We start from the raw sequence: 98,087 nt of genomic DNA on the forward strand, positions 1-98,087 counted from the left end.
AAAGCCATCCTCGTCGGCGATCTCGCCTCCAGCGGCGGTGTGGACGGCGCCGGCAAGCCGGGCCACCAGCTCCGCCGCGCGCTTCCGCGCGACTCGTAGCTCCATGGACGGGAACTCGCGCTGCGACTCCACGAGGTCGTGCGGCTCCCAGTGCACCCAATAGCGCACGGCGCCCTGCTCGGCCCATGGCAGGCCGCGCAGCAGGCGCGGCAGCTTCTCCTCGCCGGAGATCTCCACCGAGACGATCCCGTCGACGTCGAGGTCCACGATCAGCCCGTACCCGTCGAGGACCCGCGGACCCGTGAGGGCCTTGATGTCGTAGTCGTCGGCGGCCGCGTGCAGCTTCTTGCGCAGCTCGGGGTCCAGGGGGTCGCCGGGGTAGAGCGGCTTGTCGGCGATGCCCCGGGGCGGGCCGCCCCACTCCTTGCCCTCCATGTGGAGGCGGGCGCGCGGGTGCACCTTCTGCAGGATCGTGAGCGCGGCCTGCGGGTCGAGCCAGACGTCGGAGTAGACGGTCATGTCGATGGCCGCGCCGGCGTCGGGGGTGAGCACCACGCCGGCGCCGGGCTTCGCCGCCGGGCCACCGGGGGCGTCCCAGAGGCCGCCCACGTCCAGGCGGAGGGAGCCGCCCAGCCGGCGCGCGACCGAGACGAGCCACTCGACCAGGCGGCGCTCCTCGCGCTCCGGCATACCGACCGCGAAGGCCCGTCCGATGCCGTCGCGGTCGCCCGCCGGGAACGGGACCTCGCCGCGCTCCCGGTGGCAGACGATGTCGAAGGCCATCTCGGCCCCCGGCGGGACGCCGAGATCGAAGCCTTCACCCACTGGCTGGTACGGGCCGTTCATCACCGCATGCCGCGAGACGCGCAGCACGCCGACCTCCTTGCCCTGCGCGCGACGCACCTGCGGTGCGCCCGCCACGTTGCCGGGAAGGATGCCAGCTGGCACCACGTCCCAGCGGGTGGCGGAGAAGCGAGAGAGGGCGAGGACCTCGATCTCGTCCAGCTCCACGTCGCCAGGCACTGTCAGCACATGTCTTGCCTGGTGCGCCTGCGCAACCGTGCGCGGCAGGAGCGGAAGCTGGGGAGCGGCCATCGGGGTCCCTTCTGACGTCCGGGTGGGTGCCCGGTCCGCGCCGGGCACCCGGGAGCCTACCGCTCGGCGAGCGCCCTCGGCGGCGGCGCCCGGCCCCGGTGGTCAGACCTCGGTGCGGTGGAAGTTCTTCGAGGAGCGGGACGCCGTCGGGCCGCGTTGGCCCTGGTAGCGGGAGCCGTACAGATCCGATCCGTACGGGTGCTCCGACGCCGACGACAGCCGGAAGAAGCACATCTGGCCGATCTTCATGCCGGGCCACAGCTTGATCGGCAGCGTCGCGACGTTGCTGAGCTCCAGCGTCACGTGCCCGCTGAACCCGGGGTCGATGAAGCCGGCGGTCGAGTGGGTCAGCAGGCCGAGCCGCCCCAGGGAGGACTTGCCCTCGAGGCGGGCGGCGACGTCGTCGGGCAGGGTGACCGCCTCGTAGGTGCTGCCGAGGACGAACTCCCCGGGGTGCAGCACGAACGCCTCGTCGTTGTCCGCCTCCACCAGGCGGGTCAGCTCCGGCTGGTCGGTCGCGGGGTCGATGAACGGGTACTTGTGGTTGTCGAAGAGCCGGAAGTACTTGTCGAGGCGCACGTCGATGCTCGACGGCTGCAGCATCGACGGTTCGTACGGGTCGAGGACTACGCGGTCGGCCTCGAGCTCGGCACGGATATCGCGATCGGAGAGGAGCACCCCGACACGGTACTGGGCCCTCGTCACCACTGCAGCGGCTTGTGCTTCGCGTCCACCGACCAGTAGCCCTTGCGCATCACGAGGTAGAGGACTCCTTCGATGCCGCCCCAGATCGCCGGCACGAACCACGCGTTCCCCAGGGATACCAAGGTGATGAGCAGCATGATCCAGCCCAGGCCCTTGTAGCCGAGGTAGAACCGGTGCGCGCCCACCACGCCGAGCAGGATCCCGAGCAGGCCCGCGGTGATCCGGGATTTGCGCCCCGGTACGTGCTCAGCGGGCGGCGTGGGCCGGTCGTAGTCGTACTGCTGCTGATAGTTCGCAGGGGCCGCGCCCGACGGCGACCTGACCGCCGGGCCCGCAGGAGTCTTCGGAGTCTTCGGCGTCTTCATGGCGCGCGTCGCACCGGGGGGCGGCGGCGGGGGCGTCTGCCTGCTCGGCGGACGCGGGGGCAACCGCTTCGTCTCCTGGTAGATCGGCTCGGTGGGCTTCTCGCTGGGATGCTCGCTCACGGCTGCTCCGGCTGCTCGGCGACACTCGCTCCGAATCCGGTTCGGGCATCCGGGCGAGGTTGGGTATGATCAGGTCGCGCGCCAGGTTCACGGGCGCTGTTGCGGAACCCTAGCGGGATTCTGAAACAGCAGTTACCCGGGCAGAACCGGACGATGCGGGTGTAGTTCAATGGTAGAACTTCAGCTTCCCAAGCTGATAGCGCGGGTTCGATTCCCGTCACCCGCTCCAGCACGAAGCCCCTGGTCAAAAGGATCCGACCAGGGGCTTCGTCCGTTCCACAGTCGGATCAGCTCAGCGTTGGATCGGCTCAGCTGGACACCTCGTCCGGCAGCGTCGTCAGGACGGTCAGCTCCTGCAGGAGCACCGCAGGCCGGACCCACCGTCGGGCCTGCGGCGCTCGTTCTTGGGGGCTGGATTCAGCCCCGCACCGGCGCGGTCAGGTGCAGGGAGACCGCCAGCCCGCGTTCGGCGGCCGGGACCCAGCCGCTCCAGCACCGCCACACCTGCCGGCCCTCGCTCTCGTGGTGCCCATGGCGCTCGGCCAGGTGGAGCATCCGCGCGAGGCGTACGGCGTCGGGCACCCGTGCGGCTACGACGTCGACGGTCAGCACGCCCACCACGTCGTCCTCGAGATCGAGGTGGTCGACACCCGCCCGGACGTCCAGGGTGTGGATGTCGAAGATGTGCGCGATCAGCGCGGTGACCCCGACGAGCTCCGCGAGGTGCGTGCCCGGCGTCGGGCAGTGGTCGGCACCCGGGTCCGCGTCGCAGGAGCCCCCGGTCACGTCGGCCACGCCCGGATCGACCGCGCGGTCCCCCGCAGCTCGGCGTAGACGAACATCTCCATGCCGTTCCAACGGCCCGTCCACACGGTGAAGCCCGGCTTGGTGGCCGGGTAGTCGGTGGCGACGGTGATCCCGAGCTGGGCCGCGATCTCCGCCCCCTCGGCCAGCCGTGCCGGGTGCACGACCAGATGGTCGCGAAACACCTCTACCCACTTGATCCGCGTGTCGCCCACTTCCGCCAGCAGGTCCGCCGCACCGGCCGCGGAATCGGCCAGGCTTCCCGCTATCGTCGCCATCTCTCCCACCTCTCCGCGCCTACCTCTAGGCGCATAGACAGCCTGTTGGGCGCGAACTGGGCACCGCAACCGCTACGCCGAAAAGTTGCGTATACGCACTGGCTGCGGGTTAGGTGGGTTCCGTGTCTAGAGAGGGACGTGTGACTGCCGCAAGCATCGCCAAGGATCTTCGTGCCGCGATCCGCTCCGGGACCTACAAACCGGGCGATCGCCTTCCGAGCGAAGCAGCGCTCATGTCGAACTACGGCGTGGCGCGCATGACCGCGCGCCACGGCCTGTCGATGCTCAAGGACGAGGGGCTGACCGTCACCCGGCACGGCTCCGGCGTCTTCGTCCGCGCCTTCGAACCGATCGTGCGGGACACCACCGGCGGCAAAGCCGACGGCAGCTCCACGGTGACCGCCGAGATCGACGAGACCGGCGCCGGACTCACCGTCCGCACGCTCGCCGTCACCGCGGAGGCGGAAGCGCCCGAGAAGGTGCGGACGGCGCTCGGGCTCGCCGAGGGCGACAAGGTGACCGTGCGCGAGCGGCTCCACCTGCGCGAGCGCAAGCCCGTGCTGTTCGCGACGTCGTACCTGCCTGCGGCGATAGCTGCCAGAACACCTATCGCCGCCCAGGATGTCGGGCCGGGCGGCACCCACGCACGCCTCACCGAGGCCGGACACGCGCCTGTGCGGTTCCGCGAGGACGTGGTGGGCCGGATGCCAACCATCGAGGAGATCGAGGAGCTGCGGATCGAGCCCGGCACACCGGTGCTGTCGGTCACGCGCACCGCGTTCACCGAGGACGGCACGCCGGTCGAGATCAGCTACGTGGTGCTCGACGCCGGCGAGTTCATGCTCCGGTACGACATCGACTGAGCCGGAGGTGCAGCGCAGGGTGCGGGCCGAGGAACGAGGCACGCGCCCGAAGCGGAACCGCAGGCTCAGTCGACACCGATAGAGACTAGGCCGGCCGCGCTCGCGGCTTGAGGCGCAGGTCCGGTAGGGCCGGAGCACGCAGCGGCCCTGCCGGGTAGCCGTGCACCTGCCCGAAGCGGCGTCCAGCGGCGCCTTCGGTGTACCCGGTCGCCCCGGCGCCCCCTGGGGCGCCCGCAGGGCCGAGCTCGGCGACCAGCGCCATCCAGTCGTCGCGGGCCCGCACGATGTCCTCGTGCGTGCGGCCCATGAAGTTCCACCACATGATGACGTCCTCGGCGAAGGGCAGACCGCCGATCAGCACCGCTCGTGCAGGCGCGCCGGCAGCGGCGCGCACGACGAGGGCGGACCGCCCGGGCGCCGCGTAGCCAAGGCCGGCGGGCGGCACCCCGCAGCCCTCGAAGGTCACGTCGCCGCTGTCCACCAGCAGCGCGTGCTCGTGACCCGGGTCGACGTCGAGCCGAAGCTCCGCGCCCGGCTCCAGGTCGATCTGTGCTCCCACGAGCGGCGTGTACGTCGTCGCCGGCGAGTCCAGCTGCTCGCCGGCCACCGCCAGCCTCCCGATGAACACCTGCACGACGGCGCCGTCGTGCCGCGCGACCGGGAGGTCACCGTGGTGCTCGAAGTGCGGGTCGATGCCGAGGGCCGACCCGGGGAGCGCCGTCCACAGCTGTACACCGTGCAGGAGGGGCGGGCGCCCCTCTGGCGACTCCTCCGAGTGCGAGATGCCCACCCCCGCCGTCATCAGGTTGAGCTCGCCCGGACGGACCGCCTGCAGCGAGCCCACGGAGTCGCGGTGCAGGATCTCGCCCTCGAAGAGCCAGCTCACCGTCTGGAGCCCGGTGTGCGGGTGCGGTGGGACCTGCATGCCCTCGCCGACCGATACGTCGTCGGGACCGTAGTGGTCGCTGAAGCACCACGCCCCCACGAGGGACCGAGCGCGCTGCGGGATGGTGCGCCGCACGCTCATCGAGCGCGGGCCGCCCAGCGGGACGTCACGCGGGCTGAGGAGCTCGATGCCGTCGCCCTGCTCGCCCGCCGCGCAGACCTGTTCGGCAGGCCAGGTCTCGAGGTTGCTCATGCGCCGAGCCTAGACCGGAGCCCTCCGCCCGGGACCCCCTGTCCCGGGACACGGCCAGGGCCCCCGGGGCAGGCCGGGGGCCCTGGCACAACCGCGCACCCGTGGTCCACCCTCAGTGAGGACCAGGGCGCCGTGTCGACGTCACGGCCCCGAAGCATCCGTCAGCCCCGGGGCACCGGGCCTGTTCTCCACGGACGTTCGGACGCGGGCGGTGTTCCGGCCCCGTTCAGGACCTGTGGCGTCATCCACAGCCCGCACCGCGGTACGGGACGTCCTGTCGTTCTCCGGTCAACCATGTGTCCGATGCCCGGGCCGGTCGGTACTGCTGCAGCGCACCGCATCTGCACCCGAATCGTCGAACCATTGCCACGTTTCTATCCGCGTGTCGCACGAGCGGCAACTGCTCCACCGTTGTAATTTTCACCCCGCCTTTGCCCACAGTTCTGTCCACAGGAACAGGCGCGGATTTCCGGCACCGCCCACAGGGCTGTGGACAAGATCTGTGGATAACTAAAGGTTGATCAAACCCAGGCACGCGACCCCTGGGCGCCGCCTGCTGTCGGATCGCTGCGTGCGTCCAGCTCCTCCGACACGGTGATGAAGCCGCCCTCGTCCACGAGGATCCCCCCGATCCGGCTCTGGAGCGCCACCGCGAGCCGGGCGAGGGAGGCGCGCATACGGGCCCGGGCGATGACGTGCAGTCCTGACGCCTGCTCGAGCTCGAGCTCGTAGGGATCGGCAGGGGCCCAGCTCAACCGGTAGGCGAATGGCCCGTAGCTGCGCCAGTCCAGCGAACCGAGCGCACGCGGCACCCGGTCGACGCGCTCCACGTCGACGACGAGCGCTCCGTCGTACGCGGTGCTGCCGGCGAGCGTGTAGCGCGGCGACCCGTCCGGCGTGACCTGCTCGGCGGAGACGTCGGCGGTGGCGATGAGCGAGCGGAGCATCGGCAGCACGTCGCCCGGCTGGAGGACGTGCGCCGCGTAGAGCGTCACGTTGACCGACGCGGCAGGGTCCGGGACCAGCGGCTGCCTGCCGTCCACGAGCACTCCGCCACCGGACTTGCGGGCCGCCGCGACCATCCACTGCACTATGCGTAGCTCCTCGCCCTGCGGCAGGGCGTGCGGGAAGGTGCGGGCGATGCCGTCCCGGTCGCCGTACGACGTCGGAGCCGCACCACGGACGTCTCGCAGGCCGTCGGCGCGGGCCACCGAGTACGCCTCGGCCTTCGTGGCGGAGATGTTGAGCTCGGCGAGGTGCGCCTCACCGACCTCGAACGGGCCGGTCGCCACGTGCCCTTCGCCCAGACGCATGACACCAGGCACCAGCGCGTCCGGCTGCGCCATGCCTCGGAACCGGGCACCGGCCATCCGCCGAGAACCTGAGGCGCGGGTCGGTTCTCGGAGCCACTCGATGTCGGAGAACCACGCGGCAGCAAGCTCGCTGACGGTGACGGGGCCGTTCGTACTGGGCAGGATCAGAATGTGACCCGAGGCGTGTTCCCCTGGAATCACACCCGCCAGAAATGTCATGCGGCGCACTTTACTGCGGGTCACTTTCCGCGATGATGCAGGCATGTTACAGAGAGGAAACACGTTCGTGACAGCGGGTGCGGTTTATTTGTGCAGCGTCCGACATGTATGCCTTTGGATATTCACTGGCGACTGAGTCTCAGCGCAAGAGCATGGAAATTCCGCCACCGGTCTTCGAAAGGACGGCGTATGAGGGCTTCGCACCATCGTCACCACGAAGACCCCCTCAGTCGCCGATCAGGACAGGCCCGTACCGCGATCCTGGGTTCCAGTTACCTGACGACGCGGGCATATGATGTCAGCATGCCCAAGATCATCGGGAAGAGCCTGCACGAGCACCGGCAGATGACCAGGCACAAGCTCTTCACCGCTCTGTCCACGCTCATGGCGGAGCGCGGGTTCGACACCATCACCCTGGCCGACATCGCCGCAGCGGCACACGTCGGCCGGACCGCTGTCTACAACCACTTCCACGACAAGGAAGCGCTGCTCCTCGGGTTCATCACGCACGAGACCGAGCAGTACGCCCACACGCTGGAGCGCGCGCTCGACGGCGTGGACGACCCCGTCGAACAGCTGCGTACCTACATCCGCCAGCAGGCTCAGCTCACCCGCGTCTTCCACCTCGCCCCCGGCCCGGACCTGCGGACGGTCCTGTCCCGCGCCACGCAGCAGCGCCTGCGTGAGCACGCCGATATCGTCGAGGCGATCCTCCGCCGGATCCTCACGGCCGGGATCGATGCGGGCACGTTCCCGCCCCAGGACATCGAGCCGACGGTGCATCTCGTCAACGCCTGCCTGTCCGGCCGCCTCATCCCCGACGAGCCCCTCGCCCGCGAACGCACCATCCGCGCCGCGGAGTCGTTCGTGCTGCGTGCGGTAGGCGCCCGAGAGCCCGTCCCCGCCTGACGCCGAAGCAGGGCGGCTTCGGCGTGGGAGCGAGTCAGATCCAGCGCTTCCAGCGGAAGACGCCGAACAGGCCCACGCTCACGGCCAGCATCGCCACGAGAGCGACCGGGTAGCCGTACGCCCAGTCGAGCTCCGGCATGACCTCGAAGTTCATGCCGTAGACCGTTCCGACGAGCGTCGGGGCGAACAGGATGGCCGCCCAGCCCGAGATCTTCTTGACCTCCTCGCCCTGGCGGATGCTGACCTCCGACAGGTGCTTCATCTCCTCGTTCTGCCGCTGCGCGACCAGCGTGGCGGCGACCGTCAGGATGTCGCGCAGCGCTGCCCGGAAGACCTCGATGCGGTCGGCGGCCTCGGTGAGGTGGTCCGCGACGTCGCGCAGGTAGGCCTGCAGCTCCGAGTCCACGCCGTACTTGTCGGCGCCCTTCGCGAGCGAGGCGCACAGCGCCTGCTCCGGCCGAACCGCCCGCTGGAAGTCGATGACCTCGCGGGACAGCTCGTAGATGCGCCGCGACACGTCCGGGGCGCCGCCCCAGACGTCGGACTCGATCTCGTCGATGTCGTGGTCCAGCCCCGCGACGACGGGCGCGTACCCGTCCACGACGCTGTCGAGGATCGCGTACAGGACGGCCTCGGGTCCCCGCGACAGCATCTCGCGGTCCGACTCCAGGCGGCTCCGTACGGCCGCCAGGTCCGGCGAGGCGCCGTGGCGCACGGTCACCACGAAGTCGGGGCCGACGAAGACGTGCAGCTCGCCGAACTCGACCTCCTCGGCGTCGTCCAGGTAGCGGGCGGCGCGCAGCACCACGAACAGGGTGTCGCCGTAGCGCTCGATCTTGGGCCGCTGGTGCGCCTGGATCGCGTCCTCGATGGCGAGGGGGTGCAGGTCGAACTCACGCGCGAGCGACGTCAGCTCTGCCTCGTCCGGCCGCTCCAACCCGATCCAGGCCATGCCGCCGGGCCGGGAGCGGAGCGCGCTGAACGTCTCCGCGAGGTTGTCGTAGCCGGCGGTGCGGATGCCGTCGTCGTAGATCGCGGCGGCGACCACCGACGAGCGGGGCGCGGGCGCGACGGGGCGGGGGGCGACGTCGGGCACCACGTTGACGGCGCGGCGCGGACGGCGGACGCCGAGCAGCGGACGCGAAGGGCGGGAGGGCAGGAACGTAGCCATGGGGAACTCCTGGGGGTCGAGCGCAGGAAAAGGACTGCGAACGGACACCGCAGCGGAGACGGCCGAACGACCGGTGGACCTCACGCCCGAGAAGGGCGGAGCGCACCGGTGCGCAAGAACCCGCAGCAAGGCGGGTGGGGAACCGTCAGCTCAGCTGCGGTTCGGACTACTCGGAGGCTCGCTACGTGTCATGCGCGCCACCTCCTTGGTCCCAGCGGCGGATCGCCGCGCCGTACGTTCTCGACGGAGGCCAGTCTAGCCACGTCGAGGCGCAGAATCGAACCCTTTCGAGAGCAGGATCACATAACTCGTCACCAGGCGTCGTGCGGACGGTGGGGCACGCCGGGCGGAGTCTGGAAATCGTGCGGCGTCGGCGACAGGTAGGCGCGCGCGAACTTCAGCGAGGCGGCCAGGTCGTCGTACCGTTCGGCGGCCGTGCGCGCCGCCCGGGTGGAGATCTCCACGCAGACGTCGCCGCTCCAGCGTCGCGCGACCAGCTCCTGGAGCACCTTCTCGGCCTGCATGCTGCCGCGGCCGGGCACCAGGTGCTCGTCCCTGGCCCCGAAGTTGCCGTCCGCCAGGTGCACGTGCCGCAGGCGGTCGCCGAACGTCTCGAGGAGCGTCAGCGCGTCCTGCTGCGCCACGCTCGCGTGCGACAGGTCGAGGGTGACGGCGTCGTAGTCGTGCTCGGCCGGGTCCCAGCCCGGCAGGTACGCCTGGAACTCGCGCTTGCCGCCGCGCCACGGGTACATGTTCTCGACGGCGATCGTGACGCCCGTCGTCTCGCTCAGCGCACGCACCTGCTCCTGGAACTGCCGGGCGTACTTGTACTGCCAGCGGAACGGCGGGTGCACCACGACCGTCCCCGCGCCGAGCTCGAGAGCCATCTCCGCGGTCCGTTCGAGCTTGGCCACCGGGGACCGGCCCCAGACCCGCTGGCTCACCAGCAGCGTCGGCGCGTGCACCGAGCGCACGGGCATGCCCGTGTCGGCAGCCAGCTTCGCGAGGGACCGGGGGTTCTGGGTCACCTCCTCGGACCAGACCATTACCTCGACGCCGTCATAGCCGAGCTCGGCCGCCGACTCGAAGGCCAGCGGCACACGGCGAGGGAAGACCGAGGCCGTCGAGAGCGTGACCTGCACGTCAGGTGCAGCGGGCTCGTGCGGTTCGGTCCGAATCGGTTCGGGCATGCGGGCCACCTTAGAGCGCCAACGTGAGTGTGATGTGACCAGTGGGTTCAGATCGGGTTCGAGCGAGGGTTCAAGTGCCGGTTCAAGTGAGCAGACGTTGCTGTACGACGTCGCGCGCTGCCTGCGCCGTCGAGCACTCGAGCACCGTCCGTGCCAGCTCGACGCACTCGTCCCGGGACACACCTGCCAGGGTGCCTGCGACGTCGGCCAGCGCGCGGGGGGTCATGGACAGTGACGTTACGCCCAACCCCACCAGGACGGGAGCGAGCAGTGGATCTGCCGCCGCCTCGCCGCACACGCCCACGGGAGCACCATGCATCGCGCCGCCTTCACACGCCACTCGGACGAGCTGCAGGACGGCGGGCTGCCAGGGCGTCGACAACGCGGCGACGCCGGCCAGGTCGCGGTCCGCCGCCATCGTGTACTGCGTGAGGTCGTTGGTGCCGAGGCTCGCGAACGACACCTCGGCCAGGACGTGGCGTGCCTGGAGCGCGGCGGCCGGTGTCTCGATCATCACGCCCGACTGCTCCAGCCCGTGTGCCGCGCAGGCGGCCGCGAAGTCGCGCGCCTCGTCGACCGTGGCGACCATCGGCGCCATGACCCAGACCTCGGCGGTCTCGGCGGCGGCGGCCTGCGCTATCGCGTCGAGCTGACGGTCCAGCACGTCCGGGTGCGCGACGGCGGTGCGCAGCCCTCGCACACCGAGCGCCGGGTTGTCCTCGTGGTCCGGGGTGAGGAACCGGAGCGGCTTGTCGGCGCCGGCGTCGAGCGTACGGACGACGACCCGGCGGCCCGGGAAGTGGGAGAGGACCGCCCGGTAGGCGGTCACCTGCTCCTCGACGCTGGGCTCCTCGCCCCGCCCGAGGAAGCAGAACTCCGTGCGGAACAGGCCGACGCCGCGCGCACCGGCGGCAGCGGCCGCCTGGGCCGCCGCGGGGTCCGCGACGTTCGCCACGAGCTCCACCTCCGACCCGTCGCGCGTGACACCCCTGCCGTCGAAGGTGGCGGCGGTGATGCGGCGTCGGGCACCCTCCACGTCCGCGAGCGACGGGGCGCGCAGGACGACGCCGAGCGTGCCGTCGACGACTATCTCCTCGCCGTCGGTGAGGTCGCCCGCACCGGGCAGCGCCACGACTGCCGGGATGCCGAGGGCACGGGCCAGGATCGCCATGTGCGAGGTGGGGCCGCCGCGCGCCGTGACGACCGCAGTGACCACCGCCGGATCCAGCATCGCGGTGTCGGCCGGGGCGAGGTCGCTCGCGACCAGCACGAACGGATACCCCGGGTCGGGCACACCGGGCGGGACCGCCCCCGTGAGCGCCGCGACTATGCGGTCGCGGACGTCCCGCACGTCGCGGGCGCGCTCCGACATGGGCGGGCCGAGGGCCTCGAGCTGGTTGGCCACCGATCCGGCGGCGTCCCACACCGCACGCTCCGGGGTGAGCCGGTCCTCCCGGACCCGCCGGGCGGCGCCCGCGGCGAGCGTCGGGTCGGCGGCCATGGCCGCGGTGACCGCGAGCACGTCGGCCGCTGTGCCCGACGCGCGGCTCGCCCGCTCCGCGAGGTCGGCCTCCACCCGGGCGGCGGCCTCCTTGACGGCGCGAACGGCTTCGTCGGCGGACCCCGACAGGCGGGTCGTCCTCGGCTCGGGCACGCGGGCCGGCATCCGGACCACCGGACCTGCTGCGCGCCCCGGGCTCGCCGGAACCCCCGTGAGCCTCTCGCTCGTCATCCGTACGCTCCCCAAGGCTCGTCGTCGCGTGCGCTCGGAACGTTACACGCGAGCGCCCCGCCGGGCGAGGCTCGGTTTTGCGGGAGGAGACCGCGCCTGGAGGAGCTGCCGGGACGGACGTGTCGGGGCGGAGGCGCAGGGCCGGACCGACGGGACCGCCAGGGCAGGCAAAGGGCTGCTCTCCTGGAAGTCCGCGGTCTGGCAAGATGACACCATGGCCGAGGCCCTGATCGTCGGATCCCCCGTCGTCGGACGGGTGGTAGCGATGCGCGACGTGCCCGATCCCGTCTTCGCGGAGAGCATCGTCGGCCCGGGGCTCGCCATCGATCCCGACCCCGAGCTCGGGGGGCGCGTGGTCGCACCGTGCGCAGGGGTGGTGGTCAAGCTGCACCCGCACGCGTTCGTGCTGCTCGTCCCGTCCGCCGGGCCTTCGGCGCCGGACGGGACTGCCGGACCAGCCGGTGGCCGGGGCGTGCTGGTGCACCTCGGCATAGACACGGTCCAGCTCAAGGGTGCGGGCTTCGACCTGCTCGTCGCGGAGGGCGACACGGTCGCGGCCGGGCAGCAGCTGATCGTCTGGTCCCCTGCCGAGGTGTCCGACGGCGGCCGCTCGCCCCTGGTGCCGGTCGTCGCCCTGGACCTCGGGCCGAAGGGCCTGGAGGAGCTGGTCCGGCCGGGCGCCCGGGTGCAGGCCGGCGACCCGCTGTTCCGCCTCCCGTAGACCCCGGGACGCGCCCTAGGGTCGTACCCATGGTGCGCACTGTGGTGTTCGACGTCGGCGAGACGCTCATCGACGAGTCCCGGATCTGGCTCGGCTGGGCCGCGCGGCTCGGGATCCCCCCGCTCACGTTCCTCGGCGTGCTCGGCGGCTGTGCAGCGCTCGATCTGCCGCACAGAGACGCGTTCGAGATGCTGCGGCCGGGTCTCGACCTGGAGGCCGAGATCGCCCGCTGGACCCAGGAGGACCCGGACGGCCTGCGCAACGGGTTCGACGCCGACGACCTCTACCCCGACGTCCGGCCGGCCCTGACCGCACTGCGTGAGGCGGGCTTCGACGTCGTCATCGCGGGGAACCAGCCGCCCGAGGCGCGCGCCGCGCTGGAGGCGATGGACCTGCCGGCGAGCGCGATCCGGACCTCCGACGAATGGGGTGTGCAGAAGCCGGAGCCCGGGTTCTTCGCCCGGGTCGCGGAGCTGTCGGGGGTCGCGCCCGAGGAGATCGCCTATGTGGGCGACCGGCTCGACAACGACGTCCTGCCCGCCGCCGACGCCGGGATGCGGCCGATCCTGCTGCGCCGCGGCCCGTGGGGCTACCTCCACGCGCTCCGGCCGGAGGCGGCGCGCGCGACGGTCATCGACTCGCTGGCCGAGCTGCCCGGGGTGCTGGCCGCCTGATTCAGCCCAGGGGTCAGCGGCGGGGTCAGCCGCGGAGCGGGAGCGTGAGCCCGGCGTCGCCGTCCGGCACCACGCGGACCGGGACGCCCCAGTCCTGCTGCGCCAGGTGGCAGGCCGGGAACACGTCCGGGTCAGGATCGCCGTTCGGCAGGAGGGGCACCTCGTCGCACGACGCCGCCTTGGCGGTCACGTGCAGCACGCCCTCGGCCACCTCGGGGTTGATCACCAGGTCGCGGATCAGGTCGGTGCCGTTGCCGGCCCCGGACAGCAGCAGCTCCGGCGGGGTGGCGCTGACCTGGAGCGACGTCGACGGGCCCCACCGGTCGTCGAGCTTCTGCCCCGGCGCGGGCGCGAACGGCACGTCGAGCCGGAGCGGTCCGGCGCCGACGTCGGTCGCGGGCCGGGCCATCCGGTGCGCACCGCCGTCCAGGACCTCGCCCGCCAGGCTCGCCGGGAGCGCGATCCGCGTGAGCCGGTGCGCCGCCGACTCGACGACGACCAGGTGCACGGCGCCGTCCACCACCTCGACGAGCACGTCCGACGGCTCCGCCAGGTTCTTGGCCAGGGTGGTCACCTCGGCGGTGACGGGGTCGTAGCGGCGCAGCGCACCGTTGTAGGTATCTGCGACGACGACGGAGCCGTCGGGCAACGTGGCCACACCGAGCGGATGCTGCAGCAGCGCCTGGTCGGCAGGGCCGTCCCGGTGCCCGAATTCGAAGAGGCCCTGGCCGACCGCGGTCTGCAACGGGCCGACAGATCTCCCTTCGGCCGGATCGAAGCAGCGCAGAGCCGACGTCTCAGAATCTGCCAGCCAGACTCGTCCGCTGGCGTCAACCGTCAGACCTGACGGCTGTGCGAACCAAGCCGTCATCGGATCGCCGTCCTGAAGCCCCTCATTCATCGTCCCCGCCACGAGCGCGATCGAATCCTCTGCCGGGTCGTACTCCCACAGCGTGTGGTTGCCTGCCATCGCGACCAGGACCTCACCCCGCTCCGGCAGGTAGGCGACATCCCATGGGGAAGACAGCTTCACTGCCTCGGGCCGGTCGTCCGCAGCGCCAGGAACGAACGGACCCCACTTTCCATCCTCACCCAGGACGTTCTCCTGGCCGCCGACCATGAATTGCTGACCGGTCCCGGCAAGGGTCGTAACAGTGCCGTCGGACAGCCGAACCCCGCGCAGGGCATGGTTAGCCGTGTCCGCCACCACGACGTCGTACCCGAGGTCAGTTGCCCCGTTTGGCACCAGGCACAGCCCGTTCGGCTCCGAGAAGCGCGCCTCGCCGGGACCGCCGTCGACCAGGCCGCGCTCGCCGGACCCGATGCGCCGGACGAGCGTCTCGCCGTCCGGTGCCAGCTCGGCCAGGGAGTGGTGCCCGGCGTCCGCGACCAGGAGGTTGCCGTTCGGCAGGGCGAGCACCTTGGCGGGGAACCGCAGCGTGCCCGACGCCGGAGCGGGCGGCACGTACGGCCCCGCGCCGCGGTGCAGCGTGCCCTTGGCCGAGTGCTCGGCGATCAGGTCGGTCACGAGGGCGGCGATCGCGGAGCCGTGCCCCTCGCCCGCCATCTGCGCCACGATGTAGCCCTCGGGGTCGATGACCACGAGCGTGGGCCAGGCCCGTGCGGTGTAGGCGCCCCAGGTGACGAGCTCCGGGTCGTCCAGGACCGGGTGTCGCACGTCGTACCGCTCGACGGCGGCCGCGAGCGCCTCGGGGTCTGCCTCGTGCTCGAACTTGGGCGAGTGCACGCCCACGATGACGAGCTCGTCGCGGTGCTGTTCCTCGACCTCGCGCAGCTCGTCGAGGACGTGCAGGCAGTTGATACAGCAGAAGGTCCAGAAGTCGAGGATCAGGACACGGCCTCGAAAGTCTGCCAACGACAGCTCTTTGCCGCCGGTGTTCAGCCAGCCGCGCCCGACGAGCTCGGACGCGCGGACCCGGGGAAGGTTCTGGACTCCTGTACGCACGAGCCCATTGTCACTCTCGGGGTGGGCTGTCCTGCCCGGTGTCCGGCGTACGGGCACGCCACTGCTCGACGAGTGCCTTGTCGGCGCGCCGGCGCGTGAGATCGCTCTTGCTGGAGTGCACTGCCGCCCGGTGCGCGAGCAGAGCGGCGCGGTCTCGTTCGAGGGCCCACATGAGGGCCTGTCGCACGTCGGCGCGCGTCACCCGCACGCTCCGCGTCTCGTCCATCGTCCCGATCATTCTCGCCGTTCCGTGTCTACCGGCGTCCAGTGCGGGCACCGCCAACGATTCAGGAGGTTTTCCGAGGATGCTTTGTGACATCCCAGGTCTTCCTGGCTTTCACCCGGCCGTGGTTGGGTGGTAGCAGAGGAACGTACCGCGCAAACGTGGCGGGGCGATATCCGCCTATCGGATGACTTTCTGGGGCAGACCGGCGTGTCGCCCCCGTGGGGGCCGTGTGTGTTGGTGGGTGAGGAGAGGATCAGGGCATGGACCGCGACCAGGCCAGGAAGATGAAGGAGCAGCTCGCAGCCTTCGCCCGAGAGCTCGCCGAGAAGCATGGAGTAGTGGCGACACCGCGGTCCCTGGGTGCGCAGACCGAGTCGGAGGCTGCCGACGTCGTACGCGCGCCCACGCTCGCCCTCGGCCTCGTGCCCCAGGAGGGGGGCGGCTTCGGGATCGCCGTCCGCTACCGCCTGGGGGTTCCCCGGGCCCGCTCGATAGTGCGCAGGGTCTCTGCGGAGATCGGCCCCGAGGTCGACGTCCGACGGACCGGGCGCATCCGCCCCGTGAGCGAGCTGGGTCCGCGCCCGCCCGCGCCGACGTCGCAGGCCGACGGCGACACGGACCGGCGCCGTCCGCTGCGGCCGGGCATCTCCATCGGCCACGTGGGCGTGACGGCCGGAACGCTCGGCGCGTTCGTGACGCGTGCGGTCGTGGGCGGCGGCGAACGTGCCGGGGACGACGCGGAGGACGGACAGCTCTACGCGCTCTCGAACTACCACGTGCTGGCCGGCTCCCCCGAGGCCAGGCCCGGCGACATCGTCCTGCAGCCCGGACCCGCGGACGGCGGGCTGGCACCGGGCGACCGGATCGGCGAGCTGACCCAGGTAGTGGACCTGGACGCGCTGGAGCCTGCTTACACGGACGCCGCCATCGCGCGCCTCGACCGGGTCCCTGTCGACTTCGACTATCCGGTGGGACGCGTGGTCAAGACCGCGCGGGCCCTCGGTGGCGAAATCGTCGGCAAGGTGGGCCGCACGACGTCGGTCACTCGCGGGCGGGTCACCGCCATCGAGCTGGACGACGTCATAGTGGGCTACGAGGATCTCGGCGCGCTCAGCTTCGACGACCAGATCGAGATCGAGAGCCTCGACGACCAGCCGTTCTCGCGTGGCGGCGACTCGGGTGCCCTCGTGTACCGGGAGGACGGCGTGGCGCTCGGTCTCCTGTTCGCCGGGTCGGAGTCCGGCGGGCACAGCGGCAAGGGGCTCACCTATGCCAACCCGATCGACCAGGTGCTCGAGATCCTGGGGGTCGAGCTGGCCGGGGAGCCGCCGGGCCCGTTCGCCTGAGCCAGGCCCCCGTTCGAGGGCGTTCGGTGTGCGCACCAGCGTTTCCCGTGCCGGGCGTGTCGGTCCCGCCGGCCGGGGGCGCGGGCGTGTCCGCGCGGCGCGTCGAACCGCACCAACCCGCTGACCTGCGAAGCCACTGGGGACCCCGCAAAGGGCGGGTCAACCGGCGGGGAACGGCGAGCGAGGGGGTAGACACGGGGGACACAATGGATGACCAGGAGGTGATCGGGATGGCAACACTCGACGAGGCTCGGTCCGCAAAAGCCGCATTACGGCAAAAAGTGACCGGGCTCGACGGTGTGATCGGAGTTGGCGTCGCCCCTGAGTTCACGACGTCCCTCGGGCTGCCCCCGCGTGAGTACCCCGCACAGAAGCACGCGAAGTCCGGCACGTCCGGTAGATCATCGGTCGAGGTGCTGGCCGAGGAGGTCTCGGTCGAGCAGGTGACCGGATCCGGCGGGAGCTGGGTCCTTCAGGTCAACGTGACGGACCCCCGCCTCGTGGACAAGGTGCCGGAGGAGATCAACGACGTCGCCGTGCGCGTGCGCGTCGTCGGCGCGATCCGAGCGGGCTGAACCACAGTCATGCCGAAGTAGAGCGTCGGTCCGGACGCACGCTCTACTTCGGCATGCCCGTGCTCGGGTCAGCCCAAGGTCGTCGGCAGCTCCGGCGTCTCGCCGAGCACCTGCTCGGCGAGGAATGCCGACACCACCTGGTACCAGACCTTGGCGTTCTGCGGCGTGAGCACCCAGTGGTTCTCGTCCGGGAAGTACAGGAAGCGGTGCTCGGTCTCACCGTCGTCGGAGGCGGGCAGGCCCGACTTCGTCAGCAGCTCGAACCACAGGCGCAGGCCCTCCCCGATCGGGACGCGGTAGTCCTTGTCGCCGTGGATGACCAGCATCGGGGTGCGGATCTCCCCCACTGCCAGGTGCGGGCTGTTCTCCAGCGCCATCTCCGGCGTCATCTCGCGCGCCCAGTAGTAGCCGGCGTCCGTGGTGGGGCCGAACTGGTCCAGGGCCCACAGGCTCGCGTGCGTGACCACCGCCTTGAAGCGGTCGGTGTGCCCGGCCACCCAGTTGGCCATGTAGCCGCCGAACGAGCCGCCCATGGCCGCCGTACGCGTCTCGTCGATCTCCGGCAGCGCGTCGGCGGCGTCGGTGATGGCCATGAGGTCCGTGAAGGGAGCCCCGCCCCAGGCGCCCCACCCGCGCTGGATGAACTCCTGGCCGTACCCGGTGGACAGCGCCGGGTCGGGCAGCAGCACCGCGTACCCCTGGGCGACCATCAGCCACGGGTTCCAGCGCCAGCTCCACGCGTTCCAGGAGCTCAGCGGGCCACCGTGGATCCAGAGCAGGAGCGGGGCCTTGGCCTCGGGGCCGGCGTCGGCAGGCAGTGCCAGCCAGGCGCGCACCCGGGAACCGTCCTCCGCGGTGGTCTCGATCTCGGTGAGGCGGCCCGGCAGCGCGGGAGCCGCAACGGGCGAGCGCAGCAGCGTGGCGGCGACCGGCGTCCGCTCCCCCGGTGCGCCCGAGGCGAGGAAGCCCGCCAGGTCGATCCGCACCGGCTCGGCCGGCGCCGCGTAGGAGGCGCGCAGGGCGAACAGCGTGGCGCCGTCGGACGTGACGGAGAGGTCGGAGAAGACGGCGTCGTCGGCGGTCAGCCCCTCGACGGTGACGTCGCTACCCGGGAGAGCCCGCGAGAACGTGAGGACGAAGACCGGCCCGCGGCCGTCGTCGTCGGCCTGGACCAGGAGGCCGCTGCCGTCCGGGAGCCAGGTCGGGCGGCCGGGCCAGCGGTCCCAGTCGTCGGCGAGCACCACCGGCTCGGCGGAGCCGTCGGTGGGCACCAGGGCCAGGCGGACCACTGGAGCCTCGGCCGGGGACGAGATGGACTCGGTCACGTAGGCGACCCAGGCGCCGTCGGGCGAGATGCGCGGGCCGCCGGCGTCGGCGTCCGGGTCGTCGACGAGCACCCGGCGGTCACCGGTCACCGTGTCGACGACGACGAGCGTGCTGCGGGTCGCGGCACCGGCGTCGGGCACGCTCCAGGTGGTGACCAGGGTGGTGCCGTCGGCGGACAGGTCCGCGGAATGCTCCTCGAGGTGGCGGCCGGGGCCCGTGACGTCACGCAGGTCGAGGTGCTTGCCCGACGACGGGCTCTCCTCCTCGGCGGTCTCGTCCTTGGCGCCGGTGGTCCCGGTGGCTTCCGGCAGCGGCGACGCCGGCTCGTCCGTGAGCGTCGCGAGGTCGCCGGCGAAGCGCCGCACCTGGTCGGGTCCGAGGTCGTGGTCCCAGAACCGCACGGGGTAGCCCGTGTGCAGGATCGCGGAGACTTGTCGGTCCTTGCGGGCCTTGCGGAGCTCGGCGTCCTGGGTCAGACCCTTGGCGGAGGGCAGGAGGCTCGTGGCGATGCTCACCGTGTCGGCGTCGCGCGCGGTGAGTGCCCCTGAGACGCCGCCGGGCGGGGTCGCGATGACGCGGGCCTCGCCGCCGTGGGCGGGCAGGAGCCAGAGGGCCGAGGTCGGCTCCGCGGCCGAGCCTGCCGGGGCACCGTCCGGATCGGGCCTGGCCGAGGTGAAGAGGAGATCGCCCGAGCGGGTGAAGACGGCGGACGACTCGCCCTTCGTGGAACGGGTGAGCCGCCTGGCCGGGGTCTCACCCGCCGGGTCGAGCTCCCAGAGGGCTGTGCGGTAGCCGGTGCGCTCGCCGTCGAGCGTCTGGACTGCTGTGACGACGCGGGTGCCGTCCGGGCTGGCCGTGAGGCCGGCGAGGCGCGGGACCGCTACGTAGTGGTCGAGGTCGTGGAACGGGGTCTGCGGGGATTCGCTCACCGGACACGTCTATCACGCACGCCTCTGGTTGTGGGCGCGATTTTTGCGGCTGCGTGCCCGTCCTGGGCGCGACGATCGCGCCCGCAACCAAGTAGCGGTCAGGAGTCCCGGTCGCGGGTTGCCTGGTCGGCTTTCTTGGCCAGCATCTCGTTGTACGCCTCCAGCTCGGCGTCGCCGTCCCGCTCCGCCTTGCGGTCGTTCCGCTTGGCCTCGCGCGCGTCGGACCGGGCCCAGGAGATCGCGACGCCCACCGCGAGCAGCAGGGTCGGCAGCTCACCGATACCCCAGGCGACGGCGCCGCCCTTCTGCTGGTCCTCGATCGCGCTGGGTCCCCAGGGGCGGCCCATGAGCCCGAACCAGTCGGGCACGAGCAGGGCGGTGCCCGAGGTGAGCGTGACGCCGAAGAAGGCGTGGAACGCCATGGTGGCGAACAGGAGCACGAGCCGCAGGGGGTACCCGGGGCGGGCAGGCCCGGGGTCGACACCGACCAGGGCGTTCGCGAAGAGGTACCCGACGAGCGTGAAGTGGGCGATCATCCACAGGTGGCCGGCATAGGTGGTCAGCGACAGCTCGAACAGGGGCGTGAAGTAGAAGGCGACCATCCCGCCCGCGAACAGGACGGCGGCCACCACCGGGTTCGCCACGAACCGGCCGAAGGCGGAGTGCACGAGCACGAGCACCCACTCGCGTGGCCCGCGGGAGTCGTCCTTGCGGGCGGGGACCGCGCGGAGGAGCAGGGTGACGGGTGCGGCCAGCACCAGGAACAGCGGCACCACCATCGCGAGGACCATGTGCTGCACCATGTGCGCGCTGAACAGGACGTGCCCGTAGGCGGCCGCGCCGCCGTTGCTGGCCCAGAACAGCACCAGGATGCCGAGGCACCAGGAGATGGTGCGGCCGACGGGCCAGGCGTCCCCCCGGCGCCGCAGCCGCAGCGTCCAGCGCACGTACACGAGGACGGCGGCCGCACAGGCGAACGCGACGATGACGTCCCACTGGAACTCGGTGAGCCAGCGCAGCGCCGTGGGCTCGGGCGGCAGCGGGTGGCCCGTGACGAGCTCGGCCGGGGTCGGGTCGGCGATCGCCTTGTCGGGCACGGGCGGTGCGGTGGAGCCGAGGGCGACCGCCACACCGGACACGGCGCCCATCACCCCGACCTCCACGGCGGCGAGCCGCCAGAACAGGCCGATCGCCGCGTTCCTGGTGGTGGTCGCGGCGGAGAGCCGGGCGACGACGGTGCTGCGGTGCAGGTAACCCAGGCCGCCCAGGACGAGCAGCAGCGCGGCCTTGACCACGAGCAGGATCCCGTAGTCGGTGCTCAGCCCGTCGAGCGACCCGATCCGGACCCACGCGCTGACGACGCCGGAGACCGCCACGGCGGCGAAGCACCAGAACGCGATCTCCGAGTAGCGCCGGATCACGTCGGCGGTGGCGGCATGCCGGAGACCGACGAAGGCGATGGCCGCGAGCCCGCCGATCCAGAGAGCAGCACCCCCGAGGTGCAGGAACAGTGCAGAGATGGCGACGTCGTGGCTGGCGGCCCCGGCGGCGTGACCCGTCGAGGACTGCATGCCGAGAGCGAGCAGCGGCAGCGCGATGGTGCACAGCGCGCCCACCGGGCCGCGGACCAGCAGCGCGATGGCCGCCGTCAGCGCGGCGACGATGACTATCCCCAGGTACGTGCGGCCCACGGCGATGGTCGTCACGTACTCGATCAGCGCCGGGCCGAACCCCTCCGCGTCCAGCGGCAGGTACCAGGACCACGAGAACCGCAGCACCAGCTGCACCAGTGCCGCCAGCGTCCACAGCCCGGCGGCGACGCCTGCGACGCCGAGGGCCCGGTCGGCCAGCGGTCCGCGCGGCAGCACGAAGGCCGCCAGCGCAAGGGAGCCGATGGTCAGCGCCACGGCCAGCTCGGTGACCACCGTCGCGACGGGCGCGCCCCAGCGCACGAGGGCACCCGGGTCGGTGAAGTTCGCGAACGCGGTGAAGGCCCCGGAGAACGTACCCGCGGCGAAGAGCGCCGCGAGCGCCACGAGGCCTGCGGCGGGCAGGGCGGTGACGAGCCACGAGGGGCTCGTCGGGCCGCTCGCTGTGCTCGTCCGAGCAGGTCTGCTGGTCCTGTTCCGGGCGTCGGTCGGGGTCACGCAGACCAGCCTAAGGCGCGGTCCGTGGCGGTTCCGACCGTCCGCAGATGTCCGATTGACCGCGTCATGACCCCGAAAACGGGGCATTCCGACCGAGTTCAGACCCACTTCAAGAAGAATTTGGCGGATTTGTGCACCAAACCCAACCCTTTAGCCCTCCTCTGCGTTGTGACCAGTGTGGACCTCGCGAACATCATCACCGTGACCGACGACTCCGTGCCGTGCTCGGAACAGCCCGAGCTCTGGTTCGCGGAACATCCCGCGGACCTTGAGGAGGCGAAGCGCGCGTGCGCTGTCTGCCCGCTGAAGGCGCAGTGCCTCGCGGGCGCGCTCGCGCGCCGCGAGCCGTGGGGTGTCTGGGGCGGCGAGATCGTCGTCGACGGCACCGTGCGCAGCCGCAAGCGTCGCCGGGGCCGGCCCCGGTCGATCGGAGGGATGCGCGTGGCGTGACCGCCACGTGACCAGAGACTTTCCCTGAGGCACGGCGACCGAGTCCATTCGCCGTGAGAAACCGAGGCAGTGCGCTCTCCGCACCGAGGATCTCCCAGACGGATCCGGACGAGCGCACTGCCCCGGTCGTTCTATGAGTCAGACCCCCAGGTCACCCGACCTGGGGGTCTGACTCGTTCTCGGTTCAGCTCAGTTCAGTTCAGCTCAGCCCCAGACGAGGCCGTGTGCGGGCTCCTCGAGCACGCGTGCGACGTCCTTGATGAACCGCGCGCCCAGCTCGCCGTCGGCCAGCCGGTGGTCGAAGCTGAAGCTCAGCTGCGTGACCCACCGCGGCTTCACCTTGCCCTTGTGCACCCAGGGCTGCTTGCGGATCGCGCCGAAGGCGAGGATCCCCGCCTCCCCCGGGTTGAGGATGGGCGTCCCCGTGTCGATGCCGAAGACACCCAGGTTGGTGATCGTGATGGTGCCGTCGGACATGTCCGTGACGGACGTGCGCCCGGCCCGTGCGGTCGCCGTCAGCCCGGCGAGCGCCTTCGCGAGGCCGAGCAGGTCGAGCGTGTGCGCGTCCTTGATGTTCGGCACCACGAGCCCGCGGGGTGTCGCCGCGGCGATGCCAAGGTTCACGTAGTGCTTGTAGACGATCTCCTGAGCGGCGTCGTCCCAGGAGGCGTTGATCTGCGGGTGCCGCTTCACGGCGAGCAGGATCGCCTTGGCCGCGACGAGCAGCGGCGTCACCTTGACGTCCGCGAAGTCGCGGTCCTCACGAAGGTTTGCCACGAGCTTCATGGTCTTCGTGACGTCGATGGAGTGCAGCACCGTCACGTGCGGTGCCGTGAAGGCGCTGGCGACCATCGCCTCGGCGGTGCGCTTGCGCACCGACCGCACCGGGACGCGCGTCTGACGCCCGTCCGGTGAGACCACGCCGGAGGCGAGCCACGGCTCGTCGTCCGGGTAGTGGGTAAGGGTCCGCACCGACGAGCGCTCGGCGTGGGCGACCACGTCCTCGCGTGTCACGATGCCGCCCGGACCTGACGCGTGCACACCCGCCAGGTCCACCCCCAGGTCCTTGGCAAGCTTGCGGACCGGCGGCTTCGCCAGCACCCGCGCTCTCGCGGCGGTGGTGGTGCCGGTGTCCGACGCCGGGGCCGCGACCCGCGCCGGAGCGGCGGCCACGGGGGCTGCCGCCGGTGCGGGGGCGGGGGTCTCGGCCACCGCTACGGGTGCCGCCGCGACCGGCCCCGGGGTGGGTGCGCCCGCCTGGTGCCGGCGACGACGTCCGCTGGCCTTCGCCTCCACCGTGCCGTAGCCGACGAGCACCGATCCGGAGCTCTCGTCCTGGGCGCCCCCGGCCGCGGGGGTGCCGTCGGAGCCGGCCGCCGAACCTGCCGGGGCCGAACCGGCAGAGCCTCCGGTGTCGGGCACGGTGATCTCGATGATCGGGGTACCGACGTCGACGGTGGTGCCCGCCTCGACGAGCAGGGCGGACACCGTCCCCGTCCACGGCGACGGCAGCTCGACGAGCGACTTCGCCGTCTCGATCTCCACGATCGTCTGGTTCACCTCGACGGTGTCGCCGACGGCGACCTGCCACTCGACGATCTCGGCCTCGGTGAGTCCTTCGCCGACGTCGGGGAGCGGGAACCTCTGGGTCTTCGAACTCACTCTCGACTCACTCTCAGCTCATTCAAACAGCTCATCCGTGGCTGGTTCATCTCTCGCTCACGGCTCAGTGCGCGAAGGCGCGGTCGACGGCGTCGAGCACACGATCCACGCTCGGCAGGTACTCGTGCTCGTGCTTGGCCACCGGGTACGGGGTGTGGAAGCCGCCCACGCGGAGCACTGGCGCCTCGAGGGCGTAGAAGCACTCCTCGGTGACCCGGGCCGCGATCTCGGCACCCGCGCCGAAGAACACCGGCGCCTCGTGGATCACCACGCAGCGTCCGGTCTTGCGCACGCTCGCCACGATCGCCGCCGTGTCGAGCGGCGAGATGGCGCGCAGGTCGAGCACCTCGGCGGAGCGGCCCTCCTCGGCGAGCGCGTCGGCAGCCTTGAGCGCCGTCGCGACGGACGGGCCGTAGGCGACGAACGTGACGTCGGTGCCCTGGCGGACGACGTGTGCCGCGTTCAGCGTGTCCGTGCCGACGGGAGCGCCCAGGTCGACCGCGCCCTTGCCCCAGTAACGGCTCTTGGGCTCGAAGTACAGCACCGGGTCCGGGGAGGCGATGGCCTCCTGGATCATCGTGTACGCGTCCTGCGGGGTGCTCGGCGAGACCACGCGCAGGCCGGCGGTGTGCGCGAACAGCGACTCCGGGCTCTCGCCGTGGTGCTCGACGCCGCCGATGCCTCCGCCGTACGGGATGCGGATGACGACGGGCATCTGCACCGCGCCGCGTGTGCGGTTGTGGATCTTCGAGAGCTGCGTGGTGATCTGGTTGAACGCCGGGAAGACGAACCCGTCGAACTGGATCTCGCAGACCGGCCGGTAGCCGCGCATGGCCAGGCCGATGGCGGTGCCGACGATGCCGGACTCCGCCAGCGGGGTGTCCACCACCCGCTGCTCGCCGAACTCCGCCTGCAGGCCGTCGGTCACGCGGAAGACGCCGCCCAGCGGGCCGATGTCCTCACCCATGAGCATGACCTTGTCGTCGCGCCGCATCGCGGCACGCAGGCCCTCGTTGATCGCCTTGCCGAACGAGAGCGTCTGGATGCCCGACGCCGGTTCCGGGGCGCCGGACGTGGTGTGAGTGCGTTCCGCCATGGTTGTCATCGTGCGCCTCCCTGCGCTGAGTCCGCTGTCGCGTACTGCGGGGCCGGCGGGTCGCCGGCGTCGTAGGCCTCGTACCAGGCACGTTCGGCGGCGACGGTGCCGTGGGGTGTGGCGTACACGTCGTCGAACATGCTCGAGACGGCCGGACCGCCGTCGAGGGCGCGGACGCCGTCGCGCAGCTCTGCGCCCAGCTCGTCACCCTCTGCCTTGATCTCGGCCTCGAAGTCGTCGTCGAGCGCACCCTCGGCACGCAGCAGCGCACCCAGCCGGTCGATCGGGTCGCGGCCCCGCCACAGCTCCTCCTGCTCGGAGGTGCGGTAGCGGGTCGGGTCGTCCGACGTCGTGTGGGCGCCCATGCGGTACGTGAACGCCTCGATGAAGCTCGGGCCCTGACCCGTCCGGGCGCGCTCGAGCGCTTCCTGGGTGGCGGCGTACACGGCGAGCACGTCGTTGCCGTCGACCCGCAGGCTGGGCAGGCCGAACGCCTCGCCCCGCTTGTACAGCGGGGTCTTGGTCTGCCGGGTGGTCGGCTCTGAGATGGCCCACTGGTTGTTCTGCAGGAAGAACACCACCGGTGCGTCGTTCACCGCCGCGTAGACCATTGCCTCGTTGACGTCGCCCTGCGAGGTGGCGCCGTCACCGAAGTAGGTGATCACGGCGGTGCCGTCGTGCTTGTCGAGCGGGGTGTTGTCCCGCTGGACGCCCATCGCGTAGCCGGTGGCGTGCAGGGTGTGCGCGCCGATCACGATCGTGTAGACGCTGGTGTTGTGCTCGGTCGGGTTCCAGCCACCGTGGTCCGAACCGCGGAAGAACCGCAGCCGGTCGACAGGGTCCAGGCCGCGGACGTGCAGCACACCGTGCTCCCGGTAGGAGGGGAACACGTAGTCCTGCGGCCGCAGCGCGTAGGCACTGCCGACCTGCGCGGCCTCCTGGCCACGAGCGGGCGCGAACAGGGCCAGCTCGCCCTGTCGCTGGAGCGAGGTCGCCTCGTCGTCGAACCGACGAGTCAGGACCATGTCGCGGTACATGCCACGAAGGTCTTCCGTGGTCAGGGCCGCAGCGCGGTCGCGATACCCCTTGGACCCGCGCGTCGTGACGCGGTTCCCTTGGGGATCGAGTAGCTGCAACGTCGGGATCGCCTCGTTGGAGCCGTTGGTCGTAGTCACGCTTCCTCCTTCAACTGCGGACGCGAGCGCCCGCTGTTGCGGAGACGCCCGGCCCGTCCCGGGGACCTTTCCATCCTGGCACGGGTCCGGCCGGAAATTTAGCCGATCCGCAACCTACGCTCTCGTAGCCTACGCAAGCGTAGGCTACGGAACCGTAGGTTGGTCTGCCGTGATGTCGGCCAATCCTTCAGCGGAGCGTTTGTCGGATTCCACCAAGCCGCGCGACGGAGTCTCGACGCACCGGCCTCGGAGCCCCTCCGGAGGGCGCCTCGGTCTCGGCGGATGCCGGGCCGGGGCGCCCGGCGGGACGATCAGCGCCAGCTGGACGCGACGGTCAGGAACGCGTCGTTCGCCTTCGGGTCGCCGATGCTCACGCGGATCCCGTGGCCGGCGAACGGGCGGACCAGGACGCCCGCCGTCTTCGCCTCGGCGGCGCACTCCATCGTCCGCTCGCCCAGGTCGAACCACACGAAGTTGGCGTGCGTCTCCGGGAGCACCCAGCCCTGGCCACGCAGGCCCTCGACGACACGAGTGCGCTCACCGACCAGTGCCTCGACCTGCGCCATGAGCTGGCTCTGCGCCGTCGGCTCCAGCGAAGCCAGCGCGGCGGCCTGCGCGACGTGCGAGACGCCGAACGGCGTGGACACCGCACGGATACCGGCGGCGAGACGCGGCTCCGCGATCGCGTAGCCGACGCGGAGCCCCGCGAGGCCGTGCGCCTTGGAGAGGGTGCGCAGCAGCAGCACGTTCGGGTGGCGCGTGTACACGTCGATACCGTCGGGCGCCTCGGGGTCACGCACGAACTCGAGGTACGCCTCGTCCAGCACGACCAGCACGTTCTTCGGAACTGCCGCCAGGAACGTCTCCAGCTCGCCCGCGTGCACCGCGGGGCCGGTCGGGTTGTTGGGCGAGCAGACGAACACCACACGGGTGCGCGGCGTGACGACGGCAGCCATCGCGGGCAGGTCCAGCCGGCCGGTGCCCTCCTCGAGCGGCACGGTCACGGCCTTGCCGCCGGACACGGCGGCCGCGATCGGGTAGGCCTCGAACGAGCGCCACGGGAACACGATCTCGTCCCCGTGATCGACGACGGCACTCAGGATGTGCGACAGCAGCGCGACGGATCCGTTGCCTACCACTACGTTCTCGACGGCCACGCCACTGTGTGCCGCGAGCGCCCCGACGAGCTCCTCGGCATACATGTCGGGATACCGGTTCACCTCGGCCGCCGCACGCGTGATGGCGGCCTGGACCGACGGCAGCGGCGCGTACGGGTTCTCGTTGGACGAGAGCTTCCACGCCGGTGCGCCCGCGCCGACGCGCGCGCCGGGAACGTAGGCGGGGAGTGCCGACACGGCCGGACGGAGCGGTACGAATGCTTCTTCCACGGGGGTCAGCATGCCACGATGGCCAGATGAAGCTCGTGGCGCGCATCCTCATCACCGCACTTGCGATCGGGCTGTCGGCCCTGATCCTCGGCTCCCACATGGACATCGTCAGCAACGACACCACCCTGGGCACGATCCTCGCCACGGTGATGATCGCGGTGATCTACGGCCTGGTGCACATGATCGTGAAGCCGATAGTCCAGCTCATCTCGCTGCCGCTCTACATCCTCACGCTCGGCCTGGTGTCACTCTTGATCAACGCGTTCATGCTGTGGATCACGACGCTCATCACCAACCAGTCGTGGTTCTCGGACCAGCCCAACTGGGGTCTCGAGGTGACCGGCGGCTTCTGGTGGTTCGTGCTCGCGGCGCTCGTGATCTCGGTGGTGCAGACGATCCTCCTGGCGGTTCTGCCCAACAAGATCACTGACTGAGAGGTCACCGACCGAGAGGTCACCGACCGACCCGTTCCGCGCGGTAGAACGTGGTGCTCACCGTCGTGCCGTCCAGTCGTGGGCCGATCCGGTCCGCCACCTCGGTCACCCTGTGATCGCCGACGCCGATGGCCAGGTCGAGCGTGCGGACGTGCGTGCTGACCGAGTGGGCCCACACCACGTCGCCCGACGCCGCGCGGTCGTCCGCGTCGGCGGAGTCCCGGAGCGACCGGACCACCGTCACCCGGTCCCGGGTGCGGGGATTCTCCGAGGCGGACCGGCCGTCGGTGTGCGAGACGAGCTCCTCCGGGGTCTCGAGGTGCAGTGCCGGGATACCCGGCGGTGTGGTCAGCAGGCCTGTCGGCGACCCGGCGGTGACGAGCCCACCGATCCGGTAGCGCTCCGCGAAACCCGCCCGCGACACCAGCGCCGTCGCGGCGATCCCGCCGAGGCTGTGTCCTACGAGGGTCACCGGCTCGTCGGGTCCGACGCCGGAGTCGGCGAGCGCACGCTCCACCGCGGCGGTGGCGCCGTCCGCCTGGTCGGCGACGAGCTCGACGTCTGTCCGGCCGTCCCACGGATGTTCCGCGGGCAGCGCCGACTGGGTGCCGGGGATCAGCACGGTCCACGAGACCGCGCCGTCGGGCCCGGTGACCTTCTGGACCGCCACGGTGCCCGGCGGCGCCCCGCCCGTTGCCGGGTAGAGGCTGTCGATCCTGGCCACTGCCTCCTGCACGGACCGGGCGCCGGTGTCCGACCAGGCCGGGGGCGAGCCGTCCGCGAAGTCCTCCGCGGTGATCCGCGTGACCCGGACCCCCTGGTCGTCGTTTCCCAGCAGCGGAAGCTCCCGGGTCACGTGCGCGAGCACGCCCGCCCCTCCGGCGATGCCGGGGTAGCCGTTGGCGAGCCCCGGCTGCGCCTGCCCGACGCCGCTGCCCAGCCCGGCGAACACCTCGTCCGAGTACGGGGCCAGGTCGCGCACGGCGGCCGAACCGAGCCGTCCGCTGACCGCCCAGGGCGCGCCTCCGGTGATCAGTCCCCCGCCCAAGCGACCCGCCAGCTCGCCCGCGGCCAGGAGGCCGGCTCCTGCCAGCCCCAGCCCGCCCTGGCTGCCGAACGCTGCTCCCGTACCGAAGGCTCCTGCGGTGACCAGGGCACCGACCACTCGCTCCGCCGTCGACTCCGCCTCCTCGTAGAGGCCTGCCGCACGCAGCAGGCGCCAGCCCAGCAGGTCGCACAGGTCGGCGTGCTGGATGAGGCTTCGTGCCAGATCCTGCACGGCCTCCTCCAGCGCACGGGCCACGGGGGCGAGCGCGGCGACGGGCCGGCCGAGACCGTCGTCGGGCTGCCGGGACGTTGCTGCTCCGGCGACGCCGGGCAGCACGACGTCCTCGCTCGCGGCAAGGCACAGTCTCGCGGCCGACCGCAGGTCGTCGGCGGCCGCCGCCATCCGGGCCGCTGCTCGGCGCACCGAGTCGGACTCGACAGCGGTGACACCCGCGCCCCCGAACACCGTGACGGTGTCCGACGGCGAGCGCGGGCCGTCCGGCGGCATCGTCAGGAATGCCGTCATCCCTGCCCGCCCGCGGCACGCAGGACGGCTACCCGACTCATCGCCTCCTTCAGTCTCGAGATGTCGCGTGCGACGGCGAGCGCCGCCTCGGCCACCTCCGCCCGGTACAGCTCCGCCGCGGGTGCCTCCCAGTCCACCTCGACGGCGGCGGCCAGCAGCTGATCGGTCCCTCGGGCCAGGAGCTCCACGGCGGCCGCGAACGCCGCCGTCGGATCCGCTGGTCCGGGTACGGGAGGTCCGCACGCGCCGGTCATCGACTCCTCCTCGTTGCTCGTCCTGCTGTACCCATGCCTCGTGCTCCCCGTCCGGTGTGCCTCATCGGTCACGACGCTAGGCGCGGGCCGCGCACCGTCGTCGGCCGGGGTCGACCGCCTGTGCACAGGTCGCCGAAGCGGTCGGGTGTGGTCGGGCTCGCAGCGGTGCGGCGCCGTCCTGCGGGTCTGTGCGGGCCCCCTGCGGATCTCCCGTGGGAGAATGGAGAACGTGCCTGAGACGACCGCGCCTGCCGCCAGCCCGACCAGCCCCGCCACCCGCGTGACCCTCGCGGAGGTGAGCCCGGCCATCGCGCTCGGACCGCTCGACGGCCGGTATCGCAAGGCTGTCGCCCCGCTCGTGGACCACCTGAGCGAGGCCGCGCTGAACCGCGAGCGCATCCACGTCGAGGTGGAGTGGCTCATCACGCTGTGCAACGGCGCGCCCGGCATCGCGGCGCCGGTGGTCCCCGGCGCGCCGACCCTGTCGGCGCAGGAGATCGACTACCTCCGGGCGATCCCCGCGACGTTCGGCGCGGACGAGATCGCCGAGCTGGCCGAGATCGAGCGCGAGACGGTGCACGACGTCAAGGCCGTCGAGTACTTCATCAAGCGCCGCATCGCCGTAGCGCCCGAGGTCCTTGGCACGACCAGCCTCCCCACGGCGAGCGAGCTCGTGCACTTCGCCTGCACCAGCGAGGACATCAACAACCTCTCGTACGCGCTGATGGTGCGCGGCGCGGTCCGCGACGCCTGGCTCCCGGCCGCGACCGCCGTCGTCGACCAGCTCGCCGGGATGGCACGCGAGCACGCGGCGGCACCGCTGCTGTCGAGGACGCACGGGCAGCCCGCGACGCCGTCGACCCTGGGCAAGGAGCTCGCCGTGCTGGCGCACCGCCTGCGCCGGCAGCTGCGCCGCATCGAGGGCGCCGAGTTCCTGGGCAAGCTGAACGGCGCCACCGGCACCTACGGCGCCCACACGGTCGCCGTCCCGACCGCCGACTGGCCCGCCGTGTCGAAGGCGTTCGTCGAAGGTCTCGGGCTGGACTGGAACCCGCTGACCACGCAGATCGAGTCGCACGACTGGCAGGCGGAGGTCTACGCCGACATCGCGCGCTTCAACCGGATCCTGCACAACCTCGCGACCGACGTGTGGACGTACATCTCGCTCGGGTTCTTCACGCAGATCCCGGTCGAGGGGGCCACCGGCTCGTCCACGATGCCGCACAAGGTCAACCCGATCCGGTTCGAGAACGCCGAGGCCAACCTCGAGATCTCGTGCTCGCTCCTGGACACGCTCTCGGCGACGCTCGTGACGAGCCGCCTGCAGCGCGACCTCACCGACTCGACGACGCAGCGGAACATCGGCCCTGCGTTCGGGCACAGCCTGCTCGCGATCGACAACGTCTCGCGCGGTCTGGACCGGCTCGCCGTGAACGAGACCCTGCTGCGCGAGGACCTCGACGCCAACTGGGAGGTGCTGGGCGAGCCCGTCCAGTCCGCGATGCGCGCGGCCTCGGTCGCGGGCGTGCCCGGCATGGAGAACCCGTACGAGCGCCTCAAGGACCTCACCCGCGGCCAGCGCGTGGACGGCGCGCGCATGCGCGAGTTCGTGGCAGGCCTCGGCCTGCCGGACGACGTCGCCGCCCGCCTCGCCGAGCTGACCCCCGCCACGTACACGGGGCTGGCCGAGCAGCTGGTGAAGGACTACCTGGAGGCCTGAGACGCTGCTCCGGGGAGTCAGCCCGCAGCGGGGTCGTCAACCCTTGCGGCGATCGCCTCGATCTCGATCAGCCATTCCTGCTCCAGGAGCTGCTGGACCACTACCGTCCTGCACGCTCGGTGGTCGCCGAGGTGTTCCTTGAGGATGGCCACGTTCTCCGGGTCATGGGCGGCGGACGCGAGGAAGAAGCGCAGGGAGACGAGATCGTCGTAGCCCATGCCTGCTCCGGACAGGATGGTGCCGAGGTGCCGCCACACCAGCCTGGCCTGCCCGGCGAAGTCCGACGGCATGGTGGCCCCGTCGGACTCGTATCCGTTGAGGCCGCTGATGTACAGGGTTCGAGCGTTGGGCGGGACCTCGACGGAATGGGCGTAGCCGGCGTACGGCGGAAACACGCCCGAAGGATTACGCGCCACGATCTCAGTCATCGTTGAACCTTTCACGTCGTATCCGTCACGAGTGGTGTGCGGCGTCAGGCACCGTACGCCCCGGCGACGAGCCCTGTCCGTTCGATTTCCTCCTGGACGTCGGCACCTTCCATACGATGGCCGGATGAGCCGCTCCACCCCGCCCAGCACCGCCTACCTCGACCACCTGGTCGCCGAGACCGCCGGGCGGCGGGAGGCGCTGGCCGGCGTGGCACCCGCGGGCGGCCCGGGCGCCGTCGACGGGCAGGAAGCCGCGCTGCCCGACGGCGGTGCGCCTGCCGCACTCCACTCCACGATCGAGCGGGCGGCCGAGCGGCTGGAGCCGGAGCTCGCCGAGATCGTGCGGCGGCTGCACGAGCACCCCGAGACCGCCTTCGAGGAGCACCGCAGCGCGGCGACGCTGATCGAGGTGCTGGCTCGGCACGGTGTCGAGGCGGAGCTGGGCGCCCACGGGGTGCCGACGGCGTTCCGGGCAGAGGTCGGCGGTCCCGCCGGCCCGACCATCGCGATCTGCGCGGAGTACGACGCACTGCCCGGCATCGGTCACGCCTGCGGCCACAACGTCATCGCGGCCTCTGGCGTCGGGGCGTTCCTCGCCCTGCACGAGGTCATGACCTCCGGCGACGCGCCCGCCGGACGGGTGGTGCTGCTCGGCACACCCGCCGAGGAGGGGCACACGGGCAAGGAGGTCCTGGCCCGGAACGGGGCGCTCGAAGGCATCGATGCCGCGATCATGGTGCACCCGTACGGGCTCGACGTCGCCGACCAGGTCTGGCTGGGTCGCCGTCTGCTGACCTGGACCTTCACGGGCCGGCCCGCGCACGCCTCCGCCCAGCCGTACATGGGCCGCAACGCGCTGGACGCCGCCAGCCTGGCCTACCAGGGCATCGGCCTGCTGCGGCAGCAGATGCCGCCGGTGGACCGGGTGCACGCGACGATCGCGGAGGGCGGCACCCGGCCGAGCATCATCACGGAGCGGGCGGTCGTGCACCTGTACGCGCGGTCCAAGTACGCCGACACCCTGCGCGACCTGTCGCGCCGCCTGGACGACATCGCGTACGGCGCCGCGCGCATGACGGGCACAGATGTCGAGATCACCTGGGACGACGGCGCACACCCGAGCCTGCCCGTACGCACCAACCGGCGGCTCACCGACCGGTGGGTCGCGGCTCAGCGTCGCCGTGGGCGTGACCCGCTGCCCGCCGGTGTGCTCTCGGAGACGCTCGCGGCGTCGACCGACTTCGGCAACGTCTCCTTCCGCATTCCGGGGATCCACCCTCTGGTGCAGGTCTCGACCCCGGACATCGCACTGCACACCGCCGAGTTCGCCGCTGCGGCGGCAACCCCGGCGGCGGTGTCCGCCGCGGTCGACAGTGCGGCCGGGCTCGCGTCGACGGCCCTGGACTACCTGTACGACGCCGGGCTGCGGGCCGCGGTGCACGCGGAGTTCGCCGAGGAGGGCGGCGCCGTCGACGTGCCCGCGTACTTCGACTGACTGTCGGCTCACTGCGGCTTCGTCCGCTGACAGGGCCAAGAACGACCATGCACCTGCTGCCAGTTTCTAGCGCGGCCTGGCAGCAGGTGCATGGTCGTCTCGCACGGTCGTCCGGTTGGCGTGACGGCGGGAAAACAGCGGGCTCCAGGGCCGGGGGCGACCGTATGGTCGGGCCATGACGATGCCCGAGATCGCGCCTATCGACACCTGGCTCGCCGTCACGCGGGAGGACGGCGAGACCGTTGGCTACCTCGAACCGCTGACCGACGACTACGCCGACGTGCTGCCACGCAACCGCCTCGGGCACGTCGTCGGCGAGGCACACGACTACCACGCGGCCGAGGAGCTCGTGCTCGAACGCGGCCTGGGCGAGCTGGCGGAGTACTGGTTGCTCGACGGCGAAGGTCCTGAGCTCACGGTCATCGAGCTCTCGCCCGAAGGGATAGTGCTGCGCGACGCGTTCCTGTCCAAGGCGCTGGAGCCCACCAAGCGGGTGCACGTCCCGTGGCCGGACACGGCGCAACGCCTCCGCCGAGCCCCGGCGAGGTAGAGCGGCCCCAGGCCGAGAACCCTGGCGAGACAGAACTGGGGCGAGATGGAACCGCAGGTGCTGCGGTTCCATCTCGCCCCAGTTCTGTCTGACGCGGTGGCTGGGTCAGGCGGTCCGGAGAAGCTCCGCGACCCGTACCGTGCGCTGTCGCGCCACCGTGATCGTCGTCACCGCGAGTCCGGCGATGCCCCACAGGACCACCGAGGCGATCACCAGGCCGACGCTCCCCGTACCCGGTTCGACGAGGCGGCCCAGTCCGGCGATCGCTGGACCGACCGGCAGGAACGCCGCCAGACCTTCGAGCACCCCCGGCACCGTCGACACGACACCCGTCGCGATGACGAGCACAGCGATCAGCAGGCTGATCCCCCGCCCGACGTGTCCGAGTGCCGCCGCGAGCGCCTGGTTGACCGCGACGAAGGCGATCGAGATCAGTGCGCCGACGCCCATGGTCGCCGCCCATCCACCGGCGTCGAGGTCCTCGATCCCGGCCAGGACGGCGCCCGCCGCGAGGCCCGTGGCCAGTCCGACCGCCGCCGGGACGGCGAACGTCTCGAGCGTGAGCCGCAGCGCGCCGCGGGTCGACCCACGAGCGTGCAGCGGGACCGGCGAGAACACGATCATCAGCGCGAGCGCGCCGAGCCAGAGCGCCAGGACCGCGAACATCGGGCCCGTCGCGCCGGTGTCGAGGTCGGTGACCTCGCCGTCGGTGGCGACCGGGTCGGCCACCACGGAGGCGAGCGACTTGCGCTCGTGCTCCGTGTAGGACGGGATCTCCTCAGTGGCCTGCCCAAGACCCTTCGACAGGTCCGTCGCGCCGCCGGCCAGCTCACCGACGCCGTCGGCCAGGCCGTCGACGCCCGTCGCGAGCCCGGTGGTGCCCGTCCCCAGCTTGGTGACGCCGGTGGCCAGGCCGTCGACGCCGGTCGCGATCCGGGTCGAACCCGCTCCCAGCTTGCTGACGCCGGTGGCCAGGCCATCCGCGCCCGTCGCGATTCGGTCCGAACCCACAGCTAGCTGACCAGCACCGTCGGCGAGTCGTGTCGCGCCGGAGGAGATACCGCCAGCCCCCGCGGAGAGCTCGCTGGCCCCGTCCGCAAGACCAGAGACACCCGAGGCAAGCCGCGAAGAACCACCGGCCAGCTCCGTTGCCCCGGAAGCGAGCCTGGCGGAGCCAGACTCCAGCTGACCGAGTCCGGCCGCAAGCTGTTGGTTGCCCGTCGAGAGCTCGTTCGCACCACCCGCCAGCTGCTCGGCGCCCTGGGCGAGCTCGTCGGCACCACCAGAGAGCCTGGACGCGCCGTCAGCGAGCCCGTAAAGGCTCTGCGCACTCGTCTTGTCCGACATCGCCAGAAGACCGTTCTTGACGACATCCGTGGTCGCGGGAAGCCCTTCGTACTCCACGAGGCCGGCACAGAACTCGGGAATCTGGAGGGCGACCTCGGCATCCGCGCAGATCTGCTTGGCGTCCGCCAGCAAACCGTTCGCGTCCGACGAGACACCTGTTGCCACGCCCGCGAGCTGCCCGGCACCGTCCGCCGCGCCCGCGGCGCCAGCGGCCAGCTGGTCCGCACCGGCAGCCAGATCACCAGCGCCACCGGACAGACCGGAGACACCACCTGCAAGCCGAGCGGCACCACCTGCTAGATCCCGCGCGCCATCAGCACTCTGCCCCACGCCGTCCGCGAACTTTCCGGCACCGTCGGCGAGCCCTGCGGCCCCCGAGCTCAAACCGGCAACGCCATTTGACAGCTGACCGGCACCCGCCGACCACTGGTTCGCTCCAGCGGCCCACTGGCCAGCCCCACCAGCCAGGCCGCTCGCTCCCTGGCCAACCCCGGCCATGCCGGCTGCGGTCTGGTGCACCCCGTCGGCCAGTTCCTTCGCGCCATTCCCGACCTCGTTCACACCGCCGGCAACCTCGTGCGCGCCGTCGGCCAGATCCTTCGCGCCATCACCAGCCTCGTTCGCACCATCGGCGAGCTCGCCGGCACCGTTCGCGAGCTGCTCGGCGCCCTTGCCCGCCTCGTTCGCGCCGTCGGCGAGCTGGTCGGCGCCGTCGGCGGCCTTGCCCAGCTCCTCCGAGAGCGTGGAGAAGCCGACGAGGACGTTGTCCACGTAGGTCTCGGTGAGGGTGCTGCCGAGCACACCGGTGGCGGTCTGCGCCACGATCTGTGCGAGTGCATCGTCGAGCACCCGGCCGTTGGCAGGGGTCGCGACGTCGATGGTGGCCTGGCGCGCCTTCGTCGGGTCGTCGCCGCCGAACGACGTCGCCGCGGCGGAGAAGCCCTCGGGGATGGTCACGACCGCGGCGTACGTACCGTCGGCGAGGCCGTCGGCCGCGCCCGCCTCGTCCGTGATCTGCCAGTCGTAGCTCGCGTCCGACGCGGGCACCGCCGTCGCCTCTCCGGCCTTGGCGTCCGCGGTCTCACCGCCGCTCACCAGACCTGCGGCGAGCTGACGGCCGAGCGGAACGGTCTGGCCGTTCACCTTCACCGGCTCGTCGAGGTTCACTATCGCTGCCTTGACGGTGTCCAGCCGGTCCTGCGGGTTCCACAGGGCGGAGATCAGCAGCCCCAGGATCATCAGCGGTAGAAGCGCCACGGCGACTGCGCGCCACGGGTTGCGGAACGGCTCGGGCCGCAGCCATCTCGTTGCGGTGCTCATGCCCGCACCTCCTGCTCTGTCATGTTGGTCGGCTGGTCACGTGACTGGTCACGTTCTGTATTGGAGGAATCGGCGCGCGCGCCCGCACTGACGTCCAGCACCGGGGTGCCGGACGGCGCGAGGTCGGTTGCCGCTGATCCCGTCGAGCCGAGCAGCACAGCGACGCCCGCACGCTGCGCGCCGGCCACCGCCTGCGCCAGCTCGGCCCGTGCGGTCAGGTCGCCCACCGTCTCGGTGGCATCCACAACGAGCACTCGGGGCTTGTCCCGCAGGGCCCGGCGGACCGCCTCGGCTGGGTGTCCGCCCTCGGCGGCCGAGTCGATGACCGCCACGTTGTGCCGCACTGACGACGCCCGCTCGGGCAGCACCAGCCCGGCGGTCTTCGCCACGCCCCCGGTCACGCGGAGCCGGCCGGACACCGCGAGCAGGAAGGCGCTGACCGGCGCGGTGGCGTCGCCGCGGACGAGCAGCGTGCCGCCGTCGGGCACCCGGACGCTCACCGGACCGACGATCAGGCCCGACCGGCTGCTGATCTCAAGGCCTCCGGTGGCCACCGCGTCGGTAGCACCTGGCTCTGGCCAGTCCGTGAGCGACAGCTCGCGGGCCAGGCCTTCGCCCTCGACGTCGAACGACGGCAGCACCCGGTCGAGCCACTTCGGCATGTACCAGGCCTTCTCTCCCAGCAGCGCGAGCACCGCAGGGACGAAGATCATGCGCACGATGAACGCGTCCACGGCCACACCGACGGCGAGGCCAAGGGCGATCGGTTTGATGTTCATGTCACCGTGCGGGACGAACGCCACGAAGACCGCGATCATGATGATCGCCGCGGCGGTGACGACCTTCGCCGAGCTCTGGAACCCGGTGATGATCGCGTGCTTGGCGCTGCCGCCGTGCACGTAGTCCTCGCGCATCCGGGACACGAGGAAGACCTCGTAGTCCATGGCGAGCCCGAACAGGATGCCCATGAGCACGATCGGCATGAAGCTGATGACCGGCCCGGAACGGGTCACGTTGAGCGCCTCCGCGAAGACGCCGTGCTCGAACACGAGCGAGACGACACCGAACGCGGCGCCCACGGAGAACAGGTAGCCGATGGTCGCCTTGAGAGGCACCGCGATCGAGCGGAACACCATGGTCAGCAGGATCAGCGAGAGGCCGACGACGACCAGGGCGAACGGCAGCAGGGCGTCGCCAAGCTTGTCCGACACGTCGATGCCGACCGCCGTGAAACCGGTGACGGAGAGGTCCACGCCGTACTCGTCGAGGAAGTGGTCGTGCTGCGCGCGGATCTCGCGTACCAGGTCCTCGGTCGCGGCGGACGTCGGGCCGCCCTCGGGGATCACCTGGATGATGCCGGTGTCCGCGGTCTGGTTCGGCGTCGACAGCGGTACGTCGGCCACGCCCGGCAGGCCCTCGATCTCTGCCCCGAGGTCGTCCATCAGCGCTACCGGGTCGGTGCTGGTCACTATGGAGCCGGTGACGATCAGCGGTCCGTTGAAACCGTCACCGAAGTGCTCGGAGACCAGGTCGTACGTCACGCGCGCCGGGTCCTCCTTGGCCATCACGCCCGCGTCCGGGAGCGCGAGGCGCAGGTCCGTCGCGGGGAAGCTGAGCGCTCCCATGGCGACGATGACCAGCACGACGGTCAGCGCCGGGACCTTGGTCACGAGCCGGACCCAGCCGGCGAAGAAGCGGTTCGGCTTCTGCTCCGGTGCGGTCATGACGTCCGCGCGGCGGCGGGTCACCTCGGGCTCGTCGCCTGCCGCGACGGCGGCAGCGTCCGCCTTGGCGGCGGCCCGCCGGGCCCGCCGTGACGGCTTGGGCCGCAGCCGCTCCCCAGCGAACCCGAGCAGCGCCGGCAGCAGCGTGAGCGACACCAGCACGGTGATGCCCACCGTCACCGCCGCCGCCACACCCATGGTGGTGAGGAACGGGATACCCGCCACACCGAGGCCGACCAGCGCGATCATCACGGTGAGGCCCGCGAACACGACCGCGGAACCCGCGGTTCCCGTCGCCCGGGCTATCGACTCGTCGACCCCGAGCCCCTTGCCGAGCTGTTCTCGGTGCCTGGACACGATGAACAGTGCGTAGTCGATACCGACGGCCAGACCGAGCATCACGGCAAGGAGCGGCGTGGTCGAGTTGATCGGGCCGAGCGCGGTGGCCGCGAACAGCAGCGCCATCGAGATGACGACCCCGAGGAGCGCGTTGAGCAGCGGCAGGCCCGCACCCACGAGGGAGCCGAGCGTCAGCACGAGCACCACGAGCGCGACCAGCAGGCCGATGCCCTCGGTGAGTGTCATCTTGGGGAGCTCCGACGAGAACAGCTGCCCACCCAGCTGCGCCTCCGCACCGTCGGGCAGAGCCTCCGCGAGCGCGTCGGCCTCCTCGTGCAGCGCGTCCTTGGTCGCGTCGGTGATGGACCCCTGGTCACCGTCGAGCTGGATCGTGAGGAGCGTGGCCTGCTCGTCGTCGGAGATCGACGCCGGCATCTGCTCGTCGTACGGCGAGGTGACCACCTCGACCTGCGAGACGTCCTCGAGCGCCTCGACGCCGTCGGTGATGGCCGCGCGCATCGGCTCGTCCTTGATGGACCCGCCCTCTGGCGCGACCACGATCACCTGTGCGGAGGCGCCGCTGACCTGCGGGAACGTCGTCGCGAGGCGGTCGAGGGCATTCTGCGACTCGGTGCCAGGGATGGTCACCGCGTTGTCGAGGCCCTGCTGGAGCAGGCCGGCCGCACCGCCCACGAGGAGGAGCGCAACGACCCATCCCGCGACGACCAGTCGACGAGCGCGGACGGCCCAGCGGCCGAGTGAATAGAGAACGGAGGACACGCAGGCTCCAGGGGAGAGGCGGGAACGACAAAGGCGGTTCGATGCACCACTGTATCCGATACATCGGTGCATCCAATACACGGATGTATTGATAGGCTGGTCACTTGACACCCCAAGGAGCTTCTGTGACATCTGAGCGCGTAGGCGACGTCGGCCCTGAGTCGTCCGTCGAGCGTGCGTTCGCGGCGGCCCTGACGCCCCGCCGGGAACGGACCCGCGAGCGCCTGCTCGACGCCGCCTTCACCGTCTTCGCGCGCCACGGCATCCGTGGTGCGTCCATCGAGGCCGTCTGCGAGGCCGCCGGGTTCACCCGCGGTGCCTTCTACTCGAACTTCAGCAGCAAGGAGGAGCTGTTCCTCGCGCTCGCCGAACGGGCGATGCGCAGGCAGCTCGCCTCCCTGGAGACCGTCGGCAAGGAGCTGCAGCCCGACATCATCCGGGGCGGCTCGGTGGACCACGACGCGATCAGCACCGTTCTCTCGGTGGTCGTCACGGACCCCGGCGACGCCAGGCAATGGTCGCTGATGCGTGCGGAGCTGGAGCTGCTGGCGATGCGCGACCCCGCGATCGGCCACCCGTTCCTCGCTCAGGAGGAGATGCTCCGCACCGAGGTCGGCGCCGCGATCGAGCGGATCCTCGAGAACCTCGGCCTGCGGTTCACCGTCGACCGGCGGGCAGCGGTCGACATGCTCCTCAGCATCTACGAGTCGTCGGCGCGGGCCGCCGTCGCCGCGAACCCCACGCCGGAGGACGGCGATGCCGCACCCGGCACCGCCGTCCTGAGCCAGCTGGTCAATCTTCTGGTGACAACCGCCGACTGATCCCGTACGCGCCTGTCACCAGCGCGCGTTCGCCGCGAGCTCCAGTGCGATCTCCTGCCACCACTGCCCGGCCGCGGGGCCACCGTTGCACGCACCGTCCGACTCGCCCGGCAGCTTGACCCACAGCAGTGCGTCGAGCGATGTCGCGTCGTCGACGAAGCGGGGCCGCTCACCGAGGGCACGACCGCGGGGGTTGCACCACTCGCCGTTGGAGCCGTTGCCGTTGCGCGACGTGTCTATCACATACGGCCGCCCGCCCACCTGCGACGACACCTGTTCGGCGTAGGCCTGGGTGTTCGCCGTCGTCTGGTAGTTCGACGTGTTGAGCGCGAAGCCGACGGCGTCCGTGAAACCGATGAGCTGTAGCCGACGCGCGGCCTCGCTCGCGCTGAGCCACCCGGAGTGCCCGGCGTCGATGTAGACGCGCGCACCGGCGTCGGCCAGCGATGCCGCCGCGTACCGCAGATAGCCGACGCGGTCACCCTGTCCGTTGCAGTCGCCGAGCTGAGCCAGCGCGTCCGGTTCGAGGACCACTACCGGGTTGCCCACGATCCCGGACGCCACCGTGTCCACCCACCGCGCGTACTCGCTCTCGGGCACCCCGCCGCCCGAGTGGTTGCCGCAGTCGCGGCCAGGGATCGCGTACACGGTGAGGACGCCGGTCTGCCCGGCGGCCGCCGCGCGGCCCGTGTAGTCGGCGACCTGCTGGCGGGTCTGGTCGGCGCTCGCCCAGTCGCCCACCCAGTACGACTGCGGCGTCAGGGCGATCTTGGCCAGCAGGTCCTTGTTCGCCCCGTTTGCCGCCTGCCACGCGGCGTACGCCTGGGTGGTGGGGTCCACGTAGAGGTCCGACGCCGCAGGGGATACCCCGAGGCTGGTCACACCGAGACTGGTCACGCCGGCCGTGGCGCTCTGCGCTACCGCGATGGTGCCGGTGGTCATGAGGGCGAGGGCAGCGGCCAGGGCCGCCGTTCGGGTACGACGTCGTACGCGAGACATGGCGCTCTCCGTTCGGTCGGGTTCAGCCCGGCCGTTCGGCCGAGGTGTACCCCTGTGACGCTAGGAAGCACCGGGCTGCCCCGGTAGCACGCGAATCGTTTAGGCGTCGGTCGAGCTTGGCGGGACCGGGGTCTCGACAAGCTCGACCAACGAAGGGCGGGTTCGACCAGCGAAGGACTGGTCAGGCGAGGGCTTCGTCCACCAGGGCCTTCGCGGCCTCCTGCACCTCGGTGAGGTGCTCGGCGGACACGAACGACTCCGCGTAGATCTTGTACACGTCCTCGGTGCCGCTCGGCCGGGCGGCGAACCACGCGTCCGCCGTCGTGACCTTGAGCCCGCCGATCTTCGCGCCGTTGCCGGGCGCCTCCGTGAGCTTCGCCGTGATGTCCTGCCCGGCGAGCGTGGTGGAGGTGACGTCAGACGGCGACAGCGCGCCGAGCCGGGCCTTCTGCTCGCGTGTGGCGGCGGCGTCGACCCGGGCGTACCAGCTTGTCCCGAAGCGCTCGACCTGCGCGGCGTGGTGCGCGGACGGCGACGTGCCGGTGGTGGCGAGGATCTCCGAGGCGAGCAGAGCGAGCAGGATGCCGTCCTTGTCGGTGGACCAGACGCGGCCGTCCTTGCGCAGGAACGACGCGCCGGCGGACTCCTCGCCACCGAACCCGACCTCTCCGGAGAGCAGGCCGGGGACGAACCACTTGAAGCCGACGGGCACCTCCAGGAGCTGCCGGTTCAGGTCTCCGGCCACTCTGTCGATGAGCGCCGACGAGACGAGGGTCTTGCCGATCGCGGCGCCAGTGGGCCAGCTGGGACGCGCACCGCCGTAGAGGTACTCGATCGCCACCGCGAGGAAGTGGTTGGGGTTCATGAGGCCGTCGGCCGTGACGATGCCGTGCCGGTCCGAGTCGGCGTCGTTCCCGGTGGCGATGTCGAAGGGCGCCTCACCACCGACGTCGGTCCCGGTCATCTTCTCCACCAGCGATGCCATCGCGTAGGGCGAGCTGCAGTCCATGCGGATCTTGCCGTCCCAGTCGAGCGTCATGAACGCCCAGCGGGGGTCGACCTGCGGGTTCACGACGGTCAGGTCGAGGTCGTACCGCTCGGCGATCGCGCCCCAGTACTCGACAGAGGCCCCGCCCAGCGGGTCGGCGCCGATGCGCACCCCTGACGTGCGGATGGCCTCGAGGTCCAGCACGTTGGCGAGGTCGTCGACGTACGAGGACAGGAAGTCGTGGCGGTGCGTCGTGTCGGAGGCCAGCGCTGCGTCCAGGGACACGCGCTTCACCTGCCCGACGCCGGTGCGCAGGATCTCGTTGGCCCGGTCCGCTATCCACCCGGTCGCGTCCGAGCCGGCGGGCCCGCCGTGCGGCGGGTTGTACTTGAACCCGCCGTCCCGGGGCGGGTTGTGCGACGGCGTCACCACTATCCCGTCCGCGAGGCCGGCGCCGGCAGCCGCGAGGCCCGGCGTCCCCTCGGCGAACCGCGTCTGGTTGTGCAGCAGGATCGACTGGCTGACGGCGGGGGTCGGCGTCCAGGAGTCGCGAGCATCGACCATGACGTCGACGTCGGCGGCCGCGAGCACCTCCAGCGCCGTCTGCCAGGCCGGCTGGGACAGCGCGTGCGTGTCACGGCCGATGAACAGGGGCCCGTCGGTGCCCTGGCCACGTCGGTACTCCACGATCGCGGCCGTGATCGCCACGATGTGCGCCTCGTTGAAGGCATGGTCCAGGCTCGACCCGCGGTGGCCGGAGGTGCCGAACACCACCTGCTGCCCAGGGTCGTCCGGGTCCGGCGAGAGGTCGTAGTAGGCGCCCACCACCTGGTCGACGTCGATGAGGTCGCTGGGCTGGGCGGGAGTTCCGGCACGCGCATCCATGCAGCCGATACTGCCAGGTACCGGGCAGGTCCGTCGCCGCCGGAGCGATAGCGACGCCGTCGTAGGCTGAAGGCATGTTCCCGCCGATGCAGCCCGACGTTCCCTCGGTCCACCCCGCAGAGCTCGACCCGACCTCTCCCGTGCCCGACGGGTCAGTGCTCCTTGACGTGCGCGAGCAGGACGAGTGGGACGCCGGCCACGCCCCCGGCGCCGTGCACATCCCGTTGGGCGACCTGCCCGCGCGGTACGGCGAGCTGGACGCCGACTCGCAGGTGCTCGTCATGTGCCACTCGGGCGGACGCTCGGCGCGCGCCGCGCAGTGGCTCAACGAAGCGGTGGGCTTCGAGGCGACCAACCTCGACGGCGGCATCGTCGCGTGGCAGGGCGTGGGGCTACCTGTCGAGCGCTGAGGCTCAGCTCACCGGGTGCCGCGTGGCCGGCTGGGCCCGGTCTCGTTCCAGACCCGGTCCAGTGCGGTGACGACGTAGGTGTAGTCGGTACCGGATGCGGCCGACGTGTCGAGCCACGACTGGACGCGCCCACCCACCGAGCGAAACGTCCCGACGAGGTGCGCCGGGTCGTCGACGTCCACGGAACCGACGGATCCGGTCACGCGATACACCGCGAACGACGTGGCCCTGGCGGATCTGGTGCCGATGTCCGCCACATGGATCCGGACGCCGCCGCGCGCCCTGCGCACGTTCGCGAGGACCGGGGCGATGACGGGCTCCGCGGGCAGGTGCGGCATCGGCGGCACGAGGGCCGGGCTCTGGTAGTGGTCCGCGACGACCTTCGACATCCCGCCCTGCGCGTCGAGCGGCACGTGCTTGGCCGAGTAGTAGACGTTGCCGTGGATCGGCCCGACGTCCCGGCTGACCTCTCGGCACAGATCGATGTGGTTGGTCATCTCGGCCGGGTCCGTGAAGACCCCGCTCGTCATCTTGTACAGGCCCTCGCCGATGTAGAGCTGCGTGCCGGAGCGCGCGGCAACCTCCGCCCACCACGGGACGAGAGCCGCGTAGTCGGCGACCGCAAGCCCGATCTGCCAGTAGATCTGCGGGTTGACGTAGTCGAGCCAGCCCTCGAGCACCCACTTGCGGGTGTCGGCGAACTGGTCGTCGTACGACTGGGAGCCCCTGGTGTCCGAACCCAGCGGGTCGGTGCTGGAGTTCCGCCAGATGCCGAACGGGCTGATCCCGAACTTCACCCAGGGCTTGGCCGCCTTGATCCGGCCGCTCATCGTCTCGACGAAAAGGTCCACGTTCCCGCGGCGCCAGTCCTCGATGGAGTCGAAGCCCTCGCCGTACTGCTCGTACGTCCCGGCGTCGGGCAGCGTCTGGCCGGCCACCGGGTACGGGTAGAAGTAGTCGTCGAAGTGGACGCCATCGATGTCGTAGCTCTCGACCGCGTGCAGGATCGCGCGCTGGATGTGCTCCGCCGCCTCGGGGATGCCCGGGTCGAAGTAGAGCTTGCCGCCGTACGCCCACACCCAGTCCGGGTGCTGCCGCGCCGGGTGGTCGGCGACCAGCTGGGCCGGGTCGGTCTGCATCGACACGCGGTACGGGTTGAACCAGGCGTGCAGCTCGATGTTGCGCTTGTGCGCCTCCTCGACCATGAACGCGAGCGGGTCGTAGCCCGGGTCCTCGCCCTGCGTACCGGTGAGGTACTGGGACCACGGCTCGTACGGGCTGTCGTAGAACGCGTCGGCCGTTGGCCGCACCTGCACGAACACGGCGTTCAGCCGGTTCTCCTGGGCGACGTCGAGCCAGTGCAGGAACTCGGCCTTCTGCGTCGCGGCGGAGAGCCCGCTCGTCGAAGGCCAGTCGATGTTGGCCACCGAGGCGATCCACATGGCGCGCAGCTCGCGCTTCAAGCTCAGGGCCGACGACGGCTCCGGCGTGGCGTTACCCGTCATGGCGGGAGCACCGAGTGCCGTGGCGGGGTCGAGCGCCGCGATGGTGACGCTGATCGCGGCTGCCGCCGTGCCCGCCGTCGCCATCGTGAGGAACTCACGGCGACCGATCCCCGACATCACCCCCGACAACTTTGCCGGCGGAAGCGACGTGGTGCGCGCATAGGCGGGCATGGGTGTCGCCTCGCGGCGGACGGGGTGCCTCACGTACTTGACCTCCGGTAATGGCTGCTGGGGGTTGGTGCCGTGGTGCGTCGTGTTGTGTTGTCGTAGTCCTGCTGAGTCGTCCTGCTAAGTTGGCCGGCGCCGATCCGGGAAACACTGAGGTGACGAACAATGCCACCGGGCGGCGCCGTGAGGAAACTCTCGCACATGTCGCGTCGGATGTGAAGTTTGCAGTGCGATCAAGATTGCGAAACTTACTTTCACCGGACGCGGGCTCGATCCACGTGTCTCAGTCCGCCGCAGGCTGCCGCAGCAGGTCGTCGTACTCGGGTGCGTGCTTCTTCACGTAGGAGCGGATGTAGGGGCACAGTGCGACGACCTTCCCGCCCGCCTCACGCACCATGCCGAGCGAGGCCTTCGCGAGCTGCCCGGCGAAGCCGCGGCCCTCGTACTCCTCGAACACCTGGGTGTGCACGAAGACGACGGCACCGCGGTCGATCTCGTAGGCGGCGAAGCCGGCCAGAGCTCCGTCCACGCTCACCTCGAAACGAGACTTCTCGGGGTTGTCGGCAACTGTCACCAGCGGTTCATCGGTCATGGGGCAATCGTGTGCCATCGGGACCGCTGCCTGCCACCCCCGGCTCGTCGCCCGGCGGGAGACCGGCGGCCCGCCGAGAACGGCAGGGCCAGTGTCAGTGGTCGATGGGACACTCGATCCGTGCCACAGACCGCTGCCTCACCCCGCTCCAATCCCTACGCAGCGGTGCTCCGCACCCCCGGCGCACTCAGGTTCTCCGCGGCCGGAGCGCTCGCTCGCCTGCCGATGTCCATGGTCGGGATCGGTGCCGTGCTGATGGTGCAGGGCCTGTACGACAGCTACGCCATGGCGGGCCGGGTCGCGGCAGTCCTGGGGTTGGCGCAGGCGTTCATCGCTCCACAGATCGCGCGCTGGGTCGACCGGCGCGGTCAGCGAACGGTCCTGCTGCCCGCGCTCGTCGTGTCGGTTGTCGGCCTGGGCGGGCTCATCACGGCCGCGGTGCTCGGCGCGCCCGAGTGGGTGCTGTGGCCGTTCGCCGCGCTCGCCGGCGCCAGCCAAGGTTCGTACGGCTCGATGGTCCGGGCGCGCTGGAACCATGCGCTCGACGACCCCCGCCGCCTGCATACCGCGTACTCGCTGGAGTCCTCGATCGACGAGCTGGTCTTCATAGTGGGCCCGGTGCTCGCCACGACGCTCGCGACGGCGGTCGCGGCGCCGTCGGCCCTGGTGCTCGCCGGGGTAGCGGCCCTGGTGGGTGGCCTGCTGTTCCTGGTGCAGCGCGCGACCGAGCCGCCGGTCGTCGCACCGGACGCCGGGGTGCGGCACCGCGCCGTCGTGCTCATCCCCGGCATGCCGGTGATGGTGTTCGTCTTCGTGGCGATGGGCATGATCTTCGGCTCCATGGAGGTCACCACCGTGGCGTTCGCCGAGGAGCTGGGCAGCAAGGGCCTGTCAGGTGTTGTGCTCGCGGTCTTCGCGCTGGGCTCGATGCTCGCCGGGCTCGCCTACGGTGCCCGCCACTTCGTCAGCCCGGCGTCCCGCCGGTTCGTGATCGGCATGGCAACGCTCGGCCCCGGTATGTCCCTGTTCCTGCTGGCGGATTCGCTCTGGGTGCTGGCGATCGCGATGTTCGTGGCCGGGCTCGCCATCGCCCCGACGCTCATCACCGGGAACGGCCTGGTGCAGGACATGGTCGGCAAGCACCAGCTCACCGAAGCGCTGACCTGGGTAGGCACCTCGATAGGCATCGGCACCTCGCTGGGCGCTTCGATCGCCGGAGCACGCGTGGACGACGCGGGCGCGGGCGCAGGCTTCCTCATCACCGTCGGCGCGGGCTGGTTCGCGACGCTCCTGACGCTGGCCGCGAGCCAAACTCTCCGGCGGCAGTCGGCGGCGCGGTAGCGAGAGGTGACGAGCGCGGCGGCAATTCACCCCGTTTGGCGCCCGATCGCAAAGGCTCCCCTGATACGTTGCATGCGACTTTTCCAAATCTTCACGAACGGACCCGGGATGCTCGTCTTCATCATCATCGGTCTTCTCGGGCTCGCGCTGGCGGTCGCCTCGCTCGTGCTCGGCGACTTCATCGACCTGGCCGACGGCGCCCTCTCGGGCACCTCGCTGGGCGCCGGCGGAATGCTGTTCGGCGCGACCGGCATGGTAGTGCTGTCGTCCGGGCTCGAGCCGTGGGTCGCCTACCCGGCCGGGATCGTGGTCGGCATCCTGGTGATCGTCCTCGTCAACGTAATGCTCAAGCGCCTCAAGGCCGGCGACGACGGCACGCCCGTCTCCCTCGTGGGCGCCCAGGGCTCCGTCACGTCCGACGTCGACCGCGGGCACGGCGAGGTCTCCCTCGATGTCGCCACCGAGCTCGAGACCCGGCTCGCGTTCTCGGACGAGCCCATCGAGCAGGGCGCGCGGATCGTCGTCGTCGAGCAGCACGGTGGGCGCGTCAAGGTCGAGCCGGTGCGCTGAGCCGCACCCGGTACCCACCGTCTGCCGTCTTATCCCCGCACAACCACATATCCGGCCGGGACCGCCTGCGGGCTTGGCCGACGCACCCCAGGAGCAACATGGAAATGACCGGTCAGCTGGTGGGCATCATCGCCGTAGTGGCAGGTGTGCTCGCGATCTTCCTCGTGCTCGCGTTCATCGCGAGCCGCATCCGGCGCGTGCCGCCGAACGAGGCGTTGATCATCGTGGGCCGCGGCGCGGGCAAGTCCGAGGCGCAGATGGCGAGCCAGCGCGTCGTCGTCGGCGGGCGGGCGTTCGTGTGGCCGGTGCTGCAGCAGGGCTTCGCGATCTCCCTGGAGCAGCGCCAGATCGGCATCACCGTCGAGGGTGTCGACAAGAACCGCATCAAGATCGCGATCAAGGCGTCGATCAACTTCAAGGTGCGGGGTGACGAGGAGGGCGTCCGGCGCGCGGCCCAGCGCTTCCTGTCCCAGCAGCACCTGCTGACCGAGATCATCAAGGAGTCCCTCGAGGGCTCCCTGCGGTCGATCGTCGGCGACATGACGATCGAGCAGATCATCTCGGACCGCAAGGGTCTGTCGGACCGCGTGGTGCAGTCCACCAAGACCGACCTCTCCGAGCAGGGTCTCCAGGTCGACCTGCTGAACATCTCCGACATCTCGACGCCGGGATCGGACTACCTCGCGAACCTCGGTCGCGCCGAGGCCGCCAACGCCCGTCAGCTCGCCGAGGTGTCCGAGGCGGAGGCCAACCGCGCCGCGGAGTTCGCCGTGATCGAGGCCGCCGAGCAGATCGCCGTCCGCAAGAAGGCCCTCGACCTCAAGAAGGCCACCATCAAGGCCGAGACGGACCGGGCCAACGCCGAGGCCGACGCCGCCGGCCAGCTCGCCCGTGCCGAGCAGGACCGGCTCGTCGCCCAGCAGGAGCGCGAGGCCATGGCGGAGAAGGCGCGCGTGGAGCAGGAGCGGCTCGACATCGAGGTCCGCAAGCCCGCCGAGGCCCAGGCCTACGCGGAGGTCCAGGGCGCCAACGCCCGCCGTGACGCCAACAACGCGGCCACGGAGGCCGAGGCGTTCAAGCGCACCACCATCGCCGGGGCGAACAAGACGGCCGCGCTGCAGGACGCCGAGGCGTCCGCCGAGTCGGTGCGCCGCGCCGGTGAGGCCGAGCGCGACAAGCAGGTCGCGCTGGCCGCCGGTGTCGAGGCCGAGGGCCGGGCGCGCGCCATCGCCATCGAGGCGCAGGGTCTCGCCGAGGCCACCGCCATCGACGCCAAGGCCGAGGCGCTGCGCAAGTACGGCGAGGCCGCACTCGTGCAGGAGCTCATCGAGCGCCTGCCCGACATCGTCCGCGCCGCCGCCGAGCCGATCGCGTCGATCCAGGGCATGACCGTCATCTCCACGGACGGTGCCTCCGCGATCACGAAGAACGTGGCATCGGTGCTCGGTGAGGGCCAGGGCGTCATCAAGCAGCTGACGGGCGTGGACATCCACCAGCTCATCTCGAACCTGGCGGCGGCCCCCGCCAACGGCACCCCCGCCGACAAGAGCTGACTTACCGACCCACCCAGCTGAGTGCTGGGTATTTGTGGGATGGAACGCTTCAATCCCACAAATACCCAGCACTCAGCGCGTGTGTGGGGTCAGGGTTCCGGGTGGCGGGCGTCGTAGCGCCAGAAGCGGGGCGTCAGGCGGACGATCAGCCAGAGGAGCACCAGGCATGTCAGGCCGCCGGCTACGGCTGCCCAGCCCTCGCCGAACCAGGTCGCCTCGGCGCCGAGCACCATCTCCCCGAGACGCGGTCCGCCGGCCACCACCACGATGAACACTCCCTGCAGGCGCCCGCGCATGTGGTCGGGCGTAGCGGTCTGCAGGATGCTCTGCCGGAACACCGAAGAGACGCTGTCGGACCCGCCGGCGAGGGCCAGTGCAATCCCTGCCGCGACGACCGCCCAGACGATCGGACCGTCCGGCGAGCCCCGTCCCACGAGCACGAGGACCAGCCCGAAGGCGGCGATCGACACGGCCCATGCGGTGATGGCCCAGATGATCACCTGCCCCTGCTTGCGGATGCGCGTCAGCCCGCCGGAGAACACACCCGCGAGGATGCCGCCGGCGGCGAAGGCCGCAGCGAGCAGGCCGGTGGTCGCCTCGCCGCCGCCGAGGTAGATCACGCCGGCAGCGGGCCACAGGACGCGCGGGAACGACAGGACCATCGCGCAGATGTCGACGAGGAAGGTAGTGCGCACGTTGGGCTGGGTCGCGAGGTAGCGCAGACCGTCCAGCACCGAGCGCAGCCCGACGACGCCCGTCCGCCCCCTGCCGCTCAGCGCGCCGGCGCCGGGCTCAGTGCCCTCTGGCGGCACGGGCGGCAGCCGGAACACGGCCCAGAGCGCCGCGAGGAACAGCACCATGTCGAGCGTGTACGCCCAGGCGTAGCCGAGCTGGGAGACCAGCAGTGCGCCGATCAGCGGCCCGCCGGTCAGGGCGACGTTCCAGGAGAGCGTCATCAGCGCGTTGGCCGCCGGCATGAGCTCCTTCGGGAGCAGCCGCGGGATGATCGCCGACCGTGCTGGGTTGTTGATGGCGAAGGCCGCGCTCTGCACCGCGACCAGCCAGTACAGCAGGTGCACCGACTCCAGCTCGAACCACGCCTGCGCGGCGATGCCGGCGACGACCACCCACAGCACCAGCGACGACAGGAGCGACACCTTGCGCCGGTCGTAGTGGTCCACGAGCGCCCCGCCGTACAGACCGAGTACCACGAGCGGGACGAGCGAGAACAGGCCCAGCAGACCGACGGCGAGCGTCGATCCGGTCAGGGCGTAGATCTGCAGGCCCACCGCGACGATGGTCACCTGCGTGCCGATGTTCGAGACCGAGAGCCCGAACCAGAGCCGCCGGTAGTCGGCCGACACCTTCAGCGGTGTGGTGTCGGCGAGCAGATGGCGCATGGTGCTCCGATGTTACGGCCTCACGCAGGTGGCCTCGCAGGCCGCGCCCCCGCAGGCCGCGCCCGCGCAAACAGCAGAGCGGGCGCTCGTGACACCCCCCGATGTCCCGAGCTCCCGCTCTGTGCTGTCCTGGTCCGCGGGCCGGGGCGCCCCCCAGCGGCGCCCCGACCCTACGAACCTGCCGACCCGGGTGTTGATCAGCCCTCGGTCATGAGTCACCGTGATGGCTCATGAACGCGGACCGCGCCCGGATCGTTGTCAACCGGCGAAGCGTGGACTAGCCACGCTTCACCGGCGACGCGTTCGGAGCGCCGCGATCCCCAGCCCCAGAAGGAGCGAGATCAGCGAGAGCTGCCCCGTGATCATGTGGCCCGGCTCAGGGAGGCCGTCGTCGGGCACCATGACTGGTGCCGCCTCCGCCTCCGCCTCGGGCTCTGTGGTGACATGCAGGTCCTCGCCCAGACCGCCGGAGAGGTAGCTTCCCTCGTAGGTGCGCGGGGCAGGGCCGGACTTGTCGCCCCAGCCGATGTCGACGCCCGCGCCGGGGTGGTCCCGGCCGGTGTCCGACCCGGCAGCGTCATCGTCAACGCTGGACGTCGAGCTGGCACCGACGCTGGTGCCGAACTCGCCCCCGAGCGTGACACTGCCGGTCATCTGGCCGTTTCCGGCTCCCGGCGTGTGGACGTCGGGACCGTCGGTCCCATACCCACCGGTGCCGGGACGCTCGGTGCGCGGACCGCCGTCGTCGCCACCGCCGCTACCCGGTCGACCCGTACCGGGGCCGCCCGTACCGGGGCGGTCGGTTCCAGGTCCGTCAGTTCCGGGCTGCTCAGTTCCAGGCTGCTCAGTTCCGGGCTCTTCCGTCCCGGGCTCTTCGGTACCCGGCTCTTCCGTGCCGGGCTCTTCCGTGCCAGGCTCCTCGGTCCCAGGCTCTTCCGTGCCAGGCTCCTCGGTCCCAGGCTCCTCCGTGCCAGGCTCCTCGGTCCCAGGCTCCTCCGTGCCAGGCTCCTCGGTCCCAGGCTCCTCGGTCCCAGGCTCTTCCGTGCCAGGTTCCTCGGTCCCAGGCTCCTCCGTGCCAGGCTCGTCGACGCCACCCGTCAGCAGGTCGTCGACCAGGCCGCCCTTGCCCAGCGTCCCGTCGACAACCCCGGCGACGTCGGCATCCAGGAGCGATCCGATGATGCCCTCACGGCCGACGAGGTCGCCCACCAGGCCCTGGTCATGGGAAGCGGCACCGGCGTCCGCGGCATCAGCTCCCGTGCCCGCCGGGGCGCTCTCGACCGCGTCGAGGTCACCGCGCGCGGCGGGTTCTTCCTCTACCGAGTCGATGGCTCCCTGAGTGACTGGATCAGACAGACCTTCCTCGGCGGCGTGCGCGGAGGAAGCGCCGACGACCATGAGGCCGCCCGCAACAAGTGCCGTGTAGAGCACGCGACGGAAGTTTTTGTCCATGGGTCTCTCCTTGCCTGGCGTGGAGCCGACGGCAGATGCACCGCCGGGCGATGCCGCACACGAAGGCGCGGCCCAGCCAGGTCAGGCAGGAGAGACAGGGATATCCGTGTAGCTGCTCGAAAGCTTCGCGCGCGCCTCGTCGGTCGCTACGCGCCAGGAGCGGGCCCGGAAGACCAGCAGGGCGGAGAGCACAGCGATGAGCTCACCGCCCGGCACCTTCAGCTGGGGCGCACCGCCGCCGAGGAGGCCTGCGGCACTCGCGGCCACCGCGTTGCCGACGCCACCGGCGCCGAACGGGAGGTCCGCGCCGAGGAGACCGTGGCCGCCCGAGTGGACGACGTCCCCCGTCGCGGCGCGCAGTGCGTCCGCGACGGCCGATGCAGCGGCGACCTCGAGGGCGCTCGCCTGCATCAGGTCGAGCATCGCGTGCTGGACCCCGGCAGAGGTCCAGACCACGACTGCGACGTCACCGGGAGCCTGCAGCGACCCCGGGTACGTCGACTCGGTGCCCTCGGCCTGCTCCGCCGGGACCACCGTGCTTGGACCGTCCGGCCGCGAGGGCTGGACGACGGGAGGCTCCGGCACCAGAACACCGGGCACCGGAACGGTCGGCTCCACGATCGGAGCCACCGGCTCGACGATGGGAACCAGGGGCTCGACGATCGGAGCCACCGGCTGCACGATCGGAGCGACGACGTCGACGACCGGCGTCAGGACCGGCTCGAGAAGATCCGTGACGGGGGCGGTGACGGGCTTGAGCGCCCCCACGATCGGAGTGGTCACGCCGCCCACGATGTCGGTCACCGGGGAGACCAGGTCGACGACGGGCGTCAGTAGGCCGCCGGTGACTGGCGCCAGGGACTCGGTCACCGGCTTGACGATCTCGCCGACCTGCTCGGTGACCGGCTTGAGGACCGGGTCGAGGATCGGGTCGGAGACCTGCCCGACGATCGCGGTCACCTGCGCGACGGGCTTGGCGACCTGCGTGACCACATCGCCCACCGGCTTCGTCACCGCCTCGCGGACGGGCTCGGTCAGCGGGTCCAGCACGCCACCGGTGACCGGCTCGGCCACCGTTCCGGCAGGCTTCGGCGCCGGGGCATCCCGCTCTTCCAGGGCGGCGGGCGCCACTTGCGACGCAGGCGCGGCGGCCGGGCCGGGCGCGGGAACCGTCGGCTCCGGCGCGGGCGGCTCCGTTGCCGCCGAGGAGCTGTCCGCCGTGGCCTGGCCGGCCACGGTCCTGGTCAGCCCGAGCAGGTCGGTGGTTCGCGTGACGGTCTGCGTCGTCGCGTCGACCGTGTCGCTGAGAACGCCATCGAGCGGGCCGCGTTCAGCGGCGCTCGAAGGGGCAGCGAGAGTGACGCCGAGCGCGAGGCCCGCTGCACCGAGGGCCACGGTTCCGACGGCGCGCGCGACAGCACGACGGAGGTGATCCCCCGTGCTCGTCAGCGCGTCCTTCGACATCGGTCTCCCGGCTCTCCGGCCCTTGGCGGGCCGCTGTCAGAGATGCATACACATTCAATCTGGTGGGGGTTCCAGATATCGGCAACTGCAGACCTGCGGTTTGCGGATCGCGAGTTTTGTGCTTAGGAACTGCGACATGTCAGGAGAGGCGCGCCATCTCGCCCTTCCCGTGCGTATCCACACTATTGGAACACGGTGGAGAGCCCTGAGGGTGAACTCTCAAATCACCCCACAGTGGCCCCGAAGACGAGGCCGAGCACGTAGGTGACACCCGCCGCCCCGAGGCCGATGGCGATCTGGCGCAGCGCCCGGGTGAGCGGCGAGGTACCCGACAGCAGACCGACGACGGCGCCCGTCACCAGCAGCGCGAGCCCGACCAGAGCCGTGGCGACGACCACTGCCGCGAGGCCGTCGAGGCCGAGCAGATAGGGCAGCACCGGAACCACCGCGCCCGACGCGAAGAAGCAGAAGGACGAGAGCGCCGCACCCCACGCGGTCCCGTGCGTCTCGAGATCGTCCACGTCGGCCGCGGGGTCCGCCGCGCGCTCCTCGGGCGACGCCTCGTGCACCCGCAGGAGCGGTCCCTGCTGCTCCGTGGGTGTGACCGCGAGCCTGGCGAGCACCGCGTCGGCGTGCGCCGTCGCGTCCTCGATGTTCATCCCCCGGGCGCGGTACACGAGTGCCAGCTCGTTCGCGTCGACGTCGAGGTGCGGAAGTGCGGCGTCGGTCTCGGCCGACGGCGACGACGCCTCGAGCAGCTCGCGCTGCGAGCGCACCGACACGAACTCCCCCGCACCCATCGAGAGCGCGCCTGCGAGGAGGCCGGCGAGCCCGGACAGCAGCACGGTGCTCGTCGCCACCCCGGACGCACCGATGCCGAGCACCAGCGCGAGGTTCGACACGAGCCCGTCGTTCGCGCCGAACACCGCGGCACGGAACGTGCCAGAGAGCCGGTTCCGGCCCCTGGTGGCCAGCGCGCGCACCACCTCTTCGTGGATCTGCTCGTCGGCGGCCATGGTCACCGTGGCATCGGCGTCGTGCGCGTACGACGACCTGGCCTCGGCGCGCTGCGCGAGCGCCAGCACGAAGACGCCGCCGAAGCGGCGTGCGAGGAACCCGAGCGCGCGCGTGCGCAGGTCCCCGCGTACCGGCGCGCCGACGTCGGGGCCGAGGAGGTCGAGCCAGTGCGACTCGTGCCTCTTCTCCGCGCGGGCGAGCGCGAGCAGGATCTCGCGCTCCTCGCCGGTGCGCCGCCCGGCGAGGTCGCGATAGACCGCTGCCTCGGCGCGTTCGTCCGCGAGCAGCCGGCGCCAACGCCGGATGTCGGCGCGGGTCCGACGGCGGGAGGGGTGCAGCTCCTGCGCACGCTCGGCGGGCGTCGGAGTGCTGACGGACGGGCGTCGGGCCGGGTCGGACGGTACGTGAGGCACTACGTCATCATGCCCACGGATCACCTTGCGCGGGTTTCGTGGCCCCAGTGCGCAATTTTCGCTCCGCCGAACTCTGTGCGCGGCCGGGTCCGAACGTGCCGTTCCCCGGCCTGCCGTACGGATTCTCGGGCAGAAGGAGGCACAATGGACGCCGTGATCATCGTCAGCACGCACGGGTCGGCCGCACCCGGCGGCGCGATCGGATGGGCGTGGATCAACCACGCGGGCGGTCAGTTCGACTCGGGCGGCGCTGCCCGGGGAAACGACCAGGTCGCAGCGCTATCTGCCCTGCTACGAGCCATCGAGGCGCACCCTGGTGACGAGCCCTTGCTCGTGGAGTCCGGCTCGCAGTACGCCATCCGATCAGTGTCCGAGTGGTCCGAAGGATGGAAGCGCAACGACTGGCGCTCCCCGTCCGGCGACCCGGTCCCGAACCTCGACCTGGTGCAGGGCATCGACCGTGCAGTGACGGAACGCACGGGCCCGGTCCGGTTCCACTGGGTACGGGGACATGTGGGCAACCCGTACAACGAACGCGTCGACCAGCTCGCCGGCTTCGCCGCCGAGGAGTGGGACGCGGGGCGGGGCGGCGTCGGCGAGATGCTCGTGCCCGACGCCGGGATGATCCCCGACGCCGAGCTGCGCCGCGCCGGTTTCACCGCCGAGCCGCCGGAGGCTCCCGTTCGGGTGACGCCGCCGGCCCCGGTCGGGACGAGCGCAGGGCGAACCTGGGTGGCGGAGACCCTCTTCGACTGAGGGATGGTCGACCGAGGCCTGCCCCCCGGACGCGGCAGACCCCCAGGCCACTTACGTGACCTGGGGGTCTGGCATGTCCGGGGCGTCTGCCGATCAGAGGCCGACGAGCAGGAGGTCCTCAGGGGTTCGAGCGACGGGGGCCATCCGGTCGGAGTCCCGGCCCGAGTCGGCGTCGATGTGGATACCGGTGTCGTGGATGACGGCGTCCGTGGGGACCGGGTCGGCGTCGCCGTCGTCCTTCGTGGCCGTCTCGCGCAGGAAGTACGGGACGGGCTTGGCCGTGCGAGCGCTGAACTCGAGCCGGTCGGCGACGGCGCGCGCGTGCTGCGCCATCTCGTTCGCGATGGTGATGCTCTCGCCCAGGTACGCGCGCGGGTCGATCAGGCGCCGGATCTCGTCCCTGTCGAAGTAGGCGCTGACCGTCGCGTTCCGCACCAGCAGGTCGAGGAACCGCGCGTCGCCGCACGCCGACTCCTGCGCCACCTCGTACACGACCTCGTGCGCCTTCTGCCGGCCGATGCGCTCGCCCAGCTCCATCATGAGCGACTCGGAACCGATGAGGCCCTCGCTGAGGGCGAGGTTCGCACGCATGCGCTGCTCGTCCAGCACCAGGCCGTCGAGGATGACGTCGAGCCGGGTCAGGATGTCGCCGCCGAGGACGGTGGCCCGCTTGACCGTCTCCTCCAGGAGGTCGGTCATGCCGCCGTTCGCCTCGTGGTCGTGCTGCATCGACTCGAGCGCCGGCGCGGCGAGCGCGCGGAGCTGGGCGCTCATCGACAGGAGGTCGAGGGCGAGCTGCGGGTTGCGCTTGTGCGGCATGGTCGAGCTGCCGACGGTGCCGTCGGGGATGGGCTCGAACGCCTCGCCGAACTCCGGCTGCATCATCGAGTAGATGTCCTTGCCGATCTTGCCTGCGGTCCCGGCCACCTGGCCGAGGACGAGGACGAGCTCGACGATGCCGTCGTTGATCGCACGCGACGGGACGGGCATGGTGCCCAGCCCGAGGTGGTTGGCGACGCGGCGCTCGACCTCGCGCCCGGCGGGCCCGAACGACGCGAACGTGCCGACGGCGCCACCCATGAGGACGCGGAACAGCCGGTCCTCGAGGCGCTCCAGGCGGTCGGTGTGGGCCGTGAGCTCGTCGATCCAGACCGCCACCTTGAAGCCGAAGGTGATCGGGACGGCGTGCTGGCTGTGCGTGCGGCCCGCCATCGGCACCGCAGCGCTTGCCTCCGCCTGCTTCGACATGCCCCGCAGCACCTTGGCGAGCAGGTCCTTGAGGGCGCGGTGCGCGTCGCGCAGCACCAGCACGTCGGCCGTCTGCGTGATGTTCTGCGTGGTGGCGCCCCAGTGCACCCAGCCGCCGTACTCCCGCCCGACCACCCGGGCGAACTCCTCGATGAGCGGCATCAGGGGATGGCTCGCCGACACCGTCTCGGCCGCGACCCGGACGAGGTCCAGCTTCTCGATCTGCGCGGCCTGGGCGATCGCCTCGCCGGCGGGCTCGGGGATGAGCCCTACCTCGGCCTCGGCCAGTGCGAGTGCGGCTTCGACGTCGAGCCGCGCCTGGAATCGGTTCTCGACGCTGAAGAGGTGCGCGATCCCGGCGTCGGGCACGCGTCCGTCAGTAAAGTGTCGAATCGATTCGGTATTCATCCCTGGGTTCCCCACTCAGTTCTTGTCGCCGTACGTATCTGGACCTGCTCTGGCCGGCCTGCCCCTCATGGGACTGCGCCGACGGCGAGTTCCTTCTCACCTCGCACCGGCCGCCGCGGGGCCTTGCCCGCATGACTTGCCGTGCCGAACTCGCTGTACCCACCTGCTTGTCGCACCGACCCGCTGTACCGAATTGTGGAAGAAGATGCTTCACCAGGCTACCTGGAATTGTTTCAAGTATGTAACGCGAGTGAGGTCCGTCACAGGATCGGTTCCCGCCGCAGCCGCCCATACCGTCAGGTCTTGGCGTCGATCCGAGGCCAGCGGGTGAACTTCGACAGCCTGGCCTTCGTCTCGCATGGTGGACAACCCGGACGCAGAGAGCCCGGCCGCCGCCACCACGAGGGGGCGTGCGGCCGGGCTCTCTGTCGAGCACCAGCTGTTCGGCGCGGGCGGGCTGCGGTCAGCTCGCAGCGGCTTCGTCGGGGGCTTCGCGGTCCTCGCGCTGCGACCCATATGTGTCGCTGACGCTCCGATGTAGAAGCGTGATCCGGCGAGGGTTGGCGATGGAGTGGTACTGAGCGTCGTCGGCGTCCGTCATGATCCTCCTCCGGTGCAGGCGTACGAGCTACGGTGCACGTTGTTCTCCGCTGGTGTGTGCGGGTCTACCAGTTTCGTTGATACGGAGTCGCGGCGTCGACCGGAGAAGCTGTGACATCGCCCTCACCGCGCCGTCGCAACTTTGTCGCGGGCGCGATCGTTGCGGCTACCTGCCCGTTCCGGGCGCGACGGTCGCGCCCACGGCGACGCGGTGGGTGCGGTGGCTGGTCGGGAAGAGCTGGTAGCCGCCTGCGGCCAGGCCCCAGAGGCCGCGGGGTGCCAGCAGGACCACCGCCACCGCCACAGCGCCGAGCACCACCAGGTACCAGGTGCCGAGCGGCGCGAGGACCTGCTGCAACGCCCAGTAGAGGACGGCCCCGACGAGTGGGCCCTCGATGGTCCCGATACCGCCGACCACCACTATGAAGATCATCGCGGCGGTCCAGTTCACGGAGTAGATCGACCCCGGCGTGACCCCGAGGGTGCTCAGCGCGATCAGGGCTCCCGCGAGCGCCGCTCCGGCCGAGCCCGCGACGTACACGAGGCGCCGCCCGCGGTCCACGGCCACGCCGAGGCTGCTCGCCGCGACGCGGTCGTCGCGGATCGCGGTGAGCCCGAGTCCCACGCGAGAGCGCATCAGCAGGTACGTCCCGAGCACGACGACGACCATGAGCCCCAGCGCGAACCAGTAGACGAACGCCACGCGCTCCACCCGGTCGGTGCCGCGGAAGGCGCTCAGGGACAGCCCCGCCCCGCCGCCGAGGCCGTCGATCCGCATGGTGACGAGGCGGAACACCTCTGCCACCACCCACGTGCCGATGGCGAAGTACCCGCCAGCCAGACGGAACACCAGATAGCTCGTCGGCAGGGCGATCGCGGCGCCGATCAGGCCGGCGGCCGGCACGGCCAGCCACGGCGGTGCGCCGACGGCGTCGGCCAGCTGGATCAGGGCGTAGCCGCCCACGCCGACGTAGGCCTGCTGGCCGACACTCACCATGCCGCCGTATCCGGCGAGCAGGTTCCAGGTGGTACCGAGTATCACGAAGGCGAAGAGCATCACGAGGCTCGACAGCGCGCCGAGGGTCACCACATAGGGCACGACGGCGGCGAGCAGCGCGACGACGAGCAGCAGGACCCCGCCGCCGACCAGGGAGCCCCGGCTGCCCCGTGTGACGACGAACCCGCTCATGCCTGCACGCTCCTTGGCATCAGGCCGCCCGGCCGGACCACGAGGACGGCGAGGAAGACCAGGTGCCCGGCGAGCACCCCGGACTGCGGGTCGATCTGCGCGCCGATCGTCTGGGCCAGGCCCAGGACCATTCCGCCCGCGAGGGTGCCCCACAACGAGCCGAGGCCGCCGATGATCACCGCCTCGAACGCGAACAGCAGCACGAGGTCTCCGTAGCCCGGCGAGAACTGTGTGCTCATGCCGACAAATACGCCCGCGAGGGCGAGCGTGGCGAAGGCGAGGGCGGTCGCCACCGCGTACATGTGCTTCGGGTCGACGCCCGACATGGCGGCGGCCCCTGCGTCGTCGGCGACCGCGCGCATGGCGCGGCCGGTGGTGGTGCGAGCCAGGAAGAGCTGGACCGCGACGATGACCGCGACCGCGACGGCAAGGGTGATCAGCGGCAGGACGCCTACCGAGAGACCGCCGACGGGCAGCCCCGCCGAGGCGAGGTCACCGGTGGGAATCTTGCGGGTGTCGGCGCTGAAGACCTCCTGGAGCAGGTTGGTGAGCGCTACGGCGACGCCGAACGACACGAGCAGCGGTGCGAGCTCGCCCGCTCCGCGCGGGCCACCCGCCGCGTCCCCGCCGACCTGCGCGAGCGCCGGGTTGAGCAGGCCCCGCTGCACCGCGTAGCCGAGCGCCGCGAACACCGGGACCACCACGACTATCGCGAGCCACAGCGGCAGCCCCTGCTGCACCAGGACCAGCGAGAGGTACGCGGCGAGCACCGCGAGCACGCCGTGCGCCAGGTTGACTATGCGCATCACGCCGAAGATCAGTGACAGGCCGCAGGCCAGCAGGGCGTACTGCCCGCCGAGCAGCACGCCCTGCACGCCCGCGTTGAGCCAGTCCATCACTCCTCCGTCTCACTGGTCGTCTGTCTGTACGGGGTGATGCCGAAGTAGGCGTCTGCAACGGTCTCGCGGTCCAGGCCGGCGGCCGGAGCCTCCAGGACGGTCCGGCCGCCGAGGAGGCACTGGACCCGGTCGGACACGCGGAGCGCCTGATCCAGGTCCTGCTCGACGACGAGTGCGGTGGTGCCCGCCGCGGTGATCCGCCGGACGGCGTCGTAGAGCTGGGTCACGACGGTGGGCGCGAGGCCGAGCGATACCTCGTCCAGCAGCAGGACCCGCGGGTTCGTCAGCAGCGCCCTGCCGATCGCCACCGCCTGCTGCTGGCCGCCGGACAGCACACCGCCCCGTCGGTCCCGCATCTCTGCCACCAGCGGGAACATGTCGTACACGGCGCGCAGGTCCCACGGTCCGGGACGCTTCGGGTAGCGGCCCATGAGCAGGTTCTCCTCGACGGTGAGCGAACCGAAGACGCGCCGCCCCTCCGGGACCAGCGCGATCCCGTGCCGGACGCGCCGGTGGGCGGGCACCCGGGTGACCGGCTCACCGTCGAGCAGCACGCTGCCCGACGTCGGCGGGTGCGTCCCCGCGAGCGCCGCCAGCAGCGTGGACTTTCCCGCGCCGTTGGCGCCGAGCACCGCGAGGGTCTCCCCCTCGGCCAGGTTCAGGGACACGTCGTCCACCGCGAGCAGGTCGCCGTACCGGACCTCCAGGCCGGTCGCCTCCAGGACGTTCATGCGGTCCCCACGTCGACCGTCGAGCCCAGGTAGACCTCGATCACCTGGGGGCTGCGAATCACCTCGTGCGGGTCGCCCTGCGCGATCACCTCGCCTCCGGCCAGGCACATCAGCCGGTCGACGACGTCGAGCAGCGCGTGCAGCACGTGCTCTATCCAGACGATCGCCACGCCGTCGTCCCGCAGGCGGCGCACGAGACTCACGACCTGTGGCAGCTCGCGGTCGGTCAGGCCGCCGGCTATCTCGTCCAGCAGGAGCAGGCGCGGACCGGTCGCGAGCGCCCGTGCGACCTCCAGCCGCTTGCGGTCCAGCAGGCGCAGGCTGCCCGACGGCGTGTTGGCCGCCTCGGTCATGTCCGTCACCTCGAGCGCACGCCAGGCCTGCGCGTGCGGGTCCCGTGCCGGACCGCTCCCGGTGTGTCGCCGCCCCGCGAACGACGCCCCGACCAGCACGTTCTCGTACACGGTCAGGCCGCCGAAGGGCCGCGGCACCTGGTACGACCTGGCGATCCCCCGGTCGGCGCGGGCCGCGGCGCCGAGCCGGGTGACGTCGTGCCCGTCGAGGACCACCGTCCCGGCGTCGGCCCGCAGCGTGCCAGCGACGATGTCGAGCAGGGTGGTCTTGCCCGCGCCGTTCGGGCCGACGAGGCCGAGCGCCTCGCCCGCGGCGACCTCGAAGGACACGTCGCGGGCGGTGACCACGCGGCCGAAGCGCTTGGCGACGGCCGACACCTCGAGCAGGGGCACGTGTGCGGTCCTTTCGGGGTCTCGACGGGCTCGACCAGTGGGGGCGGCTCGACCAGCGGGGGGTTGGTTACTGGAGGGGCTCCACCTGGCCGCCCGTCGGGATCTCCGGGGCCAGCTTGTTGGAGACCACCACGAGCTCGTACGGGTTGCCGCTGTCGCCGTCGTCCAGCCGCCACTGGCCGCCGACCAGCGGCGTCTTGGCGACGTACGGCGGGACGGTGTCGTCGACACCCCAGGCGATGTCGCCGACCACCGTGGAGACCTCGAGCGTGGACAGGGCCTCGGTGATCGCGTCGGGTTCGGTGGAGCCTGCCTCTTCGACGGCGGCGACGGTGATCTCGAACAGGGCCTCTGCGAAGCCGAGCGGCTGTGTCCACTGCTTGCCCGTGTCTGCCTCGTACTGGTCCGCCAGCTCCTGCGCCGTCTGCCCGGTCAGGGAGGAGGAGAACGGCGCGGTCGGGTGCCACCACACCTCGGAGGTGAGACCGTCGCCCGCATTGCCCAGCGCCTCGACCGCCGAGGGGAAGAGCAGCGCCTTGCCGATCGTCGCGACCTTCGGCTGGTAACCCTGCTGCCCAGCCTGCTGCCAGAAGGTGGTGAAGTCCGGCGGGATCGGCACGCCGACGAGGATGTCGTGGCCCTTGAACGCGGAGAGCTGCGCCGAGAAGTCCTGGGTCCCGTTCGGGTACAGGCCCGGGTCGTCGATGGTGACCCCCGTGTCCGCGGTGAGGGCGGGGAAGTTGGCGCTCCAGGCCTGGCCGTCCGGGTCGTTCGGGAACAGGCCCGCCGCCTTGGAGTTGGTGTCGACCTGGCTCCAGATGTCCGCGTAGACCGCGGAGACGTCCTCCAGGCCCCAGAACGCGTGATAGCTGTACCTGAGGTCGGCCGGCTGGTCGCCCTCGCGGATCGCGAAGGGCTGCCACGGCGCCACCGTCGAGATGCACGGGACCGAGTTGGCCTCGCACTGCTCCGAGACGGGGTTGGTGATGTCCGGCGTGGACGAGGTGAGCACCAGGTCGACGCCGTCGGTGTTGATCAGCTCTGCGGCGACCTCACCCGCGCGCGCCGAGCTGGACTGCGAGTCCTTCACGATGATCTCGACCGTGTGCTCGCTCCCGTCGATGGTGACCGGGTTGTCCGCGAACCACTTCTCCATCGCCTCGATCACGTAGGTGTTGGCCTCGCCGAACGGCGCAGACGGACCCGTCTCGGTCGAGACGAAGCCGATCTTCAGCACGTCGTCGTCCCCGCCGTCCCCGCCGATCGTCCCGCCGCCGACGTCGCCGCAGCCCGCGAGCGTTCCTGCGAGCACAGCTGTCGACGCCCAGGCCGCTGTCGCCCTGACCGTCCGGACCCGTCCGTTGCGAACCATCGTCGTCACTCCAAGTCAGTAGTTGTACGTGCTACGTCGGTGGTGCCGTGACTCTGACTTTCTGGTGGTGCGGGTTACTCGCGTGGGGCGAGCACCATGTCGAACCGGGTGCGCGACCACGTGCCCTCCACCGCGCGGCCGTCCGGCGTCGGCGTGCCGGCCGGCAGCTCCTCGAAGTCCATGACCAGCGAGTCCTTGACCCCGAACACGGAGTCCGAGGCGAGCTGCTCGTCGCCGCGCACGAAGATGTGGGTCACCAGGGTGCGCAGCTCCGGCGCGGTCACCATGAAGTGCAGGTGCGCCGCGCGCAGGGGCGTCCGGCCCGACGCCGCGAGGAGCGCACCCACCGGCCCGTCGTGCGGGATCGGGTACGGCGTCGGCGTGATGCCCCAGAACCGGTAGCCGCCGCCGTCGTCCGAGTAGAGGTGCGCGCGGCCGGCGGTGCGCTCGTCGCCGTACTGGACGTCGTAGAACCCGTCCTCGTCGGCCTCCCACACCTCGATTCGGGCTCCCGGAACCGGTCTGCCGGACGTGTCCGTGACGGTGCCCTCGACCCAGCAGGGCTGCCCCGTGGCGCCGCCGGCGATGTCGCCGCCGTTGTTGATCCGCGGGGCGTCGTCCACGAAGAACGGGCCGAAGACCGTTGCCTCCGTGGCGTTCGCGTAGGCCTCGTTGTTGATGGCGATCGTCTGCATGGAGGCGCCCAGCACGTCGGACAGCAGGATGAACTCCTGCCGCTTGTCGTCGGTGATGTGTCCGGCGGCCGTGAGGAACTCGATGCCCTTGTTCCACTCGTCCTCGGTGAGGCGCACCTCGCGCAGGAACGCGTGCAGGTGCCGGGTGAGGGACTGCAGGACGGTCCTCAGCCGCTCGTCGGAGGCGCCGTCGAAGGACGCCGCTACCCGGTCGGTGAGCTCCTGCTCCCGGGCGGCCTGCTCCCGGGCCGGCTGTTCCTCGGCATCCTCAGGCATCGTGCTCGCTCCGCCCGAGCACCGCCTTGAGCGCGACGCCCAGCGCGCGCGCCGGGTCGTCGGCGAGCGTCTGCGCGCGCCACGCCACGTGCGAGTCGGGGCGGACCAGGATCGCGCCCGACTCCTCGACACCGCGCATCTTCGCCCAGTCGTAGTAGGTGTCGATGACCTCCCGTCCGGGGCCGATGACCACCGTCTCGAGGGGCACGCCGAGCTCCTCGGCGACCTTCGCCGCGGCGTCTGCCCAGGCCTCGCCAGCGATGCCGGTCACGAGCGTGAACCGCCCGTACGGGACGAGGTCGTGCGTCGAGCGCTTGTGCCCGTCGACGTCCGCCACCCACACGTGCGGGAACCGTGCGCCCGGGACCGTGGACTGCTTGTAGTAGAGCTCGGGGTCGCGCTCGTCCACAGGCTGGGGAGAACCGTCGGGAACGATCGCGACGGACTCGTAGAACTGCCCCATGTCCACGCCGTGCGCGTTGAACTCGTAGTGCTTGAGGTCCATCGCCTCCACGAGCGCCGCACGCTTGGCCGCGCCTGCCGGGGTGTTCGCCTTGCGCTCGTCGATGGCGGCCTGCATCGCCTCCGGCGTCTCGGCGTCGAGGACGCCCAGCACCTCCATGAACCGGAACTCGCCGCCGGACTTGTTGGCCCGCAGCACTATCTGCTCTGCGATCGGCGCACGCTCGGTCGAGTAGGTGTCGAGCAGGGACGGCGCCGCCTGGCCGTTCAGCACCGCGGCGATCTTCCAGGCCAGGTTGTACGAGTCCTGGACCGACGTGTTGGAGCCCAGGCCGTTGCTCGGCGGGTGCCGGTGCACGGCGTCGCCGGCACAGAAGACGCGGCCCAGCTGCAGGTGCGTCGCGTACATCTGGTTGTTGCCCCACAGGGAGTAGCCGGTGATCTCGACGTCCAGGTCGTCGACGCCGACGAGCTGGCGCACGATGTCGGCGGCCGCTGCGTCGTCGAGCTGCGGCGGCTCGCCCGCGATGTCGTAGCCCCACACGATCAGCCACTCGTTCCACGGCCGCACCATGCGGACCAGGCCCGCCCCGATGCCGCCGACGTCGGACCCGGGCTGCAGCACCCAGTACAGGACCGACGGGCGGTGGCCCACGAGATGCGTGAGGTCCGCCTTGAACGTGATGTTCATGGAGCCCGCGATGTCCATCGCGCCCTCCATGGGCAGGCCGATGTCGGCGGCCACCTGGGAGCGGGCGCCGTCGCCGCCGATCAGGTACTTCGAGCGGATCGTGTACTGCGTGCCGGTGACGCGGTCGAGGACCCGGGTGCTGACGCCGTCGGCGTCCTGGGTGTGGCTCAGGTACTCCGTGGAGAACCGCGACTGCGTGCCGCGCTGGGTCGCGTTCTTGACCAGGATCGGCTCGAGGTAGGTCTGCGGGATGTCCACGGTGAGCGACGGCGAGGCGAGCCGAGCGTCCGCCTCCCGCGCGGGGTGGGTCTCCCAGGTGAGGATGCGGCCGATCTCCTCGCCGGCGATCGTCGTGCAGAACACGGTGTCGCCCACCAGCTCGTGCGGTGTGGCGTCCGCGAGGACCTGGTCCTCGATGCCGAGGTCGCGGAAGATCTCCATGGTCCGCTGGTTCGTGATGTGCGCGCGCGGGGTGTTCGCCGTCCAGCGGTACTTGGTGATCATGATGTTGCTGACCCCCAGGCTGGACAGGAACAGGGCGGCGGAAGCGCCCGCCGGTCCCGAACCCACTACTAGTACGTCGGTCTCGACGACGACGTCGGTCTCGACGACGACGTCGGTGGGCGTGGCGCCGGCAGGGCTGCTGGGCAGTGCGGTCTCGGTCAGACCGTCGTCGAACTCAGGCATGCGCACAGGCTGCCGTGGCCTCCCACCTGGGGAAAGGGATGACCATGAAAGTCGGCGGAAATCCTCAAGAACCGATGGGGAGGGTGTCGGTAGGCCCCGTGTACCGGCGGGCCTCCGACGGCGACATGCCCGACTGCTCCCGGAACACGCGCGAGAACTGCGCGGCCGACGAGAAGCCGCAGCGCAGCCCGATGGCCTCGACCGTCTGCTCGGCGTAGGACGGCATGCGCAGCATGCGGCCCGCCATCTCCACCCGACGCCGGGCGACGAACCGCGGCACGCTCGTGCCGCACTCGGCGAACACCCGCGAGAGCTGCCGTTCGCTGAGTCCTATCGCGTCGGCGATGCGGCGTGCGGACAGCGTGGGGTCGCGCAGCCACTGCCGCACGTACTGCTCGGCGGTGGCGAAGTGGGCGCCCGTCGTCGGCGTCCGCGTCGCGGGCGGTGGGTCGGCGGTGTCCGGCTCGGTCAGCACGGCGGCGACCAGCTCGAGCAGCGCGTCCTCGTTCACCAAGCCGTCCCCCTGGAAGCCCACTGCACGCGCGACCAGTGCGGCCAGGGCCGCCGCGTAGGTGTCCTTTCCCGAGGCCTGCGCGGGCCTTCCTCCCGAGCCGGGTCCCCTGCGGAAGTCGATCACCCTGGCGGCGCGCGGCATGGTGGCGCCCACCGACCGGAGCACGTCGTAGGGCACCTTGACGGCCAGCTCCTCCAGCCCGTGCGCGAAGCCGCGCAGGAACGGCCGGTCGGCGTCGCACACCAGGAGCTGGCCGGGGCGCAGGGTCCGGGTGCCGTCGTCGTCGGCGAAGATCGCCTCGCCCGCGAGCGTGAAGTACAGGGCCACCGACTCGGTCGGGCGGGCCTGGACGGTCCGTGCGGTCCGTTCGACGGCGTGCGGGTTGGCCGCTACGTGCGCCAGGTGCAGCCGGTCCAGCTGGAGGTTCGCCTCGGCGGCCTCGAGCGCCGCCTCGTCGAGCATGCGGCACTGCAGCGCCACCAGGGCGTGCGCGTTGTGCCTCTCCCAGAGCTCGATCCGCCGCGTTGCGGGCAGGCCTCGTGTGGAGAAGCGATCAACGGCGCCGTGCGACGCCGGTATGCCTCGGGTCACGCTGCTCAGAGTAGGTCCGGTGGGTGGGGCGCACCAGGACTTCCAGTGATCCCCCGGCGTGTTGGCCTGGCGTGTTCGCCCAGGTCAGAGGCGTCCCCGGCGCGCAGCGGCAGCGACAGGCAGGCGGGGGCAGGTCGCGGCGCCCCGGCGAGCCGCGAGTGCGGGCGGCCGTCAGGCGCGGGATGCTCCACCTATGTCTGACGCATCCCGCACCGAGCCACGGCCGCAGCCCCTGAAGCCCTCCCGCGACCCGCAGCTCGTGCTCCTGCGGCACGGCGAGACCGCGTGGAGCGCGAGCGGACAGCACACGGGGCGCACCGACATCCCGCTCACCCCGGCCGGCGAGAAGCAGGCGCGGTACGCCGGGGGCGCGCTCGCTGACTACGAGTTCGCCGCCGTGTACACGTCCCCGCTGGTCCGGGCACGGCGCACGGCGGAGCTGGCCGGCTACCCGGACGCCGTCGTCGACGAGGACCTCGCCGAGTGGGACTACGGCCCCGTCGACGGCCGCACCTCGCACGACGTCTCCGCGGAGCTGGGGCGGGAGTTCCTCATCTTCGACGACGGCGTGCGCGTGCTGCCGCCGTCGGCCGAGCACGGCGAAGGGCGCCCCGGGGAGACGCTGGAAGACGTGGCGACCCGGGCGGCACGGGTGGTGGCGAGGGCGGAGGAGACGCTCGCCGGCCGGGCCGAGGACGGCGGCGGTGACGTGCTGCTCGTGGCCCACGGGCACCTGCTGCGGGTGCTCGCCACGGTCTGGCTCGGCGTCGACCCGCGGCTCGGGGCCCGGTTCGAGCTGGGGACCGCTGCCGTCTGCCTGCTGGGGTACGGGCACAGCCTGCGCACCGTAGAAGGATGGAACCTGGCAGCCCAGTAGGGCAGTATTCGCGGAATGAGGGAAGAGCACCTCGCCGAAGGCGAGACCATCGTGATGCAGCTCCGGACCCACCCGAAGAAGGTCATCAAGCCGATCCTGCTGCTCGTGGTCCTGATCGCCGCCCTCGTCGCGCTGTGGGTGGTGCCCCTGCCGGTGGACGGCATGGTGCTCGGGTTCGCCACGATCGCGCTGGTGGTGCTCGGCCTGGCCGCCGCGGCCGGGCCGTTCCTGCGCTGGCGCACCACGCGCTACATCATCACCAACCAGCGCGTCGCGCTGCGCACCGGCGTCCTCACGCAGACCGGCCGGGACATCCCGCTCTACCGGATCAACAACGTGACGTTCGAGAAGCAGCTCAGCGACCGGTTCTGGGGCTGCGGCACCCTCGTGATCTCCGACGGCACCGACCAGCCGGGCATGGTGCTCGACGACGTGCCCGACGTCGAGAAGGTGCAGCGCGCGCTGCAGGACCTGGTGCGCCAGGGCAAGCAGCTCAGCGACGACTGAGGCGTCACCCCGGCTGCTGCCGCCACACCTCGTCGAGGACCACGGCCAGGTCGGCGCCCGCGCGGAGCAGGGCGACCGTGCGGGCTGCGATCTGGTCGAGACGGCGGTCCAGTATCTGCTCCGCCCGGACGGCTCCTTCGGCGGCGCCGTCGGCCTGTCCTTCGGCGGCGCCGTCGACCTGTCCTTCGGCGGCGCCGTCGACCTGGCACAGCGTCGCCACGACGTCCCGCACGGCCGGGATGCCATACCCGCTGCTGCGGAGGGCCGCGACGATGCGCGCCTCCTGGATGGCCCCGGTCCCGTACTGCCGAGCGCGCAGAGTCGTCACGCGGTCGGGGACCGCAAGCCCCTCCTGCTCCCAGAACCGGAGCGTGGACGTGCGTACGCCGAGCGCGGCGGCGAGCTCGGTGATCGTCATGGTGTCGCCGGCCCGGCCGGGTGCGGCGGCTGTGGCGTCGGCGTCCGATGCCACGGCCGCGGCGGCTTCCGCCCGGATGGCACGGAGCGCCTCCCGTGCACGCAGCGCCTCGTCGCGCTCACGCGCGAGCCGGACGTGCACCGCACCGATCGCGGCGGCGGCATCGGCGAGGCGCGTCCCCGGCCCTGCGGCATCGCCCCGTGCCGCGGCGAACGTCGTGGTGAGCAGGCGCCGCGCGTCCACGGGCCCGGCGGCGCTCGCCAGCCCGCGGTAGGCACGCAGCGCCCGGACGTGCGTGGCCGTGTAGGCCCGGTACCCGTTGCCCGCCCTGCTGGCAGGCGGGATGACGCCGAGCCGTTCCAGGTCCCGGACCTGCTGCACGGAGTATCCGGACTCCCGCGCGACGTCGGCGGTCCGGAGCGGAGCGCGGTCCCCTCGGATCATCGGGCCAACCCCACACAAGCACTTGAAGGTGATGCTTGAACCATGAGCACCCACCTGAGTATCGACCAGATCATCGACACCGTGCGGGATCTCGACGGCTCGCTCGTCGTGGCGCCCGCCGCCGGAGACGCCGACTTCCCCGAGCTGGCCTGGGGCGACGCCTTCTTCTACTACGCCCCCGACGGCCAGATGCCGCGGACCGTCCAGCCCTACGGCACCGTCGTCACCAAGAACTACCCGGACGACACCGGATCGGACCTCGACCCGGCCGGACGCTGGCGCGTGAACATCCATGTCGACCGTGCGACGTTCCGGGAACTCACCGCGGGCCAGGCCGACGCCGGAACCGGGCTCGACGGCGCGGAGGCTTCCGCGATCGACCCGGCCACGCCCGACGTCGTGCTGCCGCACCCGGTCTATGGGTCCGCCGGCTGGATCGCCGTCGTCAACCCTGGACCGGCGACCGCCGACACGGTTCTGCGCCTGCTCCGCGAGGCACACGACGCCGCCCGCACCCGCTACGTCCGCCGACACTGACACCGGACCGGACAGAGCGAGAACGGGACGCCGGGTCAGTCGACCGGGACGGTCGCCGCCTGGGTGGTGCGGCGAAGCATGCCGGCGCTCAGCCGGATCTCGCCGAGGGTGTGCGCGTCCAGGAGCCGCAGCGCCAGCTTCTCCAGCGCGTCCGGGTCGGGTGCGCCCCGGTCGTCCGCGGCGTCCACGGCAGCGCCGGCCTCCTGGCGGGCGACGCCGTAGCTCGCGGCGAACCAGTCCGCCACGGTCACCCCGTGCACTGGCGTGTGCACGACGTCGACCGTGTCACCCGCGCCGATGTCACCGTTCTCGATCACGCGCAGGTAGGCGCCCGTGCGGTTCGCCTGCGTGAACCGGCGCACCCAGCGCTGCTCGCCCAGCCGGCGGCCGAAGGTCTGGCAGGGCACGCGTGGGTGCGTCACCTCGAGCAGCGACGAGCCGACCCGCCAGCGTGCCCCGATCACCGCGCGGTTCACGTCCAGCCCCCGCACGCGCAGGTTCTCGCCGAACAGCCCGGGCGTGACCTCGCGGCCCAGCTCGGCGGACCAGAAGTCGGCGTCCTCCTGCGCGTACGCGTAGACGGCCTGGTCGAGGCCGCCGTGGCTCGCGCGGTCCGCCTGGACGTCCGCGTAGAGCCCGTACGGCCGGACCTTGACGCGGCCCTCGACCGGGCGCTTGTCGATGGCCGTTACTCCCACGGTGCCGGCGTCGGGAAGCAGGACGTGGACGCGGCAGACCGCGAGGAGCTCAACCATGCGCACATGCTCCCCCATCCCCGGGCCGGGGTCACTTGCCCTTCGGCAGCGGGAGCGGCTCCATCCACTGGTCGTTGGCCGTGAGGTCGATGCCGAACTCGGCGGCGAACCGCATGCGCGTGCCGGTCAGGACGCCGTCCGCCGACTCGTCGAGGTCGTAGACGCGCGCGCCGCGCAGGCGGTTGCGCTCCGGACCCGAGAGGCCGTACGTGCCGAACCCGGTGTTTCCCGCGTAACCGAGCAGCACGCCGTAGTAGTCACCCGAGTAGGTGTTCACGTGGTCGTGACCGCAGAACACGCCGCGCACGTCGCCGCGCTGCTGGATCGCCGAGAACATGCCCGAGTTGAACGGCCCGGGGCACTCCTCCTCGTTCCGCTCGCCCTCGATACGGTGCCGGGCCTTGCCCCGCTCGTGGTCGGCGTCGGTGCGGCCGTCGACCGAGCCGAACCACATGAACCGGTACTCCCACAGCGGGATGTGGATGAACATCAGCGCCGGGACGACGTGCCCGGCCTTGCGCTCGATCTGCACCGACGTGTCGTAGTACCACTTGACCTGGTCCATGCGCAGCCAGTCCCAGTGGGGGTACCCCTCGAAGTCCTGGCCGGCCAGCAGCTCGGGTGCGTAGCGCCCGGAGTCGAGCAGCCAGACGTTGAACGCCGGGCGCCCGTTCGAGCCGTCGATCAGCAGGTTCGAGTTGCCCTGGCCGGTGACGCCGCGCGCCGTCGGGCCGTTCACGTTGTACCGGTATGACCGGTAGAAGGCCAGCATGTCCGTCTCGTCGACCCCGCTCTTCGGCGTCGAGTCCTCGTCGTGGTTGCCGAAGGTGATGGCCCACGGCACCGCGCGCTCCTCCATCGGCTGCACCACGTTGTTCATCGCCTGGTGCATCTCGAGCGGGGTGTCACAGCCGCCCGTGATGTTGTCGCCGTTGAGGATCACGAGGTCCGGCCGCTCGTCGTCGAGCACCGCGCGCATCAGCTCGAGGGTGCGGCGGTCGACCTTCTCGTCGTCCTGCGTGTCGTTGAACTGGACGATCTTGAACTTGCCGTCCCGCCCGAACCGCAGCCCGCGCTGGGAGTGCCTGCTGAGCTCCGTCGCGCCGGCGGGCGCGGCCGCCGCGACGGTCGCGGCGGTCGCGACGCCGGCCGCCCCGAGGCTGCTCAGGGACAGGAACGTCCGGCGGTCGACGGCGGACGTCCCGCTCCCCGCGGTGCCGCCGTCGGCCGGGTTGATCTCGCTCGGCATGCCGCCGGCAGTCTGCTCGCTCATACCGACGACGATCGAGGGCCGGGCTGGCGATCGTCCGACGGGCGGATGGACCCCCGGTGACGGTCTGCTGAACGCCTACCGCCGCGCCGCACGCGCGACCGCGTAGACCGCCAGGATCACGACGACCAGGCCGGCGGTCGCGGCGATCTGCGGCCGGGCGGCGGCGTCGGACAGCATGAGACCCACCACCGCGACGAGCGCCACGAGCGTTACCCAGGAGAGCCACGGGTAGCCCCAGGCACGCAGGCGCAACGTCTCGCCGCGCCCGGCGGCCGCGGCCTCCAGCTGCGGTCGCAGCCGCAGCTGCGAGACGACGATCAGCAGCCACACCACGAGCAGCGCCGAGCCGACGGCGTTGAGGAGCACCCCGAGCAGCGACTCGGGCAGCAGGTAGTTGAGCAGCACCGCGACGACGCCGAAGAACACCGAGACCAGGACTGCCACCCACGGCACGTCACGACGCGAGACCCGGGTCGCGAGCGCCGGGGCGTCACCCCGCCCGCCGAGCGAGAACAGCATGCGCGACGTCGCGTAGACGTTCGCGTTGAAGGCGCTCAGGAGCGCGAGCACCACGACGACCTCCATGAGCCGGGCGGCGCCGTCGAACCCTGCCATCTCGAGCACGGACACGAACGGGGACTCGAGGCGGGCGGCGTCGGTCCACGGGATCAGGGCGACCATGATCGCGACGGAGCCCACGTAGAAGAACAGGATGCGCCAGAGGATCGTCCGGGTGGCGGTCGCCACCGCGGACTGCGGGTCCCTGGCCTCGGCCGCCGCGATAGTGACGATCTCGATGCCCCCGAACGCGAACACCACGGTGAGCAGGCCGGCCGCGATACCGGGCAGGCCGGCGGGCGCGAAGCCGCCGTGCGCGGCCCAGTTCCCCAGGGCGCTGCCCGCCACCGGCACGACACCGGTCACGATGAGCACGCCGAGGACCAGGAACCCGACGATCGCCGCGACCTTGATGGTCGCGAACCAGAACTCTGCCTCGCCGAACTGGCGCACGCCGACGAGGTTGATCGCGCCGAACACCGCGACGATGACGGCGGCGACCGCCCACTGGGGCACGGCGGGCCACCAGCCGTGCACGATCCCGGCCACGCCGGTCACCTCGACGCCGAGCACCATGACGATGGTGAACCAGTACAGCCAGCCCAGCAGGAATCCGGCCCAGCGGCCGAGCGCGGCCTCCGCGTAGACGGAGAAGGACCCGCTCGACGGGAGTGCGGAGGCCATCTCCGCGAGCATCCGCATGACGAGCACCACTATGGCGCCCGCTATCGCGTAGCTGAGGAGGACGGCCGGCCCGGCGGCGGCGATGCCGAGGCCGGAGCCGAGGAACAGGCCTGCTCCGATGGCGGAACCCAGGCCCATCATCGTCAGGTGCCGGGGTCGTAGTCCGTGGGCCAGCTGGCGGCTCAGGTCGTCGGTGGTGCTCACGACCGACCACGGTAACCCGAGCGACCGGGTGCCGGTCCACAGCGGATGTGAGTGGCTCATCCGGTGAGAGACTTTGGGGCGTGACCGACTCCGCACAAACCCCCGTGCACCCTGGTGAGGCCCGCTCCGTCGAGACCGAGGACTACGGCCTCGAGACACCCCTTGAGGGGCACCCGGAACCGCTGCCCCACGTGGTGGTGGTCGGTGGCGGATTCGCCGGCATGGCCGTCGTGAAGGCGCTGCGGGACGCGCCGGTGCGGATCACGCTGATCGACCGCCGGGTCTACAACACCTTCCAGCCGCTGCTCTACCAGGTGGCGACCGGCGGGCTGAACGCCGGCGACGTCACCTACTTCCTGCGCGGGCTGCGGCTCAACCAGAAGAACGTGCACGTGGTCCACGAGCACCTCGTGGAGGCGGACCACCAGGCGAAGAAGATCCGCCTCCTGAACGACCACTGGGTCAGCTACGACTACCTCGTGGTGACGGCGGGCGTGACCACCAACTTCTTCGGGACGCCGGGCGCCAAGGAGTTCGCGTTCCCGATGTACTCGCGGTCGCAAGCGCTGCGGATCCGCGACAACCTCTTCATCCGCCTGGAGAAGGCGGCGAAGTCCAAGCGGCTCGACGACGGTCTGCGGGTTGTCGTCGTGGGCGGCGGAGCCACCGGGGTCGAGGTGGCCGGCGCGCTCGCCGAGCTGCGGACCGCCGGCCTGGCGCCCGCCTACCCCGAGATCCACGGTGACGCGTTCGAGGTCAAGATCGTGCAGCGCGGCGGCGAGATCCTCAAGGCGTTCGCGCCCAAGCTGCGCACCTACGCCACCAAGGAGCTGGCCCGGCGCGGGGTCTCGCTGCACCTGGGCGCCGGCGTCGCCGCCGTCGAGCGTGACGCCGTGGTGCTCACCGACGGCAAGCGCATCCACGCCGACCTCACCGTCTGGTCCGCGGGTGTGCGCCCGCACGAGGAGGTCGCCGGCTGGGGCCTGCCGCAGGACGAGTACGGCCGCATCAAGGTCGGCGAGGACATGCAGGTCGAGGGGTTGCCCGGCGTCTTCGCGGCGGGCGACATAGCGGTCTCGCCGTCGGACCTGCCGCAGCTGGCCCAGCCCGCGATCCAGGGTGGCACCGTGGTCGGCCGCAACATCAGGGCGCTCCTCGAGGACCGGCCGCTGCAGCAGCTGCGCTACGTCGACAAGGGCACGATGGCGGTGATCGGCCGGCGCGCCGCGATCGCCGAGATCAACCTGCCGGGCGGCAAGTCCCTGCGGATCACCAAGGGCCTGGCGTGGCTGACGTGGCTGTTCGTGCACATCATGTCGCTGGTCGGCCCGCGCAACCGGGTCACGACGCTCGCGGGCCTGGCCACGCGCTACGGCTTCCCGTTCCACCGGCGCCCCGTGCCGATCGTGGGCGACGTGCCGACGGTGCGGCCGCCCAAACCCGGGACACCGCCGGTTCCCGAGGTCTGAACCCGGACGGCTTAAGCGTTTCGCTTCCTGTCTTTCCCACGGGCGTGTGGGAGACCCTTCGAGGGCTGTCATCGATGTAAACCTCGAAGGGGAGGCACCATGAGACCCACACGCGCCACCATCTCCGGTACCGCTACGGCCGCGATGTTCGGCCTGTTGCTCGTCCCGCTGCTCGCCCAGTCGGCAGGGGCCGCGGCGCCCTCTGCCCCCGACGGCGGCGCCGACGCCGGCGGGGTGGACGCCGTCGGCATCCACGTCTCCGGCGGGCAGCTCGTCGAGAGCGACGGCTCACCCCTGCTGCTGCGCGGCGTCAGCCACGCCCACACCTGGTACGCCTCGGAGACCGGCTCGTTCGCCGACATCGCCGAAGCCGGCGCCAACTCGGTACGGGTGGTCCTGAGCGACGGGACCCGCTGGAACCGCAACGAGCCGGCCGACGTCGCGAACGTCGTCAGCCTGTGCGAAGGGAACCGGCTGATCTGCATGCTGGAGGACCACGACACGACCGGCTACGGCGAGGAGGGCGCGGCCAGCACCCTCGACACCGCCGCCAGCTACTGGATCTCGCTGCTGCCCACGCTGCGGGGCACCGAGGACCGCGTGCTCATCAACATCGGCAACGAGCCCTACGGCAACAACGCCGCGGTCAACGCGAACTGGGCCGCCGACACCTCCGCCGCGATCGAGCGGCTGCGCGACGCCGGGTTCGAGCACACGATCGTCGTGGACGCGCCGTCCTGGGGCCAGGACTGGCAGGGCATCATGCGGGACTCCGCGGCGGACGTCCTCGCGGCCGACCCGGACGGCAACACCGTGTTCTCCGTGCACATGTACGGCGTGTACGACACCGCCGCCGAGGTCACTTCCTACCTCGACGCCTTCACGAGCCGGGGCCTGCCGATCATCGTGGGCGAGTTCGGGCACGACCACTCCGACGGCAACCCCGACGAGGCCACGATCATGTCGTACACCCGGTCACAGGGGATCGGCTGGTTCGCGTGGTCCTGGAGCGGCAACGGCGGCGGGGTCGAGTACCTGGACATGGTGACGGGCTTCGACCCGACGCAGCGGACGGCGTGGGGCAACCGGGTCATCACCGGGCCGGACGGGCTCGCGGAGACGTCGGTGCTAGCGCGGGTGTTCGCCGGCGCCTCGTCCTGAGGCCTCGGCAACGCTGGTTCTCTGCTCGGCGAAGCCGCGAGGTAGCCTCGCTCCTGGCGCCCGGACACACCGCGCCAAGGAGAGATCATGACCCCGGACGAGCTGCGCTCCGCGCAGAAGCTGACGATGGCGAACCCTGAACGGTTGCGCCTGCTTGCCCGCATGCTCACGCATCCCGCGGGTCGCGCCACCGCCGAGGACCTGGCGCGGTACGCCGCCGCAGACGCGCCGCGAGACGCTGTCGACGTACCGGCCGTCGCGGACGTGGCACAGGGTCTCGACGCGCTGGTGGCGGTAGGCCTGGTCGCCGTCGTGGGGCCGGTGCCGTCGTACCGGGTGTCGTCGCGCGGGATCGCGCGCTTCGGCGCGGCGGCCCTCGCGGCGCCCCGGTACCCGGGCGAAGCGGCGCTCGACGTGCACGACCACGAGGCACTGCTCGACCGGGTGATCGAGACCCTCAGCGAAGGGTTCGCCGCGAACGCGGGCGCCGGAACCGTGGATCGTCTCGTCCGCGAGTGCTACTCCTCCCTGAGCCGGCGGATCGGGTCGTCCGGGCACCTGCCCGCGCTGGCCGCGTGGCTCGCGACCGACCGCCTCGCCGCGATGACGGAGGTGACGCACGGCTCCCCGCGTGACGTGCTCTTCGTCTGCGTCCACAACACCGGCCGGTCCCAGATCGCGGCGGCGGTCACCCGGCGCCTCGCGGGCGACCGCATCCGCGTACGCACCGCCGGGACGAGGCCGGTGGCCGAGCCCGACCCGATGACGGAGACGGTCCTGGCCCGGCGCGGCCTCGACGGGCTCATCGAGTTCCCGCGTGAGCTCACGGACGACATAGTGCGCGCCTCCGGCGTCATCGTCACGATGGGCTGCGGTGACTCCTGCCCCGTCTACCCGGGACGCCGCTACCTCGACTGGCCGCTCGACGACCCCGCGGGCCGCCCGATCGAGGAGGTCGAGCGGATAGTCGACGACATCACCGCCCGGGTCCGGGCGCTGCTCGCGGAGATCGACGCCGCGGACGAGGCCGGATCGCTCGACGGCTCACCGGCATGGATACCGCGCGGCTGGCTGCCGCGCGCGGCCAGGCGTCCGTGGTCGACCGTCGCGACGGTGCTGGGCGTGAAGGGTCAGCGGAAGGCCCGGTAGCCGGTCAGCTCGACCGCGGGGACCGGCAACCTGTTCACAGGGCTGTGGACGAAGCCTGTGGATAACTCCGGGGGCCGGTCCGGTGGGGAGTGTCAGTGGCTCGGTGCATGGTGGAGGAGCGAAACACTCTCGGTGAGACGACCTCTTGAAGGGTTGAGTCAATGACCGCACCAACTTCTGCCGTGCCCGCTCCTGGCGGAGTCGGCACCCTGGACTCCGTCGTCCTGGACGTCCCGAACCTCACTGCCGAGGCGGACTTCTGGAAGGCGCTGACGGCCGGCACCGTGTCGAAGGCGGATGACGACTGGACCACCGTCGTGACCCCTGACCGCTGGGGCATCGCGTTCCAGCTGGCGCCCGACCACGTGGCGCCGCAGTGGCCGGGTCAGGAGCACCCGCAGCAGGCGCACCTCGACCTCTACGCGTCGGACCTGGCGTCCGCGAGCGCCCGCGCGGTCGAGCTCGGGGCCACCGTGCTGCGGGAGGGCGAGCAGTGGATCACTCTCGTCGACCCGGCAGGGCACCCGTTCGACATCTGTCTCAAGGAGGAGGCCGAGGGCGTCACCGTCATGGGCGCGACCTTCGACTGCCCTGACGCGTCGCAGCTTGCCCAGTTCTGGTCGGGCGTGGTGGGCGAGCCGGTCACCTACGACGCCGAGGGGGTCGCCATGCTGGGCGGTCCGAAGCCGCTGCTCTTCCAGTCGGTGGAGGGGTACAACGCGCCCCGATGGCCCGATCCCGCATACCCGCAGCAGCTCCACCTCGACATCGAGGTTCCCGACCTCGACGCGGGCGAGGCAGCGGTCCTTGCTCTGGGCGCGACGCGTCTTCCCAACCACGAGGAAGGGTTCCGGGTGTTCGCCGACCCCGCGGGCCACCCGTTCTGCCTGGTGCACTGACTCACTGCTGCACCGGCTCAGGTGTGCACGAGGGCCGGGTGGTCCGGGTGGTCGACCCGGACCACCAGGTCCGGTGCACCCTCGATCTCCTGGGCGTAGCGCTCGTAGGCGGGGATGGTCCAGGCCTCAGCGGGCGGCGTCCGACGGCGGAGCGTCGCCGGCTTGAGCGCGAGATGCACGACGAGGTCGACGTCGAGCCCGCGTCCGACGGTGAGCGCCCCGTCGAGCACGACGACGGTGCCGGGTGCGGCGGAGACGTAACCGACCCGGGTAGCGCGGTCGGTGTCGGGGTCGCGCAGGCTGGGCAGGTACTCCTGCCGGTCGACGACACGCGTGAGCACCTCACGGTTCAGCGCCCCGACGTCGATCCAGTCGTAGAGCAGGCTGTCGGAGTCCTCGCGCCCTCGTTCCAGCCGGAGGGACCGCGGGCGGAGAAAGTCCCGGACACCGACCCGCGCCGCGGGACGGCCGGCAGCCTCGAGCGGCACGACCAGCGCATCGGCCAGCAGCTCGGGGTGCGTGGACGGGTGCCCGTCGACGAGCAGGCGGAGCTGTTTGCCGACGTGCTGTCCGTCCGAACCGTCGGCGCGGGCAAGGACAAGGTCCACGACCCGCTCGACGAGAAGCGCTCCGCTGACCGGCTCTACACGTGTGCTCATCGTGAAGAGACTCTAAGCGTGCAGGCCACTCCGGGCGGGCGTCCACGAGTCGGCTCAGCGAGCATGCTGGTCGAGAAAGCCACCGACCGCAGGCCGCATCGCCTGGGCGGCCCAACCGCTCCACTGGCCCGTGAAACCGTGGTGGGCCCACGGCACATCGAGGAGCGAGACCGGTACCCCGGCCTCCTCCAACGCCCTGGCCATCGCCACGCCCTGCTCCACAGGGATCAGGCGGTCCGCCGCGCCCTGCACGATCATCGTCGGCGGCAGGCCCTCGGCGACGGCGTTGATCGGTGAGGATGCCTCGTAGGCGGCGCGTTCGGCATCGGGCGAGCCGCCGATAAAGCTCGTCAGCGCCTGCTCGGCGTAGGCAGGCATCTTGGTGTCCTTGGCGAGGCCGACGAGGTCCATCGGGGCGAACCAGGTCATCACAGAGGCCACCGGGGCCTCTTCGGTCGGGCAGGAGGGCGCGAACCGTTCGTCACCGACTGTGTAGGCGGCCATCATGCTGAGCTGTCCACCGGCCGAGTCGCCCGCGATCGACACCTTGGTCGCATCGACGCCGTAGTCCGCGGCGTGCGACCGCACCCAGCCCAGCGCGCACTTGACGTCGCCGACCGAGTCCTGCCAACGCGGGACGTCAGCGAGACGGTAGTCGATCGAGAAGACCGCGAAGCCCTGCTCTGCCAGCCACTCCTGCGCAGCGGCGCTCTCGTCGCGGGTGCCTTCGCGCCAGCCACCGCCGTGCACGTAGACCAGGGCGGGCAGCGCACCCTCCACCTGTTCGGGCAGGTGCACGTCGACCTTCAGCTCCTCACCCTCGACGACGGCGTACGTCGCGGTCGCATCGGGCGCCGGAGCCTCAAGGCCCGCGAGCTGGCCGGCGAACGACAACGACGCGTCGTACTCGTCGGCCAGCGCAGCGGCACCTGCGAACGGCACCACGACCATCGAGATGGCGAGAACCCCGGCGAGCGCGCTGGCCGTGAGGAGGGCGCGGCGACGAGACCGCCAGGCGAGCGCGGCAGCCGCCACGGCGACGGCCGCGAAGACCATGAGCACACCGGCCATCCACGGCACGAGCATCGCGACGACGGCGACCGTGTCCTCGGCCGGGCCGAACGGAACCGGACCGCCGAAGAAGGCGAGTGCGAGGAGAACGGTAAGGCCCGCGACACACCAGGACAGACCTCGGCCCAAGCCGCCGAACAGACGGGCGAGCAGCTTGCGCCGGACCGCGGGAGCCCCCACCGGTGTCGCTGTGTCCGGGATAGCGGTGTCGGTCATCATGACTCCTCCAAATAGTGCGCACGGTGTGCGCTCGATGCGCACACTGTACGCAGAGGGGTATGAAGAAGACAAGAGAGTTTTCAGAACCGCTGGAACAAGACCCGTGCACAGAGAGACCGGGCGCGCTCCCGCGCCACCCGGTCAATGATCAGAGCTCAAGATCTCCGGCGCAGACGGGCCTCCAGCCCGTCGAGGACCAGGTCCAGCCCGAACGTGAAACCTTCTTCGCGGTGCCGGGCCGGATCGTTGTGCTCCTTCGCGGCCGGCGTCTCCAGCAGATGCTCGTGCACCTGCTGGAGACTGGCGAGGAGCTCGCGCTCGCCCTTGCCGCTCTCGGCGACAAGAGAGAGCCATGCGGTCTCGCTGGTGACCGTGCCGACCACATACGCGGTGATCGCGCTCACCGCATGGTCGGCCTCACGCGGATCGAGGCCGGCGCCACCGAGCACGGCAAGCAGCCGTTCCGAGGCCCGGGAAAGATTCGGTCCGAGGTAGGAGAGCCCCACCTGGCCGAGAACCCCGGTCACCCACGGGTGACGCAGGGCCATGTCCCGCAAGCTCCGCGCGGCGGCGGCAGCACTCGCCCGCCAACCCTCGCTCCCGGCGGCGTCGGGCACCTCGACCTCGGCGTACACCTCGTCCACGACAAGCTCGATCAGCTCGTCCCGGTTGGTCACGTGCCGGTACATCGAGGTCGCGCCCGCGTCGAGCCGCTTGCCGAGCGACCGCATGCTCAGGGCCTCCAGGCCCTCCTCGTCCAACAGCTTCAGCGCGGCGGCGACGATCCGCTCGCGATTGAGCCCGGAAGCCCGCTTGACCGGCTCGCGGGCCCAGACCGATGGGATCGACGGTTCTGCCATGGGACCTCCTCGGGGTCTCGGCCACCGTAGCGCACACTGTGCGCATCGGAACTCCGACGGACGATGTCCCGACCGCGCGCGGGGCCGCGCGACCCTCCCGACGGGCTTCCAAGCGAACGAGCCCGACCACAGGAGGTCCTTGCGGCCCTTCGTCCACAGATCTCGGATGACTGCCTCCCGGGCGTCCCCGACCGGTCGAGGATCGTGCCGAGACAGGTACCGAGCACCGCCGATCACACGCCGTCCGGCAGGGGGACACATGCCAGGAGCGCAGGAAGCCCAGGAAGCACCGGTCATCGACCTGGGAGCACGCCGACAGGACCGCGACCGCCGTCAGGCACTCAGGCCCGCCACGGCTCACGACGACGCACCAGGCTGGTTGCTGCGGTCCCCCGCTTACCGGGTGGTGGACAACCTCGTGCCCTGGGCCGGGCTCGCGGACGGCGGCAGCTTCGCCACCCTGCTCGGTGACCCGATCGACGCGCACCTGATCCGCACCACGTTCCCGCCCCGGGCCCTGGCACGCAGCTTCTGCGGCGGGCCCACTCTCGAACAGGTCACGCACGCCATCACCACGGCGCCGCGGCGGATCAAGGCCCGGGTATGGGTCGGCGGCTACGGGACACCCGACGAGGGCGTCAGCGTCGCCGCGGTCTACGTGCGGTTCGAGGGCGGCCGTACCGACGCCGACGCGCGAGCCGCGCAGCATCCCGCACTCTGGGCGTGGCTGGTCGGCCGGCTAGGGCGGGACGGTGCTCGTCCCCGCTGGCCCGCACCCGACGAGATCGCCTCGGACAGCGCGGACGTGCGGGAGTCCGGCAGCTGGTGGCGTCTGCGGTGGGGTCCGTCGCGCGCGCCGCACGCCCGGGACAGCGGGGTACGGCCCTAGTGGTCCGCGCGCCGGGAGCTGATCACGCCGGTGTCGAAGCCAGCCAGGTGCAGCCCACCGTGGAACCGAGCGTGCTCGATCTTGAGGCACCGGTCCATCACCACGTCCAGCCCGGCGGCCTCAGCCCCGCGCGCTACGTCCTCGTGCCACAGGCCGAGCTGCAGCCAGAGCGTCTTGGCGCCGACGGCCACCGTCTCGTCCAGCACGCTCGGCAGATCGTCGTGCCGCCGGAAGACGTCGACGAGGTCGGGCACCACGGGCAGGTCGGCCAGGCTCGGGTACACGGGGTGGCCCAGGATCTCGGTCGCCCGCGGGTTCACGAAGTACACGTCGTACGAAGAGGAGGAGAGCAGGTATGACGCGACGAAGTAGCTGGCTCGCGCCGGGTTCGCCGACGCCCCGACGATCGCGACCGACGTCGTCGTACGCAGGATCCGCAGGCGGTCCTGAAGGGCCGGCCCCTGCCAGGTCTCGCTCATCGGTTCGCTCCCGTCGCCTTGGTCAGGGCCTGATCGAGGTCCCAGAGGATGTCCTCTACGTCCTCCAGCCCCACGGAGATACGGATGAGGTCCTCTGGTACGCCCGCTGCCTCGAGCTGCTGGCTGCTCAGCTGCTGGTGCGTCGTCGACGCCGGATGGATGACCAGCGTGCGGGAGTCACCGACGTTCGCCAGGTGCGACGCGAGCTGCAGCGACTCGATGAACCGCCGTCCCGCATCCCTGCCGTCGGGCGCGCCATCGGCGTCGGGGACGCTCCCGCCGTCGGGCAGGTCGGTTGCCGCCGGGACCCGCAGACCGAACGCGAAGACCGAACCCGGCCCGAGCGGCAGGTACTTCTGCGCCCGCTCGTGGTGCGGGTGCGACGGCAACCCGGCCCAGAGCACGTACGAGACCCGCGGGTCGGTGTCGAGCCACTCGGCGACGGCCCGGGCGTTCGCCAGGTGCGCGTCCAGGCGGTACGACAGCGTCTCGACTCCCTGCAGCAGCTGGAACGCGGACTGCGCCGAGAGCGCTGGACCGATGTCACGCAGCTGCTCGGACCGCAGCTTGGTGAGGAATCCGTACTCGCCGAAGTTCGCCCACCAGCTCACGTTCCCGTAGGACGGGACGGGCTCGGTCATCTGCGGGAACTTCCCGTTGCCCCAGTTGAACCGGCCGGACTCCACGACCACACCGCCGAGCGTGGTGCCGTGCCCGCCGAGGAACTTCGTCGCGGAGTGGATCACTATGTCGGCGCCGTGCTCGATCGGGCGCACGAGGTAGGGCGCCGCGAGCGTCGCGTCCACGACCAGCGGGATGCCGGCGGCGTGGGCCACCTCGGCGAGCCCCTCGAGGTCGGCTACCTCGCCCGACGGGTTCGCGACGACCTCGGTGTACAGCACCTTCGTCTCGGGCGTGATCGCGGCCGCGTAGTCGGCGGGGTCGGTGCCAGGCACGAAGGTGGTCACTACCCCGAACCGGCGCAGCGTCACGTCGAGCTGCGTGACGGTCCCGCCGTAGAGCTGCGCGGACGCGACCACGTGGTCGCCCGCCCCGACGAGCGCGGCGAACGTGATGAACTCGGCGGACATGCCCGACGCGGTAGCAACGGCACCGATGCCGCCCTCCAGCGAGGCGATGCGCTCCTCGAGTGCCGCGACCGTCGGGTTGCCGATGCGCGAGTAGATGTTGCCGTACTTCTGCAGCGCGAAGAGGTTCGCGGCGTCCTCGGTGTCCCGGAACACGAACGACGTGGTCTGGTAGATCGGCACCGCCCGTGCCCCGGTCGCCGCGTCAGGGATACCCCCTGCGTGCAGGGCCCGCGTGCGGAACCCGAAGGTGTGCTCGGTCATCGTCCTCACCGTAGTGGCCCGGGCGCGGCCCCCGAAGCAGCACCCGCCGCCTCGCCTACTGCCCTGAGCGATTTCCGATGACGCGTGTCAGACCGCGCGAGTACGTTGAACCGGTGACCCAGTCCTATCTCCGCTTCCCTCATATCCACGGCGATCAGGTGGCCTTCGTAGCCGACGACGACGTCTGGCTGGCCCCGGTCTCCGGCGGTCGCGCCTGGCGCCTGACCAGCGACCACGCCCCCGCTTCCACCCCGCGCTTCTCCCCCGACGGCACGCGTCTCGCCTACGTGTCGCACAAGGACGGCCACCCCGAGGCCTACGTGGTCGAGCTGGCCGACGGCGCCACGCGACGCCTGACCTGGCTCGGCGGAACCACCACCATGGTGCTCGGCTGGGACGACGCCGGGCGGGTGCTCGTCGCCTCCAACGCCGGAGCGCACGAGCGCTCGCTGACCGTGGTGCGCGCGGTGGGCCTCGACGGCACCGTCGAGACCCCGCGCTACGGGCCCTCCTGGGGCGTGGCCGAGCACCTGGGTCCGGACGGTGGGCGCACGACAGCCCTCGTCTCCGCCGGCTACCGGACCCCCGCCTACTGGAAGCGATACCGGGGCGGCACGGCCTCGGTCCTGTGGATCGACCGTGGTTCGGGCGACTGGGAGCGCCCGCTGCCCGACGACGAGGCAGGCGTCTACGACCCGCACTGGATCGGCGACGCGCTGGTGTTCACGTCGGACCGCGCGGCCACGTTCCCGGACCACGCCGACGAGCAGGCGAACCTGTGGGTGCTCGACGGCCTCGCGACCGGCACGGAGACCCCCGAACCGCGACAGCTCACGACGCAGTCGGAGGCGGAGGGCTACGTCCGCGACGCCACGTCGGACGGCTCGCGCATCGTGTGGCACAGCCGCGGCGACCTCTGGTTGCTCGACGGCCTGGACGGCACGCCGCGTCGGCTCGACATCACGCTCACCGGCGCGCTGCCGCAGCCGTACTGGGCCGACCCGGAATCGACCCCGACCAACGTCGACGGTCTGGCCGTGGACAGGACCGGCGACGCGAGCGTCGTCGGCTGGCTCGGCACCGCGTACTGGGTGACCCATCGTGCGGGTCCGGCGCGGGCACTCGTGGCCGACCCGTCGGTCCGGGTGCGGGAGCCAGTACTGCTCGGCGACACCGGGCGTGCGGTAGTCGTGACGGATGCGCCCCGCAGCACCCCGCAGGGCGAGAGCAGGGAGGACGCGCTCGAGGTCCACGCCCTGCCCGATGCCTCCACCGATAGCCCCCGCGTCGAGCCCCAGCGCTTCGCGGCCGGCGAGCTCGGCCGGGTGCTGCACCTCGCCGCGAGCCCGGCGGGAGACAAGGTGGCGGCCATCTCGCACGACGGTCGCATCAGCCTGGTCACCATGCCCGCCGTGGACGCTCCGGACGGCGACGGCACGGACGGCGCCGACAGGGTCGAGCCCGGCACGATCACCCCGCTCGGCCGGTCCGGCAACGGAGAGGCCGCGTCCCCGACGTTCTCCCCGGACGGGCGGTACCTCGCCTGGTCGAGCCCCACGGGCAGCGAGGGTGACCACCACCAGCTCCTCGTCGCGGACCTGCACGCCGAGAACCCGGCGGGAAAGGCGCTGACGTCCGGCCGGTTCCACGACTTCTCCCCCGCGTTCAGCGATGACGGCAAGTACGTGGTGTTCCTCTCCGACCGCACGTTCGACCCGTCCTACGACTCCCACGAGTTCGCCCTCTCCTTCAGCGCCGCCACCCGACCGTGGCTCATCCCGCTGGCGGCCACCGAGCCCGCGCCGTTCGGCCCCAGCGCCGACGGATGGCGCCTGGCCAAGCCCGACGACAAGCCCGACGACAAGTCCGACGACAAGTCCGACGACAAGTCCGACGACAAGGACACCGGTAAGGACGGCGACCGGACGGGCGACGCCGGCGAGGCGACCGACAAGAAGCACAAGGCCGAGAACGCCTCGCCCGACATCGACTTCGACGGTGCCGAGGAGCGCGTGGTGCCGTTCCCGGTCGTGTCGGGCCGCTATCGCGACCTGCTCGCCGCCAAGGGCGGGGTGCTCTGGATCCACGAGACCGACGACGCCGGTGTGCTCGGCTCGCGCCACGCGGGCTCGGAGGCCGACCCGGTACCCAACGTGCTGCAGTTCTGGTCGTTCGAGGCGCGCAAGGCCACCGACGTCGCGGAGAAGGTCCGCGCCTACGCGGTGTCGGGCGACGGCGAGCGGGTGGTGATCCGCACCGGGTACGGGCTCAGCACGCAGTCGGCGACGAGCAAGCCGGGCGACGACGACCCCGGTGCGTTCGACATCGACCTGTCGCGCGTCCGCTACGAGGTGGACCCCCGCGCGCAGTGGCACCAGATGTTCGACGAGAACGCCCGCATCATGCGCGACCACTACTGGCGGGCGGACATGAACGGCGTCGACTGGGACGGCGTGGTGGCGCGCTGGCGTCACCTGGTCGACCGCGTCGCCACGCACGACGACCTCGAGGACGTGCTCTGGGAGACCGTCGCCGAGCTCAACACGTCGCACGCCTACGTGCGCAGGCCGCACGAGCCGGGCGACACGTCCAGCAAGCTCGGCCTGCTCGGCGCGGACCTCTCCCGGACCGCCGACGGCTGGCGGATCGACCGCGTCCTGCCGAGCGAGTCGTCGGACCCGGGTGCGCGGTCACCGCTGCGCGCCGCCGGGGTCGACGCCCAGCCCGGCGACCTGATCGTCGCGGTGGACGGGCGGCCGGTGGACCCGACGGCAGGCCCGTCGGCGAACCTGGTCGGCGCGGCCGAGATCCCGGTCGAGCTGACGCTGCGGCGACCCGCCGTCGGGCCGGACGGCGCTGCTTCGGACGGCGACCAGGCGAGGACCGCCGACCGCCGCGTCGTCGTCGTGCCGCTCGCGAACGAGGCCGACCTGCGCTACCAGGACTGGGTGCGGTCGCGCCGCGAGTACGTCGCCGAGAAGTCCGGCGGCCGCCTCGGGTACGTGCACGTCCCGGACATGATGAGCACGGGCTGGGCGCAGCTGCACCGCGACCTCCGGCTCGCCACCGACTGCGAGGGCATAGTCGTGGACGTGCGGTTCAACGGCGGTGGCCACACGTCGCAGCTCGTGATCGCACGCCTCGCCGCGCGCGTCGCCGGCTGGGGCCTGAACCGGCACTACGACCGTCCCAGCTCCTACCCTGACCGCGCCCCGCGCGGTCCGGTCGTGCTGGTCACCAACGAGTACGCCGGATCCGACGGCGACATAGTGAACGCCGCCGCGCAGGCGCTCGACGTCGGACCGGTGGTCGGCGTCCGGACCTGGGGCGGCGTGGTCGGCATCGACGGTCGCTTCGACCTGGTGGACGGCACGGGGATCACCCAGCCGCGGTACGCCTTCTGGCTCGACGGCAAGGGCTTCGGCGTCGAGAACCACGGCGTCGACCCCGATATCGAGGTGCGACACACGCCGGCGGACTACTTCTCCGACGTCGACCCACAGCTCGAGGCCGGTATGGCCGAGGCGTTCCGCCGGCTCGCGGAACGCCCCGCAGCGGTCCCGCCCGCGATGCCGGAGCCGCAGGTCCGCCGCCGGTAGCCCCGGCGCCGATCCACTCGTTTGGTCGACCAGCGGTGCCGGCCGGCCGGTCAGGGCCGCGTCGCCTGGACGAACGTGATCGGTCCGAAGCGGTGCTCCACGTGCTCGACCTCGCGGACGTCGGTGAATCCGGCGTCCGCGAGGAGGCGCACCAGGTCGGCCTGGCCGTGCCCGCGCGGTCTGCCGTGCCCGCGCGGCGTGCCGTGCCCAGCACGGTGGCCGGGCCCGCGCCGGTCGTGCCCGCCGTGCCCGTGCCCGCTGCGGTCCGTGCCCCCGAAGTCCACTATCGTCACCCTCCCGCCCGGACGGAGCACCCGAACGGCCTCGCGGGCGAACAGGACTCGACCCTCCTCGGGCACATGGTGCAGCGCGAGCGCCGACACGATGTGGTCGAGCGCCCCGTCCCCGCCGGGGAGCCGGTCGGCGAAGCCCTGCACGAGCGTGATCGGCACCCGGCGCCGGGTCGCCTTGCGGGCGGCGACACGCAGCGCACCGGCGTCGGGGTCGAGGCCGGTGACTCGCGCGGCCGGCTGCACCCGCAGCACGGTGAGCGCCAGGTTCGCGGTACCGCAGCCGACGTCGAGCACGGACTGGCCGGGCGCGACGTCCGCGAGCGCCGCCGCGCGCTCGTGCAGGGCGCGTGCTCCGACGCGGCGCGAGAACAGGTCGTAGAACGGGAGCAGCCACGGCTTGCCCATGCCGGGCAGGAACTCGCGCTCACGTTCCTCGGGGGTGCGATGGTCGAGGATCCGCACGGTCGTGCTCATCCGGGAGTGCCTTCCGTCCGATGGTGACGCGGGTGGGTACACAGTTCCCTGCCACGCAGGTCCCGCTGCACACCAGCATCGGACGTTCCGCGGGGCGGGCGCAGCACGGAAGTCGGTGGCGATAGCACGATCCTCGGTCTTGGCGATCGGATCGGCCAGCAGCCGAGGGCAGGCACTCCGGCCGGGACGGCGGTAGCGTCGAACGAGGCACGACGGAGGGGGAACGCATGGCGCGGGACAGGGGCGGCTCGGCGCTGACCGTGGTGATCGCTTTCGCCGCCAACTTCGCGGTGGCGACGGCCAAGACGTTCGCGGCGGTCCTGACCGGATCGGCGTCGATGGTGGCGGAGGCCGCCCACTCCTGGGCCGACACGGGCAACGAGGTGTTCCTCCTGGTCGCCGAGCGGAAGTCGAGCCGCGCGCCGGACACGGACCGCCCGCTCGGCTACGGCCGGGAGGCCTACGTCTGGTCGATGCTGGCCGCGCTCGGCCTCTTCGTCGCGGGCGGTGTGGTGTCGGTCTATCACGGCATCCAGGAGTTCGATGCGACGGGCGAGACCGGCTCCTACACGGTCGGGTACATAGTGCTCGCGGTCGCTTTCTGCCTCGAAGGGGTCTCGTTCCTGCAGGCCTACCGACGCACCGGGAAGGAGGCGCGGGCGCTCGGGCGGGACCTGCTCGACCACGCGCTGGCCACCTCGGACCCGACGCTGCGCGCGGTGCTCGCCGAGGACGCAGCGGCTCTTGTCGGCCTCGTCATCGCGGCCGGCGGTATGGCGATGCACCAGGTGACCGGCGACGGCAGGTACGACGCGATCGGTTCGATCCTTGTCGGGCTGCTGCTGTGCGTGGTGGCGGTGGTGCTGTTCGACCGCAACCGGCGGTTCCTGACCGGCGAGGTGGCGGACGAGCGGATCCATCAGGCGGTCCGCGAGCGGATCGAGGCCCTGCCGGGTGTCCACCGGGTGGGCCGCCTGCGGCTCGAGTTCGTCGGACCGCGGCAGATCCTGCTGGTCGCCAGCATCGACCTGCCCGGCGACGAGTCCGAGTCGCACGTAGCGGTCCGGCTGCGTGACCTCGAGGAGCAGCTCGAACGCATCCCGCAGATCGTCGACGCGGTCCTGACGCCTGCGGTGCCGGACGACCGGTGAGGCCCGCCGAGGCCCGCCTCCGCACCGTCCGCCCGGACGGCACCCCGGTGTACCGGCACCCAACGCGTCCGGGCGCGCTGCCGGTGCAGGTCACACGGATCGACTTCGAGGTCGATCACCCGCACCCCCCACGGGACCACAGGCACGCGCACGACTTCCTGGTGCTCGTCTACATCGAGCGGGGCGGAGGCACCATCGCGTTGGGCGGCCGGCACACACCGCTGCACGACGGCGACGTGCACGCCATCCCGCCGGGGCAGGCGATCGACTCCGCGACCCTGACCGACCCGCACCACTGCCGGGCCTGGAGCGTCGCGTTCATGCCGGACGCCGTCCCCTCGCTCGCGTCGGTCTCGCCCCTCGCCTGGGCGCACCACCCGATCCTCGCGCTGTTCGCGCTCGCGACGCCGCCAGCCGGGGCCGGGGCCAACGTCCCGGACGCCGAACGCCCCCGCTGGTCCGGGTGGCTGACGGAGCTCGAGGAGGAGCTGTCGGAGCCGGGCCGGCTGGGGGCACGCGATGCGGCGTCGGCCGCGCTGACCAGGATCCTCGTCGCGGCGGCGCGGCTGGCGCCGTCGGCCCCTGCGCCGCCGGACCCGCTGGTGACCCGCGTCTTCGACGAGATCGAGGCGACGTTCCGGGAGCCGGTATCGGCGTCCGACGTCGCGCGGGCGCTGGGCTACACGCCCGGGCACCTGACCACCGTGGTCCGCGAACGGACGGGCCGCACGCTCCTGGAATGGATCACCGAGCGCCGCATGACCGAGGTGCGCCGGATGCTGCGCGACACCGATCTGCCGCTGGGTGTCGTGGCCGCCCGGACCGGCCTGCGTGACGCCACCTATCTGGTCCGGCGGTTCAAGGACCGGTACGGGACCACCCCCGACCGGTGGCGTCGGAGTGAACGTGTGTGAGTTCCCGCCGACTATCAGTTAGTTTTGGGTCGCGCATCGGCAATGTCGATGTGTGTCAACCGTCGAACGGAGCCTTCCCCATGTCTCGCAACCGCACCCTCCTCACGGCCGCCGCAGCCTCCGCTGCCCTCCTGGCCCTGACCGGCTGCGGCAGCTCGGGCGAGCCCGGCGGTGCCGGCGAGGAGCTGGGGCTGGTTTCCGGCGACACGCTGACCGTCGCCACCGAGGGCACGTACCGGCCGTTCAGCTACCACGACGAGTCCGACAAGCTGGTCGGGTACGACGTCGAGGTCGCCGAGGCCGTCGCCGAGAACCTGGGCGTGGAGATCGAGTTCCAGGAGACCCAGTGGGACGCGATCTTCGCGGGCCTCGACGCGGGCCGCTTCGACACGATCGCGAACCAGGTGACCATCACCCCGGACCGTGAGGCCGACTATCTCTTCTCGACGCCGTACACGGTCTCCACGGGCGTGCTCGTCGTGACCTCTGACAACACCGACATCAAGAGCTTCGCCGACCTCGACGGCAAGACCACCGCCCAGTCGCTCACGAGCAACTGGAACGACCTCGCCAAGGAGAACGGCGCGCAGGTCGAGGCCGTCGAGGGCTGGGCACAGGCCGTGGCGCTGCTGGAGCAGGACCGCGTGGACGCCACGATCAACGACAGCCTGACCTACCTCGACTACGCGAACACCGAGGATGCCTCGGGCATCAAGGTCGCCGCCGAGACCGAGGAGGAGTCGCAGTCGGCGTTCGTCGTGACGCCCGAGCGCGAGGCTCTCGCGACGGCTATCGACGGCGCCCTGGACGAGCTGCGTGCCGACGGCACCCTCGCCGAGCTGGGCGAGAAGTACTTCGGCGAGGACGTCTCCGAGTGACGCTCCGCGCAACACGTCTCCGCTGATCGCGGGGAGAGGGATACATGGACTGGCAGCTCGCCGCCGACTCGTTCTGGCCGCTCCTGCGGGGCGCCCTCATCGGCACCATCCCGCTCGCCCTCGTGTCGTTCGCGTTCGGGCTGGTGCTCGCGCTCGTCGTGGCGCTGCTGCGGCTGTCACCGAACCGGGTGCTGTCGTGGGTCGGCCGCGCGTACGTGTCGGCCATCCGCGGCACTCCGCTCCTGGTGCAGCTTTTCATCATCTTCTACGGCCTGCCGCAGCTCGGCATCCGGCTCGAACCGTGGCCCAGCGCGATCATCGCGTTCTCCATGAACGTCGGTGGTTACGCGGCGGAGGTGATCCGTGCGGCGATCCTGTCCGTGCCCAAGGGGCAGTGGGAAGCAGGCTGGACGGTCGGCATGTCGCCGGCCAGGACGCTGGGCCGGATCATCCTGCCGCAGGCCGCTCGCGTCTCGGTGCCTCCGCTGTCGAACACGTTCATCTCGCTCGTCAAGGACTCGTCGCTGGCCGTCGTCATCCTGGTGACGGAGATGTTCCGCAAGGCGCAGGAGATCGCCGCGTCCTCCAACGAGTTCCTGCTGATCTACGCCGAGGCGGCCCTGATCTACTGGATGATCTGCACCGTGCTCGCCGCCGGCCAGAACGCTATCGAGAAGAGGCTGGACCGGTATGTCGCGCACTGAGGACGCCCCGATCACGAACCTCCTGACCGCCCGCGGCATCCAGAAGTCGTTCGGCAGCAACCACGTGCTGCGCGGGGTGGACCTGCAGGTCCAGCGCGGCGAGGTGGTCGCACTGATCGGCGCGTCGGGCAGCGGCAAGACGACGGTCCTGCGCTCGCTCAACGGACTCGAGACGCCCGACGCCGGGCTGCTGGAGCTGGACGGCGGGCCCACCATCGACTTCGGCGCCCAGGCCGCCGCGGCGGGCGGCGGCTGGGGTGCCCGGCGCGCCGGCGCCCGTCTGGCGAAGGCGAACCGCGCCGCCCTGCGCGACCGCTCCGCCATGGTGTTCCAGCACCACAACCTGTTCCCGCACCGCACGGTCGTGGAGAACGTGATCGAAGGCCCCACGCAGGTCAAGCGGATCCCCCGCGCGACGGCGATCGGCCGCGCCGAGGAGCTCCTGGCCCGGGTCGGTCTCGCGGACAAGCGCGACGCCTACCCGCACGAGCTGTCCGGCGGGCAGCAGCAGCGCGTCGGCATAGTGCGTGCGCTGGCGCTCGAGCCGGACCTCCTGCTGTTCGACGAGCCGACGTCGGCCCTCGACCCCGAGCTCGTTGGCGAGGTGCTGACCGTGATGAAGGAGCTCGCGGACGAGGGCTGGACCATGGTCGTGGTGACGCACGAGCTGCAGTTCGCGCGCCAGGTCGCGGACGAGGTGCTGTTCCTCGACGGCGGCGTGGTGGTCGAGCGGGGCGCTCCCGCACAGATCTTCAGCGACCCGGCCGAGGAGCGCACCCGCCGTTTCCTCGACCGGATCCTGCACCCCCTCGACTAACCCACCCCGCTGGTCGAGCCCGTCGAGACCAGGTTGTGCAGAGTTCTTCCGAGTGGCTCAGCGGGCGGCGGGCTGCCGGAGGGCGGTGAGGTGACGGAGCACCTCGGCGGGGTCATGGCAGACGACGAGGCGTTCGATGTCCGCCGCGTCGGCGAAGCCCTCCTGCGCGGCGTGACTCAGATACGTAAGCAGGGGGTCGTAGTAGCCGCCGTGGTTGAGCAGGAGGCACGGCTTGCTGTGCAGGCGTATCTGTGCCCAGGTGAGGACCTCGAAGAGTTCCTCGGCGGTGCCGAGGCCGCCGGGCAGGGTGACGAACGCGTCGCCGAGCTCGCCCATGAGTGCCTTGCGCCGGTGCATGTTGGGGACGAAGTGCAGTTCGGTCAGACCTTGGTGGGCAATCTCCCGGGGGAAGCTCTCGGGGATGACGCCGACGACGCTGCCGCCGGCTTCCAGAGCAGCGTCCGCGACAGCACCCATCAGGCCGATGGACGCGCCGCCGTAGACGAGGCGCAGCCCGGCTTCGGCGATCTCACGGCCCAACAGGGCGGCGGTATGCAGGTGGGTGCGGTCCCGGCCCGGCGCCGCTCCACAGAACACGGTGACGCTGTTCATGAGCCAAGCCTTGCTGGGAGCTGCATCGAGAGGTCGGAGAAGAGCTCGGAGAACGCCTTCTCCTGATCCGCTCCGTGCTCGGCGTGCCGCAGCGCGATCAAACACGCAAGTTCGTCCAGCAGGCCCTCAGGAACATGGGAGATGGTGGCTTCCTGCGGGTCCAGAGAGTGCTTGTCACACCATTCGAGCACGGCCTCCAGGCCGTTCACCGAGGCGGCGAACGGACGTTTCGCGGGATCTCTCCACAGTTCCGCGAGCTCGTCCAGGAGACTGCGCAGCGGCGGTTCCGGGCGCAGCATGACGTGCGCACGCGAGGTGAGTGCGCGCAGGTACTGGGAGTTGTCCGCTGGGCGGGCCAACAACTGAACAGTGAAATCCCAGGGAAGCCTGGGCAGGCGAGCAGCCAGAACTGTCAGGAGCGAGATCGACCCTCCTTCGACGATCACCGACGATGCCGTACGGCTCAGCTCACTCACCGTCTCCACCAGCACGTCCACGGCCCTTTCGGCGGAGTAGTCGCCATCGGCGACGGTGCGATCGCCCAGCCATACCCGTCGGACGCCGGACACCTCGGCGCCGGCCCTGGCACTGGTGGTGGCAAGGTCGGTGAAACACTGGATGCGGTCCGCCACAACGACCGGAGCTCCGGTACGCAGGGCCAGGCCCGAGGCCACATCGCTCTTACCGACCCCGGTGGGTCCCGCGATGAGATGAACAGTTGCCGAGACCGGGCTGCCGAACATTTTCACCGTTCATCCTTTGATTGACTGGGGCAACTAGATTGCCTCTAGTAGAGCAGGAGCCCCCAGCATGAAAGCGAAGATTCGGTAGCACAAAAGTGAACATTCGGTATCAAACGCACCTGATCGACTGCTACTGACCAGGGAAGGGGTGTGATCCCTTAGACCGCTCAGTACTCCAGCGCAGCCAGCACCTCGGCCCGGCTCGGGCCCGCCGCGTCCAGCACCACCCGGCCCGGCCGTGCGCTGAGCACCACCACGCGGTCGGCCAGGGCGAGCGCCTCGTCCACGTCGTGCGTCACGAGCACCACCGCCCGCTGCCCGACGCCGGAAGCCGAACCCTCGACCAGGCCGCCGGCCAGCCCGACCCCCGCGAGCCACTCGTTCATCCGCCGCCGCGTGATCGGGTCCAGCGCGCCGAACGGCTCGTCGAGCAGCAGCACCGGCCGGCCGGCCAGGCACGTCCGCAGCAGCGCGAGCCGCTGCCGCATGCCGCCCGACAGCTCGTGCGGCCAGGCCCGCTCGAAGCCGCTCAGGCCGAACGTCTCGAAGAGCTCGGCGGCGCGCGCCTCGGCGTCGGGCCGCGGGACCCTGGCGATCCGGGCGCCGAGCAGCGCGTTGGACCAGGCCCGGCGCCACGGCAGCAGCCCGTCCCGCTGGGGCATCCAGGCCGTGGCGGCTCCGCCGTCGGGCAGGCTCGGGACACGCAGCGTGCCGGAGACCGCCGCGCCCGGCGGCAGCATGCCGCCGAGCGCGCGCAGGAGGGTCGACTTGCCGCACCCCGACGGCCCGACGACGGCGACGAACTCGCCGTCCTCCACCGCGAGCTCCACGCCCTCCAGCGCGGCGACGTCACCGAACCGGACGCTCAGCCCGTGTGCGGCGAGCACGCTCACGGCTGGTCGCCCGCCCCGCCCGGGAGGAACTCGTCGGTCCACGCCGCGTCGGTGTCGAAACCGGGCTCGGTGAGCCCCTCCTCCTCGAGGAACGAGACGAACCCGTCCCACACCTCGGCCCGCTGCGTGCCCCAGTCGCCAGACGCGTACTGCGGGCCGAGCCACAGCGCGCTCGCCTCGACCAGCTCCGGGTCGAGCTCGGGCGCCGCCTCCAGCAGTGCCTGCGCCGCACTGTCGGGGTCGGCGGCCGCCTCGTCGTACCCGCGCGACAGCGCCGCGAGGAATCCGCGCGCGACGTCGGGCTCGTCGTCGAGCAGGGAACGGGACGTCGCGACCAGTGGCGTGTACCAGTCGGGGATGCAGTCGAAGTGGTCGCGGAACGCGATGGTCTCGACGTCGAGGCCGTCGACCTCACCCAGCCGGACGGTGTCCCACGCGTCGAAGACCCATGCCGTGTCGAACTGGTCCTCGGTGAGGCCGATCCGGAAGTCGTCGCTGACCAGGGGTGTGAACTCGACCTTGGCGGGATCGCCGCCGTCGCACTCCACGAGCTTGCTGATCAGCGCCTTCTCCAGGTCGGACTCGTACGAGCCGTAGCGCTTGCCCTCGAGGTCGCGGGGGCGGGTTATGCCGTCGTCCGACAGGCTGATCAGGGACGACGTGTTGTGCTCGATGACCGTCGCCACCGAGACGACGTCGGCCCCCGCCGCGCGCGCCGGGACCAGACCCTCCGCGACGGAGTAGGCGAAGTCGGCCTGGCCGGCCGCGACGAGCTGCAGCCCGGACGTCTCGCCGGGCTCGATGATCTCGACGTCGAGCCCCTCGGCCTCGAACCAGCCCTCGGCCTGGGCGAGGTAGAGGCCGGAGTGGTTGGTGTTGGGCGTCCAGTCGAGCACGACGGTCACCTTGCGGAGATCGCCGTCGGACGCCGGGCCGCCGGCAGACGTGCCGCAGCCGGCGAGCGCCAGGGGCACTACCGCCGCGAGGGCCGCCGAACGGACGAGGAAGGTCGGGGAGTGCTTCATGATTTTCCTCTCTGCCACGGCGTCGCGATGCGCGTGAGCACGGCGACGAGGGCGAAGAACAGGCCGGACAGCAGGGCGATCAGGACGACGCCCACGAAGATCTGGTCCACGGCGTAGGCCTTGCGGGACCGCTGCACGAACACGCCGAGCCCGGACTGCCCGGCGAGGTACTCGGCGACCACTGCCGCGCCCACCGCGTAGGTCGCGGCGACCCGCAGGCCCGCGAGCGCCCCTGGGATCGACGCCGGCAGTCGGACCAGCAGGAACTGGTCCAGGCGGGTGCCGCCCAGGCCGGCCACCATGTCGGCGTGCTCGGCGTCGACGGCGCGCATCGCGCCCACCGCCGAGACGAGCACGGGGAAGAAGACGGTGAGCGCCACCAGGACGATCTTTGGCAGCAGGCCGAAGCCCGTCCACAGGATCATCAGCGGCGCGAGCACCACTACCGGCACCGTCTGCGTCAGCACGACCAGCGGGTACAGGGCGTCGCCGGTCACACGCGAGGCGGTGACCAGGATGCTCAGGACAAGGCCCGCGACGGTGCCGAGCACGAGGCCGGCGACCGCCTCGGTGAGCGTCGTCAGGACGTGCGGGCCGAGCAGCGGCGCCACCTCGACGGCGGTCAGCGCCACCTGCGACGGCGCGGGCAGCACGAACTCGGGCACGCCGGTCAGGCGCACCGCCGCCTCCCAGACGGCCAGCAGGACGACGACGGTGAGGAGCGGGGCGATCACCCGCCGCGCCCCCCACCGCCGAACGCCCGTGCTCACGCCCGGAACTTGGTGATGAGTTCCGAGATGGTGGGACCACCGGCGTCGGCGGTCTCGCTGACCTTGATGTTGGACTGGACGCCCTCGGCGCCCGCCTCGATCGTCGCCTCGTGGACGGCGCGCAGCAGCGCCCACACCTCATCGGGGTTGCCCTGGACGAACGTGCCCATGGCGCCCACCTCGTAGGTGAGTCCGGACGCCTGGATGACGGCGATGGCGGCGTCGACGTACGCGTACTTCGCGTCGGGCGTGCCGCTGGGGCGGGGAGAGACCTGGATCTCGGCGAGCATGTGTGCGACCTCCGTGCACGGGCACACCAGAGGTCGCCGGTTCCTGACAGAGGCGCCGCCGCGTCCCCCTTCGGGGACGGCATCGACCGAACGCCCGCGCCGTCAGGCACGTCCTTCCGCTGGCATTACCCAGTTCAAGTGATCGGGTCGACGGCGTCGGGCGCGATGCCCAGGCCATACCTCTCAGCCCGGCTACCCCGAGCTCCCCGCGTTGGCGAGCACACGCTACATCTCCGCACGGCAGATCCGGAAGCGCACCCCCTTCGAGGCCTAGGTTCCTCCGCTCTGAAACGGTTCAGAAGGGAGCAGCCTAGGCCTCGAAGGGGGTGCCGGCAGTGGGGCTACTCGCCCGGGTACTTCAGGCCGATCTGCTCGCGGATCGTGTCCAGCGTCGCCATGATCGCTACCGTCTCCGCGCGCGGGAGGAGCGGGCTGTCGAGCTCGCCGGCCGCGACCAGGCGCTCGGCCTCGGCGGCCTGGAACTGCATGCCGCGGCCGGTGATCTCGGCGGTGAACGTCTCGGTCTCGGTGCCCTCGGCGTCGTACACGTGGACCGTCGTCTGGCTGTACCAGACGGCGTCGATCTCGATGCGTCCCTCGGTGCCCAGGATCGAGGCCCGGTTGGGGCCCTTGGTGTCCGACGCCGAGATGGTGGTGGCGACCCGGGCGCCGTCGTAACCGAAGATCGTGGCGATGGTGGCGTCCGCACCCGTCTCCTTGAACGTCGCGTGCGACTGCACGGTGAGCGGCTCACCGAACAGGTCCCAGGCGAACGAGACGGGGTAGATGCCCAGGTCGAGCAGCGAGCCGCCGCCGAGTGCCAGGTCGTTGATGCGGTGCGCCGGGTCGTCCGGCAGGTCCTGGGTGTGGTCCACCATCAGGGTCCGGACCTCGCCGAGCACACCGGAAGCGATGATCTCGCGCACGCGCGCCATGTGCGGGAGGAACCGGGTCCACATGGCCTCGAGCGCGACGAGGCCCTTCTCCTCGGCGAGCTCCATGATCTCGCGCGCCTCGGCGGCGTTGACCGTGAACGGCTTCTCGACCAGCACGTGCTTGCCGGCCTCCAGCGCGAGCTTCGCGGCCTCGGCGTGCATCGGGTGCGGCGTGGCGATGTAGACGATGTCGACCTCGGGGTCGTTCACGAGGTTCTCGTACGAGCCGTGCGCCGTCCGGATGCCGAAGCGGTCGGCGAAGGCGCGCGCCTTCTCCAGGGACCGTGACCCCACCGCCTGCACGGTGAAGCCGTTGTCGTTCAGGTCTGATGTGAAGGCCGAGGCGATCCCGCCGGCCGCCAGGATGCCCCATCGCAGGTGTGTCATACGTTCGAGCGTAGTGCCAGCGCTGAATACGCCGAAGTGGAGGTCCGCGAAGCAGAGCGCCGGTCCGAGTCTCCCCGGCGAGCAGCAGCTGCGCCACCCGCTTCCAGCCCGACGCCGCAGCGGCCGGCTTCGGCTCCGCGTCGTCACG

General features: G+C 71.3%; 88 protein-coding genes, 1 tRNA gene and 1 riboswitch (1 of these 90 running past the window's edge). Of the genes, 32 read left to right on the forward strand and 57 right to left on the reverse strand.

Annotated elements, in window-relative coordinates; all coding sequences use genetic code 11:
* From AB0F70_RS15175 to AB0F70_RS15185, 3 genes are all read right to left on the reverse strand, one after another.
* On the reverse strand, window positions 1–1,095 hold the 5' portion of the coding sequence (locus AB0F70_RS15175) for a hypothetical protein (protein ID WP_357449357.1). 24 nt of this gene lie to the left of the window's left edge; only the first 1,095 of its 1,119 coding nucleotides appear in the window; its start codon is at window positions 1,093–1,095; its stop codon lies beyond the left edge, outside the window.
* 102 nt (window positions 1,096–1,197) lie between these two features.
* Window positions 1,198–1,773, reverse strand: a complete 576-nt coding sequence (gene dcd, locus AB0F70_RS15180; RefSeq protein WP_357449359.1) for a dCTP deaminase — start codon at window positions 1,771–1,773, stop codon at window positions 1,198–1,200.
* A 23-nt stretch (window positions 1,774–1,796) separates the two neighbouring features.
* The gene (locus AB0F70_RS15185) at window positions 1,797–2,285 is read right to left on the reverse strand and encodes a TM2 domain-containing protein (protein WP_357449361.1); all 489 of its coding nucleotides are present in this window, start codon (window positions 2,283–2,285) and stop codon (window positions 1,797–1,799) included.
* A gap of 155 nt (window positions 2,286–2,440) precedes the next feature.
* Here AB0F70_RS15185 and AB0F70_RS15190 point away from each other — a divergent pair.
* Window positions 2,441–2,514: transfer RNA gene (locus tag AB0F70_RS15190), tRNA-Gly, on the forward strand.
* 188 nt (window positions 2,515–2,702) lie between these two features.
* On the opposite strand, the gene AB0F70_RS15195 is transcribed toward AB0F70_RS15190, so the two are convergent.
* Together AB0F70_RS15195 and AB0F70_RS15200 are read right to left on the reverse strand one after the other, a co-directional pair.
* Window positions 2,703–3,080 carry a hypothetical protein gene (locus AB0F70_RS15195; protein ID WP_357449363.1) on the reverse strand — a complete coding sequence of 126 codons (378 nt, stop codon included), beginning with the start codon at window positions 3,078–3,080 and terminating at the stop codon, window positions 2,703–2,705.
* Window positions 3,068–3,367, reverse strand: coding sequence for a hypothetical protein (locus AB0F70_RS15200; RefSeq protein ID WP_357449365.1), 300 nt, complete (start codon window positions 3,365–3,367; stop codon window positions 3,068–3,070). Before AB0F70_RS15200 ends, AB0F70_RS15195 begins: the two co-directional genes overlap by 13 nt.
* 140 nt (window positions 3,368–3,507) lie before the next feature.
* Here AB0F70_RS15200 and AB0F70_RS15205 point away from each other — a divergent pair, with 140 nt between their 5' ends.
* Window positions 3,508–4,230, forward strand: coding sequence for a GntR family transcriptional regulator (locus AB0F70_RS15205; protein WP_357449367.1), 723 nt, complete (start codon window positions 3,508–3,510; stop codon window positions 4,228–4,230).
* An 85-nt stretch (window positions 4,231–4,315) separates the two neighbouring features.
* Here AB0F70_RS15205 and AB0F70_RS15210 read toward each other — a convergent pair whose 3' ends face one another.
* Both AB0F70_RS15210 and AB0F70_RS15215 read right to left on the reverse strand, forming a co-directional pair.
* Window positions 4,316–5,368 (reverse strand): pirin family protein, encoded by a 1,053-nt coding sequence (locus tag AB0F70_RS15210; RefSeq protein WP_357449369.1) that lies wholly within the window; start codon window positions 5,366–5,368, stop codon window positions 4,316–4,318.
* A 521-nt stretch (window positions 5,369–5,889) separates the two neighbouring features.
* A complete protein-coding gene (locus AB0F70_RS15215) occupies window positions 5,890–6,714 on the reverse strand; it encodes a hypothetical protein (protein WP_357449371.1) in 825 nt (274 codons plus the stop codon).
* 489 nt (window positions 6,715–7,203) lie between these two features.
* On the opposite strand from AB0F70_RS15215, the gene AB0F70_RS15220 reads away from it, so the two are divergent.
* The gene (locus AB0F70_RS15220) at window positions 7,204–7,809 is read left to right on the forward strand and encodes a TetR/AcrR family transcriptional regulator (RefSeq protein WP_357449373.1); all 606 of its coding nucleotides are present in this window, start codon (window positions 7,204–7,206) and stop codon (window positions 7,807–7,809) included.
* A 34-nt stretch (window positions 7,810–7,843) separates the two neighbouring features.
* Here the strand turns inward: AB0F70_RS15220 and AB0F70_RS15225 are convergent, their stop codons facing one another.
* The 3 genes from AB0F70_RS15225 to ptsP form a co-directional block, all read right to left on the reverse strand.
* Complete coding sequence (locus AB0F70_RS15225) at window positions 7,844–8,980, reverse strand: magnesium and cobalt transport protein CorA (protein WP_357449375.1); 1,137 nt, start codon at window positions 8,978–8,980, stop codon at window positions 7,844–7,846.
* A gap of 311 nt (window positions 8,981–9,291) precedes the next feature.
* A complete protein-coding gene (locus AB0F70_RS15230) occupies window positions 9,292–10,170 on the reverse strand; it encodes a sugar phosphate isomerase/epimerase (protein ID WP_357449377.1) in 879 nt (292 codons plus the stop codon).
* Between the two features lie 82 nt (window positions 10,171–10,252).
* Window positions 10,253–11,902, reverse strand: coding sequence for a phosphoenolpyruvate--protein phosphotransferase (gene ptsP, locus AB0F70_RS15235; protein WP_357449379.1), 1,650 nt, complete (start codon window positions 11,900–11,902; stop codon window positions 10,253–10,255).
* A 214-nt stretch (window positions 11,903–12,116) separates the two neighbouring features.
* Here ptsP and AB0F70_RS15240 point away from each other — a divergent pair, with 214 nt between their 5' ends.
* Both AB0F70_RS15240 and AB0F70_RS15245 read left to right on the forward strand, forming a co-directional pair.
* A complete protein-coding gene (locus tag AB0F70_RS15240; RefSeq protein WP_357449381.1) occupies window positions 12,117–12,623 on the forward strand; it encodes a PTS glucose transporter subunit IIA in 507 nt (168 codons plus the stop codon).
* A gap of 29 nt (window positions 12,624–12,652) precedes the next feature.
* Window positions 12,653–13,297: an HAD family hydrolase gene (locus tag AB0F70_RS15245; RefSeq protein ID WP_357449382.1), complete on the forward strand. Its 645-nt coding sequence runs from the start codon at window positions 12,653–12,655 to the stop codon at window positions 13,295–13,297.
* A 25-nt stretch (window positions 13,298–13,322) separates the two neighbouring features.
* Here the strand turns inward: AB0F70_RS15245 and AB0F70_RS15250 are convergent, their stop codons facing one another.
* Both AB0F70_RS15250 and AB0F70_RS15255 read right to left on the reverse strand, forming a co-directional pair.
* A complete protein-coding gene (locus tag AB0F70_RS15250) occupies window positions 13,323–15,263 on the reverse strand; it encodes an NHL domain-containing thioredoxin family protein (protein ID WP_357449384.1) in 1,941 nt (646 codons plus the stop codon).
* Window positions 15,264–15,273: 10 nt separating this feature from the next.
* Window positions 15,274–15,489 (reverse strand): hypothetical protein, encoded by a 216-nt coding sequence (locus AB0F70_RS15255; protein ID WP_357449386.1) that lies wholly within the window; start codon window positions 15,487–15,489, stop codon window positions 15,274–15,276.
* A 260-nt stretch (window positions 15,490–15,749) separates the two neighbouring features.
* Between AB0F70_RS15255 and AB0F70_RS15260 the strand changes: the two genes are divergently transcribed.
* A complete protein-coding gene (locus AB0F70_RS15260; protein WP_357449388.1) occupies window positions 15,750–16,835 on the forward strand; it encodes a hypothetical protein in 1,086 nt (361 codons plus the stop codon).
* Between the two features lie 281 nt (window positions 16,836–17,116).
* On the forward strand, window positions 17,117–17,410 hold the full coding sequence (locus tag AB0F70_RS15265) for a hypothetical protein (RefSeq protein WP_357449390.1): 294 nt from the start codon (window positions 17,117–17,119) through the stop codon (window positions 17,408–17,410).
* Between the two features lie 68 nt (window positions 17,411–17,478).
* Here the strand turns inward: AB0F70_RS15265 and AB0F70_RS15270 are convergent, their stop codons facing one another.
* Window positions 17,479–19,665 (reverse strand): prolyl oligopeptidase family serine peptidase, encoded by a 2,187-nt coding sequence (locus tag AB0F70_RS15270; protein WP_357449392.1) that lies wholly within the window; start codon window positions 19,663–19,665, stop codon window positions 17,479–17,481.
* A 98-nt stretch (window positions 19,666–19,763) separates the two neighbouring features.
* On the reverse strand, window positions 19,764–21,812 hold the full coding sequence (locus AB0F70_RS15275) for a cytochrome c oxidase assembly protein (protein ID WP_357449394.1): 2,049 nt from the start codon (window positions 21,810–21,812) through the stop codon (window positions 19,764–19,766).
* A gap of 177 nt (window positions 21,813–21,989) precedes the next feature.
* Between AB0F70_RS15275 and AB0F70_RS15280 the strand changes: the two genes are divergently transcribed.
* Window positions 21,990–22,262: a WhiB family transcriptional regulator gene (locus AB0F70_RS15280; RefSeq protein WP_357449574.1), complete on the forward strand. Its 273-nt coding sequence runs from the start codon at window positions 21,990–21,992 to the stop codon at window positions 22,260–22,262.
* Between the two features lie 204 nt (window positions 22,263–22,466).
* Here AB0F70_RS15280 and AB0F70_RS15285 read toward each other — a convergent pair whose 3' ends face one another.
* From AB0F70_RS15285 to hisC, 4 genes are all read right to left on the reverse strand, one after another.
* Entirely contained in the window at window positions 22,467–23,924 is a 1,458-nt protein-coding gene (locus AB0F70_RS15285) for a dihydrolipoamide acetyltransferase family protein (protein WP_357449396.1), read from the reverse strand.
* A gap of 64 nt (window positions 23,925–23,988) precedes the next feature.
* Entirely contained in the window at window positions 23,989–25,020 is a 1,032-nt protein-coding gene (locus AB0F70_RS15290) for an alpha-ketoacid dehydrogenase subunit beta (protein WP_357449398.1), read from the reverse strand.
* 5 nt (window positions 25,021–25,025) lie between these two features.
* A complete protein-coding gene (pdhA, locus tag AB0F70_RS15295; protein WP_357449400.1) occupies window positions 25,026–26,195 on the reverse strand; it encodes a pyruvate dehydrogenase (acetyl-transferring) E1 component subunit alpha in 1,170 nt (389 codons plus the stop codon).
* A 311-nt stretch (window positions 26,196–26,506) separates the two neighbouring features.
* Window positions 26,507–27,595, reverse strand: a complete 1,089-nt coding sequence (gene hisC, locus AB0F70_RS15300; RefSeq protein WP_357449403.1) for a histidinol-phosphate transaminase — start codon at window positions 27,593–27,595, stop codon at window positions 26,507–26,509.
* A gap of 14 nt (window positions 27,596–27,609) precedes the next feature.
* On the opposite strand from hisC, the gene AB0F70_RS15305 reads away from it, so the two are divergent.
* Entirely contained in the window at window positions 27,610–28,017 is a 408-nt protein-coding gene (locus tag AB0F70_RS15305; protein ID WP_357449405.1) for a phage holin family protein, read from the forward strand.
* Between the two features lie 19 nt (window positions 28,018–28,036).
* On the opposite strand, the gene AB0F70_RS15310 is transcribed toward AB0F70_RS15305, so the two are convergent.
* Window positions 28,037–29,590 carry a hypothetical protein gene (locus AB0F70_RS15310; RefSeq protein WP_357449406.1) on the reverse strand — a complete coding sequence of 518 codons (1,554 nt, stop codon included), beginning with the start codon at window positions 29,588–29,590 and terminating at the stop codon, window positions 28,037–28,039.
* Window positions 29,587–29,844, reverse strand: a complete 258-nt coding sequence (locus tag AB0F70_RS15315; protein ID WP_357449408.1) for a hypothetical protein — start codon at window positions 29,842–29,844, stop codon at window positions 29,587–29,589. Before AB0F70_RS15315 ends, AB0F70_RS15310 begins: the two co-directional genes overlap by 4 nt.
* 220 nt (window positions 29,845–30,064) lie before the next feature.
* Between AB0F70_RS15315 and purB the strand changes: the two genes are divergently transcribed.
* Entirely contained in the window at window positions 30,065–31,564 is a 1,500-nt protein-coding gene (purB, locus tag AB0F70_RS15320; protein ID WP_357449410.1) for an adenylosuccinate lyase, read from the forward strand.
* A gap of 17 nt (window positions 31,565–31,581) precedes the next feature.
* Here the strand turns inward: purB and AB0F70_RS15325 are convergent, their stop codons facing one another.
* Window positions 31,582–31,992: a RidA family protein gene (locus AB0F70_RS15325; RefSeq protein ID WP_357449412.1), complete on the reverse strand. Its 411-nt coding sequence runs from the start codon at window positions 31,990–31,992 to the stop codon at window positions 31,582–31,584.
* Between the two features lie 124 nt (window positions 31,993–32,116).
* On the opposite strand from AB0F70_RS15325, the gene AB0F70_RS15330 reads away from it, so the two are divergent.
* Together AB0F70_RS15330 and AB0F70_RS15335 are read left to right on the forward strand one after the other, a co-directional pair.
* Window positions 32,117–33,487 (forward strand): M20 family metallopeptidase, encoded by a 1,371-nt coding sequence (locus AB0F70_RS15330; protein WP_357449414.1) that lies wholly within the window; start codon window positions 32,117–32,119, stop codon window positions 33,485–33,487.
* Window positions 33,488–33,662: 175 nt separating this feature from the next.
* Entirely contained in the window at window positions 33,663–34,037 is a 375-nt protein-coding gene (locus AB0F70_RS15335; RefSeq protein ID WP_357449416.1) for a hypothetical protein, read from the forward strand.
* 105 nt (window positions 34,038–34,142) lie between these two features.
* Here the strand turns inward: AB0F70_RS15335 and AB0F70_RS15340 are convergent, their stop codons facing one another.
* Window positions 34,143–36,704 carry a hypothetical protein gene (locus tag AB0F70_RS15340; RefSeq protein WP_357449418.1) on the reverse strand — a complete coding sequence of 854 codons (2,562 nt, stop codon included), beginning with the start codon at window positions 36,702–36,704 and terminating at the stop codon, window positions 34,143–34,145.
* Window positions 36,701–39,547: an MMPL family transporter gene (locus AB0F70_RS15345; protein ID WP_357449420.1), complete on the reverse strand. Its 2,847-nt coding sequence runs from the start codon at window positions 39,545–39,547 to the stop codon at window positions 36,701–36,703. Before AB0F70_RS15345 ends, AB0F70_RS15340 begins: the two co-directional genes overlap by 4 nt.
* Window positions 39,548–39,672: 125 nt before the next feature.
* Between AB0F70_RS15345 and AB0F70_RS15350 the strand changes: the two genes are divergently transcribed.
* Complete coding sequence (locus tag AB0F70_RS15350; RefSeq protein ID WP_357449421.1) at window positions 39,673–40,368, forward strand: helix-turn-helix domain-containing protein; 696 nt, start codon at window positions 39,673–39,675, stop codon at window positions 40,366–40,368.
* A gap of 15 nt (window positions 40,369–40,383) precedes the next feature.
* Here AB0F70_RS15350 and AB0F70_RS15355 read toward each other — a convergent pair whose 3' ends face one another.
* Window positions 40,384–41,367 (reverse strand): glycoside hydrolase family 6 protein, encoded by a 984-nt coding sequence (locus AB0F70_RS15355; protein ID WP_357449423.1) that lies wholly within the window; start codon window positions 41,365–41,367, stop codon window positions 40,384–40,386.
* 181 nt (window positions 41,368–41,548) lie between these two features.
* On the reverse strand, window positions 41,549–43,240 hold the full coding sequence (gene pgm, locus AB0F70_RS15360; RefSeq protein WP_357449425.1) for a phosphoglucomutase (alpha-D-glucose-1,6-bisphosphate-dependent): 1,692 nt from the start codon (window positions 43,238–43,240) through the stop codon (window positions 41,549–41,551).
* Between the two features lie 74 nt (window positions 43,241–43,314).
* On the opposite strand from pgm, the gene AB0F70_RS15365 reads away from it, so the two are divergent.
* Window positions 43,315–43,650, forward strand: a complete 336-nt coding sequence (locus AB0F70_RS15365) for a rhodanese-like domain-containing protein (protein WP_357449427.1) — start codon at window positions 43,315–43,317, stop codon at window positions 43,648–43,650.
* 8 nt (window positions 43,651–43,658) lie between these two features.
* Here the strand turns inward: AB0F70_RS15365 and AB0F70_RS15370 are convergent, their stop codons facing one another.
* Together AB0F70_RS15370 and AB0F70_RS15375 are read right to left on the reverse strand one after the other, a co-directional pair.
* On the reverse strand, window positions 43,659–45,359 hold the full coding sequence (locus tag AB0F70_RS15370; protein ID WP_357449429.1) for a family 10 glycosylhydrolase: 1,701 nt from the start codon (window positions 45,357–45,359) through the stop codon (window positions 43,659–43,661).
* A gap of 247 nt (window positions 45,360–45,606) precedes the next feature.
* Window positions 45,607–45,915: a GNAT family N-acetyltransferase gene (locus tag AB0F70_RS15375; RefSeq protein WP_357449431.1), complete on the reverse strand. Its 309-nt coding sequence runs from the start codon at window positions 45,913–45,915 to the stop codon at window positions 45,607–45,609.
* Window positions 45,916–46,035: 120 nt separating this feature from the next.
* Here AB0F70_RS15375 and AB0F70_RS15380 point away from each other — a divergent pair, with 120 nt between their 5' ends.
* From AB0F70_RS15380 to AB0F70_RS15390, 3 genes are all read left to right on the forward strand, one after another.
* Window positions 46,036–47,256 (forward strand): MFS transporter, encoded by a 1,221-nt coding sequence (locus AB0F70_RS15380; RefSeq protein WP_357449433.1) that lies wholly within the window; start codon window positions 46,036–46,038, stop codon window positions 47,254–47,256.
* A 72-nt stretch (window positions 47,257–47,328) separates the two neighbouring features.
* The gene (locus tag AB0F70_RS15385) at window positions 47,329–47,826 is read left to right on the forward strand and encodes an NfeD family protein (RefSeq protein WP_357449436.1); all 498 of its coding nucleotides are present in this window, start codon (window positions 47,329–47,331) and stop codon (window positions 47,824–47,826) included.
* A gap of 98 nt (window positions 47,827–47,924) precedes the next feature.
* Entirely contained in the window at window positions 47,925–49,379 is a 1,455-nt protein-coding gene (locus AB0F70_RS15390; RefSeq protein WP_357449439.1) for an SPFH domain-containing protein, read from the forward strand.
* Window positions 49,380–49,468: 89 nt separating this feature from the next.
* On the opposite strand, the gene AB0F70_RS15395 is transcribed toward AB0F70_RS15390, so the two are convergent.
* From AB0F70_RS15395 to AB0F70_RS15410, 4 genes are all read right to left on the reverse strand, one after another.
* Window positions 49,469–50,779: an MFS transporter gene (locus tag AB0F70_RS15395; protein WP_357449442.1), complete on the reverse strand. Its 1,311-nt coding sequence runs from the start codon at window positions 50,777–50,779 to the stop codon at window positions 49,469–49,471.
* Between the two features lie 288 nt (window positions 50,780–51,067).
* On the reverse strand, window positions 51,068–52,231 hold the full coding sequence (locus AB0F70_RS15400; protein WP_357449445.1) for a hypothetical protein: 1,164 nt from the start codon (window positions 52,229–52,231) through the stop codon (window positions 51,068–51,070).
* A gap of 81 nt (window positions 52,232–52,312) precedes the next feature.
* On the reverse strand, window positions 52,313–53,695 hold the full coding sequence (locus AB0F70_RS15405) for a hypothetical protein (RefSeq protein ID WP_357449447.1): 1,383 nt from the start codon (window positions 53,693–53,695) through the stop codon (window positions 52,313–52,315).
* A 224-nt stretch (window positions 53,696–53,919) separates the two neighbouring features.
* A complete protein-coding gene (locus tag AB0F70_RS15410; protein WP_357449577.1) occupies window positions 53,920–55,050 on the reverse strand; it encodes a VIT1/CCC1 family protein in 1,131 nt (376 codons plus the stop codon).
* Window positions 55,051–55,269: 219 nt separating this feature from the next.
* Here AB0F70_RS15410 and AB0F70_RS15415 point away from each other — a divergent pair, with 219 nt between their 5' ends.
* Complete coding sequence (locus AB0F70_RS15415; protein ID WP_357449450.1) at window positions 55,270–55,881, forward strand: ribonuclease H; 612 nt, start codon at window positions 55,270–55,272, stop codon at window positions 55,879–55,881.
* A 93-nt stretch (window positions 55,882–55,974) separates the two neighbouring features.
* Here the strand turns inward: AB0F70_RS15415 and AB0F70_RS15420 are convergent, their stop codons facing one another.
* The 9 genes from AB0F70_RS15420 to AB0F70_RS15460 all read right to left on the reverse strand — a co-directional run bounded on the left by AB0F70_RS15420 (window position 55,975) and on the right by AB0F70_RS15460 (window position 66,990).
* Complete coding sequence (locus AB0F70_RS15420; protein ID WP_357449453.1) at window positions 55,975–57,498, reverse strand: adenylosuccinate lyase family protein; 1,524 nt, start codon at window positions 57,496–57,498, stop codon at window positions 55,975–55,977.
* Between the two features lie 805 nt (window positions 57,499–58,303).
* On the reverse strand, window positions 58,304–59,326 hold the full coding sequence (locus AB0F70_RS15425; protein WP_357449456.1) for a branched-chain amino acid ABC transporter permease: 1,023 nt from the start codon (window positions 59,324–59,326) through the stop codon (window positions 58,304–58,306).
* On the reverse strand, window positions 59,323–60,222 hold the full coding sequence (locus tag AB0F70_RS15430) for a branched-chain amino acid ABC transporter permease (protein WP_357449458.1): 900 nt from the start codon (window positions 60,220–60,222) through the stop codon (window positions 59,323–59,325). The genes AB0F70_RS15425 and AB0F70_RS15430 overlap by 4 nt, the downstream gene beginning before the upstream one ends.
* Window positions 60,222–60,956, reverse strand: coding sequence for an ABC transporter ATP-binding protein (locus tag AB0F70_RS15435; RefSeq protein ID WP_357449460.1), 735 nt, complete (start codon window positions 60,954–60,956; stop codon window positions 60,222–60,224). Before AB0F70_RS15435 ends, AB0F70_RS15430 begins: the two co-directional genes overlap by 1 nt.
* Window positions 60,953–61,702: an ABC transporter ATP-binding protein gene (locus AB0F70_RS15440; protein ID WP_357449462.1), complete on the reverse strand. Its 750-nt coding sequence runs from the start codon at window positions 61,700–61,702 to the stop codon at window positions 60,953–60,955. The genes AB0F70_RS15435 and AB0F70_RS15440 overlap by 4 nt, the downstream gene beginning before the upstream one ends.
* Window positions 61,703–61,769: 67 nt before the next feature.
* Window positions 61,770–63,074 carry an ABC transporter substrate-binding protein gene (locus AB0F70_RS15445; RefSeq protein WP_357449465.1) on the reverse strand — a complete coding sequence of 435 codons (1,305 nt, stop codon included), beginning with the start codon at window positions 63,072–63,074 and terminating at the stop codon, window positions 61,770–61,772.
* A 74-nt stretch (window positions 63,075–63,148) separates the two neighbouring features.
* Window positions 63,149–64,045, reverse strand: coding sequence for a dioxygenase (locus AB0F70_RS15450; RefSeq protein WP_357449468.1), 897 nt, complete (start codon window positions 64,043–64,045; stop codon window positions 63,149–63,151).
* The gene (locus AB0F70_RS15455; protein WP_357449471.1) at window positions 64,038–65,885 is read right to left on the reverse strand and encodes an FAD-dependent monooxygenase; all 1,848 of its coding nucleotides are present in this window, start codon (window positions 65,883–65,885) and stop codon (window positions 64,038–64,040) included. The genes AB0F70_RS15450 and AB0F70_RS15455 overlap by 8 nt, the downstream gene beginning before the upstream one ends.
* A 64-nt stretch (window positions 65,886–65,949) precedes the next feature.
* A complete protein-coding gene (locus tag AB0F70_RS15460) occupies window positions 65,950–66,990 on the reverse strand; it encodes an AraC family transcriptional regulator (protein WP_357449474.1) in 1,041 nt (346 codons plus the stop codon).
* Between the two features lie 193 nt (window positions 66,991–67,183).
* Here AB0F70_RS15460 and AB0F70_RS15465 point away from each other — a divergent pair, with 193 nt between their 5' ends.
* Together AB0F70_RS15465 and AB0F70_RS15470 are read left to right on the forward strand one after the other, a co-directional pair.
* The gene (locus AB0F70_RS15465) at window positions 67,184–67,867 is read left to right on the forward strand and encodes a histidine phosphatase family protein (RefSeq protein WP_357449477.1); all 684 of its coding nucleotides are present in this window, start codon (window positions 67,184–67,186) and stop codon (window positions 67,865–67,867) included.
* 15 nt (window positions 67,868–67,882) lie between these two features.
* Window positions 67,883–68,374, forward strand: a complete 492-nt coding sequence (locus tag AB0F70_RS15470) for a PH domain-containing protein (protein WP_357449480.1) — start codon at window positions 67,883–67,885, stop codon at window positions 68,372–68,374.
* A 4-nt stretch (window positions 68,375–68,378) separates the two neighbouring features.
* Here AB0F70_RS15470 and AB0F70_RS15475 read toward each other — a convergent pair whose 3' ends face one another.
* Entirely contained in the window at window positions 68,379–69,236 is an 858-nt protein-coding gene (locus AB0F70_RS15475; RefSeq protein ID WP_357449482.1) for a MerR family transcriptional regulator, read from the reverse strand.
* A 42-nt stretch (window positions 69,237–69,278) separates the two neighbouring features.
* Here AB0F70_RS15475 and AB0F70_RS15480 point away from each other — a divergent pair, with 42 nt between their 5' ends.
* On the forward strand, window positions 69,279–69,773 hold the full coding sequence (locus tag AB0F70_RS15480) for a DUF6194 family protein (protein WP_357449485.1): 495 nt from the start codon (window positions 69,279–69,281) through the stop codon (window positions 69,771–69,773).
* A 35-nt stretch (window positions 69,774–69,808) separates the two neighbouring features.
* Here the strand turns inward: AB0F70_RS15480 and AB0F70_RS15485 are convergent, their stop codons facing one another.
* The 3 genes from AB0F70_RS15485 to AB0F70_RS15495 all read right to left on the reverse strand — a co-directional run bounded on the left by AB0F70_RS15485 (window position 69,809) and on the right by AB0F70_RS15495 (window position 73,247).
* Complete coding sequence (locus AB0F70_RS15485; protein ID WP_357449489.1) at window positions 69,809–70,528, reverse strand: MOSC domain-containing protein; 720 nt, start codon at window positions 70,526–70,528, stop codon at window positions 69,809–69,811.
* A gap of 31 nt (window positions 70,529–70,559) precedes the next feature.
* Window positions 70,560–71,801, reverse strand: a complete 1,242-nt coding sequence (locus AB0F70_RS15490) for a metallophosphoesterase family protein (RefSeq protein WP_357449492.1) — start codon at window positions 71,799–71,801, stop codon at window positions 70,560–70,562.
* Window positions 71,802–71,876: 75 nt separating this feature from the next.
* On the reverse strand, window positions 71,877–73,247 hold the full coding sequence (locus AB0F70_RS15495) for an amino acid permease (RefSeq protein WP_357449495.1): 1,371 nt from the start codon (window positions 73,245–73,247) through the stop codon (window positions 71,877–71,879).
* A gap of 80 nt (window positions 73,248–73,327) precedes the next feature.
* On the opposite strand from AB0F70_RS15495, the gene AB0F70_RS15500 reads away from it, so the two are divergent.
* From AB0F70_RS15500 to AB0F70_RS15515, 4 genes are all read left to right on the forward strand, one after another.
* Complete coding sequence (locus tag AB0F70_RS15500) at window positions 73,328–74,716, forward strand: NAD(P)/FAD-dependent oxidoreductase (protein WP_357449498.1); 1,389 nt, start codon at window positions 73,328–73,330, stop codon at window positions 74,714–74,716.
* A gap of 99 nt (window positions 74,717–74,815) precedes the next feature.
* Entirely contained in the window at window positions 74,816–75,877 is a 1,062-nt protein-coding gene (locus AB0F70_RS15505) for a glycoside hydrolase family 5 protein (RefSeq protein WP_357449501.1), read from the forward strand.
* Window positions 75,878–75,964: 87 nt separating this feature from the next.
* Window positions 75,965–77,026: an ArsR family transcriptional regulator gene (locus AB0F70_RS15510; RefSeq protein ID WP_357449504.1), complete on the forward strand. Its 1,062-nt coding sequence runs from the start codon at window positions 75,965–75,967 to the stop codon at window positions 77,024–77,026.
* A 161-nt stretch (window positions 77,027–77,187) separates the two neighbouring features.
* On the forward strand, window positions 77,188–77,925 hold the full coding sequence (locus AB0F70_RS15515; protein WP_357449506.1) for a VOC family protein: 738 nt from the start codon (window positions 77,188–77,190) through the stop codon (window positions 77,923–77,925).
* 17 nt (window positions 77,926–77,942) lie between these two features.
* Here AB0F70_RS15515 and AB0F70_RS15520 read toward each other — a convergent pair whose 3' ends face one another.
* The 3 genes from AB0F70_RS15520 to AB0F70_RS15530 form a co-directional block, all read right to left on the reverse strand.
* Entirely contained in the window at window positions 77,943–78,584 is a 642-nt protein-coding gene (locus AB0F70_RS15520; protein WP_357449509.1) for a uridine kinase, read from the reverse strand.
* A 54-nt stretch (window positions 78,585–78,638) separates the two neighbouring features.
* Complete coding sequence (locus tag AB0F70_RS15525; RefSeq protein WP_357449511.1) at window positions 78,639–79,871, reverse strand: alpha/beta hydrolase; 1,233 nt, start codon at window positions 79,869–79,871, stop codon at window positions 78,639–78,641.
* 158 nt (window positions 79,872–80,029) lie between these two features.
* Window positions 80,030–80,734 carry a TetR/AcrR family transcriptional regulator C-terminal domain-containing protein gene (locus tag AB0F70_RS15530; RefSeq protein WP_357449514.1) on the reverse strand — a complete coding sequence of 235 codons (705 nt, stop codon included), beginning with the start codon at window positions 80,732–80,734 and terminating at the stop codon, window positions 80,030–80,032.
* Window positions 80,735–80,993: 259 nt separating this feature from the next.
* Here AB0F70_RS15530 and AB0F70_RS15535 point away from each other — a divergent pair, with 259 nt between their 5' ends.
* Entirely contained in the window at window positions 80,994–81,623 is a 630-nt protein-coding gene (locus tag AB0F70_RS15535) for a hypothetical protein (RefSeq protein WP_357449517.1), read from the forward strand.
* Here the strand turns inward: AB0F70_RS15535 and AB0F70_RS15540 are convergent.
* Together AB0F70_RS15540 and AB0F70_RS15545 are read right to left on the reverse strand one after the other, a co-directional pair.
* Window positions 81,620–82,102, reverse strand: coding sequence for a CoA-binding protein (locus AB0F70_RS15540; protein WP_357449520.1), 483 nt, complete (start codon window positions 82,100–82,102; stop codon window positions 81,620–81,622). The genes AB0F70_RS15535 and AB0F70_RS15540 overlap by 4 nt on opposite strands.
* Complete coding sequence (locus AB0F70_RS15545) at window positions 82,099–83,454, reverse strand: O-acetylhomoserine aminocarboxypropyltransferase/cysteine synthase family protein (RefSeq protein WP_357449523.1); 1,356 nt, start codon at window positions 83,452–83,454, stop codon at window positions 82,099–82,101. Before AB0F70_RS15545 ends, AB0F70_RS15540 begins: the two co-directional genes overlap by 4 nt.
* A gap of 113 nt (window positions 83,455–83,567) precedes the next feature.
* Here AB0F70_RS15545 and AB0F70_RS15550 point away from each other — a divergent pair, with 113 nt between their 5' ends.
* Window positions 83,568–87,053 (forward strand): S41 family peptidase, encoded by a 3,486-nt coding sequence (locus AB0F70_RS15550; RefSeq protein ID WP_357449526.1) that lies wholly within the window; start codon window positions 83,568–83,570, stop codon window positions 87,051–87,053.
* 50 nt (window positions 87,054–87,103) lie between these two features.
* On the opposite strand, the gene AB0F70_RS15555 is transcribed toward AB0F70_RS15550, so the two are convergent.
* Window positions 87,104–87,820 (reverse strand): methyltransferase domain-containing protein, encoded by a 717-nt coding sequence (locus AB0F70_RS15555; protein ID WP_357449529.1) that lies wholly within the window; start codon window positions 87,818–87,820, stop codon window positions 87,104–87,106.
* 227 nt (window positions 87,821–88,047) lie between these two features.
* On the opposite strand from AB0F70_RS15555, the gene AB0F70_RS15560 reads away from it, so the two are divergent.
* The 5 genes from AB0F70_RS15560 (at window position 88,048) to AB0F70_RS15580 (ending at window position 92,284) form a co-directional block, all read left to right on the forward strand.
* On the forward strand, window positions 88,048–88,971 hold the full coding sequence (locus tag AB0F70_RS15560; protein WP_357449532.1) for a cation diffusion facilitator family transporter: 924 nt from the start codon (window positions 88,048–88,050) through the stop codon (window positions 88,969–88,971).
* Entirely contained in the window at window positions 88,968–89,885 is a 918-nt protein-coding gene (locus AB0F70_RS15565) for an AraC family transcriptional regulator (protein WP_357449535.1), read from the forward strand. The genes AB0F70_RS15560 and AB0F70_RS15565 overlap by 4 nt, the downstream gene beginning before the upstream one ends.
* 80 nt (window positions 89,886–89,965) lie before the next feature.
* Window positions 89,966–90,763 (forward strand): amino acid ABC transporter substrate-binding protein, encoded by a 798-nt coding sequence (locus AB0F70_RS15570; protein WP_357449538.1) that lies wholly within the window; start codon window positions 89,966–89,968, stop codon window positions 90,761–90,763.
* Between the two features lie 44 nt (window positions 90,764–90,807).
* On the forward strand, window positions 90,808–91,467 hold the full coding sequence (locus AB0F70_RS15575; RefSeq protein WP_357449541.1) for an amino acid ABC transporter permease: 660 nt from the start codon (window positions 90,808–90,810) through the stop codon (window positions 91,465–91,467).
* On the forward strand, window positions 91,454–92,284 hold the full coding sequence (locus tag AB0F70_RS15580) for an amino acid ABC transporter ATP-binding protein (RefSeq protein ID WP_357449544.1): 831 nt from the start codon (window positions 91,454–91,456) through the stop codon (window positions 92,282–92,284). The genes AB0F70_RS15575 and AB0F70_RS15580 overlap by 14 nt, the downstream gene beginning before the upstream one ends.
* 57 nt (window positions 92,285–92,341) lie before the next feature.
* Here AB0F70_RS15580 and AB0F70_RS15585 read toward each other — a convergent pair whose 3' ends face one another.
* The 7 genes from AB0F70_RS15585 to AB0F70_RS15615 form a co-directional block, all read right to left on the reverse strand.
* Window positions 92,342–92,896, reverse strand: coding sequence for a TIGR00730 family Rossman fold protein (locus AB0F70_RS15585; protein ID WP_357449547.1), 555 nt, complete (start codon window positions 92,894–92,896; stop codon window positions 92,342–92,344).
* Window positions 92,893–93,639, reverse strand: coding sequence for an isopentenyl transferase family protein (locus AB0F70_RS15590; RefSeq protein ID WP_357449580.1), 747 nt, complete (start codon window positions 93,637–93,639; stop codon window positions 92,893–92,895). Before AB0F70_RS15590 ends, AB0F70_RS15585 begins: the two co-directional genes overlap by 4 nt.
* A gap of 167 nt (window positions 93,640–93,806) precedes the next feature.
* Window positions 93,807–94,532, reverse strand: a complete 726-nt coding sequence (locus AB0F70_RS15595) for an ATP-binding cassette domain-containing protein (protein ID WP_357449549.1) — start codon at window positions 94,530–94,532, stop codon at window positions 93,807–93,809.
* Window positions 94,529–95,557, reverse strand: coding sequence for an ABC transporter substrate-binding protein (locus AB0F70_RS15600; RefSeq protein ID WP_357449552.1), 1,029 nt, complete (start codon window positions 95,555–95,557; stop codon window positions 94,529–94,531). Before AB0F70_RS15600 ends, AB0F70_RS15595 begins: the two co-directional genes overlap by 4 nt.
* A complete protein-coding gene (locus tag AB0F70_RS15605; protein ID WP_357449555.1) occupies window positions 95,554–96,327 on the reverse strand; it encodes an ABC transporter permease in 774 nt (257 codons plus the stop codon). Before AB0F70_RS15605 ends, AB0F70_RS15600 begins: the two co-directional genes overlap by 4 nt.
* Window positions 96,324–96,617 (reverse strand): thiamine-binding protein, encoded by a 294-nt coding sequence (locus tag AB0F70_RS15610; protein ID WP_357449559.1) that lies wholly within the window; start codon window positions 96,615–96,617, stop codon window positions 96,324–96,326. The genes AB0F70_RS15605 and AB0F70_RS15610 overlap by 4 nt, the downstream gene beginning before the upstream one ends.
* Window positions 96,618–96,711: 94 nt before the next feature.
* A riboswitch (TPP riboswitch) is annotated at window positions 96,712–96,836 on the reverse strand.
* Window positions 96,837–96,958: 122 nt separating this feature from the next.
* Window positions 96,959–97,939: a Gfo/Idh/MocA family oxidoreductase gene (locus AB0F70_RS15615; RefSeq protein ID WP_357449562.1), complete on the reverse strand. Its 981-nt coding sequence runs from the start codon at window positions 97,937–97,939 to the stop codon at window positions 96,959–96,961.
* Window positions 97,940–98,087 lie beyond the last annotated feature (148 nt).

Source organism: Promicromonospora sp. NPDC023805 (assembly GCF_040639635.1).
Taxonomy (GTDB): domain Bacteria; phylum Actinomycetota; class Actinomycetes; order Actinomycetales; family Cellulomonadaceae; genus Promicromonospora.

Excerpts from the sequence above, each read along its gene's own strand:
- AB0F70_RS15200 (WP_357449365.1), bottom strand. The coding sequence starts at position 3,367 with ATGGCGACGATAGCGGGAAGCCTGGCCGATTCCGCGGCCGGTGCGGCG.
- AB0F70_RS15210 (WP_357449369.1), bottom strand. The coding sequence starts at position 5,368 with ATGAGCAACCTCGAGACCTGGCCTGCCGAACAGGTCTGCGCGGCGGGC.
- AB0F70_RS15215 (WP_357449371.1), bottom strand. The coding sequence starts at position 6,714 with ATGGCGCAGCCGGACGCGCTGGTGCCTGGTGTCATGCGTCTGGGCGAA.
- AB0F70_RS15220 (WP_357449373.1), top strand. The coding sequence starts at position 7,204 with ATGCCCAAGATCATCGGGAAGAGCCTGCACGAGCACCGGCAGATGACC.
- AB0F70_RS15225 (WP_357449375.1), bottom strand. The coding sequence starts at position 8,980 with ATGGCTACGTTCCTGCCCTCCCGCCCTTCGCGTCCGCTGCTCGGCGTC.
- AB0F70_RS15230 (WP_357449377.1), bottom strand. The coding sequence starts at position 10,170 with ATGCCCGAACCGATTCGGACCGAACCGCACGAGCCCGCTGCACCTGAC.
- ptsP (WP_357449379.1), bottom strand. The coding sequence starts at position 11,902 with ATGACGAGCGAGAGGCTCACGGGGGTTCCGGCGAGCCCGGGGCGCGCA.
- AB0F70_RS15240 (WP_357449381.1), top strand. The coding sequence starts at position 12,117 with ATGGCCGAGGCCCTGATCGTCGGATCCCCCGTCGTCGGACGGGTGGTA.
- AB0F70_RS15245 (WP_357449382.1), top strand. The coding sequence starts at position 12,653 with ATGGTGCGCACTGTGGTGTTCGACGTCGGCGAGACGCTCATCGACGAG.
- AB0F70_RS15255 (WP_357449386.1), bottom strand. The coding sequence starts at position 15,489 with ATGGACGAGACGCGGAGCGTGCGGGTGACGCGCGCCGACGTGCGACAG.
- AB0F70_RS15260 (WP_357449388.1), top strand. The coding sequence starts at position 15,750 with ATGGACCGCGACCAGGCCAGGAAGATGAAGGAGCAGCTCGCAGCCTTC.
- AB0F70_RS15290 (WP_357449398.1), bottom strand. The coding sequence starts at position 25,020 with ATGGCGGAACGCACTCACACCACGTCCGGCGCCCCGGAACCGGCGTCG.
- hisC (WP_357449403.1), bottom strand. The coding sequence starts at position 27,595 with ATGCTGACCCCCGTGGAAGAAGCATTCGTACCGCTCCGTCCGGCCGTG.
- AB0F70_RS15305 (WP_357449405.1), top strand. The coding sequence starts at position 27,610 with ATGAAGCTCGTGGCGCGCATCCTCATCACCGCACTTGCGATCGGGCTG.
- AB0F70_RS15310 (WP_357449406.1), bottom strand. The coding sequence starts at position 29,590 with ATGACGGCATTCCTGACGATGCCGCCGGACGGCCCGCGCTCGCCGTCG.
- AB0F70_RS15315 (WP_357449408.1), bottom strand. The coding sequence starts at position 29,844 with ATGACCGGCGCGTGCGGACCTCCCGTACCCGGACCAGCGGATCCGACG.
- purB (WP_357449410.1), top strand. The coding sequence starts at position 30,065 with ATGGAGAACGTGCCTGAGACGACCGCGCCTGCCGCCAGCCCGACCAGC.
- AB0F70_RS15325 (WP_357449412.1), bottom strand. The coding sequence starts at position 31,992 with ATGACTGAGATCGTGGCGCGTAATCCTTCGGGCGTGTTTCCGCCGTAC.
- AB0F70_RS15330 (WP_357449414.1), top strand. The coding sequence starts at position 32,117 with ATGAGCCGCTCCACCCCGCCCAGCACCGCCTACCTCGACCACCTGGTC.
- AB0F70_RS15335 (WP_357449416.1), top strand. The coding sequence starts at position 33,663 with ATGACGATGCCCGAGATCGCGCCTATCGACACCTGGCTCGCCGTCACG.
- AB0F70_RS15340 (WP_357449418.1), bottom strand. The coding sequence starts at position 36,704 with ATGAGCACCGCAACGAGATGGCTGCGGCCCGAGCCGTTCCGCAACCCG.
- AB0F70_RS15355 (WP_357449423.1), bottom strand. The coding sequence starts at position 41,367 with ATGTCTCGCGTACGACGTCGTACCCGAACGGCGGCCCTGGCCGCTGCC.
- pgm (WP_357449425.1), bottom strand. The coding sequence starts at position 43,240 with ATGGATGCGCGTGCCGGAACTCCCGCCCAGCCCAGCGACCTCATCGAC.
- AB0F70_RS15365 (WP_357449427.1), top strand. The coding sequence starts at position 43,315 with ATGTTCCCGCCGATGCAGCCCGACGTTCCCTCGGTCCACCCCGCAGAG.
- AB0F70_RS15375 (WP_357449431.1), bottom strand. The coding sequence starts at position 45,915 with ATGACCGATGAACCGCTGGTGACAGTTGCCGACAACCCCGAGAAGTCT.
- AB0F70_RS15385 (WP_357449436.1), top strand. The coding sequence starts at position 47,329 with ATGCGACTTTTCCAAATCTTCACGAACGGACCCGGGATGCTCGTCTTC.
- AB0F70_RS15390 (WP_357449439.1), top strand. The coding sequence starts at position 47,925 with ATGGAAATGACCGGTCAGCTGGTGGGCATCATCGCCGTAGTGGCAGGT.
- AB0F70_RS15395 (WP_357449442.1), bottom strand. The coding sequence starts at position 50,779 with ATGCGCCATCTGCTCGCCGACACCACACCGCTGAAGGTGTCGGCCGAC.
- AB0F70_RS15400 (WP_357449445.1), bottom strand. The coding sequence starts at position 52,231 with ATGGACAAAAACTTCCGTCGCGTGCTCTACACGGCACTTGTTGCGGGC.
- AB0F70_RS15405 (WP_357449447.1), bottom strand. The coding sequence starts at position 53,695 with ATGTCGAAGGACGCGCTGACGAGCACGGGGGATCACCTCCGTCGTGCT.
- AB0F70_RS15415 (WP_357449450.1), top strand. The coding sequence starts at position 55,270 with ATGGACGCCGTGATCATCGTCAGCACGCACGGGTCGGCCGCACCCGGC.
- AB0F70_RS15425 (WP_357449456.1), bottom strand. The coding sequence starts at position 59,326 with ATGAGCGGGTTCGTCGTCACACGGGGCAGCCGGGGCTCCCTGGTCGGC.
- AB0F70_RS15430 (WP_357449458.1), bottom strand. The coding sequence starts at position 60,222 with ATGGACTGGCTCAACGCGGGCGTGCAGGGCGTGCTGCTCGGCGGGCAG.
- AB0F70_RS15435 (WP_357449460.1), bottom strand. The coding sequence starts at position 60,956 with ATGAACGTCCTGGAGGCGACCGGCCTGGAGGTCCGGTACGGCGACCTG.
- AB0F70_RS15445 (WP_357449465.1), bottom strand. The coding sequence starts at position 63,074 with ATGGTTCGCAACGGACGGGTCCGGACGGTCAGGGCGACAGCGGCCTGG.
- AB0F70_RS15450 (WP_357449468.1), bottom strand. The coding sequence starts at position 64,045 with ATGCCTGAGGATGCCGAGGAACAGCCGGCCCGGGAGCAGGCCGCCCGG.
- AB0F70_RS15455 (WP_357449471.1), bottom strand. The coding sequence starts at position 65,885 with ATGCCTGAGTTCGACGACGGTCTGACCGAGACCGCACTGCCCAGCAGC.
- AB0F70_RS15465 (WP_357449477.1), top strand. The coding sequence starts at position 67,184 with ATGTCTGACGCATCCCGCACCGAGCCACGGCCGCAGCCCCTGAAGCCC.
- AB0F70_RS15470 (WP_357449480.1), top strand. The coding sequence starts at position 67,883 with ATGAGGGAAGAGCACCTCGCCGAAGGCGAGACCATCGTGATGCAGCTC.
- AB0F70_RS15475 (WP_357449482.1), bottom strand. The coding sequence starts at position 69,236 with ATGATCCGAGGGGACCGCGCTCCGCTCCGGACCGCCGACGTCGCGCGG.
- AB0F70_RS15480 (WP_357449485.1), top strand. The coding sequence starts at position 69,279 with ATGAGCACCCACCTGAGTATCGACCAGATCATCGACACCGTGCGGGAT.
- AB0F70_RS15485 (WP_357449489.1), bottom strand. The coding sequence starts at position 70,528 with ATGGTTGAGCTCCTCGCGGTCTGCCGCGTCCACGTCCTGCTTCCCGAC.
- AB0F70_RS15490 (WP_357449492.1), bottom strand. The coding sequence starts at position 71,801 with ATGAGCGAGCAGACTGCCGGCGGCATGCCGAGCGAGATCAACCCGGCC.
- AB0F70_RS15505 (WP_357449501.1), top strand. The coding sequence starts at position 74,816 with ATGAGACCCACACGCGCCACCATCTCCGGTACCGCTACGGCCGCGATG.
- AB0F70_RS15510 (WP_357449504.1), top strand. The coding sequence starts at position 75,965 with ATGACCCCGGACGAGCTGCGCTCCGCGCAGAAGCTGACGATGGCGAAC.
- AB0F70_RS15515 (WP_357449506.1), top strand. The coding sequence starts at position 77,188 with ATGACCGCACCAACTTCTGCCGTGCCCGCTCCTGGCGGAGTCGGCACC.
- AB0F70_RS15520 (WP_357449509.1), bottom strand. The coding sequence starts at position 78,584 with ATGAGCACACGTGTAGAGCCGGTCAGCGGAGCGCTTCTCGTCGAGCGG.
- AB0F70_RS15525 (WP_357449511.1), bottom strand. The coding sequence starts at position 79,871 with ATGACCGACACCGCTATCCCGGACACAGCGACACCGGTGGGGGCTCCC.
- AB0F70_RS15530 (WP_357449514.1), bottom strand. The coding sequence starts at position 80,734 with ATGGCAGAACCGTCGATCCCATCGGTCTGGGCCCGCGAGCCGGTCAAG.
- AB0F70_RS15535 (WP_357449517.1), top strand. The coding sequence starts at position 80,994 with ATGCCAGGAGCGCAGGAAGCCCAGGAAGCACCGGTCATCGACCTGGGA.
- AB0F70_RS15540 (WP_357449520.1), bottom strand. The coding sequence starts at position 82,102 with ATGAGCGAGACCTGGCAGGGGCCGGCCCTTCAGGACCGCCTGCGGATC.
- AB0F70_RS15545 (WP_357449523.1), bottom strand. The coding sequence starts at position 83,454 with ATGACCGAGCACACCTTCGGGTTCCGCACGCGGGCCCTGCACGCAGGG.
- AB0F70_RS15555 (WP_357449529.1), bottom strand. The coding sequence starts at position 87,820 with ATGAGCACGACCGTGCGGATCCTCGACCATCGCACCCCCGAGGAACGT.
- AB0F70_RS15560 (WP_357449532.1), top strand. The coding sequence starts at position 88,048 with ATGGCGCGGGACAGGGGCGGCTCGGCGCTGACCGTGGTGATCGCTTTC.
- AB0F70_RS15570 (WP_357449538.1), top strand. The coding sequence starts at position 89,966 with ATGTCTCGCAACCGCACCCTCCTCACGGCCGCCGCAGCCTCCGCTGCC.
- AB0F70_RS15575 (WP_357449541.1), top strand. The coding sequence starts at position 90,808 with ATGGACTGGCAGCTCGCCGCCGACTCGTTCTGGCCGCTCCTGCGGGGC.
- AB0F70_RS15580 (WP_357449544.1), top strand. The coding sequence starts at position 91,454 with ATGTCGCGCACTGAGGACGCCCCGATCACGAACCTCCTGACCGCCCGC.
- AB0F70_RS15585 (WP_357449547.1), bottom strand. The coding sequence starts at position 92,896 with ATGAACAGCGTCACCGTGTTCTGTGGAGCGGCGCCGGGCCGGGACCGC.
- AB0F70_RS15590 (WP_357449580.1), bottom strand. The coding sequence starts at position 93,639 with ATGTTCGGCAGCCCGGTCTCGGCAACTGTTCATCTCATCGCGGGACCC.
- AB0F70_RS15600 (WP_357449552.1), bottom strand. The coding sequence starts at position 95,557 with ATGAAGCACTCCCCGACCTTCCTCGTCCGTTCGGCGGCCCTCGCGGCG.
- AB0F70_RS15610 (WP_357449559.1), bottom strand. The coding sequence starts at position 96,617 with ATGCTCGCCGAGATCCAGGTCTCTCCCCGCCCCAGCGGCACGCCCGAC.
- AB0F70_RS15615 (WP_357449562.1), bottom strand. The coding sequence starts at position 97,939 with ATGACACACCTGCGATGGGGCATCCTGGCGGCCGGCGGGATCGCCTCG.